Origin of the sequence: Prosthecochloris sp. (genome assembly GCA_015482705.2) — a bacterium.
Lineage (GTDB): Bacteria > Bacteroidota > Chlorobiia > Chlorobiales > Chlorobiaceae > Prosthecochloris.
The window spans coordinates 1-115,343 of record JADMLA020000039.1 but is presented as its reverse complement, the minus strand read 5'-3'; the positions used below and the strand labels follow the sequence as shown (position 1 = coordinate 115,343).

The window sequence follows — 115,343 nt, the reverse complement described above, 5'->3', positions numbered from 1 at the left end:
TGTTGTAATCCTGAAGCACGATGGCATCGAACGACTCGATGGATGCCTTGAAATGCCGGTCGATGAACGCTTCTGCAGCTGCCGTGGCTTCGTCACGGCTTTCATAATCGACTCGGGCAATATGATGGTTCTGGGAAAGAATTCTTGTTTTACATGTTGTCGGCCTTTCGGGATCACGATAAAGATGTTCTGATGAGAGCCCGTGGTTTTGCATGAGCGTTTTCAACGTTCTTGCATTCTCGTCGTTACCGATTATGCCAAGCAAAACGGTGTTTGCTCCCATGGTATGGATGTTTACGGCAACATTGGCAGCACCTCCCAGTCGGAGCGTTTCATGAGAGACATCGACGACCGGGACTGGATATTCGGGAGAAATTCGTGAAACATGACCGAAAATATACCTGTCGAGCATAATATCGCCGACTACAGCTATTTTCTTTTTATTGAATGATGTAAATAATTCTTCGATATCCATGGAATGCAGAGATGGATGGTTGTGGCGATTACGTCATAGGATGATTCCTTATGGTGCAGTGTCTATGTAAAAAAGTTCACTGTATTTAAATATATAAAAGCAGGTGGGATATAAAAGTATGGGGGCTTTGATTTGTGGTTATAAGCTTTGAATTTTTACTTTTTTTTGCTATAATTAAAGCTATCCATTTTTGGGTTGTATAAGAGAAAAAAGTCATCAGCGATGTTTGATAGTTTAAGCGACAAGTTAGAGGTTACTTTTAAGAAGCTTGCCGGTCAGGCAACGATCAATGAGGTGAATATCGGCATAGCGATGCGCGATATCAAGCGGGCTTTGTTGAGCGCCGATGTCAACTACAAGGTTGCCAAAAAATTTGTTGAAGAAGTTAGGGAAAAGGCTCTGGGTCAGGATGTCGTCAAAAGCGTTTCTCCTGCTCAGATGATCGTGAAAATCGTCAGCGACGAGTTGACAGAAATCATGGGAGGGGAAAACAAACCTCTTAACCTCGATACTAACAAACTTCCGGCGATTATCATGGTTGCTGGTTTGCAGGGTTCGGGTAAAACCACCTTTTGTGCCAAGCTGGCAAAGCGTTTGAAGAAAAACGGCAAGCATCCGTTACTTATTGCGGCTGACGTTTACCGTCCTGCTGCTGTCGATCAGCTGAAAACACTCGGAGAGCAGATCGATGTTCCGGTTTTCGCTTTGAGTGAACCGGATGCATTGAAAACCGCACATGAAGGCGTTGATTCGGCAAGAAAGAATGGTAATGATATCGTGATTGTCGACACTGCCGGGCGTTTACAGGTGGACGAGGGCATGATGGCTGAAGCTGAAACGCTCAAGGATCAGTTGAAGCCGGAAGAATTACTGTTCGTTGTCGATGCGATGATCGGACAGGAAGCGGTCAATACGGCGAAAGTTTTCAATGATCGGCTCGATTTCGATGGTGTTGTGCTGACGAAGCTTGACGGTGATGCCAGAGGGGGATCGGCGCTTTCGATCAAACAAGTCGTTGACAAACCGATCAAATTCATGAGTGTCGGTGAAAAAGTCGATGACCTTGACATTTTCTATCCTGATCGCATGGCCCAGCGTATTCTTGGTATGGGTGATATTGTCAGTTTCGTAGAAAAGGCGCAGGAAACACTCGATCTTGAAAAAACGCGGAAGATGCAGTCGCGTCTTCTGAAGAATGAGTTTGATCTCGATGATTTTTTTGATCAGCTTCAGCAGCTTAAAAAAATGGGATCTATCCAAGGGCTTGTTGAAATGGTGCCGGGTCTCAACAAAATGATTCCGAAACAGGATCTCGATGGTCTGGACTTCAAGCCTATCGAAGCTATAATCTCTTCCATGACGAAGCAGGAAAGAGCGACGCCTGAAATCATCAACGGCAGTCGACGTCAGAGGATAGCAAAAGGCAGCGGTACTCGTGTTCAGGATGTCAATATGCTGCTCAAGCAGTTCAAAGAGATGAAGAAAATGATGAGTTCTGTAACAAAGATGACAAATTCGGGCCGCAAAATATTGCCGCAGAATTTACCACTCGAAAAGCTTTTAAAACGTTAACTTTTTGTTTCGTATACAATTATAACTTAAATCCATATTAGCATTGGTTAAAATCAGACTTAGAAGAGCAGGAAGAAAGAAGTTGCCTTATTACCAGATCGTTGCTGCTGATGCGCGTGCTCCGAGAGATGGTAAATTTCTTGAAGTGATCGGTAATTATCAGCCGACAGCGAAGCCTCATGCAATTTCAATAGATAAGGAGCGAGCAGCTTACTGGCTCGGGGTTGGTGCTCAGCCGACAACAACAGTCCGCAGTCTGATCCGTGCAACAGGTCTGCTCCATGAATTGAATATGAAGCGAAGAGGACAGAGCGACGAAGAGATTGCAGCTGAAATGGAGAATTGGCAGGCTCGCGAGACCGAAAGAAAACAAAAAAGGCTTGCGGTAAAAACTCGTCGTCGTCATGCAAAAAAAGCTGCAGAAGCAGAAGCTCAGATAGCTCAAGGGGAATAATAAGCAATTCTTCTCAATAGCTTCAAGGATATTCCGAGGGCACTTGCAGGATGAAAATTGTGGTAATTACAATCATTGTTGAGGTGCCTGTATAATGAAAGAGCTATACCTTGTCGGCAAGATTCTCAAGGCAAAAGGCTTGAAAGGTGAGGTTAAAATTTTACCGATTACGGATTATCCTGAGAGTTTTCTTGAGCGAGAGGTGTTTTATATAGGGGAAAATGAGCGCGATGCGGGTCGTCAGGTTGTTCGTCAGGGAACATTGCGAAAAGGTTTCGCCTATCTTTTGTTCTTTGGTATCGATACCAGGGAGAAAGCTGAAGCAGTTGCCGGGAAAAAAGTCTATGTGTCTGTTGATGACTTGATTCCCCTTCCTCCCGACAGGGCGTACTTGCATGAACTGAAAGGGCTGAAGGTACTCGACGAGTCTTTTAAAGAGGTTGGCATTGTTCATGATGTGTTGGAAATGCCGGCACATGAAGTCTATGAGGTTCAATGTGGTGAACAGGTTGTTCTTGTTCCTGCTGTCGAAGAGTTTGTAGAAGAGATTGTCATTGAAAAAGGATACATGGTGCTGAAACGGCTTGAAGAGTTTCTGTAAGGCTCCGGCAGTTTCTTTACAATTTGTTGAAAGCCTGGGCGAGCCGGTGCGAACAAAGGTTGAATTCATGAAAAGTCTCTTTAGATGGTGTCATTGCGGATAGATGTCATTTCCGTTATTCCCGGTTTTTTTGAGTCACCCCTTGATAAGGGGCTGCTTGGTATAGCCAGAAAAAAGGAACATGTCCAGGTGCTTGTTCATAACCTTCATGATTATGGATTGGGAAAGTACAAGCAAGTCGACGATACTCCTTTTGGGGGCGGGGCCGGAATGGTGATCAAACCCGAGCCGGTTTTTGCGTGTATTGAAGCTTTGATGGCCGAGCGTTCGTATGATGCTGTTATCTTTATGACTCCGGACGGAAAACGGCTAGATCAGCAAACCGCAAACCGGCTTTCAAGAGTGAAAAATCTGATTATATTGTGCGGTCATTATAAAGCCGTCGATGAAAGGATCAGGAAAAAGCTCGTTACCATGGAGATCTCTGTTGGTGATATTGTGCTTTCAGGCGGAGAAATTCCTGCGTTGTTATTGATGGATGCCGTGGCAAGGCTTATTCCTGGTGTTTTAGGGGACAGCGAGTCGGCGTTGACCGATTCTTTTCAGGCAGGTATGCTGGATTGTGAGTACTATACGCGGCCTGCGGAATTCAGGGGAATGCGTGTTCCTGAGATCTTGTTGTCCGGGCATCACAAAAAAATAGAAGAGTGGAGGAGTGACAACGCCTTGAAACGTACACAACAGAGGCGACCGGATCTACTCGATAGTGACAGTATTGAAGAGTTGAGGAAAAAATAACGTTAACATATTTATCATGGATCAGTTAATTAAGTTGGTTGAAACAGCACAGCAGAGAAACGACCTGCCGGAGATTCATCCGGGAGATACAGTGAGAATGCAACTAAAAGTTATTGAGGGTGAAAAAGAGCGTTTACAGGCTTTTGAAGGCGTTGTGATCAGTGAAAGAGGGGCCGGTGCGTCGAAAACCGTCACAGTTCGTAAGATTTCCAGTGGTATAGGGGTTGAGCGTATCATTCCTTTGAACTCACCGAACATCGAGAGCATCAAGGTTCTGAAAAACGGCAAAACGCGTCGTGCAAAACTGTTCTACCTCAGAAAGCGTACCGGAAAGGCTGCTCTGAAAGTCAAAGAGCGCAAAGCGGTTACCTCGTAAATCGTTTTTTCAATGGTATACCATTTGTTGTTGCCGAGTATCGGTAATTTGATTAGTATGAAAAAGCCTGACATTCGTCAGGCTTTTTCATGTTATATCCAGGTATGGAGGCAGTGTTTTTTACTGCTTTCGCTTTTTTTCAATTATGTCTTCTTTCTGTTCTATGCTTGCTGTCGGTGATTATACATTGCAAACACTCAATGTGCAGGAGTTCAGCCTTGATGGTGGTTCGGTTTTCGGTGTAGTCCCAAGAGTGCTCTGGGAGAAAGTCATTCCTCCAGACCATCTCAACCGGGTACGATTGCCTATGCGGATTCTACTGATCAGAGGCAGGAATAGGAACATACTCGTCGATGCGGCGATGGGGACGGCTTGGAGTGGTAAGATGAAGGCCATGTACGATCTTTCCGAATGGCGTCTCGATGAAGAACTGCAGAAAGCAGGTTTGAACCGGGAAGAGATTACCGATGTTATTTTCACACACCTGCATTTCGATCATGTAGGTGGTGCTTTCGAGGAAAAAGGAGGCGCGCTTGTAGCGGTTTTCCCAAATGCCCGCTACTACGTTCAAAAAGAAAATTTTGAAACGGCATTTCAGCCGAATATGAAGGAAAAACCCAGCTATACCACTTCTTTCATAAATGCATTGGGGCAGTCTGGATCGATGGAGCTTGTTGACGGAACTGTTCAGTTGTTACCTGGAATAGAGATGATATCGATGGGCCAGGGGCACACGGCAGGACATCAGCTGGTGAAAATCAGTGGAGAAGGTGCAACCGTTGTTCATGGTGGTGATTTGATTCCTTCGTCTGCACATCTGGGGGTAACACGGGGGCTGGCATATGATATTGCTCCTCTCGAGGTGATTCGTGAAAAAACCATCCTTTTGGATATACTGCTTTCGAATCGCTGGATATTGCACTTCGCTCATGACCCGTTCATTACAGCCGCTATACTTCGTAAAGGCGACAAACATGTCGTTGTCGATAGAGAAGTGGCGGTGTAAAGGCTTCAGCTTACTTGTTGATAAAGGAGATCGATTGTGGAGCTCGAGCAGAAAAAAATATGCGGATTACAGGAAAAAGTTTTTTCTTTTTACAAAAACAGCAAAAGAACGTTTCCCTGGCGTGAGACAACTGACCGTTATGCGGTTCTTGTGAGTGAGGTAATGCTTCAACAGACTCAGGCGGAGAGGGTTGTCGAGAAATATCATGCATGGCTTGAACGCTTTCCCGATATCTCTTCGCTTGCCTCCGCATCGCTGAAAGAAGTGCTGTTTTACTGGAGTGGGCTTGGTTATAATGCAAGAGGACAACGTTTGTACCGTTGTGCGAAAGTTATCGACAGCGAATATGCCGGTGTTGTGCCATCGGAACCCGAAAAGCTGATCGACCTTCCTGGAATCGGGATCTACTCTTCTCGATCCATTCCGATTTTTGCTGATAATCTCGATATTGCAACTGTCGATACCAATATAAGAAGAATATTGATCCATGAGCTTGGCTTGGTTGAAACTGCCGGGTCGGCTGAGTTTCTCTCAGCCGCAGAAGCGGTTCTGCCCCGAGGGAAAAGCCGTGATTGGCATAATGCTCTTATGGACTACGGCGCACTCTACCTGACGGGGGAAAAAACCGGGATACGACCACTTACCAGGCAATCGAAATTCAAGGGATCGACGCGCTGGTACAGGGGGAGAATTGTCAAGGATCTTATCGGGGTTAACATGATGCTTCTCGAGGAGTTGACCGAACGGTACGGAAAAAGGATTGTCGATGTTCTCGATCAGCTTGAAGAGGAAGGTCTTGTCGAACGCTTTTCAGCAGGGGCAACAGGTACCTGTTACAGAATTCCGGATTGATGTGAATCGGCGTTCAAAAGCTTTTGAGCGGTTGAGCCATGGTGGATAACTTTATCGTTTATGTTGATTTCTGCCCAAGTTTGAGGTTTTTCCTAAAGGAAGGCAAAGATGGAAAAACAATACACAAACGCTTGTGTCATGCAACGACCGTAAAAGATGTCGTCGAATCGTTCGGCGTTCCTCATACGGAGGTTGGCCGGATAGTGGTGAACGGTAAAGCGGTTGAGTTCAATTATCATATGTTTCCGGAGGACAGAGTGATAATCGGCGATGTCAATCCGGATGTAGCTGAAGGTTTCGGTTTGCAGCCTATACCTGACAAGAGTGCGGCATTCATCGCTGATGAGCATCTTTCCAAACTGGTACGGAGGCTCAGGGTGCTCGGCATTGACACGTTCCTTTTTTCAGGAGGTAGTGATAATGAACTACTGGTTGCGATGCGGCGCCACGGCCGTATTTTACTGACAAGAGACAGGCGCCTTCTCATGCACCGTATTGTTCGTTCAGGTTACTGTATACGTTCGGAAAACGCTCTTCAACAGGTGTACGAGGTTATTCGACGATTTTCATTGAGTGGCAGCCTTGATCCTTTTACCAGGTGCCCTTCCTGCAACGGTTTGCTTGAAAAAGTGGACAAGCGGATGCTATTGAATCGGCTCGAACCGAAAACACGCCGTTACTACATGGATTTTCTGATGTGTACTTCATGCGGGAAAATATACTGGCGCGGTTCACATGCCGAAAAACTGGAAGCCTTTGTGTCTGATGTTATGAAAAGATTTGGCTAGTCGGAGTTATAGAGGGTGTTCATCGTACTGTAAAGAGAATCGATCTCTTTCTGGAACGCCATGCTTATTGACTTCCGTTTCAGTTTCAACGTTGGAGTCATATAGCCGTTTTCAATGGTGAAGGGATCCTGCATCAACAGGAACTTCCTTACCTTTTCATGGGCAGCGAGCTGCCTCGAAATGTTACGGAGAAGAGATTCATAAATTTGACGGACCTGTTTGAGCTCGACAAGATCACTCTTTGTTGTCCAGTTCAACTGTCTTTCGTCTGCAAACGATTCCAGTTCAGAAAAGTTGGGAACGATAAGGGCGACAAGAAACGGTTTTTTTTCTCCGGCAACCATGACCTGCTCAACATAGTTGTTTTCAGCAATCAATTGCTCGATAGGGAGAGGTGCAATGTTTTTTCCACCGGAGGTTACGATGATATGTTTCTTTCGGTCGGTTATTTTCAAATAACCGTCTTCATCGAGTTCGCCGATATCGCCGGTGTGGAACCATCCATCGTAGATGACCTCTTTAGTCGCTTCTTCGTCATTCCAGTAACCCTTCATAATGTTCGGCCCCTTGAAGAGTATCTCTCCATCGGTGTCGATTGTAACCTCAACATTGTCAACAACCGGCCCCACGGTACCGAATTTTACCTTTTCAGGACGGTTGACATTGGTCACTGGCGATGTTTCCGTCAATCCATAGCCTTCGAGAATGACGATGCCAAGTGCCTGAAAGAATTCACCGACTTTAATTGGAAGAGCAGCTCCGCCTGAAACAAAATAGCGTAGGTGTCCCCCAAATTTTTCCTGGATCTTGGAGTAGACAAGTTTGTTTGCAAGGCTGTGCTGCACGGCAAGCAGAACGCCCGGTTTGCCTGCTCGATCCTGTTTGTGGTATGCTATTCCGGCATCGTATGCCCACTTGAATATTTTTTGTTTGACCGGGCTTTGATTTTCAATCTGTTTCAAAATATTGGCCTTGATCCGGTCGAAAAGCCGTGGAACTGTAAAAATAATCGTGGGTCGTGCCTCTGCAATGTTCAACGAGACGGTTTCGATACTTTCTGCGAGATAGATTTGGGCACCGCATGCAAAAAGCAGATAGTAGCCACCGGTTCTCTCGTACGAATGAGAGAGTGGAAGAAAAGAAAGACTCCGATCCGACTCGTCAAGTCGAATAATCGAAGAGCAGGACTTGACGTTTTCACAGATATTTCGATGGGTCAGCATAACGCCTTTTGGCAGTCCGGTTGTTCCTGAGGTATAGATGATGGTTGCTATATCATCAGGCTTCAGCATCGTGTAGCTTATGTAATCAGGTGTACTGTCAAGGAGGGCAAGACCGGTTTTTTTTGCTTCCGAAAGCTCCGTAACGCTATCGACCTTTTCGTCAAGTCGGTTCATGACGATAATAAATTCGAGATCAGGAAGGTTTTGCCAGATGGAAAGGACTTTTCCAAGCTGGAGCATATTGGAGACAATTATGGCCTTGGAACCGGAATCTTTGAGGATGTATTCTATCTGAACAGGGGGAAGTGACGGATACAGCGGAACATCGGCTGCTCCTATGCTAAGGATAGCCATGTCGGCAAGATACCAGCCTGGACGGTTTTCCGATAAAATGGCGACACGGTCTTTTCTTTCAATGCCCTTGTGCTTCAAAAACGCGGCGAGAGCGGAAACGTCTTCACTGAGTGAGTCATATGAGATCGTTTCATAGGTGCCATTAACTTTTCTGGCAAGAGGGAATTTTTTCTGTTGTTTTTTGTAATGGCGGAAAACGCTTGTGAAAAGTTCTGGGAGTGTCTGGAAATCAGGATATATAAGACCCATAAAGTAACCTGGTTTTGATATGTCGAGTTTACTGCTTCAGCGTGACCAACCGCATTTCCCGAGACTTCGGGCCGTCAGGCGGGGGGAACCAGGCGCGGCAGCGTGTCACTAGGCCGGACAGGAAATTTGTCCTAAAAAAATATGTAACATTAGTTTACAACCTTTGCAAATGATTGTCGCTGAACAAGCGGTTTTGGTATCGAAAAAGTATGTTTGTTGAGGTCTGAGGTTTGCTTTACATTTCTGCATGTAAGAATACTTATCTGAGAGAAGGCAACATGCTGGTGTTTGGAATCAAAGATGAATTATGGGACAGGATTTGAACAAGGTAGAACGTCTGTACGATACGGTGGCTAGGGAGTATGCAGAGGCATTCTGTGGCGAGCATGAAGAGAAGCCGAAAGACCGGGAAATACTCTACAGATTTTCGCAAGAGATCGGAGGCAACGAGCCGGTCTGGGATTTCGGCTGTGGTCCGGGTCAAACTACGGCATACCTGAAAAACCTTGGTGTTGAAATCTCTGGGCTGGATCTGTCGGAGGAAATACTGAAGCAGGCCAAGGCAATTCATCCGGAGATACATTTCCGGAAGGGAAATATTCTCGAACTCGAATTTGAATCCAACTCAATAGCCGGTATTGTAGCTTTTTACGCTATAGTGCATTTGACAGAAAAGCAGGTAGGAACTGTATTCCGTGAAGTGTTTCGTGTATTGCTGCCAGGCGGAACATTTCTTTTAACCTATCACATTGGTGATGAAACAATCCACCTGGATGAATTTCTCGGCATGAAAGTCGATGGAGACTTCATGTTTTTCAAGACGGATTTCATTTTCGGCTGCTTAAAGGGCAGGGGATTTGAGGAAATAGAGATAATCGAAAGAGAGCCGTATTCCGGAGTGGAGTACGAAAGCCGAAGAGCTTATGTGTTTGCGAAAAAGCCTGCGGCACCAAAATCTCCCTGACATTTTGGCCCGCCTTGAGCTCAAGTCGTTCGCCGGACGCCGTTTTTTTTAACTCACCTAAAGAAACAAAGAACATGGTGCAATCTAAAGGTAGTGTCGAAGCGCACATGCATGATATACAAAAGCATTCTTTTGAGTTTCACGACATTGTGGCCGGAGTTCGATCCCTTTTTCTGAAAACATGTCCGGATCTTTCGGAAGCAGTTAAATACGGAGGGATAGTTTTTCTGAAAGACAGGGAACTGACAGGGGGTATTTTTGTCTACAAGGAGCATGTCTCCGTAGAATTTAGTCACGGAGCATCATTTCACGATCCGGATGCAATCCTGGAAGGAAAGGGCAAATACAGGAGGCATATCAAGCTGCGCGGCGGTCTTGAAGAGGTGAGCGAAAAACGTGTGACGGTCATGATTGCACAGGCTTGCCCATAAACAGTTCTTTGCTATTTATGTTTTATAAAGCGGAATTGTCGGGTGATAAAAATGCATTTTCAGGGTAAAAAAGTTAAGCCTCACTAAAAATGAAAAATTCAAAAATTATTACCGCGGTTGTTGCTGTCCTTGTTTTTCTGCTGCTGTATCTGTTCGCTACACCCTATATCACTGTCAACCAGATAGAGGCAGCCGTAAAGAGCAATGATGCTGATGCGTTATCCGAACATGTCGATTTTCCTGTTTTACGGCAGAACCTGAAAGACCGTCTCAATGCGGACATCTTGAATGGCATGTTGTCGGAAGATATGGATGAAGATGACCAGTTCGCTGCTTTTGGGGCGGCTTTGGGCGGTATGGTGGTGGAAAGAATGATTGACGCTATTGTTACTCCGGCCGGTATTACGCGGATGATGGAGAGTCAACAGTTCGTGATTGAGGAAGATGGTCGTTCTTCTACGAATCAACAATCGCAGGAGCCTTTTACCGATGCTGTCATGTCTTATGAATCGTTCGATGAATTTGTGGTTACTCTTCCGGAGAATGAGTTGGGAAAGGAGGTGAAATTTGTTTTCAGCCGCAGGGGGATGGGATGGAAGCTTTCGGACATACTGTTTCCGATGTTATGAAAGAGCGGAGGATGAACATGGAGGTATAGAATAAGAAACAGGCTGTCTCAGAAACAGATGTGAGAAAGCCTCATGATTGTCAGTCAGTACCCAAAATTCCCCGATGTCATACCCGAGGATAACGGAGAGAAAGAGGGCAAACCATCCTCTTGAATCGATGCTTTGAAAACGAATGTCCCCAAAAAAATACAAGAGGCTGTCTCAAAAGGACAGCCTCTTTCATGTTTGAGGCGAAGAGCGGATTCGAACCGCTGTAAAAGGTTTTGCAGACCTCTGCCTAGCCACTCGGCCACTTCGCCTTGTTCATAGGGAAGATAATGTATAGAAAAAGATCAATGATTACAAATGATGGATTGGCCTATAGTTGTCGTTATGATGCATTACCGGTCAATTTCGTTCGATAACTCTTCCCATAACTCTTTATAGGCTATTGCCGCCGGAGCATTCGGCCTGACAGCGTTGAGAGGTGCTCGATAGATGCCCATTTTCTCAACTTCCGAGTTGTATGGAATGATCCGATTGAGGAAACGCTTTTTTCCACAGTATTCCTCGACAATATCCCGGTGCATGGCCTTACGGCGTTCGAACATGGTGAAAAAACCTCTGATTTTCGAGGTGTCGAGTTTGTTTGTTTTAAAGAAAGCAAGCAACTGTTCAAAAGTTCTCAGCGAAAGGGTTGTCGGGATGAGCGGAACGAGAATGAAGTCCGAAGCTGTAAAGACGCTTTCAGATAAAAGGGTGAGGTTCGGCGGGCAATCGAAAAAGATGTAAGGGTATTCGGTGTTGAGTTCCTGGATGTTACTTTTCAGTTTCTTTTGAGGTTTTTTTTCCTCCTGCAGTTCAATGTCCAGATTCCGGTATGAAAAATCTGCTGGTAAAAGGTCGAGATTGTCGTAGTCCGTACCTTTGATGTTATCATAGATTTTTTTATTTCCCTTGAGAAATTTTTTGCTCGAGTATTTTTTGTTCGGAACGATTCGGAAGTAGAATGAACTCGCCCCTTGCGGATCAAGATCGCAGATAAGCGTTGGGGGGGCGGCAAGAGAAGAAAGATACGCCAGATTGACTGCAGATGCGGTTTTTCCTACACCTCCCTTGATGCTGTAGAGTGCAATGGTTTTCATGTCAGCGGTATTTGTTGAGCAACTGGTTGAAAAGGGCTTCGGTTTCAGGTTTGTCAAAAACGTCGAAAGCACTATGAAAATGTGAACGAACATTTTCTCGTTCGTGATGCAATGCAGTTACCAGTCCGCCGAGCGAAGCGGCAAAAGGAATGTTGTGGGTTGTGGACTCGAGGTGTGAAAGATAGTCGTTGAGATAGTTTTGTTGTACTGACAGGTCGACAAACGTTCCAAGATTGTCCTGTAGTGTTTTTAGCTGACGAACAATGTTCAAAAGCGTCTTGGCAGGAAAGAGAGACGCATAAAATTCCAGTAGATAACGCAGCTTTTTACAGTCGAGGCGTAAAGCGTGAAGTTCTGTATCGGTTGCGATCCGGCTGACGCTCCTGCCGTGACGGATGACTTTTTTCCATGCCTTTTGTATTGTCGACACGGCAACTTCCGAAGTTTTCTTTTCTGCATCAGGGGTGGTTTTTGAATCCGGTAATGTTTCATTTTTTAGAAACGATTCCCATTCCTTCATAAAATGCCGGTACTTTTCGGAACCAAGATATCGTGAGAAATTTCTCAACTCTTTTCTGTGACGATTCCGAAGGTCTGCGAAAAATGGATCGAGGGAGTCACGCATGGTGACAGGGAGAAGGTCTTTGAACTTTTTGGCCTGAATCAGGTAAACGTCCTGGTCTCGAAGATTGTTGGTTCTTTTTCCGAGTTCTCGGAATGCCTGCTTGTAACGATAAAGCTCTTCATGTGGAAAAATTCCTTTTAACTGAGCAAGGATCGAACGTGTTCTGCGGATGGCGACACGGTAGTCGTGCAAAAATTCTGTGTCGATGTTTTGGGGGATCCATTGCTCGTTGATATGAATGACCTCGAGCGTTGAAAGCAGTAATTGTCTCGCTGACTCATGGATGGTGTTGCCGGGTTTTAGCTTGAGAGAGGGCTTGGGCGAATAGTATGCCGGGGTAGTTCCCGTTGCAGCAAGTACCGCTGTGTAAAAGTCGAGAAAATTGGATTTTTCTTTATAATCGGAACTTTGTTGAAGCCGCTCTGCGATAGTTTCAAGTTCTTTCCCATAACCTCTTATCGGGGAAAGCTTGAGAGCGATTGTTGCAGGCTCTTCGGAGTTCGACTGTATCGAGCGCAGTTCGATTGATGCGACGGTTTTCTGGTTTTCATCGAGAACCCGCCATCTCTTCACTTCGGTTTCGACCGTTCCGAAGCAGATGAAAGCTCTGAGCTTTGAAATATCGAGTAGTCTCGAGGCTATTGTCTTTTCAGCGATATTTCCAGCAAAAAAATTCTGCGGTTTTTTTCTTAGTGAAGCAGAACCCAATTCCCTGCCATTTTTTATTTCCACAATACGAAGTCGGGAACCGTAGTGAACGATTGCTTTTTTTTGGCTCCAACCTTTCCAATCGAAAGTGTCGAAAAAACGAATCGTTTCGTTTTTTTGGGGGGCTGCCTGTAAAGAGAACGGAATATGTTTGCCTTTGAAGAGCAGAGGAAGGTCAAAGGTATCTGAAACGAAGAAAAAAAGAGGGTCAAGGCTTGTATTCATAAGAAAGGAGTAAAGAGTATCAACCGATATTTTTCAATATACTAATTACTTCATTGATTACTTGGATAGAGTGCTTCCATAATCGTAACATATCGGGTTTATTTTTTCCATAGCGAGCCTCTTTTGTCTGTGGCTGGTAATTGTTTCAACTTGTGTTATCACTTTTAAAAAGGCCAAGTTTTTCTTATGTTAAGCCTCTGTAATTTCTACCTGAACCGGGCATTGAATGTTTCAAATCGACCTGACTTTTTTGGACGTTTAGGGTAGTTTCTCTATTTGGGTTATACCTTTAATTATTTCTATTCACACAAGCGTTAAACATTGCCATATGAAATATTCGTTCTCGTTACTCGGCATGGTGATAATGCTTCTTGCGGGTTGCTCATCGCAAGCTCCTCCTCATGATGTTTCCGGCAACATGACCGTCGGTATGGTTTTTGACGTTGGTGGGAGAGGCGATAAATCTTTTAACGATGTAGCATATAATGGTCTTGAAATGTCAAGGGATTCACTCGGTGTGGATATTGTTTTTATAGAGCCTTCGGGCGAAGGTGCTGACAGGGAAGCTGCATTGAGGCAACTGGCAGCCGATCCTTCGGTCAAGGTGATTTTTGGCGTGGGACTTCTTTTCAGTGAAGATATCTCTGAGATGGCTGAAGAGTTTCCTGATAAGTATTTTGCCTGTATCGACTATCAGCCGAAAAAAGGTGCGATGATTCCTCAGAATCTTTCCGGGATTGCATTTGAAGATAAACGAGGATCTTTTCTGGCCGGGGCACTTGCCGGTTTGTCAACGAAAACCGGGTCAATAGGATTCATCGGAGGGATGGAGTCGAATATCATCAAACGGTTTGAAAATGGCTACGCAGCCGGTGCGAAATATGTGAACCCTGATATTATTGTCATTTCTGGGTATATCGGTATGACGGGCAGTGCCTTTGCGAATCCGGCCAAAGGCAAGGAATTGGCGCTCGGTCAGTATGCCAGGGGGGTCGATATCATCTATCAGGCTGCAGGTTTGAGTGGCGTCGGCGTAGTTGAAGCTGCCCGTGAGACAGGTAATCTGGTTATCGGGACGGATCGGGATCAGGGTGATCTCGCTCCAGGATATGTTCTGACCAGTATCACGAAAGCGATCGATCGAACCGTCTTTACGACAATTGAGCAGGTCCAGTCGGGAACGTTTCGAGGAGGACGGATGAATGTTTATGGATTGAATGGTCGTTACACCGATTATGTGTACAATGAAAACAATGCGCAATTGATCGGAGATGATGTTCACGTGAGAGTCGAGGGAATCCGCAAGCAGATCATCGATGGTGAGCTGAGCGCCGATTGACCCCGTAGAAAAAGCAAGTTACTTTGTCATAATCATGGGTGCGGAACAGCTCGTGCAAGTACCCTTAACATAAAAAAACAGGTGAAATATGAAGCAGTCTATCACATTTCTAAAACAGGTATGCGTTCTCCTTCTGTTCGTCAGTCTCGCAGCCTGCGGAAGCGGGGAAAAAGAGGGGTTGAGGAGTGAAATCGAGCAAACCATGGCAGAAATAAGCGATGAGTTAACGGCTCTGAAAGCTGTAACAATGGAGCAGCAAGGTGTTCTTGACGGATTGAAGGAAGATCTGAAATGGGAGTACAGCGAGGGACTCGATAAGCTGGTAAGTCAATACGGAAGTGAATTTTCAATGCTGAAAGAGAATATTGACGAGATGAATGGCATATACGATGCTGTTGCGGGTTATCAGGAAAAACTCGGTGGAGCTCCTCTTGAGTACAGCATGAGCCTTATCAAAGAACTTCTGGAAGAAAATCGTGAACGTTTCGAAGAGCTTGCAGGAGAAAACGAGGCTATTCAAGAAAAATTCTACGATCTTGCCGATCAGCTTGACGAATTAGGAGCTGAAGAAGCCCCGGTAGTTTCTGCTCAGGCTGAGGAAGATACTGTTTCTCAAACAGCCGATGTATCTGAAGAGACTGTGCTTTCTGAAACAACGGAGTCTGCCGAGTAAGTGTCACGAAAAATATTGGTGACCGGTGCTACCGGTTTTATTGGTTCACGTCTTGTACGAAAGCTGCTTTCTGGCGGTGATGAAGTATATGCCCTCGTTCGGAAGGGTTCAAATCTTGAACTCTTTTCGGACGTTGCAGGCAAGGTTCATATAGTGGAAGGCGACATTACGAATGTGGATTCCCTTCAAGATGCATTTGAAGGTATGGATCAGGTGTATCATTCGGCGGGATATACCTATATGGGCGGGTCAAACGGTAAAGTAGGCCTTCTCCGTTCCATTAATGTCGATGGAACCCGCAATGTCATGCAGGCCGCTCTCAACAAGCAGGTCGGCAGAGTCGTTCATGTCAGTTCCATAACCGCTGTCGGGATTTCCAAAAAGAACGATCCTCCCTGCAATGAATCATCGGAGTGGAATTTCGATAAGGTTGGCTTGTACTATGCTGAAACAAAAAGGCAAGCTGAAATCGAGGTCAAAAAAGCCGTAGAAAAAGGGCTCGATTGTGTTATCGTCAATCCGGCTTATGTATTCGGGGCGGGCGATGTCAACTTCAATGCCGGTCGCCTCATAAAAGACGCGTATCATAAAAAAATGCCGTTCTACCCTCTTGGGGGCGTTTGTGTCGTCGACGTTGAGATTGTTGTCGAGGCAGTAGTTCGTGCAATGGAGGTAGGTCGTACCGGAGAGCGTTACATCCTCGGCGGGGATAATGTTACGTACAAGGAGCTGGCGAATATAATCTCTCGGGTTACCGGTAGACCGATGTTCATGGTACCCCTTCCGTTTTTCGTTACAAAATTCCTGCATGCTTTACTGGTAATGCTGCACTTCAAAAACCGAGTTTCCAAGCTTTTTAACCCCACAATGTTCAGAGTGGCTTCAGAGTTCTTATATTTCTCTTCAGAGAAGGCCATTCGTGAGCTCGATATGAGAACAGAACCTATCGAGCAGAGTATACGGCGTGCTTTCAATTGGTATAAAGAAGAAGGGTTGCTTTAAACATACCGGTATATGCCTTCAAATACCATAGTTGAAAGGGTAGTTGCGGATCTACAAAAATATCCTCCTTTTGACGAACTCGCTCCTGATATTTTGCAGGAGCTGGCAGAGTCGGTTTCCCTTACCTACCATGAAGAAGGGGAAATTCTTTTTAGAAAGGGTGATACTTTAAAAAAGCATGCCTTCATGGTGATGAAGGGTGCAGTACGCCTGTTCGACAATGTTGACGGCAAGGAGGTGCTTGTTGATCTTTGCGACGAGGGGGATATTTTCGGTGTAAGAGCCATCTTCGCCCATCAGGACTATGTGTTGACTGCGCAGGTTGCTGAAGAAAGTCTGCTGTTCGAGCTTCCCGTCGATAAAATCAGGCATCTTCTCGAGACAAATCCCAGAGTATCCCTTTTCTTTGCCGGTGCTTTCGCAAAAAGTGTCGAAGAGATCGAACACACGCTGACCGAAGCTTTCGGTATCGGGCAGCATCTCTACAGGGAGCAGTCATGTAACAGTTTTCTGCAGAATGAGACACTCGAGGTAAAGCCCGTTACGGACGTAATCACGTGTTCACCGGATATTACCATCCGTGAAGCGGCAAGGATAATGTCAGAACGAAATATCGGTTCCATTATCATTGTTTCTCCTCAAAAACATCCCCTCGGTATCATTACCGACACCGATCTTACTAAAAAAGTTGTTTCGAGGCCTGGTTCGATCAAGGAAGAGCCGGTAAGCAGTATCATGAGCAGCCCGGTCTATACGATCAGCGGTGGTAAGACCATTGCAGATATGGTGATGCTCATGGTGAAAACGAAGTTGCGTCATTTCTGCATGACAGAGGACGGTTCACCTGACAGTGCTGTTACAGGGATTATATCAGAGCACGATATCATCACTTCTGAAGGGAATAATCCCGCCGTTATCATGAAAGCGATCATGCAGGCTTCGGATCGTGATCAGCTCAAGGAACAAAGAGACATAACGGAGAATCTTCTCCAAGTCTACATGGAGCAAGAAGTGGCCGTGCATTTCATTTCCAATATCGTGACGGAGATCAATGATGCAATCATCACAAGAGCGATTGACTTTTCCTTGAAAGAGCTTGAAAGGGAAATGGAATTCGTACGCCCTGATGTGGATTTCTGCTGGTTGTCGCTTGGGAGCGAAGGTCGCAAGGAACAGCTATTGCGCACCGATCAGGATAATGCAATTCTTTATGCAGAACCAGCAGCAGGAGACAAAGAAGAGGTTCATGAGTATTTTCTGGCTCTCGGCGGAAAAGTGACCGGTATCCTTCAGCATTGTGGTTTTGTAGCGTGTCCGGCAGACGTCATGGCAAGCAATCCGATGTGGTGTCAGCCGTTGTCCGTGTGGAAAAGTTATTTTTCCAGATGGATCGTAACGCCTGAACCGAAAGCGGTCATGCATTCGACAATTTTTTTTGATTTCAGGCCTGTTTTCGGCCAGGCAAAGCTCGCTGCTGAGCTGAAGCAGGAAATTTTCAATCTTATAGCGAAAAACCGGGGGTTTCTTGGTTTTTTCGCTAAAAATGCCTTGCAGAATCCTCCTCCTCTCGGTTTTTTTCGCAATTTTCTGGTTGAAAAAAGCCGTGATCATGCAAATGAATTCGATATCAAGGCTCGTGCTATGATGCCTCTTTCCGATGCCGCCAGGGTTCTTGCCTACGAACAGAAGATTCCTGAATATTTCAGCACTGTCGAGCGTTTCAAGCGTCTTCAGGTTCTTGTGCCTGGTATGAAAGAGCTTGGGGCGGAAGCAGCGGCAGGATACGAATTTCTGATGCGTTTACGGGCTGTCAACGGTCTTGTCAATGTTTCCTCGGGCCGTTATATAAAACCGGAAACCCTTAACAAAATTGAACGGCAGAACCTCAGAAACGTTTTTTCAACCATCGAAAAAGTACAAAAAGCGCTGAACCTGAGATTCCAGCTTGATTATATTCGTGATTAGCTTTTTTGCAAAATCAATTGCATTGCGCCGTTGTCGACATGGGGAACTTCCTGCAAGTATTTGCGACTATGTGAATGGCTTTGCAGGACCTTCACATTTTGATCTATCCCTGGAAAAGGTTCGTTTTGTTGTTTTCGATACTGAAACAACAGGATTCGATTGTGGAAAAGATCTGGTTATTTCAATCGGCGCGATTGCTCTCGACGGTCTCCAGATCAATGTGGAAGACTCATTCGAAGTGCTTGTTCGCAGAGAAAGTGTCGGTGACTGTGAAGCAGTGACCACTCACGGGCTTCTCTTGCGGGATCTTCATGAGGGAAGCGATGAAAATGATGCGGTAACCGGTTTTCTGCAATACATAAGGAACAGTGTTCTTGTGGCACAACATGCCGATTTCGATGTTGCCATGATAAACCGAATATTGAAACAACGGTATCGAATCGAGCTTTTCAATCAGGTTATCGATACGGCGAGTCTTGCCAAAAGGCTTGAAAAGGGGCCCTACTACAATCTTGCACACAAAGGAGGGGAGTATAGGCTGGATGTTTTATTGGAACGCTATAATATTCGCCTCTACGACAGGCATACTGCAGCAGGTGATGCATTTCTCACCGCTCAGCTTTTTCAGATGTTGCTCATGAAAGCCAGACATGCCGGAATTAAAACATTGCGAGAGATGCTTTTGAAGTAGCGCAAAGGAGCGCTGATCTTACTGTTTGAAGCTACAATCTCGATACCGAGCTTTTTGCTTCCAGATATTACAGCTATGTTCTGATGAACAATGAAATAACCTGGATCATTGTTCACTTTGGACGCAATTTCTTTTCGATTCCTTTTTCTTTGCGAAAATCATCATTCTCGGTGACGTTTCCGTATGGTACGCCGACCCCGTGTAATCCCCGATAATACGATCAATTATAAAACCGGTCGATTGGAGCATGTCTTTCATTGTTTTCAATGAGTACAGCGTGACTGATTCTTCAAAAGAGATCGATTCGTCTGAAGAGCGTATCGTTATTTGCTTGATAACGCGGTTGGATTCGATGCTGCGTTGTTCGGAAACGTTCAGGCCTTCAATGTTTCGGGAAGAAGTGGGGATGAGGTTTTTTTTCAGGTAGACGGGATTCATCAGATCGAGGATGTACCAGCCGCCTTTTTTCAGAGACCTGTAAACATTTTCCAAGACCTGAAGGTCTTCCCCTTTCGTTTTGAAATAACCAAAACTCGAGAACAGTTGCACGACGAGATCGTAACGGTTTACCGCGGTAATATGCCGCATGTCCTCTCTGGTGCACTCGATCGAGATGTTTTCCCGATCGGCTTGCGAACGTGTACATTCAAGTAGAAACGGGGAGAGATCGTTTGCCGTTGTTTTGAAGCCTTGACGGGCAAGTTCCAATGCATGTCGTCCTGCACCGCAGGCGATATCCATGACGGTGATATCTGACGGTTCAAAGCTTTCCAGTCCTGTTTTGCTGATAATGGTTTCAAGACAAGATTTTGCCTCGTCATCGTTCCTATGGCTGTATACTTTCAGATACAGGGGATGATTGAACCACTCGGCAAACCATTCTTTTTCAGGTTTATCGGTCATAAGTATAGATGTTTATCATCTCTTCCGGTTTTCCTCTGTGTTATATGGACAAAACGAGAAAAACGAAACGTTATTTTTCTGAAACATGAGGTTTTCTGTTCGTAGAGCTCGAGACCGGCACAGAAATCATCTTATCGGATAATATCCTCGAACCATATCGTTTCGTGAAAGAGGGGCTCGGGATTCATTGTGATCCAATATCCATTGAGATAAACGGAAGAACTACCAGGTTTTCTGGTTAGGACTGCGGGTTGCTTGAAAAGAGACATCAGCCATGAGCGGATCGCATACTCATAATACAAGAGGCTGCCCTTTGAGACAGCCTCTTCATCGCAAAAAAGCTAAGCTCATTTTGTCGCTTTACTGACAAAGTCAGTAAGGACTTTCTGGTCGTTCTCGCCGTTCGGAATGCGAACGTTTTTTTCCATGAATTTCCAGGCGTTTGTTTTCTCGGACTTTACCGAGTAAACAAGTTTCGCAACCTTGAAATCATTTCCACCTTTCTTTGCTGTCTTGTCGCCGAATGTTTGTTTCTTGGCCATAACTCAGAAATCGGTTACATGTGATCGTACAGCAGGATCAATCCTGCAAAAAATTGAGAGGTAATGTAATAATAAAACTGTTGAATGACAAGTGTGCGGAGATGCTTATAGCCGGGCTTGCAGATATGCGTTTTCGTTTGTCAGGAGGTGCATTGGGCGCTATGGTTGAGCGGCATTAGCGAACGTTTTATAGCGGTTTTCTTCTGTTTTTTGTTGTTTATACGTCTTAAATACTTGCAGTATGCTCTATTATTTCATATATAATTTCATAGTTATATGGTTTCCCTGACTTTTCCGAGACATAATTTCTGTAATCGGTAAAAAGCTGGAGTGGTGCTGAAAGTATCGTACAGCACTGATGCGGTAACGATTACTTCACATGCCGTGAAGAATTCTGCGGGCATTGACAGTAGGGAATTGTAATAGTATCATTTTTAACTGTTTATGCCATGAAGAATTTTATCACGTTGCTCGTCTTTTTTGTATTTGCCGGCGTCGTGAGCGATGCCTTTGCTGTTGAGTGGAACTGGAAAGGGGATGTCATGTATCGTTATCAGATTGACAATCCCGAAACGAAGGATAATAACCGTGACAGCCATCGTCTGCGCGTTCGTATAGGAGGTTTTCCTGAAATCAGCGAAGAATTGAACGCTGGTATAGAGCTTTCGACGGGAGGGAGCAACCCTGTTTCTCGAATGCAGGTTCTTGGTGAGGGTTTTACCGCAAAATCGTTCAAACTCAATCAGGCCTATATTGATTTTCATCCTATGTCATATGGACTCGACGGGCGTGTGGATATCGTCCTCGGGAAGCGTGCCGTGAGTGAGTCCATTGTTCGAGTCAACGATCTTTTATGGGATACCGACCTGACCATCGAAGGTCTGTCTCTGCATTACGGTAAGGACGGCAGGAAACATTCTGCAGGTCTGAATGCGGTTCTTGGTTACTATTTCATCGATGAGGCGGGTGATGGTGAAAACGATCCTGCATTCTGGGTGTCACAATTGGCCTGGAATGGAAAAGTCGACAATAGCAGTTTTATGATTGGCGCGGGGTTTTACAACTACCTCAATATTGCTGATACCAATGTTGCTGGCTGGGCATATAAAGACAAGTTATTCAATAACAGTGGTACTGGTAGCGGCACCCCTGCAGCTACGCTGAAGTACGATTATGATGTGCTCGAAATCTTCATGTATTTCGATACGGGCTTGACTGGAAAGGTTCCCTTGAAAGTTTACAGTCAATATGCCATCAATGTAGCCGAAGACGTTGATGAGGAAAACAAGGCTTACTTGTTTGGAGCAAAACTTGGTAAGGCAGCAAAGCCGGGGCGATGGGAAATCGATGCCAATTATTGCTATATCGAGAAAGATGCTTTGCTCGGAGCGTTCACCGACGGTACTCGTTTTGGAGGAGGGACTGACGGCAAAGGTTTCGAGGTGGGAGGTAAATATCTGCTCGTGCAAAACATGATGCTAAGTCTCAAGTACTATAACCATGATCAGGGCGTTGGTTCAGAAGATGCCGGTGAAGGGCTCGATATCTGGCAGGCCGATGTTGTGGTCAAGTTTTAAAAAAATACTTGTAAGTTTCTTCAATTATTACTATATAATTACATAGTTGTAATATGTTCAGAGTTCGATGCTATGCTCGGCAGAAAAAAAGAAATGATTTATGGCGGCAATGATTACGCGTAGAGATTTCAGCAGACTTTTCATTGCAGGTATTGCCGGGTCGGTAATGGGGCCTCTTGGTATACCGAAAAAGGCTTATTCCTCGACAAGGAGCGTCGTGGTTATTGGTGGTGGGTTCGGAGGTGCGGCCGCCGCAAGACATATCAAGGAAATCGATCCATCTGTTGCGGTAACGCTTGTCGAACCGAAGGTGGTGTATTACACCTGTCCCTTGAGTAACTGGGTTTTCTGCGGGTTGCAAAATATCCAAGAGTTAGCACAAACATACAGGCTATTGACAGAGCGGTACGGGGTCGATGTCATTGCAGACAGGGCGTTTGCAATCGATCCGATTACCTATAAAGTCAGGCTGGAGAAAGGCAAGGTTCTTGAATATGATCGCCTTGTCGTCTCTCCCGGCGTAAGTTTCGACTGGAATGCCATTGACGGTTACAGCGAAGAAGTTGCAACAGGCGTAATGCCACACGCGTATGAGGCCGGACCGCAGACGTTGTTGTTACAAAAACAACTAACATCAATGAAGGATGGAGGAACCGTGATCATCTGTCCGCCCGGTGGAGAGTACCGTTGTCCCGTAGCTCCATATGAACGGGCAAGTTTAATTGCTCATTATCTCAAAAAGTACAAGTCGAAATCGCGTGTTCTCGTACTGGACGGCAAGGATGGATTTTCAGATCAAGATCAGTTCATGAAAGGATGGGAGCGCTTTTATCCCGGGATGATCGAATGGCGCGGGGCATTTGCCGGTGGGAAGGTGGAGAGTGTCAATTCAGAGCAAATGAGTGTTGCCACCGAGTTCGGTGATGAGTTCGCCGATGTAATCAATGTCATCCCTCCTCAGAAGGCGGGTAAAATCGCCCTCGATACAGGGCTTGCCGATGCTTCCGGATGGTGTCCGGTGAACCCTCTGACGTTGGAGTCGACCATTCATCCGGGAATTCACGTGATAGGTGATGCATGTAAGGCTGCACCTATGCCGAAATCAGGATTTGCCGCAGGAAGCCAGGGAAAAGTTGCTGCTTCGGCAGTGTTACGTCTTTTCAACGGTGAACTGCCACGGTCACCTTCATTCGGCAGCATCTGCTACAGTCTTGTCACTCAGGGATATGGTTTTTCGGCGAAAGGTAGCTTTTCGGTCGATTCAGGTCGGATAACGGTTGTAAAGGGCGAGGGTGGGATGACACCGATCGATGCTTCTGATGCGCGTTATCGTGAAGAGGCTGACCAGGCTGTGACATGGTATCGGGACATTACAACAAATACCTGGGGATGAGTTGTGCCATAAGCGGCTGTTGTTGGGAGATGTTTTTCTGTAAACAAATGTAAGATGACTATGATGCATATCTACATGATTGCTGCTGCTGTTTTTTTTCTGTTTCCCTCGTCTCTCGTGGCCGATGAGCCTGGTGAAGAACAGATCGAGCTTGGCCGGAAGGTGTCCTTCGACAGCATGAAAGGGAACTGTCTGGCCTGTCACATGATGCCGGGAGGAGAACAGCCGGGTAATTTCGGCCCGCCTCTTATTCAGATGAAAGCGAGGTTTCCGGAAAGGTCCGTCCTTCGGCGTCAGATTTGGGACGCTACGGAAAAAAATCCCAAAAGCATCATGCCTCCCTTCGGTAAACATGGTATTCTGAGCGAGGAGGAGGTAGATGCCGTAGTCGATTACATGTACGCTCTATGATTGTTCTTTTTTCAGAAACCAATTTCATTGATAACAGGAGGTAAACATGACCATTACCCGCCGTCGTTTTTTAAGGACACTCGGAGGAACTCTGGCCAGCGCCGCACTTGCTGTCACGATTCCCCTACAGGTGTTCGCAAAAAGAAGTGACGAGGCTTTCCTCTCGGGGAGTCTCGAGGAAGCAATCAATGCGAAATACGGTTCTCTGCCGATAGAGGATTCAGGCCAGATACAGATAAAGGCTCCTCAAATTGCTGAAAACGGGGCATTTGTACCTGTGACGATTTCAACTGATATACCGGGTGCTACCAGCATTAGCATTTTCGCAGAAGCAAATTTTTCGCCTCTTGTTGCATCGTTCGACGTTTTGCCTCGTATGCATCCTGATGTCTCCTTGAGGATTCGTATGGCAAAAACATCGGATATCACTGTTCTCGTAAGGGCAGGAGATAAGCTCTACAGGGCAACGCGTGAGGTCAAGGTCACCATCGGCGGCTGTGGCGGATAACAACTATAATAATAGAGAAGGAGGTAGAATGAAAGTAAAAGCTGTTGCCAAAGGAGACGCAGTGTCTGTAAAAATGCTGATCAAGCATCCTATGGAAATGGGGCGTCGTAAGGATGCGGAAGGAAATCTGATACCGGCGCACTATATCACCGAGGTGACCGTGAAATACAACGGGGAGATCGTTTTCCATTCCGAACTCGGCCCGGGTGTTTCGATGGATCCTTATCTGGCCTTTACTTTTGACGGTGCAAAAGCAGGGGAGTCGATATCACTGAGCTGGATGGATAACAAGGGGCAAAGTGAGCGTGTCGATGCGATCATCGGCGGGACCTAATTAAACATCATTTACCGGAACGTCATGAAGAAGATATCACAGAGTCGAATGTTTCTGCTGCTGCTACCGATTACTATGCTGTGGTCATGTCAGACAAAAGATTACAGTGCCCTTGTCAATAAGGACATCGAGGAATTCAGGGCGTATTTCACCGAAAGGTTTCCCGAAGTTGAGCTCGATGATTTCGCGGACGGTGTCTATGCCATAGACGATAATGCAAGGGAGCAATGGCTGGCAATGGAAGATTTTCCTCCATACTCAATCGCAGTTGAAGAGGGCCAGGCATTGTTCGAGAATTCATTCTCGAACGGGAAGACATATACTGACTGTTTTCCTGAAGGAGGTGCCGTTCGCCACAATTATCCCTATTTCGACGAACAACGCAACATGGTCGTTACCCTCGAGATGGCCATCAACGAGTGCCGGTCGGCAAACGGAGAGCCCCCCCTCGAGTACAAAAAAGGGGATATTGCCAAAATTTCAAGCTACATGGCTTATATCAGTAGGGGTAAACCCGTTGAGGTGAAGGTTTCGAGTCAAGGTGCTTACGAGGCATATCTCAAAGGGAAGGAGTTTTTCTATGCGAAACGAGGACAGCTCAACATGTCGTGTGCAGGGTGTCATATGCGCTACTCCGGCAGGCGTCTACGGTCAGAGGTCATAAGCCCTGCATTGGGTCACCCTGTCCATTTCCCTGTATTTCGGTTGAAATGGGGAGAGATCGGAACACTTCAGAGACGTTACGCAGGATGTAACAGGAATATCGGGGCTAAACCTCTTGCTATACAGGGGGAGGAATACCGCAACCTTGAATTTTTCCAAACCGTGATGTCGAATGGCATGCACTTCAATGGTCCGGCTTCACGTAAATAAGGAGAAACGAGTGATGAAGAAACTGATTCCATGGTACTGCTTATTGATATTGTTGCTGTCTGGTCCTACGCTGTATGCCGCTCCTTCTGCAGAGCAACTTATCCTGAAGGCAGAGGAGGCCAGGAAAGGAGCGGCAGATCTGGGTTTTGAATGGAGAGATACGGCCACCCTTATAGCCGAGGCCCGTGAGGCACTGGAAAAAGGTCATGAAAAGCAGGCTGCTATGCTTGCAGGGGAGGCATTGCGCCAGGGAGAGCTGGCTGTCGGGCAAGGGACTTTCATGCACAACCATTGGCAGGAATTTATTCCAGTACATTGAGCTGCTGTTTTGCCTCTCAGAGAAAAGACTTTCATTCAAAAAGAAAGAACTATGCAAATTTCACGCCGTGAATTTCTTCGTATTCTTGGTATAGCCGGTGTTGCCGGCATGTTGCCGGCAGGTATTCAAGGTTGTAATTCGGCTGCTGATATGTACAGTTTTCCGGAGTTTGGAGATATACGACTACTGCATATTACCGATACCCATGCACAGCTGATGCCTGTTTATTATCGTGAGCCAAGTCTGAATCTGGGTTTCGGGGAGGCTTTCGGGCGTCCTCCTCATCTGGTTGGTCAGGCTTTTCTTGAATATTACAAAATCTCCGCCGGCAGTCCTTTTGCTTATGCATACACTTCTCTTGATTATGTCGATGCGGCTCAGCGGTTCGGAAAGCTTGGAGGGTTTGCACATCTGAAGACCTTGGTCGACAAAATGAGGGGCGTGTTCGGAAGGGATAAAACACTTCTGTTCGACACCGGTGATACGTGGCAGGGTTCGGGGACGGCATTGTGGACAAAGGGAACCGATATGGTCGATGCCTGTAACCTTCTCGGTGTTGATGTGATGACTGGCCATTGGGAGTTCACCTATGGGGCTGAGGTTGTTCGCAGCAACCTCGAGAGGTTCAAGGGAGATTTTGTCGCCCAGAACGTTAAAGTCAAGGAAGAGGCGCTTTTCGAAGGAGTCGAGGCATTCGATGAAATGACAGGGCATGCATTCAGGCCACATGTCATGAAAGAACTCGGCAGGAAGAGGATCGCCGTTATCGGCCAGGCCTTTCCCTACACACCGATTGCGAATCCGCAACGATTCATTCCCGACTGGACGTTCGGTATCAACAGCATGGAGCTTCAGGAGCTGGTTGACAAGATCCGTCGAGATGAACGGCCCGATGCCGTGATACTGATCTCTCACAATGGTATGGATGTCGATATCAAACTGGCAGGAGAGGTCAGCGGTATCGATGTGATTTTCGGTGGGCATACCCATGATGCGATTCCTCGACCTTTCGAAGTTCGAAATGCAAGGGGTCGTACTCTTGTAACCAATGCCGGGTCGAACGGCAAGTTTCTGGGAGTGATGGATCTCGAGCTCGGAAACGGAAGAGTACAAGATTATCGTTACCGGCTTTTACCCGTTTTTTCGAACGAACTCGGAGAAGACCGGAAAATGAAAGCGATGATCGACGATATCCGCAAGCCTTACTTCGACAAGCTTCATCAACCGCTTGCTACAACAGATTCGTTGCTTTACCGAAGAGGTAATTTCGACGGTCCGTTCGACAGGGTTATCTGTGATGCGCTTATTGCCCGCAACGACGCCCAAATTGCCCTTTCACCCGGGTTTCGATGGGGAACGACGCTTCTGCCCGGGCAAACCGTCACCATGGAGCATGTGCTCGATCAAACCTGTATGACCTATCCTGAAACGTATGTCCGTGACATGACCGGTACCCAGATCAGGGCTATCCTGGAAGATGTCGCGGACAATCTTTTCAATGCCGATCCCTACTACCAGCAGGGGGGGGATATGGTACGTGTCGGAGGTATACAGTACACTATAAACCCCTCAGCGGTATTTGGAAAACGTATAGGCAATATGCGGTTTTCCGATGGTAAACCCCTCGATGTTTCGGCCAAGTACCGGGTAGCGGGCTGGGCTACGGTTGGAGCTCAGTCTCCCGGAGAGCCGGTTTGGGAGAGCGTTGCCGAATATTTGAAGGATGTCAAGACCGTTGAAGTAAACAGTTCCGGATCACCGGTTGTAAAAAATGCCGAATCCAACCCGGGTGCCGATTTTTCCTGATGAATTTTTTCTATAAGGTCAATGAAAATATACGAATGAACGACGGTATGAGCATGAACAAGCTGAGCAAGTCATTTTCAGGACTTGGTATCTCCATGATGCTTCTGGCGGTCATGATGATAAACCCGCAAACTTCGGTTTCCGGTCCTCTGATAAACGCTAAAGCCCTTGATGGAACTGAAATCTCGAGCCGGACCCTGGCGGGTAAAGCCTATATTGTTAACTTTTTCGCTTCATGGTGCCCCCCATGCCGCCAGGAAATTCCGGATATGGTTGAACTTCAGGAGAAATACGGTAAGGATGGATTCACCTTCATCGGCATTGGATTCAGGGATGAAGAACAGAGTATCAATGATTTTATTTGGGAGTATGGCATCAATTATCCCGTTATGATCGGTGATCAGGCGATGATTTCCACCTTTGGCGATTATATCCCAGGTGGACTTCGTGCGATTCCCGTATCATTTGTCATTGGCCGGGACGGCTCTCTAATCACGGTCGCTAAGGGTTTTCAGAGCAGGGAAGCCCTGGAGCAGCTGATTTTGCGAGCCCTTGAAACTGATGAACAGAGAGCGGGTGCTGTTCGGTAATACATACGGTTGTCGATTCAAATCAATCTTATTTTACAAAACGGTGATTTTCTCTCTTGCTTCTCGTTTCAAACGCACGATTTTTCTTGCCTGGATAGTTTTGTTATCGCTTCCTGCTCTTTATGAGATCGATGCTTCGGAATTTCTTGAACCTGAAAAAGCATTCAGACTCGAGGCAGAGCTTCGTGGTTCCGGTTCGATTGCATTACGTTGGACAATAGCCGAAGGCTGTAAGCTGTATCGCGAACAGGTCGATGTGTCGGTTGAAGATGGTGCTCAGAGGCTTGGAACGCTTGTTTTCCCGAAAGGAACAATGTTTGTCGACCCCCTGACAGGAGACGAATCGGAAATATACCACGATACTCTTTCGCTTTCCCTTCCGCTTGTTTCGGCATCGGAGCCTTTTACTTTGAAGGTCACCTATCAGGGATGTGCTGAAGGGGGGCTCTGTTATCCCCCGGTAACGGACAAATTTCTGGTCGATCCTGAACGGCCCGGCCTTCTTGTTCCGGAAAAAACCGGTGGTGTTTTTTCAAAAACAGTGTCGTCGAATACAGCAACGGAGTCTTCCCGCAACCTTTCTTCCTCTGAACAGGAAAGCTTTTTCAGTTCGACGCTCGAAGAGGGGAGCTTCTGGAAAATATCTCTGATGTTCCTTTTTTTCGGGCTTTTGCTGTCGTTCACACCTTGTATCCTTCCGATGGTTCCGATCCTGTCATCGATCATTGTCGGTGAAGGATCTGTTACCCGTCTGCGAGGTTTTCTCCTTGCGCTTGTCTACAGTCTCGGAATGGCGACTGTCTATACTATGCTGGGAGTGCTGGCCGGACTTGCAGGAGAGGGACTTGCCGGTTTTCTGCAGAGGCCTGAAGTGCTTGGGATTTTTTCTGCGCTGCTTGTTCTCCTTGCGCTTTCGATGTTCGATGTCTATCAAATCCAGATACCCTCGGCGCTGCAGACAAGATTGACCGGAACGTCGAGGATCATGAAAGGAGGGCGTTTTCCGGCGGTTTTTGTCATGGGGGCCATTTCGGCACTCGTTGTCGGTCCATGTGTCGCCGCTCCTTTGGCAGGAACGCTGGTTTATATCAGCCAGACAAAAAATGTCGTTACAGGAGGACTTGCATTGTTTTCCATGGCATCGGGTATGAGTGTTCCGCTTCTTCTTGTAGGACTGTCGGCAGGCTATCTCCTGCCACGTGCAGGAGCATGGATGACAGGAGTGAAACACTTATTCGGTTTTCTTCTGATAGCTGTTGCTATCTGGATCGTCACTCCTGTATTGCCTGCATGGGCGGTGTTGCTGGCATGGGGGTCCTTTGCCATACTTTGTTCGGTATTTCTTGGGGTCTTTGAATGCATAGCCGGGCAGCCTACGGTCGGTGAACGTTTCAGAAAAGCTTTTGGGGTTCTCTTGCTCATAGTCGGTGTTGTGGAACTCACTGGTGCTGCTTCCGGAGGCGACAGTGTGTTCGAACCTTTATCCGGTATATCAGGAGGTTCAGAAAGGCGTGCAGAGGCAGAAAAATCGCTTCGTTTTACCATGATTCATTCGGTTGAAGAACTGGACAGGGCTTTAGAATCTGCTCAACGTCCAGTCATGCTTGACTTTTATGCCGATTGGTGTGTTTCTTGCAAAGAGCTCGAACATCTCACGTTCAGTGATTCGCGCGTGGTTGAAAAACTCGAGAGTATCTCACTTCTCAAGGCCGATGTTACTGCAAATACCGAGGAAGAACGTGCACTGATGAAACGATTCTCCATTTTCGGGCCACCCGGTATCGTTTTTTTCGACAGTTCCGGCAGGGAGATCCCCGAAAGCAGGATCGCCGGATTTATTAATCCTGCCAATTTTATCGAACATATCGAGCGTTTTATAGGACAATAGACCATGGAAAAAGCCTGAATGCACGGTATCGGGTGTGTTGCTGGCAGAACGTATTGCGTTTCAGGAAAAAACAGCCATGTCTCGTTGAAAATGAGTGAATATATCCACTCTTTTCTTGACTGTTTCAAGAGGAATAGCGAAATTACACATAAGCTTTTCTCGTTTTACCCCCTTGTTTTTATCACAGCTGGTCATAATAGTGGTTTAAAAAAAGGTGTTTTTCTCCGATCAACACAAAATTGAAATCCATGCCAGGGCAACTGCACAGTATACCCAAGCTAAAAAAGTATCCATCAGGTAAACTTGGCTCAAAGATAGTTCATAGCGTTGACGAAAACCCTTTTCCTCTCATCTATGTCGATCTGACGCACCGCTGCAACTACAACTGCAACTACTGTTACAATCCCGTCAGATCATTACCGGACATGTCTTTGGATTACTTTCGAGAGGTATGCAGGCGATTGCCGAGCCGAGTGGCTTTCAGGTTCATGGGGGGTGAACCAACCCTCCATCCGCAATTTTTGGAATTCATTGTAACGGCTAACGAGTATAACCATATGGTTTCGTTTGTTTCAAATGGAACAATGCTGGCCGACACTTCTTTCGTCCGGTCTATAAAAAACACAGGCGTCCCTGTTATCGCGACGTTATCGATGAATGGAGGAAAAAACAATGAATGGTATCGGTTTATAGATAATGGCGATGTGGCTGAAGAAAAACTGACTGCTCTGAAGAACCTCGATGATGCGTGTATTGGTCGTATAGCGATTACAGCTATCATTGTCCGCGACGTCAACGAGGGGGTTGTCACGCAATTGATGGATTTATCGAGAGCGTATAAAAACGTCAGATATGTCCATTACCGGTCTGTCGGGAAGGTCGGCAGATTCATCGATTCAGAACCATATTCATTACAGGGGCTCAAACGTGTCGTCGATGAGCAGATTCCGAGAGATGAAAACTTTGAGCGTAAGGTAAAATTCGATGGTCTGGATACTACACCGGGTAATCGTTGTTTCGGATGTATGGGTTGTTATGAATATCACCAGAATCATAAAATCGAAATATGTTTGATCGATTTTGCCAAGCCGGACACGTTCAGCTGTTGGAAGCGTGGAAAACTTATCGAAGAGACGTTTCAGATCGAGACTTTTTTCGAAAACATGGTTCAATTTTCAACCTTTCTGGATAACAACTTTCCGGAACACAATCTGAAGTTGGAAGCAGGAAGTTTTTAAACGTTCAGGTCATGCGAGCAGTCGTTCGAGAAAAATGCCGGCCGATTCGAGGTATCGATCGTCAGCTTGATGACCGCCGGGAAAACAGCAATGTTCAAAAGGTATCCCTGATTCATGTAATCTTTTTTTATCCCGCTCAAATTCATTTTGTGTATAAAGCCGATCGGTGTTACCCCTTGCGATATGCGCTCTTTTCATTTTTCCGAGTTTCTCGTGTTCCGGTGGAATATTGCCGCCAAGGAACATGACTGCAGCCGATTCACTGTTTCCGAGAAGTGCTGAACGGGCAGCCATTGCTGTCCCCATAGAAAAACCGTGATATACGAGAGTTCCGCTTAAAGGATATCGTTTCTCCAATTCGGTTATCACGGCGTTGACGTAGCTGATGTTTTCTTGTATCATCAATTCACGATTGCGACTGGTCATCCAGTTTGCGCCAACCATACCCTTCTGTTTGTAAAATGGATGAAGCGCCTCGACAGCACAGCAGAGCCAAGCCGAATTTCCGGTCATGCCTTTCAGGAGCGCAAGTTCGTCTTCAGCAAGCTGACCGTATCCGTGAAAGCCAACAATGAGGTGGAAGGGATCTGCTCCCGAAGGTTTTTGTAGAAGGTAGCGGCCCGAGATTTCGGTTTTTATAAAGTAGTGTTCAGGCATCGAGGGAGATTGATGATCATTGCATATTGGGCAGGGAAGCCTTGTGTACATTTCTTGCTTGTTAATATATCCCAGAAAATCAGTGAGTCAAAACTATCGATTTATTATCACTGTTTCAGGGGTGAAGAGGGAGTTCGGTACGAGCAGTGAGACGCTTATGAAATTCTTTTTGGTTTTTGGACGATACTGTACAATTACTCAAATTGAATGAGAGGTTGTTATAATCAGAAAGGTAAATCAAGCAGAAAAACGTGTTCAGGAGAGTCGACAAATGGGGAAAAAAGAAATTACGATTGCGCCTTCGCCAAACGGTCCGTTGATTGTAGAAAACATTGAAAGCATTACAGAGTCGAATGGAGATATTTTTCCTCTTCGTACTTCTGTCATTGCTCTATGCCGTTGCGGTGGGTCTGAGCACAAGCCTTTTTGTGACGGTACGCATGCGAAGATCGGGTGGACAGATGAGAAACAGGATGGAAGGCCGCCTAGGCGAAGTGATAGTTACAAAGGAGAGAACATAACCATCCACGATGATCGTGGAATCTGTTCTCACGCAGGGTTTTGCACGGATGGTCTACCTAAAGTGTTTTTCAGGAAATATGAGCCCTGGATCGATCCCGATGGGGAACGTGTCGAGAAAATTATCGAGACAATAAAGAAGTGTCCTTCCGGTGCGTTAAGTTATTCCATTGGAGCGCGGTTACACGATAACTTTTCTGAAAACCCTGAAATACGTATCACTGAAAACGGGCCGTATTACGTAAAGGGCAGCATTTCTCTTCATGATGCTGATAAGCCTGAATCCAATGAACACTATACATTGTGTCGGTGTGGCCAATCCAAAAACAAGCCTTTTTGTGACGGTCAGCATTGGTTCAAACGATTCAGGGAAAATGGCAGGGTGACATCGATTGAATAAAGAGCATCACTGAATGATGAAGTACCGGTAGTTGGTCGTTACCGAGATGATGACGATAACCTGTCATCCGCTGCAACCGAATTGAAACAAAATACCATGCCTGAATCAAAAGAAATGACGACAGAAGCATTGCAGGAGCTTCTGGAAAATGATGATGTAGCAGTCATCGACGTGCGTTCAATAGATGCTTATAACGGTTGGCGGATGCAGAACGAGGCTCGGGGCGGGCATATCAAGGGGGCAAAAACATTGCCTGAAAAGTGGCTTCCTTACTCTGACTGGCTCAGGATTCTGCAGTTCAAGAACATCTTGCCGGACCATCCTGTTGTGATATACGGATATACTCCGGAACAAAGCGATAAAACGGCAGCAAAGTTCAGGGAAAACGGTTATGACAAGGTTTCTGTGTACAATCGGTTTATATCGGAATGGTCGGTGAACGATATGTTGCCGATGCAGAAACTCGTCAACTATCACCGGCTTGTTTCACCTGAATGGGTGAAGATGCTTATAGCAGGTGCAGCTCCCGAGGGGTACGGCAGCGATCGATTTGTTGTTTGTCATGCTCACTACCGGAACCGTGATGCTTATTTGAGCGGGCATATACCGGGGGCCGTCGATATGGATACACTGGCGCTCGAATCACCAGAAACATGGAACCGGCGCAGTCCGGAGGAGTTGAAAGCCGCTCTCGAACAGCACGGGATAACCGCTGATACAACAGTCGTTCTTTATGGCAAGTTCATGCAGCCTGATAACGCCGATGATTTTCCCGGCAGCGCGGCAGGGCATATAGGAGCTATCCGTCTTGCTTTCATCATGATGTATGCCGGTGTAAAGGATGTGCGTGTTTTGAATGGTGGCTATCGTTCCTGGGTGGATGCCGGATATGAAATCAGTATGGACGATGTGCCGAAACAACCGGCTGAATCGTTCGGTTCTATGATACCGGTCAGGCCGGAACTCGCGGTCGATACGCCTGAAGCGAAACAGATGCTTCTGTCGAAAGATGCCGATCTGGTCTGCGTTAGAAGCTACCCTGAGTATATAGGTGAGGTAAGCGGATACAACTATATCAAAAAGAAAGGACGCATCCCGGGGGCGGTGTTCGCCGATTGCGGCAGCGATGCCTATCACATGGAAAATTATCGTAATCTCGACCACACCACGCGTGAGTACCATGAGATTGACGCCGTTTGGAAACGATCCGGGATCGTTTCCGAAAAGCACCTTGCATTTTATTGCGGTACCGGTTGGCGGGGAAGTGAAGCATGGTTCAACGCGTTATTGATGGGGTGGCCGCGAGTGTCGGTCTACGACGGTGGGTGGTTCGAGTGGAGCAGCGATCCTGCGAATCCTTATGCAACAGGTATGCCGAAATGATGTTTATACTGCGGCTATCAAGAATCAACGACGATCCCCCATGGATTATACTACCAGAAATGTTTTCGAATGTGGTTCTGCGACCATCGTCAACCATCTTCCGGAAATCGGTCTCGAAGCGGCAATCCAAGAAATAATCACCGGTTTGCATGCCCGGCCGAAACGGATAGCAAGCAAATACTTTTACGATAAAAAAGGATCGGAGCTTTTCGAAAACATTACCACTCTCGATGAATATTACCCTTCACGAACAGAAAAGAGCATTCTTCGGGTGTTGCCGTTTCGTGCGATTACCGATTGTTCCGAGGTCGATATAGTAGAGCTTGGCAGTGGCGACCACAGCAAGATCTCCCTTTTTCTGGAAAAAATTCCGGTGAAACAATTGTTGGGTATTCGATACTTTCCAGTCGATATCAGCCATCCGGCCCTCGAAGCATCAGTAAAAGAACTGATCTGCATGTTTCCTGAGCTTGCTGTTCAGGGGATCGTCGCCGATTATATACATCAGATGCATCTTGTATCCGGAGAGAGAAAGAAACTGTACTGTTTTCTCGGAAGCACCATAGGCAATCTCGACAGAGGAGATGCGGTGCAGTTTGTCCGTAATATAAGCGAGACGATGAATCCCGGAGACAGCTTTCTGATAGGATTCGATCGAGTAAAGGAGGTGTCGGTTCTTGAAAGTGCCTATAACGATGTTCAGGGCCTGACAGCACGATTCAACAAAAATATTCTCAACGTTATAAACAGGCTGATCAAATCGGATTTTGATACCGAAGATTTCGAGCACAGGGCATTTTACAATCAGGAAGAAATGCGTATTGAAATGCATCTCGAAGCGAAGAAAGATATACGGATCAAAAGTCCGTATTTAAAAGAGGATAGTGGGATCAAAAAAGGGGAAACCATCCACACCGAGAACTCGCACAAATTCGAGGAAAAGGATATTCGGCTGTTGGGAGAACATGCAGAGCTTGCAGTCAAAAGGATCTTTTCCGACGAAAACCAGTGGTTCAGTCTGGTGCATTTCTGGAAAATCTGATAAAAGGGTTCTGAGATTCAGTTTTTTTTAAGATTTTCAAATCAGTCAGGTTTCAATCGCATTGCCGTAAAAAGTGTGAGCACATGATCTCGGACAACACATATGCAGACAAGCTCATAACGATAGCCGATAAGGAAATCATCTTCCGTAACTACTATTTTCCAACCGGTAAAAAAAAGGTGGTGCCGTTTGATGACATCGAGATGATGATTGTCGTAGAGCCGTCACTTCGGCGGGGAAAGTGGCGATTGCACGGGACAGGGGGGTTCAAGACGTGGTTTCCGCTGGATGTGAACCGACCCATGCGTGACAGAATTTTCATCATGTCGTTGAAGAACCAGAGGATGGATATCGGTTTTACGGTCGAGAACGGTGAAAAAGCCGAAGAGATATTACTTTCGAAAGGGTTGATAGAAAAGCGATAGGTGCGTTTTAAACCTTTTTTCCTTCGTCTGTATAGAACAAATGAACAGTGTTTCTGGAACCTGTCGGAAGAGAAAGGAATATGAAGGTAGAATGTTATCGGTATTGTTGTTGCTGGTTTTTTTTACTTCCTTTGGAATCTTGTGTAGCGACAAGGCCGCAACGGCCTGGTCCGGAATTCGTGTGGGTAGAGCGTTATACCATGCCTGCGGGTGTGGTTTTCTTACCCCAAACCATGCAACATCCCCTTGTGGTAGATGCCTAAAGCTCGTCCTTTCATGGTTCGGTTGAGAAAAGGGGTATTTCTTGATTTGGAGTGAACGAGATCTTCAGTGTAGGTCCAGGTTTCTTCGGGATCGATGAAGGTGAAATTCGCCGGACTGCCGGGTTCGAAGAGGATGGGGGTGAGTCCCATGATCTTTCTCGGATTGGAAGAGAGGAGTTCGATAGCCCTGTAGAGCGTTATTTTTCCGGTATGTACCAGTTCTGAAAGTGTCAGGCCGACTGATGTTTCAAGGCCAATGATGCCGAACGCCGCCTGATCTGCAGGACACTCTTTTTCATGGCGTGCATGCGGCGCATGGTCGCAGGCTATTGCATCGATCGTGCCGTCGGAGAGCCCTTCGAGAATGGCTTCATGATTTTCCTTGCTGCACAGCGGTGGTTTCATAATGAAATTGCCCTTGTCTTCGGCATCGTAAAGGTCCTGTTCGGTGAGTGTGAAGTGATGAGGGGTTACCTCACAGGTAACCTGCATGCCTTTGGCTTTTGCCTGACGGACCAAGTCGAGAGTTCCAGCAGTGCTGATATGAGCCACATGGTATCTCGGGGATGCAACCGGTGGATTGAGCTTGTGTTTCTGGAGATATTCCATGAGATTGATATCCCGAGCCAGCGTGATGATTTCAGCCACATCCGGTATTCCTTTCAACCCGAGAAGAGCAGAGTGGCCGCCTTCGTTCATGATACCTTCCGAAGAGAGGGAGGTATCTTCACAGTGCTGTATCATAAGCAGACCGAAGCTTGCGGCATATTCGAAGATCAACCGCATCATCCGGCTGGTCTGAACGGCGGTACCGTCATCCGATATCGCTCTGACACCATATGAACAAAGTTTTCCATATGGCGAAAGTTTTTCCCCTGCGCTTCCTTCGGTCATCGCAGCGATGATTTCTATATCGATCGGCAGGTCTTTTGCGTTGTGTTTGATGAAAGCGGCGCCAAGAGGGCTATCGATTACCGGCTTTGTGTTAGGCATGACGGCCACCCCTGTAAACCCTCCTGCAACCGCCGCTCTGGAACCTGTTTCGAGTGTTTCCTTGTATTCCTGACCGGGTTCTCTGAAGTGGCAGTGCATATCGAATAGTCCTGATGCGATAATCTTGCCGCTCATATCGATGGTGCTGTCATTCGGTTCCGAAGAGATGGATTCATCTCCAAATGTAATCGTTTCTATCATCCCTGTTTCCGAAACCTTTATCGATCCCTGCATGTCAAGGTTCTGGGCAGGGTTTATAAGTCTTGCGTTCTTGAAAAGTATGCTCATGATTACTTTAGCCTGTATGAATGAAAGTTAAACTGTTTCCACTATAGCGTCGAGCGTGGTCAGAAGGGCTGAACTTTTACAGCAGTCATTCTGTAGGAGTTCAGCGTGCAGTACATCGCCGTTGTTTGCTTTTCCTACCCCTTCAGGGGTTCCTGTGAATAGAAGGTCGCCCGCGCGCAACCCGTAAATATACGATAAATAAGAGATCAGCTCAGCGATATTGAACAGCATCTTTTCAACCTTACCCTCCTGGACAACAACACCGTTGAGAGAAAGGTCGAATACAAGCGTTTCAGGGTTGATAACGCGAGTTACCGGGACCATATCCGATACTAGAGCGCTGCTTGTGAAACCTTTACATTTCAACCAGGGTTCTCCTTTTGCTTTTGCATCCATCTGAACATCCCGTAATGTCATATCGAGTCCGACGCCATAACCATCAATAAAGGACATGGCGTTTTCTGTAGTGACGTTTTTTGCATCTTTACCGATAAGTACCACTAACTCCGTTTCGTAATGCAGGTTTTTCGATATCGGTTTTCCATGAAAATGAGGAACCTTTACTCTACCATTGCGGGACAGAGCGGCAGCTGGTTTCAGGAATATGATCGGTTCTTCGGGTTTTTCAGCATTTCTTCTGGCATTATCGTTGTTCGTTTCCCATTGCAGCATTTCTTCTGCATGTCGCTGATAGTTTTTGCCGACACAGAAAATTGAAGAAGGTTCAAGAGAGGAGGCTGATATGAAGTTCATGCGAATGACAATATTGATCGTAGAGTAAACGTGTTGCTCGCAGTTTCTGAGAATACTGGAAATGTAGGAATTATTCCAATAATCGGGAGTTTCGTTTTCGTATGATGATTGTCTGTTTACCCGGTGTTCGCTCCATGGAGCGAGTCATGCTTCGATGATTGAGTGTCCGTTAATCCATTTCGTGGCCGCCTGGTTCCAAAAATGTCACGCCTTTGTTACAGTGGGCTCGAACAAAGAAGTAAATTAGTATCTTATAAGTTTATGCTTAAAGCGTTGAAATCCTGAATGGACGTCTATTGTATGTCGAGTCGTAAAGATGCAATCAGAAATGAGTTGAGGAATGTTCGAGCGTCGATGAACGTTAATGAATGGAGGTCAGGAAGTCTTCTCATTGCTGAAATGGCTTTTCAGGTTCCGGAACTTCGTCGTGCAGATAGCGTTATGTTTTACCTTTCGATGAACGACCGGCGTGAAGTTGATACAGCCCCTCTTATTGATCTTGTTGCAGCTGAAGATGCTGCCAGCATATTTGTTCCCGTTTCCTGTGACAAGACCCTCTGTGCTGTGCCTTTCAACAATGGCGATCCGGTAGTTACCGGAAAGTTCGGTCAGCCTGAACCTCTCGATGCAAGAGCCGGTATCGAGAAGTCGCCGGATGTTGTTATTGTTCCTGCTGTTGCCGTGGATAGGGAAGGGAGACGTCTCGGATATGGAAAGGGGTATTACGATCGTTTCATTTCTGGGCTCCGGGAAAAAGGAAAGAGCCCTTTCGTCATCGCTCTTGCCTTTTCATTTCAACTGCGCGATAAAATACCCGATGACCCCTGGGATGAGGGGCTTGATTGTATTGTTACCGAAGCTGAGGTGATAAGAATTTATAAACAGTGAAAACAGTTTTCACAATGGATCAGAATGTAGAATCGATAAAGACTCCCATAACACCGCATGATTTCGAGAGTACCGCTTATTATGTGAACCGCGAATTGAGTTGGGTATCCTTCAACCAGAGGGTACTTGAAGAAGCATTGTCTCCGGATGCTCATCCCTTGCTTGAAAGGGTGAAATTCATTTCGATTTTCAGTTCGAATCTCGACGAGTTTTTTATGATTAGGGTCGCGGGGCTTCAAGACCAGTACGAGGCCGGCATACAGGACCGTTCGATCGATGGACTGACACCTCAGGAACAAATAGAGAAAATCCGCGAGAAAGTAATCGAACAGTTCCGACAAAGAAACGACTGCCTATATAACGATATTTGTCCGAGGCTGAAGAAGAACGGTATCGAGTTTGTCCAATACAAAACGCTCGATGAAAACAAGAAAAAGGGGCTGCAAAGATATTTTCGCAACGAAATTTTTCCTGTTCTTACCCCCCTTGCGGTTGATCCCGGTCATCCCTTTCCTTTCGTTTCGAATCTCTCCCTCAATCTCGCTGTTGAACTGGAGGACCTTGAAACCCAAGTGATGAAGTTCGCAAGAGTGAAGGTCCCGAGTATTTTGCCGCGGATACTCCGTCTCGATACAATTGAAGGGCTTGATTTCAAGGATGATACAATACGGTTACTCTGGCTGGAGGATCTTATTCAGAACAACCTCGAACAATTGTTTCCCCACATGCGGGTTGTACAGAGCCATCCGTTCAGGGTTATCCGTGATGCCGATATCGAGATTGAAGAAGACGAGGCTGGAGATCTACTCGAAACCATAGAAAAGGGTATACGTTCTAGAAGATACGGTAAGGTCGTTCGTTTGGACGTAACGCCGACAATGCCTGAATCGGTGAGGAACATTCTGATAAAAAATCTTGAAGTCAATACCCAAAGCCTCTATGAAATTTCCGGTGTTCTTGGTGTGAGCGATCTGATGGAGATGATGAAGATTGAAAAACCCGAACTCAAAGATGAGCCTTTTGCTCCTCATAACCCTATAGAGGAGAAAGTAGGCGGGGATGTTTTCAGTGCGATTCGACAAGGGGATCACCTGCTCTACCATCCGTATGATTCATTCCAGCCTGTTGTCGATTTTATCAATCAGGCGGCTAATGATCCGCAAGTGCTTTCCATCAAACAAACTCTCTATAGGGTCGGTAACAATTCGCCGGTGGTCAAAGCATTGATGAATGCAGTCGAACAGCGCAAGCAGGTAGCGGTTCTTGTTGAACTGAAAGCACGTTTTGATGAAGAAAACAATATCGGTTGGGCGCGGGCGCTCGAGGATGTCGGGGCACATGTCGTCTACGGTCTTGTGGGGCTAAAAACACATGCAAAACTGACGCTTATCGTTCGCAAAGAGCATGATAAGCTAAAGCGTTATCTTCATCTCGGAACCGGAAATTATAACCCGTTTACAGCAAAGATTTATACGGATTACAGTTATCTGACGTCTAACGATATGCTTGCAAATGACGTGTCCGAACTTTTCAACGCTTTGACCGGGTACTCCAAGCATACAACCTACAGGAAACTGATTGTTTCTCCGGTCAACACCCGACAGAGGATTATCGAGATGATCGATCGTGAGGTTGAATGGCATAAAAAAGAAGGGAATGGAAAGATTATCATGAAAATGAATGCTCTCGTTGATAGAAAAACCATCAAGGCACTCTACAGGGCATCATGCGCGGGGGTTTCGATTGACTTGGTCATCAGGGGAATATGCTGTCTCATTCCCGGAATCAAAGGAGTTAGTGAGCATATTCGTGTTATAAGTGTTATCGGAAGATTTTTAGAACACAGCAGAGCGTATTATTTTCGGAACGGCGGTATGGATGAGCTGTATCTCGGAAGTGCCGATGTCATGCCGAGAAACCTTGACCATAGAGTGGAGGCATTGTTTCCGATTATGGACAAGGAGCTGATAGAAGTTGCAAAATCGGAGCTTGAACTTATCCTCGGTGATAATGTCAAGGCTTGGGAAATGAATGCTGAAGGAGCTTATTCCAGAGTCAAGAATGACGAACCTGAGATAAACAGCCAGAAAATTTTTCTCAACCAGGCGTCGAAGAAAAAATCAATCAGTAAATTTAAAGTCAACGGATTATGAAATTAGCTATTGGAAGCGATCACGCAGGTTATGAACTAAAGAAAACCGTTTATTCGTGGCTCGAAAAGAATGGCCATGAGGTAAACGACATGGGGACGTATTCAGATGATTCTGTCGATTATCCGGATTATGCCCGAAAGGTTGCAGAAGCAGTTGCAGACGGTCTATACGAACAGGGGGTATTGCTTTGTGGTAGTGGTGTAGGGGTATCGATCACAGCCAACAAGGTGAAGGGGATTCGTGCGGCACTGGCCTTCAACCCCGAAATAGCAAGTCTTGCGAGGCAGCACAACAATGCGAATGTTCTGTGTTTTCCTGCCCGTTACAGTGATTCGGAAACCATAGAAAAAAGCCTTGAAAACTGGTTTGCGGCTGAGTTTGAAGGAGGACGCCATCAACGTCGAGTCGCAAAAATCGAGCCTTAGGAATTTTACCGGTTGAGAGATTGTTTGTATGCTGGGTAGTAAACGGTATTGGAAATGATCCTGGTAAGGGTGAGCTTGTTTCCTGTTGTAATTATAAGGGAAAGGAGAGTATGAATTCGTTGAAAAAAATGAACCGTAGATTGTACGGCAGGATTTAGGCTTATTTACAATTTTAAGTTTTATACTTTTGACTTTTTTTGATGAGCGTTATACAACGATATATAGATGAACGTTACCCGGTACTTCAGGCATCGGAAAAGGTTCGTAACGCACTTGCACAGCTACAGGAGCAAGGGCTTCACGAGGCACCGGTTTTGAAAGACGGTAAGCTTATCGCGCAGGTCTCTGTTGATGAATTACACGAGGCGGCAAAAGCTTATGAAGAGGATGAACCCGGGATGAGGCTTGAAGACCTTTCATTCGATGAGCCTGAGGCAGTGCATGGAGATCAACATTTGCTCGACCTGTTCGAGCAAATGGGCGATAACCGTTTGTCCAATATTCTTCCGGTAAAAGGAGACGATGGCGACTATGAAGGCGTTGTCACGAAATCCGGACTTCTTCGGGAAATCGCCCTGTTATTTCATTTTTCAGAAGCAGGATCTACTCTTGAGATTGAAGCGCCTGCTCTGGGGGTTAAAATTTCTGAAGTCATCAGCGTCATAGAAAAAAACGATGCGATGGTGCTCAGTTTCGGTGTGGCCGAGCCTGAACCCGGAGCGCAGACTATGGCAATGACTTTCAGAATTCAGTGCCAGGATATCTACCGACTGGTTACCAATCTTGAAAAGTACGGTTACCTTATTCGTTACGCGAAGCCTTCTGCAGGCACAGGAGCTGACGCACTCCGCGAAAAAGCCCTTGAATTCATGCGTTACATCGACATGTAACGTCGTTTCCTTACAATCCTTCCTACATCCGATGTATGTCTGAAAATCCCTTGTCCATTATTGAAAAAATCAAGGAAAAGGTTGATGAAGTGTATCCCGAGATTGTTGGGATACGGCGTGAGATTCACCGTCATCCCGAACTTTCGTTTCAGGAATTTCGCACAACGGCTTTGATTCGTGACTATCTCCTGAAGCTCGGGCTTACAATAGAGCATGATTTTCTCGATACCGGCGTTGTCGCTCTTCTTGAAGGTGGGGGAAGCGATAAGGCAAGCTCACTTGTTGCGCTTCGGGCAGATATCGACGCTCTTCCGCTGCAGGAAGAAAATACCCATGATTTTTGTTCTCGAGAACAAGGCCGGATGCATGCCTGCGGGCATGACATGCACACAGCTATTTTGCTCGGTACCGCTGCGGTACTGTCGGAAATACGGGAAAAACTTCCAGGTGCCGTGCTTTTCATTTTTCAGCCAGCCGAGGAAAAGGCACCGGGGGGAGCGAAAATGCTGATAGATGCCGGTCTTTTTCAAGAATACGATCCCTCTGCAATTTATGCTCTTCACTGTTTTCCGGATATTCCAGCAGGAAAGGTGGCTCTGCATGAAGGTGGGGTCATGGCAGCTGCAGATGAGCTCTACATTACGGTTTTCGGTGAAGGTGGTCATGCATCGGCTCCACACAAGGCTGCGGATCCCATCCTTGCCGCAGCACATATCATCACTGCCGTGCAGCATCTCGTCAGTAGGGTGGCATCGCCTTATGAGCCGGTTGTTGTCTCACTATGCTCTATCAAAGGCGGAAACGCCACAAATGTCATCCCTGGAAAAGTGGTTATATCGGGAACTCTGCGTGCGATGAACGAGGATGTGCGGGCACAGGTACAGGAGCGTCTCAGAGAAACGGTTGAACATGTCGCAAAAGGGCTCGGGGTCAAGGCTGAACTTGAAATTGTCAAAGGTTATCCAGTCGTTTTCAATGATCCCGAAACAACCCGCGCACTTCGAAAGTCTTTGGTTGGTTACTTCGGAACGGAAAATGTTGTACAATGTGAACCGTCGATGACCGCGGAAGATTTTTCGAATTACCTTCAACATTGTCCTGGGGTTTTCATCAAACTTGGGACTGGAAGAAATGTTGCAGGTAAAAAAGACATGTTTTTGCATTCGCCCTTGTTCGATCCTGAGGAATCATCGATCGCAACGGGTATGGGAGCGATGAGCTATGCCGCATTCGGTTGGCTGATGTCAATCAATGATCGAAAATGATTTAAAACGTAGAAGCCGGTAGGAAAGAGGCTGTCTCGAAAGAACAGCCTCTTTGAAGTGAACGTGTTACTACACCTTGTCATCCGACCCGAGGACGTTGATGATCTTGTGTTTGTAAAGTTCTTTCAATGAATCTCTTGCAGGACCGAGGTATTTTCTCGGATCGAATTCTTCAGGTTTTTCGTCGAGTACTTTTCGGACTGCAGCGGTCATGGCGAGGCGACCGTCGGAATCGATATTGATTTTGCACACGGCTGATTTCGATGCCTCTCTGAGCTGGTCTTCACTGATACCTATGGCATCTTTCAATTTGCCACCATGTGCATTGATCGTTGCAACCAGATCCTGAGGTACGGAGGATGAACCGTGTAAAACGATTGGAAAGCCAGGAATGCGTTTTTCTATTTCTTCGAGGATGTCGAGGCGTATTTTCGGGTCCTCTCCTGGCTTGAACTTATAAGCGCCATGCGATGTTCCTATAGCGATTGCAAGACTGTCGACTCCGGTTTTGGTGACGAAATCTTCTACTTCTTCAGGTTGTGTGTATGTGTGTGTTTCAGAAGCAACTTCATCCTCAACACCTGCAAGAACACCAAGTTCTCCTTCAACGGTGACATCGTGTTGGTGAGCGTATTCAACAACTTTACAGGTCAAGGCCACGTTGTCTTCGTAGCTGAGGTGAGAACCGTCGATCATTACGGATGAAAAACCGGTTTCAATGCAGTCTTTGCAAAGCTCGAAGCTATCTCCGTGGTCGAGGTGGAGTACAATGGGAATAGGGGTTCCCAGTTCTTCGGCGTATTCAACAGCGCCCCGGGCGAGGTTTCGAAGCAGTGTCTGGTTGGCGTAGTTGCGTGCGCCTTTTGAAACCTGGAGAATCACTGGCGATTTTGTCTCAACGCAAGCCATGATAATCGCCTGAAGCTGTTCGAGATTGTTGAAGTTGTAAGCAGGGATAGCATAACCGCCTTTCACGGCTTTGGCGAACAGATCTCTGCTGTTAACGAGGCCTAGCTCTTTATAGCTGGTGGGTTGCTTTTGCATCAAAAGGTCTCCATTGATTAATGTGGTGCCAACGATTGCTGAAAAATAGAGAGATATCGGCGAATAAGTGGTCATAAATATAATATATTTGCATTCGCATTCAACATGTGTTTGTTACTCAAAGTCAGCTAAAAGTTGTTCATGTCAAGACGTTTAAACAGATATATGATTTTTGGTGCTGTTTTTCTGATTTCCTCAGCACTTCTGGTCACGGAGGTGCAATCAAAGACAGCGGCCATACCACAGGCTGAAGTTGCACTCAAAGCTTCTCCGGTTCAGGAAGAAGCGGAGAGATATCTCAGCCGTTATCTCATGCAGTATCATTTCCGCCGGGTGCCGATTAACGATTCTCTCTCTCAGGAGGTGCTTTCGCGTTTTCTCGATCAGCTCGATGAAACCAGAAGTTACTTTTTGGCATCTCAGGTCGAGTCATTTCAGAAAGAGATCGGCAATTCTATAGATGATGAATTCCTTGCCGGTAAGGTGGATGCCGGATTTTTGGTCTATGGCACGTTTCTCGATCAGGCGAAACAGAAAATGCAGTTCATGATCGACCTGCTCGATACCGCCCGTTTCGATTTCACCGTGAACGAATCTTTCAATCTCAAAAGTGAAGATGTTGCATGGCCTTCGGATCAGGCCGAGCTTCAGGACCGCTGGAGAAAGGAGGCTAAGTATCAGATACTGAACCTGAAATATTCCGGAGAAGATCCGGATGGGGAGCCTCGTGATGTGCTTGTCAAGCGTTATAAGAATCGTCTTTCTTTGCTTGAGCAACAGAACGATGAAGATGCTTTTCGGGCATTCAACTATGCTCTGACAACATCATTCGACCCGCATACCAACTATTTTTCGCCGTTAGATTATGAGAACTTTCAGATCGATATGAGCCATTCATTCGAAGGGATCGGTGCGAAACTTCAAAATGAAAACGAATACACGGTTGTCAATGAAGTGATTCCCGGTGGTCCTGCATTCAGAGGTGATTTGCTCAAGAAAGGTGACAGGATTATTGGTGTAGGTCAGGGGATAAAAGGTAATGTTGTCGATATTGTCGGGTGGCGGGTTAACGATGTCGTCCGGATTATCCGTGGTAAGAAAGGATCGGTTGTACGCCTGAAAATTCTTCCTGCCAGTCAGGGAAACAAGGGACCCGCTAAGATTATTCAGATTGTCAGAGACGAGGTCAAGCTTGAAGAGCAGTCGGCACAAAAGGAAATTATCATTTCCAACGGTCGAAAAATAGGAGTGATTACCGTACCGGCTTTTTATCTGGATTTCGAAGGCCAGAAACAAAAAAAGCCTGATTATAGCAGCACAAGCAGGGATGTCAGAAAAATTCTTGTCGAATTAAAAAAAGAAGGCGTTGAAGGAATTGTTCTGGATCTAAGGAATAACGGTGGCGGAGCTCTTGAAGAAGCAGTTAAGCTTACAGGTCTTTTTATTCCTGAAGGTCCGGTTGTGCAGATCAAGAACTCGCATGGAGGGTTGACGGTTCTGCGTGATAAAGAAGTCGATGTTGCATATGATGGTCCTCTTGCTGTTCTTGTGAATCGTTACAGTGCTTCAGCATCGGAAATCCTTGCCGCAGCTATTCAGGACTATGGAAGAGGGGTGGTTATAGGAGGAAGGACATTTGGAAAAGGGACGGTACAGAGTATACTCAAGATCAACCGGCCATTCAATTTTTTCTACAAGAAAAATGATGATCTTGGGCAAGTCAAACTGACCATTGCCAAGTTTTATCGTGTTTCCGGAGAAAGCACTCAAAATCTCGGTGTTACACCCGATATCGATATTCCTTCATTTATCGACACTGAAGTTGTCGGTGAAGACGCTTATCCAAGCAGTCTTCAATGGGATGTTGTATCCGCTACCGATCATTTTGAAACAGGTAGGCTTTCGGATGAGGATATCCGGGTTCTCAGAAAAAAGTATCTTCAAAGGATCGATAATGATTCTCTTTATGTTCGTTACCTAGAAGACCTGGATCTTCTGAGCAGTTTCAGGAAAAAAGAGTTCATCTCACTCTATGAACCGGATTTCAAGATGGAAATGGATCGAATTCAGGGATTCGATGCCCAATGGAACGAGGAGGACGATCCCGATATTCTGCTTACCCAGTCAGCGGCAGTTGTCGCGGATATGGCTGATTTAAGAAGAAAGAGTCTCGCAGAAAGAGATATCGTTCCTTTGCAGGTAAACGGAAAGTGAACTTACCGAGCTAACGGTTTGCTGTCTTTATTGAAATACGACCATCTATTTCACCTGTCGGCATCTGTCTTTTTTCACCTGTTGATTTTTTTCCTGGCATTGTTTATCTGTTCGTCGACAGATGCAAAAGAGGTGCTCCCATATGATTGTTTCGTGTTGACGCTCGCTCCGGGTTGAAGCGCATCATAGAGGTCACTATCGAACAGTTCGGAAAAGCTGCGGTAGGTTTCAAGAGGGATATTCGGTAAAGATGTAGTCGATTCAATTGCATGGCTGACGATTTTCCCCGTTATCCTGTGTGCATCGCGGAAGGGCAGGTTTTTTCTCACAAGATATTCGGCGATTTCCGTTGAAAGGCTGAGATCTTCGGCTGTGAGTTTTGTGAGTCTTTCTTCATTCAGCCTGGTGTGTGCCAGCATTTTTGAAAAAATCCTTACGCTTGAAATAGTCGATTTCGCAGCATCGAATAGCGGTGGCTTGTCCTCCTGCATATCACGGTTATAAGAGAGGGGAAGCCCTTTCATGATGGTAAGGATGTTTATCAGGTCGCCGTACACCCTGCCTGTCTTCCCTCTGACCAACTCGGCAATATCTGCGTTTTTCTTCTGGGGCATAATTGAAGAACCGGTCGCGAACGCGTCACTGATTTCGAGGTAATTGAACTCCGAACTGCTCCAAAGTATGAGGTCCTCACAGAATCTCGAAAGATGCATCATGATAATGGAGCAGGCCGATATGAACTCGATGATGATGTCCCTGTCACTGACAGCGTCTATACTGTTTTCGAACAGTGTGCCGAAGTCAAGCAGCTCCATGCTTCTTTGGGCATTGAGCGGCAGTGTGCTTCCTGCGAATGCGGCAGCACCGAGCGGGGAAATATCAACACGTTTGAAGAGGTCGTCGAGCCGTTGGTTGTCTCGGAGAAACATGTTGAAGAACGAGAGGTAGTAATGTCCTGCGGATATCGGCTGTGCTCGTTGCAGATGGGTATAACCGAAAATGATCGTGTGGCGGTAGGTTTCTGCTTTTTCAAGAAGCAGGCTGTTCAGTGCGCCGAGTGCCGAGCGAAGTTCATCTATGGTACGTTTCATGTATAACCTCGTATCGGTTGCTACCTGGTCGTTGCGGCTTCTTCCCGAGTGCATTTTACCTGCTATCGGTCCGATTTTTTCTTTCAAACGGTTCTCTATAACCGTGTGGATATCTTCATCTTCCCAGTCGGGTACAAGTGCGCCGGAACTGATTTCCTGCTCGATCTCTTCAAGCCCCTCGATAATCAATCTCGCTTCTTCAACCGGTAGTATAGCTTCTTCCGAAAGCATTGTCACATGAGCTATGGAACCCTTGATATCTTCCTGATACAGCACCTTGTCCACATCGACGGAGGAAGAGAACAGAAGGGCTTCCCGATCGAAAGGTTCGCTGAATCTGCTTTGCCATAAGAGTTCTTTTTCGCTGCCTTTTTTTGTGCTCATCGGTTTTAAGATCAAGTTGGTTGAGTATATAAGGCGGAAGATAAGAAATATTGTTCCGTCCGAAAAGTTGGTCTGTTTTTTGTTCTTTTTTTATAAAGAACTTTAAATAATAAAGCATAATGCTCTCGAAAAAAAGTTATACTGGGAATCGGTTGTTTCATGAATAAAGGGGAGTGAGTGAATGAACTGGTAAATGAAGAAGAAAAAAAGCCTTCTGGTCTCTTCACAAGGACCGGAAGGCTTATGCTTATGGGCATCTCTATTAATTTGCTTATAGAGGAGCCCTTATGTGATAATGCGGGCTGCTATTTTCTCAGGTACTGGAAACTTGCATTAGGTCTTCCGACATAGCATGTGCGGTTGAAACCGTATTTTTTAATGATGGCAAAGGCTTTTTCAGCTTCTGCTTTCTTATTGCCGAAGTCGAACATCCAATGATTACCGTCGACAATTTTCCAGCGTCCATTGATATTTTTCACCTCTATGGTATCGGGATTGAAACCTATACAATCTTCACCGGGGATTCCGCCTTGCGGAGCTTGTCCTGAAACCAGCATATACTGGAAACTCGGATCGGGTCGACCGACAAAACACGACCGGTTCATCCCGTAGTGCTTGATGATTGTAAGCGACCTATAGGCTTCGTTTTTCTTGTTGCCGAAGTCGAACATCCAGTGATTACCGTCGACAATTTTCCAGCTTCCATTGATTTTTTTAACGGTTGCCGTCTGCGGGTTGAAGGAAATGCAATCTTCCTGAATTATAGGAACCGGCAGTGTGGGGATCGGTAGAGGCGTGAGCTGGAGCATCCTCTTGAACGTGTAAGAGTTGGTGTAGTTGGAACGGTTGCTGCCATCGGTGAAACGGGTAAACGTTTCTGCTTTAAGGCGGTTTTTGCCGGCAGGTTTGACGACAATGAGCGTCTGGTTGAAGCCGGTTGTGTAAATTGCCGACATGACTTTCCCTGTCTGCATCATGTTACCCGAAACGCTGGAAGCGTAAATTGCGGCTGCGACTTCACCCCAGTCGCAATCGTCAGGGTGACATTTGCCCCAGGCATGCATTCTGAGGGCTGAGCCCTGTTGCGCTATTTCGAGTTTGGTGATTCCACGGGTGTTCGTGTCCGAATTGATCCATGTGCCGGTGAACTGGTTGACCGATGCCCAACTGACAGACTGGAGCAGCAACAAGAGCACAAACGACGATGCGGCTACAATGATCTTTTTCATGAAAAACCTCCTGGGATACGGATTGGTGAAGAGGGCGGAACTATTTTAAAGAGAGATAGTTAAAGTTACTGCTCCTCAGAATGAAAAGCAATCAGGGGCGACAAAAACCCCGGCCGAAGAAGGGCCGGGGTAGTGATAGTCGTCGTACTGGTCGGTTTTTTGTGTTCTTGATCGCTTGTTTCAAGATCTGTTTTTCTCCTGAACCTCGCTGTAGGTTTTCAGGCTAAGGCCGTAAAGATGGATGAATCCTTCTGCAGCCTTGTGATTGAATGTGTCGGCTTCGGTATAGGTTGCAAGCTCTTCGTTGTAGAGCGACCATGGTGAGGTTCTGCCGAGCAGTGTGACCGAGCCTTTGAACAATTTGACGCGTACAACACCGGTAACGTTTTTCTGGGTGGCTTCGACAAATCCGTCCAGGGCTTCTCGCATAGGAGAGAACCATCTTCCGTTGTAGATCAGGTTCGCATAATCCTGGCCTATGTTTTTCTTGTATTGAAAAACGTTTTTTTCCTGCGTCAGCCTTTCGAGCTCGCGGTGGGCGAAGTGCAGGATGGTTGCTGCGGGAGCCTCGTATATTTCCCGCGATTTAATGCCTACTACGCGATTTTCAATCATGTCGAGACGACCGATTCCATGTGCTGCACCTACTTTGTTGAGTTCCAGGATGAGATCGAGACCCTCCATTTTTTTGCCGTCGAGCGCAACGGGAACGCCCTGTTCGAATTCGATGTCGATGACTGCAGCCTTGTCAGGCGCTTTTTCAGGTGATGTCGTGATTTGATAAGCATCTTCAGGTGGTGCGACCATTGGGTCTTCGAGCACGCCGCATTCAATGCTGATGCCCCAGATGTTTTCATCGATGGAGTAAGGACTTTTCTTTGTTGCAGATACCGGGATATTGTGTTCCTCTGCGTAAGCGATTTCCGCTTCTCGTGATGTGAACTCCCATTCACGGAGAGGGGCGAGCACCTTGAGGTGGGGTGCAAGAGAGGCAAAGGTTACTTCAAATCGAACCTGGTCGTTTCCTTTACCGGTACAGCCATGTGCAAGCATGGTGCAGTTTTCGGAAAGCGCTACATCTACAAGGGCTTTGGCAAGCAGTGGGCGTCCAAGAGCCGTTGCGAGTGGATACACGTCTTCATACAGGGCTCCTGCTTTGAGCGCAGGCCAGATATATTCTTCAACGAACGGTTTTCTGAGATCTAAAAAAGAAAAGCTCGAGGCTCCTGTTGCGATGGCCTTTTCTTCAAGATTTTCGATCTCTTTCTGTTGTCCGAGATTACCGGTGACAGCAACGATATCGGCATCGTATTTATCTTTCAGCCATTTAATCATGACGGAGGTGTCGAGTCCGCCTGAATAGGCAATAGCAATTTTTTCCTTTTTCATATGCTCTTTAATCAGGTTTTAAAAAGATTGGATTGAATATAGTCGAGAATTGAACGTATGTCGTTAACAGATGCCGGAATGACGAGAACCGTGTCGTCTCCTGCGAGTGTTCCCAGAATTTTCGGATGTTTGAAGTGATCGATGAAAGAACCGACACCATGTGCTCTACCGGGAAGCGTCTTGATGACTATCGTTGTTTCATTTGCATCGATGGTCTGTATCTCCATTTCCACGAGACCTTTGATCATCTGCCCGGGAGTGTCTTCAGGAAACTCGAGACGGTATCCTTTCGTTGTCCTTGAACGAATGACTCCAAGTTCCGAACAGTCTCTCGACAATGTTGCCTGAGCGACATCGATGCCAGCGTTCAGCAGAAGATGCAGGAGCTCATGTTGATTTCCTACCTCATTGTTCTGAAGGAGCTCCTTGATTTTTCGTTGCCGGTTTTGTTTGCCCATGTCTTTTCCCGGATCAGGAGGTGAGTTTGCTTGCGACGTTTTGAAGCCTGTGAGTCAAATGAAACCTTCTGTATTCTTCATGGTTGAGGAGTTTTACAAGAATCGCCTTCTGGACATGTAGGCGATTTTCCGCTTCGTCCATGATAATGGACTGCGGGCCATCCATTACTTCCGCGGTTATTTCCTGACCACGATGAGCCGGCATACAGTGCATGACCACTGCAGAAGGCTTCGCAGCTCCGAGCAGTTCGGAGTTTATCTGGTATTTGCTGAAGGTTTCAAGCCGTTTATCGGTTTCCTTTTCCTGTCCCATGCTGGTCCAGACATCGGTGTAAAGAACGTCGGCGTCGCGTGCCGCTTCCATTGGGTCATGAATGATCTCTATGGTGCTTGCACCGTTTTTTCTTGCTGTTTCAAGAATGAATGCATCAGGTTGATGCTCCTCCTCTTCAGGACACGCAAGAACGAAGTGGAAAGGAAGCCGCCCGGCAAGTTCTATCCAGGAATTCGCTACGTTGTTGCCGTCGCCGACGAAGACCACTTTGATATTGTCGTTCCACAATCCTTTTTCGTAGAGCGTAAAGGCATCGGCAAGGATCTGACACGGGTGCGAAAGATCGGTAAGTGCATTGATGACAGGTATTGCTGCATTTTCGGCAAGCGCTTCGATAACGCTGTGTTCATGAAGCCTTGCGACGATCGCATCATTGTAACGAGAGAGGAGCTGGGCAATGTCTTCGACAGCTTCCCGTGAGTTGACTCCAATCGATTTACCCTCGAGGTTCACTGCATAGCCGCCAAGCTCGTGTATACCTATTTCAAAAGAAACCCTTGTCCTGAGTGAGGGCTTGTTGAATATCATGGCCACTGTTTTCCCTGATAAGGGTTTGTAGGACTCTGAGGCAGAAGTTGTGCCGCGCTGTTTTTTTATAAACAGGGAAAAGTCAAAGAGTTCTATGATTTTTCCGGTATCCAGATGGGAAAAGCCGAGAAAATCCCTTTTGCTGCTATGAGTTTTCAATAGATATCTCCATGAATGTGGTTAAAGGTCTGAATCTTTTTCCGTAACGAACTGTGTGCCTACACCCTGATCGGTGAAAATTTCCAGTAGTAGGGAGTGAATGAGTCTGCCGTCGATAAGGTGAATTTTATTGACACCTCCATCGAGTGTTTTATATGCCGAAAGTGCTTTCGGTATCATTCCTCCTGAAATCACTCCGTCTTCGATAAGGTCTGCGGCTTCTGCCTTGCAGACGCTTTTCAGGATTGCTTCACCATGGTAAACTCCTGCGACATCGCTGATATAAATTAGTTTCTCAGCCTTGAGCGCAATCGCTATTGCGCTTGCAGCATCGTCTGCATTGATGTTGTAAACGTTGCCTTCGTCATCGAACCCGATTGGTGCTATGACCGGAATGAGTCTTGCATGGCAGAGAAGGTCGAGATAACCGGTGTTTATTCGGGTGATTTCACCAACAAGACCGAGAGATGCCGATTCCTTGCAGGGGACAGCTTTGATGGTATTTGCGTCGAGACCGCTTACACCGACGGCTTTCGCTCCATGTTCGCTGATGAGACGGACGATATCCTGGTTGACTTTTCCAGCGAGGGTCATTTGCACGATCGAGATCATTTCCTTGTCAGTGACCCTTTTTCCATGGATGAACTGTGTAGAAACATCGAGCTTTTCCGCTGTTCTTGTAATTGCATCACCCCCTCCATGGACTAAAACGACATTGATACCTACCTTGCGTAAAAGAGTGATGTTCTGCGCAAAGGCGTCTTTGAGTACCTCATCCTTCATGGCGGCACCGCCGTACTTGATGACAAACGTTTTATCCTCGAATTTCCGGATATAGGGCAGTGCTTCGATGAGTACCTGGCCGATGGTGGATTGAGGAAGGTTTTCAGGAGATTCTTTCATGTAACGCCTGCTGAATTAAATGGTTTTCATGTTCTGTAACTGCCGTTTATCTCTATGTATTCTTTACTTAAATCGCAAGTATGAACCACAGCGCTACCCTCTCCGTCACCCAGGGAAACGATAATGGTATAGCTGTTGCGGCAAAGAATTTTTTTTGCGTCATCTTCCGAAAAGTCCGAAAGATATCCTGGTTGGAGAATGACGAGATCCTCAAATTGTATTGAAACATTTTCCGGATTGAAAACAGCTCCTGATCTTCCGGCAGCAGCGATGATTCTGCCCCAGTTCGCATCTTCACCGTGAAGGGCTGTTTTGACCAGGCTCGAGTTTGCAATGGTTCGAGCCGCTTTTCGTGCATCGAGATCTGTTGCAGCTCCTTCCACTTGTATCTTCACCAGTTTGGACGCACCTTCGCCGTCCATGACGATCAGTCTTGCGAGAAACGTCATGAGACCTTCCAATGCATCATAGAATATTCGAGCATCACGGCTACCGGGTAGAATCCTGTTGTTCGATGACGATCCGGACAACAAGACCGCCATATCGTTCGTGCTTGTATCTCCATCGACTGTAATGGTGTTGAAGCTTTTTTCATTCGCTTTCGAGAGCATTTCCTGAAGTAGCTTCTGTTCTATTCTCGCATCGGTTACAAGAAAAGCGAGCATGGTCGCCATGTCGGGACAGATCATTCCCGATCCTTTTGCTATGCCTGAGAGACGAACGATGCCGGTGGAAAGTGCTATGTCAAGACCGAAATATTTCGGAAAGGTGTCGGTTGTCATGATTGCTTCGGCGGCTTTTCTACATGAGGTTTCAAACAAAACCGCTGAAAGTGAGTCGATCGCGCTGTTTATCTTGCCCATCGGAAGGAGAGTGCCGATAACGCCGGTTGATGCGACAAGAACTTCCTGAGGAGCTATGCCAAGGATACAGGCTGTTTTTTCTACAGTTGTTCTTGCATCGATCAATCCTTTTTCTCCGGTTGCGGCATTTGCATTGCCGCTGTTACAGATTATGGCACGTATCGAAGACCCAGATTGCTCGAGGTGTTCTTTCGATACGACAACAGGTGCTGCGCAACAGAGGTTTTTGGTGAAAACGGCAGCAGCTTGTGAAGGCTCGTCAGATTTGATGATCAATAGATCTTTCTTGCCTTGCTTGATACCTGCGTGCGCAGTACCCGCAGAAAATCCTTTGGGCCAAAACTGCTTTTTTTCAGCTTCCCTGATATTGAGAGGTGTCGTGTGCTCTGGCCAGACTGTTTCAGCGGCAAGCGTATTGATAGCCGAAACAGCTTTATGTCCTTTAGAGTAATCCGTGAGTTTCATCATAACCGAGCATTATGTTCATGTTTTGTACCGCCTGGCCTGCAGCACCCTTTACGAGGTTGTCGATTGCCGTTACAATCACCGCTGAACCTTTATCGGTACATTCTGCAATATGGATATCGCAATAGTTGGTATAAGCTACATGTTGTATTTCAGGCATGGTCGATCTGACCCGGGTAAAAGGCGCTGAACGGTAAAATTCCTTGAAATGCTCCTCAATTTGTGAAACCGGAAGATGTTTGTCAAGCTGAATATTCAAAACCGAATAAATTCCTCTGACAAGCGGGGCAATCATCGGTGTAAAGAGAAAACCAAAACTGGGTTCGATGGTATCTGTATCGAGTGCCTGTAGAATTTCAGGAGTATGTTGGTGTTTACCAACCTTGTAGGCACGTATATTTCCGCTCATTTCTGAAAATGAAAGTTCCACTTTGCTTGATCTGCCGGCACCCGATATTCCGGATATTGCGGAACAGTTGATGCTTTTGACCCGTGTCCCGTCCAGTGGCTTTTTGACAAGCGGGGCAATTCCAAGAATGATGCTCGTTGCATAGCATCCGGGATTGCTTACCGCTGTGGCCTGTTTTATCTCGTCATGAAAAAGCTCGGGCATCGCATAGGTTAGAACGGCATCGGGATTTTTACTTTTCAGGTAATATTTCAAGTGCTCTTCAGGATTTTTCAGACGGAAGTCACCCGAAAGGTCGATTACCAGTTTTCCTGCATCGACAAGCTTCGGAACTATTGATGATGCCTCTCCGTGAGGAAGGGCAAGAAAATATATATCTGTGTCTTTTTCTCCTTCATAGGATTCGAAAACAGCATCGGTATCGAGAAAAGGGTATACATCTTGAACCTTTTTTCCTGCTTGTGTATGCGCGTAAAGCTTTTCAAGCTTTACCGAAGGGTGTCTGAGAAGAATTTTCGTCAGTTCAGCACCCGAATAACCTGAAGCACCGATAACCGACACTGTGGGTTTTTTGTAGCCTCTCATAATTTTGCTATTGCATTGAATACCTATTCATCGTTTGCGATATTATCCATCGATATGGATGAATTTTAGGTGATTTATTGAAATAGAGTGAATTGCGTGAATGAATATATATTCTTATTGTGAATTAATATTCAATAATATGGATAAAATAGCGAATTCTGTGTTGATTGCAAGGTTTTGGGAGGGAGGTTTTTTCTCTATCTTTGCTCAGATATTGTGAACGGAACAGATAAGAGACAGGATTGTGGTATGTACGGCAGAAAGAGATTCGGTTTTATCTTTGTCGTGGTGCTGGTTGTCATATGTGTTGCTGTGGTTGCTGTTTTCAGGATAGCGAGCAATCGGCTTGACAGTGCTGTTACAATTGAAACTGCGAAAAGCGGTTTGCTTCGCTTTGGTGTCGAACAAGCTCTTGGCGTGACTGCTGAAGATATTGTTCCCGTTTTCAGTCGTTACTATTCAGACGCTTCAATAGAGCTTGAAACTGGGTTCTTTCCTGATCTTTTCAACAGGTTTCTACAGGAAGAAATCGAGGCGATGTTATGGCGCGGTAAGCCGGGGAAATATGATGTTTCTCTTCTCGAGAGAGAAAAAATGAATTATCGCTTGGAACCTGTCGCCAGAAGTGCGATTGTCTGCATTGTCAATCAAGCCAATCCGGTTCCGTTTCTGTGTGTAGAGGATCTTGCCAAAATCTACACAGCAAGAAAAATCAGCTGGGATAACGGCAATGACATCGAGGTATATCTCAATGGTAAAGATCTCAGGCTTCAAGAGCAGTTTCTCGCTCTGGCAGTTCCAGGTGACAACAGACTGACGGCTTGGCATGCCGGAAGTGACGAGGATGTCATGAGGATTGTTGCAGAAAATACCAGAGCTATAGGCATCCTGCCTTTCTCAAGATTGGGGGAACTGAAGAGTGCTGAGCGGTCGTCATCGACATTCAGAGTAGTGCCTCTCTGCCAAAAAAAAGGAGGTGCTCCAGTTATGCCTTCGCAAAACACGATCTACCAGGAAAAATATCCTCTTGGCTATATTGTTTATTATATGTATCGAAAGGAAAAAGCCTTGGCAGCAGGTTTCGGTGCCTGGTTGGCGAAAGAGGGGCAGAAAGGATTTGTAAGGAGTTCACTGGTTCCCTATAGAAATCCTACATACCTCATCCAGCTTCAATGAATCAAGATATTCAACCGCAAGCAGTTGAGACTATCAAAAGTAAGCAGTGCCATACATGCCTGAATCCACAAAAACATCGTTTCAACCTATTTCGTTAAAGCCGACGATCTATGCTGGGGTACTCTTTGCTTTTCTGCTGTTCGGCGGGACTGCGGGCTTCATTGTTTATGAGGGAAAGCTGCAGAAAAGGGCTGACGAGGTACAAATGATTTACAAGGATCTTCTCGATTTTCGATCAACCCTGACGCTTATAGATCAGCAGTTGAGTGTTACGCATGAGCGCCCCGAGGTTCTGAATGAAATTATCCGGAATACCAAACTGCTTCAGTTTCGTTCGATCAATTTCCAGGATCGAGCTGAAAAAAATCGTATGCATGATCTTGCTTCCTGGATGAAATCGAACCAGTTGGTCCTGGAAAAAATGATTGTCGATATCGAAATGAAAAGAGTGGAGGCAGGAAACCGTATTTCTCTGATGATTCTTGAACTCGATGATATTATTCTGAATACCGCTATCGATGTAAGACTGTCCAGCGGAAAAGTTTACGATACGGTTCAGCTCTTTTTTTTCATTGTGCTCGCAGTTCTTGTGGTTATCATTATTTCTGCAGGATGGGTGATTGTCAGCAACTATCGACAGACGGTCATGCCGCTCAATCAGTTGGCCGAAAAACTGCGAATGCTCAACGAGGAGCTTCCGGAAAGTTTCCATGATACCGCTGAAGAGGTAAAGAAAAGCATACGGCCTGAAGAGTTCTCGAACGATGTCAACGAGATAACTGATTCAATCGTAAGGTTTTGTCAGAATATTGAATTGAAAAACAAGAAGCTTGACGAACTCTTCATAAAAGATGAAAAAACAAATTTATACAATTATCGGCATTTCAAGGATCATCTCATCGTTGATGTCGCAAGGGCGAAACGCTATAATGAGAGTATTTCCATGACAATGATCGATATCGATCGATTCAAGGCATACAACGATGCGAATGGTCACGTTGCCGGTGATATCGTCCTGGAACGAATGGCAAGAATCATTCGTGAGGAGTGTAGAGAAGCCGATATTCCCGCTCGGTTTGGTGGGGAAGAGTTTGCGATATTGTTTCCCCGTACAAACAGTAGAAAGGCTATTGAAATTGTCGACAGGTTAAGGAAAATAATAGCGGCAGAGCCATTTTATCATGAAAAAGCGTTGCCCGGCGGACAATTGACGATTAGTGCGGGAATTGCCACCTACCCTGATGATGCAGTTGATTGGTATTCTCTTATAAACAAGGCGGATAAAGCACTATATCGGGCCAAGCAGACAGGTCGGAACAAGGTTGTTCATTTCAGAGAGGTTGAAAGAGAAGAAGAAGGGGAGAGTGTGCAAAAGAATGGAGAAGAGTGAAAAGTGGGTGAGTAATGAAAAGAGGTTGGGTAATGGAGGATAGATACCAGGGATGAAATCAGAGTTATACATCGCACGGAGATTTGCATTCAAGCCCCGTTCAGCATCGAAGCCGACGTTTATCGTGTTTTTAGCGGTTGCAGGAATTGCGTTGGGGACAGCTGCGCTCATTCTTACCCTCTCTATTGTCAAGGGTTTTTCGACACAGATTGAAAGTAAGCTGATCGGCTTCAGCTCACATTTTCAAATCAGACAGGCTCAGGGAAATCTTTTTTACCCTCTACCTGTCGATACCCTGCGTCTGAACAACATTGAAAATATCGCTTCCATTACTCCTTTCATGGAAAAAAGCATCATACTTCAGAGTAAAGGAGTGGAGAATGAACTGATCAAACCAGCCATGCTCAAAGGTGTTTCAAAAGAAAATCCTCCGGTTTTTTTGCAGAAGAACATCGTCGAGGGTACCTGGTTTCCCGAAGGAACGTTGTCGTCGTTACATATCCTTGTGGGAAAACCCCTCGCTGAATCTCTTCGGCTGTCACCGGGTAGCAGCGTCATGATGATCAGCAGTGCGAGAGGGACTTCAGGAAAGCTGATAGAAGCCGGCGACAATATTGTCGATCTTCTTTCCTCATTGGAACTCGAGTTGGCAACAGTCAGTGGAATATATGAAACAGGGCTCAACGAAGGGTTTGATGATTACATGGTCATCACAGACCTTGAAGCGATGCAGCGTTTTTTCAATGCAGAAAAAGCTCTTCTCAGCGGTTATGAGATTATGGTGAACGACATAGAGCGGCTGAATGCCACAGCCATCGAGTCCGTTGATGCGCTGGGTTATCCCTTCTATGGTTACACGGTTTTTGAGCGCTATGCCAACCTTTTCGAGTGGTTGAAATTGCAGCGGAACATCACACCGCTTCTGATCATAACCATCACGGTCGTGGCGGTTTTCAACATTATTTCCACGCTGCTCGTGCTGATCATTGAAAAGACAAAGGAGATCGGCATGTTGAGTGCATTAGGACTTGTTCCGGGAAAAATCAGCGGAATATTTCTTGTCCAGGCATTTTTGATCGCTCTTATAGGCATTCTTTTAGGAAACATGCTTGCTTTGGGCTTTTCGATATTCGAACTTCATTTTCACCTGATAACATTGCCTCAAAAAAATTATTTCATCAAACATGTTCCAATCCAGATAGAGTTGTTCGATTACCTCTTGGTTTCTTGTATTGTCGGCCTGTTGACACTTGTTTTTGCCTTCATACCAGCGAGGGTGGCTGCAGCCTTGAAGCCTGGCACAGCACTGTTGAGCTGATGAAAGTCTTCCAATAAAAATTCAACACGTATCCATGCGTTTCGGTCCGGGTTTATGGATAGCACTGCGTTACAGCTTCGCAAGAAAGCGGTTCAGGGTTATCAATATCATATCTGCAATCAGTCTGTCGGGAATTATTCTCGGGGTCAGCACTCTGCTTGTCGTCATGAGTGTTTTGAATGGTTTTCAACAAATTGCATGGGATCTTTTCGTTACGGTTGAAAGCCCCGCACAGGTATTGCCGGCAGAAGGAAAACATATGAAGGTTCCCGATTCACTTCTTGTGCAGATTGGAGAGATCGAGGGTGTTGTATCGACGGAACCGTTTGCAGAAGGCTCTGCGATTCTTTCTGGTAAAGAAAACAGTGAACTTGTCATGGTGAAGGGAATTTCCCGGAATGCGCATGAACGTTTGATGAAGCAAACAGACAGGGAAGTTCCCTATTTCAGTACGGAAACCGTTTCAGTTGGAGAGGTGCTGGCATACAAGGCTAAACTTGCTCCGGCTGCAGAAGTGAAAATCTTCAGCCCGGAGCTTATAGCTCTCGGATTGCAGTCACTAACTCAACCATATCTTCTTCCTGCCCTGACATTTCCCGTCGTGCAGGTCGAGTCGGTTTTTTCCCTGCAGCGTATCTTCAATGATCACTACGTATTGACATCGAGAGAAATGGCGAGAGGGATTCTTCTTCAGGAAGAAGACCTTTACTCGGGTATCGATGTAAGAGGAAGTGATGACCGTGCGACGCATGCAGTACTTGTTCGTAATCTCCGTTCCTGGGTTCAGGAAAAAGGTCTTGAAGGTTCCTATGTGATTCGGCCTCTTGAAGAAAAATACCGGGATATTTTCGGGGTGATGGAGATTGAAAAATGGGTGAGTTTCAGCGTACTGATGCTTGTTATCGTTGTTGCCGCACTGAGCCTTACCGGGTCTCTCACCATGACGGCTATAGACAAGCGTCAAGAACTGTTTTATTTACGGTGTCTCGGGCTCGAAAAACCTCAATTCATCATGATTTTCATCATGGAAGGCGGGATGATCGGGTTTGCGGGGACAGTTGTCGGTGCAGCTGTTGCCTGGGTGATTTGTTTGGTACAAAAGACTTTCGGATTGATCGAACTTCCATCGAAAAGTGCTTTTATCATCGAAGCCTACCCGGTTAGCATGCAGACTTCCGATTTTGTGGTTGTTTCCGGGACAACCATTGCCGTATCGCTGCTGGTAAGTCTCTATCCGGCGATCAAGGCTGCAGGAATAGCGGGTAGTAAAAGCCTTTCGGACTAGGCTGAAAAACATGGGGGACGGTTTCCACCGAAAAACCGGGCCGGGCCTGTCATGAAGGTTTTGACCAGAGACCCGGTGCGGTGTGATGAGATTTCAACCGAGAAGTATCGACTTCGCCAAATCATTCTGGGCATCGGTCAAGTAAGGGATTCCGGTTGCCTCTGCGGTTTCGAGGTTCGCCGACATTAAATCGTCACGGTGGATCGATGGAACCGAGAATTTTCTCGCTCCCGCCATGAATTGCTGTAATCCGCAGGAAAGCTTGTCAACATAACCGTAAAGAGCAATGGCTCCGAACGGTATGGCATCCATCTCGTCAGTACCGACTTTTTCCTTTACGGCTTCCCATCCGGCAAAGATTTCTTCCGGGCACGTACCGTTTTCTTTCACCGAGGCAGGTAGTTTATCCCACTGGCCGAAGAGCTCCGCTTTTTTGTCCGGTTTGAACACTCCTTCAACGTTGCAGCCGAGAAAGCCGGGAATCATTGGGGCCCTGCCCATACAGACAAGCTTTGCATACGGTGAGCAGAGTGCGAGAGCTTTGAAAATATGATCTTCGCGAGCAAAACCGCCAGCAAGAGAAATGTGCGGGACGCTTGCTCCGTTTTTCTCGAGTATGCTACAGTATTCCCACGTTTTTGCGTGTAGTTGCAAGGAAGGGATTCCCCAGTGCTCCATCATATTCCATGGGCTCATGCCGGTACCTCCTCCCGCTCCGTCTATGGTAAGCAGGTCGAGGTTGTTTTCCGATGCACATTTGATTGCCAGGGCAAGTGCTTCCATTCCATAGGCCCCGGTTTTGAGGGTGATGCGTTTAAAACCAAGTTCCCGTAATTCTCGAACGCTTTCTCTGAAGGTCTCACGTAATTCATCGGAGGTTAGTATGCCCGTTGCCCCCAGGCGGCTGTGCCGTGCAAAGGAGGTCAGCGATTTATTCTCGAACGAGGCTACCGAGAGTTGGTTGAACGGGTCGGGATCGACGACATAACCTCGCTGGTTGAGAAACCTTGCGTATTGCAGGTCGCTTACTTGTATTTCACCGCCGATATCTTTCGCTCCCTGTCCCCATTTCAGTTCGATGATTACATCATCACAATATTTTTCAGCGAGGTAACGGGCAACACCGTTGCGACTGTCTTCAACGTTCATTTGTATGATAATTCCACCGTAACCGTCATAGTAGCGTTGGAAAATGTCTATTCTTCGCTCCAGTTCAGGTGCCGTGCTTATGGTGCCGTTATCGAGCACCGAATTCCTGTCGACACCGACAACGTTTTCACCGATAACAATCGGAAAACCACAAATAGCCGCCCCAACGGCAAAGCTGTTCCAATATTTTTCTGCGATGAATGTCGATCCCAGGGCACCTGTCATTATTGGTACGCGGCATTTGGTTTCGGTCTCGGTTCCAAATGAGGTTTCAATGGATACGTTTGGAAAAATACAGTCATCGGGATCGTTGGAAAGCCCTTTTGCAAGGCCTTCGGCTCCGTATGCATAACCCTGGATTCTAAGGGCATGATATCCGGCGCCATCGGCAGTTACCGAAGCTGAACCGGAGGTCGTCTCTCCGAACTGTAAGGGATAAAGCAGTTTTCTGCCCAAAAGCGAGCTGAGCCAGGTTTCACATTTACCTTTGCAGTCGGACGTACAGAGTGTGCAAAGCCCAGATTCACAGGGATCTCCCCGGTTGACTGTTCCAAGAGCGTCATTTCTTTTGCGCCATTGTTTCATGATTTTTCTACTTAAAGTTACTGGCAGGTCTAAGAAAAGCGGTTTCTCCATGAAAAGCATGCTGCGCAGGTATGATCAAGAATTGCATAAGCTGTGGTAATGCGTGCAGTGAAAAAAAACATAGTCCAAAATAGTTATTTCACGGTAGATCGTGAAATTGACTGCATTTTTTGCATAGCTTATCGGCGCGGGTTTGTCAATGCTGAAGCATGAAATCGGATGGACAGAGATGACTGTTGAGCGGAAAGGATGAAAAAAAGCGGCGTTTTTGGTGAATAACGCCGCAAAATACATCGTGCGATAACTCTTTTGGCTGACTTATGCTTCTTCTTTAACGAAAAAGCTTTTTTCAACACCACAAACGGGACATACCCAATCGTCAGGAATATCCTCGAAAGCGGTTCCGGGCTCTATGCCATTATCAGGATCTCCGTAATCAGGGTCGTAAACGTAACCGCAAGGTTCACATATCCATTTATCCATAGCTGTTTCTCCTTTGATTTATGCATTACAAAAAAAGGAACAAAAAGAACATTTGTTATTCCGGATTGGCGATGAATCAGAATCATCTTCTTCTAAAGATATTCATCTAAAATAGTTTCAAGGGTAAAAAGTTCATCGCACGAGTGAATTTATTCTTCTGAAAACAATCATATCGGATCTGCTGAATCCTTGCTTTTGATAAAAATGGTGAGCCGTTCCATTATCTTCATCTGTCAAGAGGGTGATGCGAGCGAACCCCTCGTTTTCAGCGAAACGGATTGCATAGTTGATCAGTTGCGTTCCAATGCCTTGTGAACGGTATCCCGGATCAATGACAAGATCTTCGAGAAGTGCGACTTTGCTGCCGAGAGCTGTACTTACCGTATAGAGCAGTACGGCCATACCTGTAATAACCTTCCTTTTTTGGTCTTCGACGACAAAGACGTTTCCACGGGAGGGATCCTGAACGATCATAAGCAGTCCTTTTCTCTGGCGTACAGGGTCAGGAGAAAATTCAGCTTCCTGGCCGAACAGGCAGGTGAGGAGTTCAATACAACGATCGATATCATCGAGGGTTGCGGATCGAATAACCATGCGCTATCGTTTAGAGATTGGGAATGCACGAATGTTTCCGAACGTGATATACTTGCATAACAATTAATAATAAACAAACAATGGGTACGTGAGGGACGTCGAGGATTTGCGGGAAAAAAGATATATGGCCTCGTTATTCTAACTGATTACAGTGTGTTATGTTAAAAAAAATTTTCCGAAAAAAAGCTTCTCCCAGAGAACCGTCGACAGTACCGTCGGTCGATGTCGTCCGATATTGCGGGACCTGGTATGAGATAGCTTCTTTCGCCCCGAAAGAAGAGAGGGGTTGCATAAAAACAAAAGCCGAGTACACACTCAACAAGGAAGGATACGTCGATATTCGCAATTCGTGTCAGCGAAAAGGACGTGAGAAATCTATCAGGGCAAAAGCATATTCCGTTCCTGAAAGCGGCAATGCCAAACTCAAGATTCAGTTTTTCAGGTTTTTCAAGGGTGACTACTGGGTCGTTGATCTTGCTGATGATTATTCCTGGGCGGTTGTATCGACGCCTACATCCCGAAGTCTCTGGATTCTGAGTCGGACTCCCTATATGGGAGAAACAGTCTATGATGAAATCATAGGTCGATTGAGAGATCGCGGTTTCGATACGGCTCGTCTTGTGAAAACCAATCAACGGGGTTGAGCGGTTCGCTTGTTTAACTCATTTTTTTTCAATAACATTGTTCCCGTCATTAGGGAATATTGCCTTGTTCGTACCTCTCATGGATGCATTCTGGTTGTCTCTTGCTCTCATATTTATTGCTGAACTTGGTGACAAGTCACAGCTTCTTGCTCTGACGCTCGCCACTTGCTTCAATGCAAAAGTCGTTTTATGGGGAATATTCTGCTCAACTATTGTTGTGCATGTTTTCTCGACAGCAGCCGGAAATATTTTAGGAGGGCTGCTACCTGTCGACTTGGTATTGTTCATCGCCGGAATATCATTTGTCGCTTATGGTTTCTGGACATTGAGAGGGGACAGTCTCGATGATGGAAACGGATCATGCAAAACGGCGGTTCATCCATTCTGGCTTGTATTCAGTACATTTTTCATTGCCGAACTTGGCGATAAAACCATGTTGAGTACTCTTTCTCTTGCTACGACGAATCCTTTTTTACCGGTCTGGATCGGCTCGACACTCGGCATGGTACTTGCCGATGCTCTGGCGATTGTGGTTGGCAAAAGCCTTGGCGAAAGGTTATCGGAAAACGTCATCAAGATTGGTGCGGCAAGTATTTTCTTTGTTTTTGGCGCTTTCAACATGTATGAGGGTGGTGCTGACTTTTCTTTCGGCATATGGTTCGTTGCCCTGTGTGCTATTGTGTTGACCGGTTATTTTTTTCTCAGGAAAAAAGCTGCGTAACCTATATCTGCCAAAAGCTGCTTTATTGTGCCCATGGGTGCTTGCCGTTCATACCGAGAAAATGGCGTGTTATGCGTTCCATTCTCTTTTTTCATTCCAGAATGAACTGTGATCGGTGATTCTGATAAGTGTATCGTCTTTTTCACATTTGCCATCTTTTCCTTTCTTCAAGAAAAAAAACATAGTTTCGCAGCAAGCTGAGTGTCTTTGTGGTAGTTTCGGGTTTTTTCGTAATTATTGCCGCAGGTGCTGAAATGTGTTTCATTATTGCGATATTGTTAGAAGTATCCTTGAGTATACGATGCTTGTTTTCAATGTGAAATCCTTTCCTTTCTGTTGTCAACGAAGAAATGTTCAATCCTTAAAACATCTTTTTCGGTTGTGTTTTTACATACTCACCGTGATGCTTTTGAGAAAAAGCTTCATTTCAGATGTAGTTGATTATCACCACCCTTTCCAGGTTTCTTGACGCTTTAGCTGGTGGTGTTTATTTCACGGCGTTCGTTGTCAGACTTGTGAGACCCATATGTAGTAGACTACAATCAGGCGGATGTCTGTTGGCTCTCTGATTGTTCGGAACTGAAAATGATTGACAACTACATATGGAGCTGTGTAGGATTTGAAAAGCATGAAAAGATTTAGGATACCGACACTGATAGCGTTAACCGCTTTTCTTTCCAATTGTACTACAGTGCAAAGGGAGTCTCCTTCAACTACTCCTGAATTCGATATTCCCGCAGATTTTGGAAACATTGCTGCACAGGAGGCTCCTCGCTCGGGTCTTCAACCCGGCTGGCTTGAGATATTTAACGATACCAAGCTGAATGCCTTGGTGAAAGAAGTTCTTGTAATGAATTTCGACCTTCGCATCGCTGCAGCCAAGATTGAAGCGGCAGCTGCTTTAGCAAAGCAAGCCGGAGCGGATTTAAGTCCTGCCGTGACACTTGCCTTGCAGGGAACCAATCAGGGCAATATGGACAGTGCCTTGTCTGAAGATATTTCTTCGGTGGGAGTTTCTCTGGATATAGCCTGGGAACTGGATGTCTGGGGTCGAATTCGTAGCGGACAGAGAGCTGCGATAGAAGAGTTTGTTGCTGCAAAAATGGATTATGCGTATGCGAGACTCTCATTGGTAGCGCAAACAACGAAAGCTTACTTTCTGGCAATTGAAACCTTACGGCAGCAGCAACTGGCCGAAAACAACGTAGCTAATTATGTCAAAACGCTTGAAATAGTAAAAGCTTTTTTCGATGAGGGTATGGTTTCTGTTCAGGATGTTTATCTCGTCAGATCGGAAAAAGCCGTTGCGGAAGATGCTTTAGGGAATGCTCAAAGTGCTCATTTACAAGCTCTTCGCAGTCTGGAGACATTGTTGGGCCGTTATCCATCAGCGGCTGTTGATATTGCAGGTGATCTTCCGGGTCTTCCTGCCCCGGTTCCTGCCGGCATTCCATCAGAAGTTCTTGAGCGTCGCCCGGATATCATTGCTGCTGAACGTCGTGTAGCGGCAGCTTTTGATGAAACCAGAGAAGCTAAAGCGGCAAGATTGCCACGCATTGACCTGACCGGGAGTTTGGGAAGTGTAAGCGATGGATTATCAGATTTAACCAATCCCGCAAATATCGCTTGGAATGTTGTTTCAAGTTTGATGTTCCCGTTTTTTGATGCAGGCAGGCTGGAGGGCAGGGTCGAAGCAGCTGAGGCATTCCAAAAACAAGCACTGGCTGATTATCAAAAAACAGCGTTAGCAGCTTTCGGCGAGATTGAAACTGCGCTGTCGAATGAGGCAATATTCAGAAGACGAGCTGAAAGTCTGAAAATCGCTTATAAACATGCCAGGTTGGCAGAAGAGATAAGCATTGAAAAATATACAATGGGAGAAGGGGAGCTTCTGGATGTTCTTCAATTGCAACGTTCCACGATTTCAACGCAAAGTGCTTATCTAAGAATGGAATATGATCTGCTTGTCCAGCGTGTGAACCTGTATCTTGGTCTTGGAGGAGGTTTTTAAGACAAGCCGAAAATTTAAAAAGATCTGGTCAAAAGGGGGGATAATGAAGACACTTTTTTTGTTCGTGATCCCAATGTTGCTGCTAACTGCTTGTATGGGGGAAGAAGCTGTTGAAGAACCGGTGCGTGCTGTTAAAACTCTTACCGTGTCAGAAGCAAGTGATGCAAACACCCGGCAGATCGCAGGGGTTGTCAAAGCGGTAAATGAGTCCGAGTTGAGTTTCCAGGTTGGTGGCCGTATTGCGAAAGTCGATGTTAAGGCAGGAGATAGCGTCGTAAAGGATCAGGTTCTTTCTGCGCTGGAACAAAAAAATTATACACTGGCTCTGGAAGAAGCTCAGGCAAATCTTGCTAAAGCAAAAGCTGACTTGGTTGAAAAGAAGAATATGCTGCAGCGCCAGAAAAACCTGAAGAAAAAAGATTTTGTTTCTCAAGCTGCGGTAGATCAGGCTCAGGCGGCTTATCAAGCTGCTGAAAGCAGTTATGCTGTTGCACAAACACGGCTCAAAACCGCCCGGAATGATCTTGACGAAACGGTACTTCGGGCACCTTTTTCCGGCAGGATCGCAAAACGTCTGATCGACCCTTTCGTTGAAATAGCTGCAGGAAAAACAGCGTTTGAACTGCAAGGAGAAGGGGGATATGAAGTTGAGGTTTTAGTGCCCGAAACGTTTATTCGTGATATCAACTACGGCGATCCTGTCAAAGTCAGGTTTCCGACGTTAAAAAAAGCTGTTGTGAGCGGGAGGATTTCGCAGATAGGGGCACAGGCTGAAACAGGCAACGCGTTTATTGTGACTGCAGAACTGGCTCGAACTTTTTACGATATTTTTGCCGGCATGACGGCACAGGTCACTTTCAGTCTTGGTGAAGCTGGCGATGCGCCGGTTTATTTGATACCCGTTTCTGCGCTCGATGTTCGAATTCCTGTAGAGGGAGAAAAAAGTGTCAAAAAACAGGCAACGGTTTATGTCTTTAAACCGGATCTACAGGTTGTCGAAAAGCGTAAAGTCAGTATTCGTGATATCTTCGGCAACAAACTGGAAGTAGAAGAAGGTCTCGAGCCTGGAGATATGGTCATTGTTGCAGGAGTGCCGTTCCTGACAGACGGTCAGAAAGTCAAAGAGTGGAAACCTGCTTATAACGTTCCTGCGACAATTAATCTTTCACAGTAATTCTGAACGGGTATGGGTCGCATCACACAGTTTGCTATCGAGAATTCCCGCGTCACGATTGTAGTGCTTGCTTGTATCGTTATAGTCGGTATCCAAGCTTTTCTGACAATGCCTTCTCGGGAGGATCCGGAAATTACTGTCCGGGATGCACAGGTCAGTGTTTATTTTCCCGGCATGCCCGTAGACCAGGTTGAAAACCTCATCGCAAAGCCTTTAGAGAAAAAAATCAATGAAATCCCGGAAATAGTCGAGATCAATACCACGGTCAAAACCGGGGAGGTCTTGATAAAGCCAAAAGTCGGCGACTCCTATTTTGATTTGGCTCCGATCTGGCAAGACCTGCGCAACAAAATGGATGACGTAGTAAAAGACCTTCCGGAAGGGTCGATCGGGCCTATTGTCAATGATGATTTCGGCCGCGTTTCTTCAGCAACGGTCTCTATGACTGGGGACGGCTTTTCCATGAAGGAACTGCGCGAAATCGCCTTGTATATGCAGGATAGGATCAACGCGATGGATTGCGTCGATAAAGTCGATGTGATGGGTATACAGGAAGAGCGTATCTATCTCGAAATCAATGCTGCAAGGTTGGCATATTACGGTTTTTCATTTGGCAGTATCGTTCAGGAACTGAACGATCAAAATGTAGTTCTGCCGGGTGGTAGCATCAACGCTGAAGGGCGCATTATCGTGATCGAACCGTCCGGTAACTTTCGGACAATCGAAGATATAAAGAACATTCAGGTACAGGTTCCGGACACTGAACAGGTTGTTTATCTGCAGGATATCGCCGATGTCAGGCGCAGCTATGTAGAGCCATCCGAATACGCGGCTTTTTTCAACGATAGGCCCGCTGTGATTTTGGCTGTCTCTATGGTGCCTCGATACAACATTGAAGATTTTGGCCAACAAGTCACGACTGAAATTCATCAGCTGGAGAAAGAGTTACCTGTTGGAATCGAACTTGACTATGCCACCTATCAACCCTCGTTGGTAAAAAAAGCGGTCGATAGTGCTGTAAACAATCTTTTCCAGACGGTGGTGGTAGTACTGATTGTGGTAATTGCATTCCTGGGGGTTCGTACAGGGATTCTCGTCAGCACGATCGTTCCTCTGACCGTTCTGCTGTCTTTTATTGTTATGGGTATCTGGGGCATAGATTTACAACGCATGTCCATAGCTGCCATCATCATATCGCTGGGTCTTCTGGTTGATAACGGTATTGTCATTACTGAAGATATGCAGCGCAGGCTGGATATGGGAGTAAATAAAAAAGAAGCCGCTGTATACGCGGCTCAAAGTCTCGGTGTACCGCTATTGACTTCTTCTCTGACCACCATCTTTGCCTTCATGCCGCTCATGCTGGCCGATGATGTTTCCGGTGAATATTTGCGTTCACTTTCCCAGGTGGTAATTATCGCGTTGCTGTCGTCATGGATTTTAGCGATGTTTGCGGCTCCGACGTTCTGTTACTGGTTTCTCGACGAGAAAACACAAGTGAAAGCCGCAGAGCAAAAACCTTCTTCTTATAACAGCCGCATGTATGTGGTATACAGGGGAATTCTTGAAATGCTGATGCGTTATAGAGTCAGGTTCATCGGTGTTCTCGCTGCCGCCCTCATTGTAGCCATCAATGGTTTTTCGCTCATTCCCAAGCAGATGATGCCCTATTCGGACCGCAATCAGTTTTTAGTATACATCGACATGCCCGCCGGAACGCATATCGATGAAACGACCAAGGTCACGAGGCGCTTGACACGTTGGCTATCCGATTCCCAAGTAAACCCCGATATTCAAAGTAATATCGCCTATATGGGTTATGGCGGACCCCGCTTTTTTCTTACACTCAGTCCACCCAATCCAGGCAGCAATGTAGCTTTTCTAGTTGTCAACACAAACGTTACCGAAGAGGTCGTCCCTGCTATGGCAAAGGTCGATAACTTTATTCTCGAGAATCTTCCCGAGGCTAGAGGGCGGTCGAAAAGAATGTCATTGGGGGCAGGGGAGATCGGCATAGTGGAATACGAGATCACCGGTCAAGATGTTACGGAACTCTACCGCATTGCCCGCTCTATAGAAAATGAGATGAACGGCATCAGTGGAACGGTTGATGTCAAGAATGATTGGAGTGAACCGGTGATTCGCACAAGAGTTGAAGTCGACCAGGACCGCGCCCGGCGTGCAGGAGTGACCAGCAAATCTATCGCCAATGCTTTGAATGCATATTTCGAAGGAGTTCAGATAAGTGATTTTCGAGAAGGTGACAAGATAATTCCGATTGTTGTTCAAGGAGATGAAACCCGTGATGATTGGAGTGGATTGAGGACTTTGCCGATTAGAGCTGAAAACGGCGAGTCTGTAACCCTAATGCAGATCGCGGATTTTAAAGGCTATATCGCACCCGGAAAACTAATCAGACAAGATCAGGAGCGCACCCTTACGGTTTCCTGTTTACACACGACTATGCAAGCTGCAGAATTGCATACGTTATTGTGGCCGTTTATTCAGACTTTGACTCTTCCCGACGGATATGACATAGACGTTGGTGGAGAAATAGAAAGTTCAGAAAAAGGCAACAGCGCTCTCGCTGCAAACCTGCCGTATGCTCTTTTGGGTATGATCGTATTACTCGTTATACAGTTCAACTCTTTCCGTCGCCCGACCATCATAATGCTAACCATTCCGCTGGTGATTATAGGTGCGGTTCTGGGTTTACTGGCAAGCAATGCTTTTTTAAGCTTTACGGCGATTCTGGGAATATACAGTCTTGTCGGCATCATTATGAACAATGGCATTGTGCTCATCGACCGCATCGATCTCGAGCGTACCCGGGGATTACGTGTTCGGGAAGCCATTTTCGAAGCGTGTCAGGCTCGTTTACGTCCCATTTTGATTACAACATTGACCACAATTTTAGGGCTTGTTCCTTTGGCCCTTTTTGGAGGAGCAATGTGGTATCCGATGGCTTGGGCCATTATGGGCGGTCTGGCAGTGGGAACGATCCTGACGCTTGGGTTCGTTCCAGTTCTCTATAGTTTGTTTTTCAGAGAGACGTAAGACTGCCGTTGATTTAACGAGCAATCAGGAAACCGCTCAGCTGGTTGACTGCCGGAAAGCCTCTATCGTTTTCTTTTTTTCAACTACGCCGTCATCACATGCGATCGACCAGAAGGGTAGCCACGAAAGGCTGACTGAATGGATGACAATATCGGTTCTGCGCGGTGCAAGTTCGTCTTTGCCGACAGTATCCCGGATGTTGTCCCATTTATTGGTGATTGCTTCGACTCTTGCTTTCAGCTCCTCTTCAAGCTCCTCTATTTCTTCCCGGAGTTCTTCGATTTCTTCATGTGATTCCTCGATATCGGCCTTCGCTTTGGCAGTCATACGGCGTTTGTTCAAGGCTGTTCCGATTTTGCTGGTGCTGCGCTTGCCCATGAAAAAACCCAATACGGTTTCTCCGATACTGAACAACTCCTGTCTTTTGCGGTTTTCGTGTTCCAATTCATCCTCGGCAAGCTCACGTTGTTCTTTGCGAAGTTTCTTTTCCAGCCGTTCCACCTGTTTTTCAAATGTAGCCTCGAGTGCATCTGTTTCCTCATCTCTTTTTTCCCTCGCCGCTTGCGAAATGCGAATCATGAAATCCCTGAAGGGTTCGGCCGGGTGCTGAAAAAGCTTCAAACCATCATGGACGGCAATGGATTTTCGTTCGTTGTAATAAAGCTGGTTTTCGAGTTGCTTGGACAGTGTACGGATCTTTTTCTCACTGTTCACCGTAACTTTAACGGGGCTGAAGAAAGGGCCGAGAGCGTTGTCCGGCCTCTCAGGGTTACGGTTCATCAGTTTGGTATCGATCATCAACTCTTCGGCATCGTTCCAGTCGGGAACGATGCTGTTTTCAGTAAGTCGAAGCAGCAGTTTTTTTTCGGTTTTTTCCTTGATATTTCTTCGTTTGTCGACGAAATACACATCAGCAAGACCGAACAGCGCAGCTCGATATATCAATCCAATGGAATACGAGTTACTGAAAGACCCTTCTTCGAGTGACTGCAGTGCTTCATGAGGGCTAACCATCAACGGCAGAAAGATCTGGCGAATGGATGGATCGAGTGATGGCTTTTGGGGTAGATAACCTTCAGGGGCCGCAGGCTCGAGATCGGGGATGCTGGATCGCTCGGGCATTTTCGATACAAGATGTGGTTCGACAAAGGGATTTATCGACGGCTTTTTTTGCTGCATGAGTTTCCGGACCTGTGGCTTTGTCAAGGGGCCCCGCAAATAACTCATCGCCCACCGGGTATGGAACACGATGGGTTTATCGTCATGAACGTTATGTAAAAGAAAGACACGGCTGCTGAGTTGAGCGATCATACTATCATAATCGACTGCCTCGCTGTTTCCTCCAGCTTCGTTTATGGCATTTTTCAATCCTTCCAGTACACGTTCCTTATCGCGTTCGGCCTGCAGCTTTCCTATGAACCACGTGCCTGCATTCGTGAGACCTTTGTAGTCGATATCGACAGGGTTTTGCGTGACGAGAACACAGCCAAGCCCGAAGGCCCGAGCTTGTTTGAGCATCGTCATTAGCGGGCGCTTGGATGAAGGCTCTGAAACAGGCGGAATGAATCCATAGACTTCATCGAAATAAAGCAGTGCTCTGAGACTTGTCGTACCAGGTTGAGTCCGCATCCAGGTGAGCATGTTTTCCAGTAGCAGAGTGACAAAAAACATTCGTTCACTCTCCGGCAGGTGAGCCAGGTAGAAAATGCTGTGCCTCGGTTTACCGTCGGCTGTATACATCATTTCGTCAATATCCAGCGCATTTCCCTGAAGCCAGCTTTGAAATCCGGATGAAGCCATAAGGTTGTTGAACGACATGGAAAGCTGGAAACGTTCTTTTTTGGGGAAAAAGGTGTCGATGTCGAACACACCGACCTGCTGCATAGGTGGTTCCTGTATCGAAAGAACGAGTTTACCAAGGTCGAGGTCTTGTCCCTGTTTCCAAAAATGTTCAAAAATGCCTGCCAGTAGAATACCTTCACGGCTTCTGAGCGGGTCTACGTTCAGGCCGGCAAGACCCAGAAGAGCGGTGACAGTGCCGGCAATGCGCTCCAGAATGGATTCCTTGTTGGTTTCGAAATCAAGCTTTGGCGCAGCGAGGCTGCCGAGAATGTTGACCGGTATGCCCGAATCGGAGCCCGGTGTGAAGATTGTATAATCGGCAGAATCCTTGAGAGCGCTGATGCGTTCCGGACCGATACCCCAGTCGGCAAGGCCTGTTTTCCATTTTTCAGATGTTGCTTTGGCAAAGGCTTCGATGCTCATGTTCTTTCTTCGTGCATCATCAGCATTTATCCATGGTTTGAAATCTTCAGGTGCCAGCTCGGGAAATTGCAGGAGAAGGTTGGTTATATCCCCTTTTGGATCGATCATGATCGTGGGGATCTTGTCAAGTGCCGCTTCTTCGAGAAGCCCGATACATAATCCGGTTTTACCGCTTCCGGTCATACCCACACATACAGCATGGGTTGTGAGATCACGTGAATCGTAGTGTACGGGGACATCGAGGCGCTTTTTACCTGTCAGATCATATTGATTGCCGAGGAAAAAAGAACCGAGCTTTTCGGTGGATATAGTCATAGGGTACTACCCCTTTCATTGTAAATGATGAAATGATTGCATTTTTTACCTGAATCGAGTGATCGGAATGTTTGCCAAGGTACAATATGTCTCAAGAGATGCCTATTTTTCAAGAAGGTCGATGTTTTCCAACACTATTTCGAATGAACATTCAACAACATTTGAGCTTGGAACAAGCACAGTTCGAGATAATCCAGAGATAATACAATATGCGATTGAACACCTCTTTCTGGGAACGGAATATTTTTTTCGCTCTATTAATCTGTATTGTATTCACTTTTGCGATTTCACCATTTCTTCAGGAAGAAGGTGCAGCTTCCCGACTGTTGAATGTCTTTCTCGTTCTGATGCTGGTTTTTTCGTTGATCATTGTCGGTGATACCAAAATGAGTTTTTTCATCGCTCTACTCCTTGGTGCGCCGATGCTTATCTCCAATGCTACGGCTTTTGTATATACAAGGGAGGGCTTTTCGGTTTTGGTGGCGCTTAGTTCCGCCCTTTTTTTTATATATGTCATCGTTATGCTTTTGAAAAAAGTATTCGCGTCCAGAGTGATCGATATAAATATCATTCTCGGAGCTGTTTGTGTCTATTTTCTGATTGGCGTGGTATGGGCATTACTGTATGGGTTGGTGGAGGCATACGTGCCGGGTTCTTACGATGTTGCGGGCGAACAGGCCTCATCGGTCGATATGAATGTTTTCATCTATTACAGCATGGTCACATTGACGACGCTTGGCTATGGCGACATCACGCCGCTGTCTGCTTCGGCCAGATCACTTGCGGCAATGGAGGCTCTGGTAGGCCAGATTTATCTGACTGTTATCATCGCAAGGCTTGTTGGGCTGCATATGCAGCAGAAAACATAAGGGAGAGCTGTCTTGTATGAGCGCTATTTTTTAGGAGTCTGTTTATAGATGGATGACTCACTTTGCTATTCAATAACATGTTATGCCGGTTTTGCTGGAAATAGAATCCCTTGGATTTTCCTATGAAAACGCTTACTCGCCTGTTTTCAGTGAGCTGAACCTTTCTGTGGAACAGGGGGAGTTTGTCGTTGTAAAAGGCGCTTCAGGAACAGGAAAGTCTACGTTGTTGCGCCTTGTCTGCAGGCTTCAAGCTTATGAAGAAGGGCGTATTCTTTTCAAACAGCGACGTATCGAGTCTTATAAGCCTGCCGAGCTTCGCCGGTCTATCATCTATGTGGCGCAAATTCCTTCGATGATAGATACAAATGTGAAAGAAAACCTTCTTTTTCCTTTCTCTTTCGCCGTTAACGGCAGTAAGGTGGAGCCTCGCGACGCTAGGCTTACCGAAATGCTCGAACAGTTTTATTTACAGGATATCAGCCTGCTTCATCAGGCACGAAACCTTTCAGTCGGTCAACAACAGCGCATTGCTCTCATGAGAGCCCTTTTACTTGACCCGGAAATACTACTTCTTGACGAACCAACATCGGCGCTCGACGCTAAAAGTGCATCGATGGTTTTTTCGATCGTCGAGCATTTGAATGTAAAACAGGGAAAAACAATCATTATGGTGACGCACAGCAGCCGTAAACCAAGCACGATATCTCCGGTCGAATACCTGCTTGAAGACAGTAAACTCCGAAAACTATGAACCAGATCGTCGAAATCAGTCTCTGGCAGCTTTTTTTGGGTCTGTTTTTTATTCTCATTGCTCAGATAGCTTCTTTTGTCCACCATCTCGGCCTGAATCGTGATATAACCGTCGGCACAGTAAGAACGTTTGCCCAGCTTTTTCTCATGGGCTATGCGCTTACGTTTATTTTTCAACTGGAAAACCTATGGCTTACTCTTGGTATTTTCGTCATTATGGCGGTTTCGGCCTCTTTCATTGTACGGGGAAGGGTAAAAGAAAAACAGGTTTCCTACATGCTGCCGACCTTTGTGACGATGTTTATCAGCTATTTCGTTACAGCACTGTTTGTTACCAGCCTTGTTATCGGCATTGCACCATGGTGGGAGCCCCGTTATTTTTTACCGATAGGAGGAATGGTTATCGGTAACTCTATGTCGGCCCTGGCAATAGCGCTTGAGCGTCTTTTCAGGGAGATGCGCCAGCAGAAGGGGTTAATTGAAACCAGGCTTTGTCTGGGAGCCAATTACAAGGAAGCAAGCTCGGAGATGTTTAAAAATGCAGTTACTGCCGGAATGATTCCTTCAATCAATGCTATGATGGGGGTGGGGCTTGTGTTTATTCCAGGTATGATGTCCGGTCAGATTCTTGCCGGTGCGGATCCGCTCCAGGCAATACGTTATCAAATCATCATTATGCTCATGCTGGTAGGTTCAACCGCAATGACGTCGATTATTTCCATTCTGATTGTCAGAAAGCGCTGTTTCGGCAGAGGAGAGGAACTGCTGCTGTCGATAAGTGACAAGTAAATAACGATGGGCGGCTTGTTAGCTTACGGTTGTTAAGTAACTATTCTCGTTCTAGCGGCTACTGGCTACTTTGTCGCTGAGCCCTTTGCACAGGATCATAACGCCGATACCACCGGCTATCATGGCAAGACAAAGCAGTTGGCCCATGGAGAACTGCATGAAAACAAAGCCCATATGCGCATCCGGTTCGCGATAAAATTCAATAAAGAAACGGACAAAGCCGTAACCGAATAGATAGAGTCCGGAAAGAAAGCCGGGGTATGGGGATTTTTTTCGCAATGTCCAGAGTATGATAAAAAGAAATATCCCTTCGAAGAAGGCTTCGTAGAGCTGCGAAGGATGACGCAGCTCATTACCGGGGGCCATAGGAAAATACATACCGATCGCTGCTTCGGTTACCCGGCCGTAAAGTTCTCCATTTATGAAGTTACCGAGTCTGCCAAAAGTGTAACCAAGGGGAAGAGACACAATGAAGAGATCGATAGTTGTCAGGAATGGTAGTTTTTGGTTTTTGGTGAAAAGCCATACGGCTATGATCACACCGATAGCCCCTCCGTGGTAGGACATCCCTGCAATACCGGAAAAACTGCAGCTACCGCCTGAAAGACTGAATGGAATGATCGAGCCGAGTGGATTTGCCATGAATTCCGAAAAACTGTAAAACAACAAATAGCCCAATCGACCCCCCAGTAGAACTCCTATGATTGCCCATGTAAGTACGTCACCGGTGAAAGCAGGTGGATAAGAAAGTTTTTCATTTTTTATTCTGTATTGCGTAAGCAGGTAGACTGTTCCGAACGCAATGATGTACATCATGCCATACCAGCGAACCGGAAAATTTCCTACGGTGAAGATAACGGGATCCATACGCGAGGGAAGTGTTTGCCACCAGAAAACAATATTATCCATAGCCTTGCGTTTATATCACAGTTTTGACACTACAACGTTGGGTAGCAGCTGTTTGTTTGAGCAGGAAAATCTAAAAAAGGCCGTTCTAAGGGAACTTAGGCATAAAAAAGCTACAAGTATGTTCATTTGCAAGGTAAAAATGCTTGAAACGAGAAGAAATATAGCTATATTAATGTTTTGCGTTTTTTTACTTTTCTCAATTTCGTACTGTTCAACAAAAAAATACGAATAGAATGGCAAAGATACTTGAAGGTTCGGCTATGAAGTTTTTCGACAAGTGGGGCATTCCGGTGCCGAACTATGTTGTTGTCATGGATCCGGACAGGCTCGCTCAGCTCGGCGAGGCGAACAAATGGCTCAGGGAATCCAAACTCGTTGTCAAAGCTCATGAAGCTATCGGCGGAAGGTATAAACTGGGCCTTGTCAAGCTTGGCCTTAACCTTGAAGAAGCTGTTGCTGCAGCTCGCGAAATGATCGGCAAAAAAGTTGGTACGGCCGAGATTCGCCAGGTAATCGTTGCCGAGATGCTCGATCACGATGCCGAGTATTATATGTCCATGAGCGGGAACAAGGATGGGGCTGAACTGCTCGTTTCAAACAAAGGTGGTGTGGATATCGAGGATAACTGGGATACCGTGAAGCGTATCCATATCCCCGTAGGCGAAGCTCCTTCAATCGAGAGTTTGACTACTCTTGCACAAGAGGCGGGCTTTGAGGGTGAAATTGCAGAGCGTGTTGGCAAGATCGCTTCAAGGCTGGTTCTCTGCTTTGACAATGAAGACGCTCAGTCCATCGAGATCAATCCTCTTGTGATTCGTAAAAGTGATATGAGATTTGCGGCACTCGACGCGGTCATGAACGTGGACTGGGATGCCAGGTTCCGTCATCCTGACTGGGATTTCAAACCGGTATCTGAGATCGGACGTCCGTATACAGAAGCCGAGCAGCAGATGATGGAGCTTGACTCTCGGATCAAGGGTTCCGTGAAATTCGTTGAAGTTCCAGGTGGGGAAGTGGCTCTGCTGACTGCTGGTGGAGGTGCTTCGGTCTTTTATGCAGATGCGGTTGTTGCTCGTGGCGGTACAATTGCCAACTATGCCGAGTATTCCGGTGCGCCTCCGGACTGGGCTGTTGAAGCTCTGACAGAGACGCTATCCAGACTTCCGAACATCAAACATATCATTGTTGGCGGTGCTATCGCAAACTTTACCGATGTGAAGGCGACATTCGGCGGTATTATCAACGGGTTACGTGAGAGCAAGGCGAACGGTTATCTGAAAGGGGTTAAAATATGGGTTCGTCGCGGAGGCCCTAACGAGGCCGAGGGACTTGCTGCAATCAGCAAACTCAAGGATGAAGGATTCGACATCCATGTTTATGACCGTAACATGCCGATGACCGATATCGTCGATCTGGCTCTGAATTCCTGATACGAGACATCGTATAAAGAAAGAATAGCATTGAAAAAACTCATTAAACCGGATAATAACTGTGAGCATTGTAATCAATAAAGAAACACGCGCTGTAATCATTGGTGGAGCTGCAGGCGTGAATGCGGCAAAGAAAATGGCCGAATTCGATTTCCTTGTCAAACGTCCTTTGACTATACAGGCTTTTGTCTATCCACCTGAAGAAGGCCAGCAGAAAGAGATTTTCCTTGGCGGTGAACTGAAAAACATCAAAGTATATTCAACGCTTGAAGAGGCTCTCGCTCATAACCCGCAGATCAACACTGCTTTGGTCTATCTTGGGGCATCTCGTGCAACCAAGGCTACACAGGAAGCCCTCGAGTCGGAAAACATCACGCTTGTGTCGGTCATTACCGAAGGGGTTCCTGAAAAAGATGCTAAAAAACTGCGTATTCTTGCCGAGAAAAAAGGGAAAATCCTCAACGGACCGTCATCTATCGGTGTCATGTCAGCAGGCCAGTGCCGTCTGGGCGTGATCGGCGGGGAGTACAAGAATCTCAAACTGTGCAATCTCTACAGGCCGGGTTCTTTCGGTGTTCTTACCAAATCAGGCGGTCTTTCCAACGAGGCAATGTGGTTGTGTGCCCAGAATGGAGACGGTGTTACATCTGCAGTAGCAATCGGCGGTGACGCCTACCCCGGTACCGATTTTGTCACCTATCTCGAGATGTTCGAAAATGATCCCGATACCAAAGCGGTTGTCATCATCGGTGAGGTCGGTGGATCACTCGAAGAAGAGGCGGCAGAGTGGCTTGCTGCCGAAAAACGCCGCATCAAGGTTATCGCTGCTATCGGTGGAACCTGTCAGGAGGTGCTTCCTCAAGGTATGAAATTCGGGCATGCCGGTGCGAAAGAAGGGAAAAAAGGGGCAGGCTCGGCACGTTCGAAGATGAATGCACTCAGAGAAGCAGGAGCACTTGTTCCCGATACGTTTGGCGGATTGAGCAAAGCCATCAAACAGGTTTATGACGAACTTCTTGCAGACGGCACTATTGCGCCTGAAGAACCGATTTCCGATGACCTGCTACCGGATCTGCCGCCAAAAGTTCAGAAAGTTATAAAAGAAGGTGAAGTCATCGTCGAGCCTCTTGTCAGGACAACCATTTCCGACGACCGAGGCGAAGAGCCACGTTACAGAGGCTATGCGGCTTCAGAGCTTTGTGAAAAAGGCTACGGCATGGAAGATGTCATCGGCCTTCTCTGGAACAAGAAACTTCCGACAAAGGAAGAATCCGAGATCATCAAACGAATCATCATGATTTCCGCTGATCACGGTCCTGCGGTATCCGGAGCATTCGGTACCATTCTTGGAGCTTGTGCCGGAATCGACATGCCCCAGGCTGTTTCAGCCGGTATGACCATGATCGGTCCGCGCTTCGGCGGTGCGGTGACCAACGCAGGAAAGTACTTCCAGAAAGGTGTCCAGGACTTCCCGAACGACATCCCCGGCTTTCTTGCCTGGATGAAGAAAAATGTCGGTCCTGTTCCGGGTATCGGTCATCGTGTCAAGAGTCTCAAGAATCCTGACAAGCGTGTAAAATACCTGGTGTCTTACGTTAAAAACGAAACATCACTGCATACACCATGTCTCGACTTTGCACTCGAGGTTGAGAAGGTGACGACAGCGAAAAAGGATAACCTTATTCTGAACGTCGACGGAACCATGGGTGCCATACTGATGGACCTCGGTTTCCCGATTCATTCGCTGAACGGCTTCTTCGTTCTTGCCCGTACGATCGGTATGATAGGCCACTGGATCGATCAGAACGAACAGAACTCACGCCTGATAAGGCTCTACGACTATCTCATCAACTACGCGGTTGAAGATGAAAGGGAAGTGCCTGACAAAAAGTAAATGCTTTTTAAATAAAGCGTTATTCTGTTTTGCAAAGCATGGCCACCAGAAGTTGGCCATGCTTTTTTTATGAGAAACTCTATCCATTCTCCCCACACAAAAAGAGCGCTAAACATACCCAGAAGGGTAGCTGTCAACGCATTGGTGGTAATCATTCCCGCCAACAGCAAACCGGTTCCGAGGCAGCCCGGCAATACCGCTGCATAATAGACATTCTCGAGGCCCAGCCCCTTTTCGATCAAAATTACAGCGGCATGCCCGAGAGACAATGTCAACAGAACGATAAAGAAAGCAGTGGTGCCGATAACGGTTTTTTCATTTTCATAATGCTCGTGTTTCTATCGAAAACAATAACAACACGGTTTTTTTCTCGCTCACCACTGCGCTTCATAAACGATGTTGCGGGGGTAAAAACGGCGGAAAGGGAAAAGAGGTTAACGTTCTTTTAAAAAAAACGCTTGAAAAAGACAGGACTTTTTTTAATTTTTATTGACCGACCGGTCAGTCAATAAAGGCCATACATAAGAAAGGAAAAATGACTAAAGGAAATATGCATGTGTCCAAAAATCGTGGATAAAAAGCTCAAGCGTCAACAGTTGGTCAAGGCTGCCGTTAGTGTTTTTTCGGAAAGAGGTTTCAAGGGGACTTCAATGGAAGAAGTTTCCCTGCGTGCGGGTATCGGCAAGGGCACTATATATGAGTATTTCGGAAGCAAAGAAGATCTTTTTTATGCCTGCTTCGACTGGTTCATGAAGATGACAATAGATCAAGCTGCCGAAGCCTTGAAAGAGTGTGCCGGTTCGGAGGAGAAGCTGCGGACAGCTGCTCGCGTCTGGACGGAGGTGGTGATTCGTTATATCGATTTTTGTCCGATCCCGCTCGAAGTATGGGCTATGGCAAGTACCGGATCGGATAATGAACGTTTCTCTACGAGCTTGAAAGAAATGTATGCGTCTTTCAGAACCTCTATCGAGGAGATGCTTCGGGAAGGGCAGTCAAGCGGAGAATTTCGTAGGGATATGGATGTAACGGCAATAGCTATAATGCTGGTCAGTGCATTCGATGGGGTATTGCTGCAGTCGTTGTTCGATCGTTCTATACATATCTCGAGTTACATGAACAGCTTTCTCGATGTTCTTGTTCGAGGCATGAAGCCAGATTTATTCGAGGGATAGCAATAATGGAAGCGAGTTTTTTTTCATTGGAGACCGGAGCAGATAATGCGTTTTAACACTACCACGACTTTCAAACGGTATGTATTGCCGGGAGCGATCATCATCATTGTTGTGTCAAGTCTGTGGCTCATCAGCAAGGATTCCCTGCCTGAAGGGCTTATCCAGGTAAACGGCAGGCTCGAAGGAGATCGGATTACCGTTTCAACTGAATATTCCGGGAAGATTTGGAGGCTCGATGCTAAAGAAGGTGACCTGGTTGAGGCTGGACAGATAATGGCGCGTTTGGATAATGAGCGACTGCAGAAGCAATTTTCACAGGCAAAAGATGCTTTCGAGGTCTTTCAGAAGCAAGTTAGAGCCGATGAAGTAAACCTGCGTATTCAGAAAAAGGAAATGCCTTTAACCATAGGGCAGGCGGAAGCAGGTGTCTTGCAAGCTTCAGAAGCTCTCGAGAAGGCTGAAGCAAAGGAAAAAAAGGCACTGCGTGATGCAAAGCGTGCCCGTGAACTTCGCCCGAGCGGGGCGGTATCCGAAGATTACCTTGAAAAAGTCGAGTTGTTATTGGATACTGCTGGCAGGGATGCCGCTATTGCGCGAGCTTCCTTGAATCAAGCGCAAGCGGCACTGACTTCAGCGGAACTGGAGGAAGAACGCATTCTGGCACAGCAATCGAGACTCGAAGCATTATATGCCGAACGGGACAAGGCACAAAATGCTGTAGAAGAAATTCGCTGTGTGCTTGATAAATATATCATCAGGGCACCTGCTTCCGGTACCGTGACCGCAAAGCTTGTTTCGCTTGGCGAGACCCTTGCGCCAGGCTCACCACTGTTCGACATGGTCGATCTCGATCAGTTGTATTTGAAAGCGTACTTGCCCGAACCGCATCTTGGTAAAATAAGACGCGGTTTGGAAGCTCATGTGTTTACCGATGCATTTCCGGACCAACCATTTAATGCTGAAGTCGACTACATAGCTTCGCGATCTCAATTCACTCCCAAAGAGGTGCAAACCAAGGAGGAGCGTGTCAAACAGGTTTTCGCCCTGAAATTGTATCTGAATGAAAATCCCGAACATAGTTTGTCGCCGGGTATGCCGGCAGATGCCCTTATTCGCTGGAAAGATGATGTTTCATGGAGGTTACCGGTACAATGAGTACGATCATTGATGTTGAGAATTTTGGTAAGCGGTACAGGCGACTCGATGTCATCAGCAATGTAAGCGTAACGGTTCAAAGGGGAGAAATCCATGGGCTGATCGGGCCGGACGGTAGCGGGAAAAGCAGCCTTTTGAAAGCGATTGCCGGTGTGCTTGACTTCGAGCACGGTATTATCCGGGTGTTCGGTCAACGAGTGAATTCAGAGGAAGAAGCGGAACGGATCAAAGGGCGTATCGGATTTATGCCACAAGGGTTGGGGCAGAACCTGTATGCGGAGCTGTCTGTGGAGGAAAACATCGACTTTTTTGCCCGACTGCGTATGGTTGCTCCGGCGGATCTTGAGACGAGAAAAACCCGCCTGCTCGAAATGACTCACTTGGAGCGGTTCAGGGAGCGTCCCATGAAGCATCTTTCGGGAGGAATGAAACAGAAATTAGGCCTTGTCTGCAGCTTGATACATCAGCCCGAACTGATTATTCTCGATGAACCGACAACCGGTGTCGATCCGGTATCGAGACGTGACTTCTGGGTAATCCTTTCTCAGTTGCTCGAAGAATACGGTACTACGGCCATCGTTTCGACGGCATATATGGACGAGGCCTCTCGATTTCATCGTGTCTCTCTTATGTACAAAGGTGAGATGCTTGCGCAGGGTAAACCGCAAGAAATACGTGCTTTAGTGTCCGGCACTGTCGTTGTTGTCAAGGCATCTTCCCAGATCGAGGCGTTTGCAATTCTGAAATCCCAATACCTGCAAGTACAACCGATAGGGCATCATCTTCGTGTCTTTGTTGGAAAACAAAGTTCCGAACAGGCTGAAAGTGCTGTGAAAGGCAGCTTGTCCCACTTGGAAATTGCAGAATGTTATTCGTTGAGGCCGGAACTTGAGGATGTCCTTGTCACTCTGCTTATCGACCGGAATGAGCATAAAAATGTCGGTTCGGGTCCAGTTTTCAAGACAATGGGCAGAAAAAACGGAAAAAGAAATGGTCCTGCAATTGTGGCGAGAGATCTGGTACAGAATTTCGGTGCTTTTCGGGCAGTCGACCATCTGAGCTTTGAAGTTTCACAGGGTGAAATATTCGGTTTGTTGGGTGCCAACGGCGCAGGAAAAACAACGGCTATAAAGATGCTGACAGGAATTCTCCCATCCAGTAGCGGTAACGGTCAGGTTGCGGGCGTCGATATGCAGAAAGCGGCGCAAACTATCAAGTCGCGTGTGGGATACATGTCGCAGGCATTTTCCCTTTATGAAGATCTGAGCGCTCTCGAGAACCTCAAACTCTATGGAGGTATCTATGGTTTGTCCGGTACTGGACTGAAAGAAAGGATCGAACAAACTCTGGCTCTTACCGGTTTGCAGGGGTATGAAAGTGAAATGACTCAAGGGTTACCGATGGGGGTTCGGCAACGGCTTGCTCTTTCCTGTGCTCTGCTTCATCGTCCATCTATCCTTTTCCTCGATGAGCCTACCTCGGGAGTCGATCCTCTTGGTCGCAGGCGATTTTGGGAAATTTTGTTTCAATTGTCCCGTGAGGAAGGGGTGAGCATATTGGTAACGACTCATTACATGAACGAAGCCGAGCATTGCGATCATCTGGTTCTCATGTATGCCGGCCGGAGTGTTGCCGATGAAACACCGGCAGGGATGAAGCTGGCACTACGAAAGGAGGCTGGAGAGCTTTTGGAATTGACTGTGGACCGACCGGTGCGGGTTCTTGAAGTACTTGAAGAGAATGGATTGAGTGATGCTGCGATTTTCGGGAATTGTATCCACTTGCTAACCAAAAATATCAGTGATACCGTGTTGAAAATTCGGTTCCTTTTGGAGTCCAACAACCTCTCTTTACACAAGGTCGACGAGATACCTATCAGTATGGAAGATGTTTTTGTACACAGGGTAATGGCTCTGGAGAAACACGCATCGCAGAGGCAGCAAGCATGAACTATCAACGTATCCTTGCCGTCGCGAAGCGTGAATGGCAAGAAATTTACCGGGATCGTCTGTTTCTTTCGTTGGCTTTTGTTTTTCCTATCACGATGATGATCGCGTTTGCCTATGGCTTGTCGCTGGATGTGGAAGATATTCCAATTGCCGTTCTTGACCAGGATCGGAGTGAACTGAGCCGTGAATACATCCACTGTTTCAAAGATTCGAGGTATTTCAAGTTCAAGGGATATCTCGAGCATCCCGATGAAATCGACGAACTGTTGATAACTCAACACATTCGCGCGGCAATTGTGATTCCAGAACATTTTCAGAGCAACCTTCTTGAAGGACGGCCTTCGCCGGTGCAGCATCTGCTGGACGGTACATTCACCACTCGCGCGAGGACCGTAAAGGGGTATATGACGGCCATTACCCGTGCTTTTGAAAAAGACATCCTCATCAATTTTTTTACAAAATCCTTTGGAGTACCCCCTCAGCGAGTTACCGAACAGCTTACGCCAATCAAGGTCCAAATCCGTTATCTCTATAGTCAGGCGGTAGAAAGTTCTCAGTCTCTTCCGCCGAGACTCATGGTACTTGTACTCCTGGTTGCTTCTCCTTTTCTCACCGTTGTCGGTATCGTGCGCGAAAAGGAAAATGGTTCCATATACAATATGTACGCGTCCGATGTTTCACGATCGGAGTATCTGATCGGGAAATTAATGCCTTATATGATCATTGCAACCATCAACGCTTTTATACTTTGGGCTATTGCCATAGTGATGTTTCAGGCACCTTTCAAGGGAAGTGCCGTACTCTTCATCGCAGCTACGCTGCTGTATGTTCTGTGTACGACCCTGATTGGTTTGGTCATCTCAGTTTTTGTGAGAACGCAGGTGGCCGGAGTATTGATTACGGCAATTTTGACCATCGTCGGCGGGACGCTTTACTCCGGGGTTCTTACACCGGTGAGTATGTTATCGGAAGACAATCAGCTTTTTTGTCATCTCCTGCCGGCCATGTATTACACTGAAATTGTTGACGGTGTGTTTCTGAGGAATATCGGATTGACTGTTCTATGGCCTAACCTGCTTGTTTTAGCGGTTTATTCAGCTCTTTTGCTGGTTGTGGGATACACTAAATTCACAAAGAGGCCAAAAGCATGACACGGTTTCTCTGGTTCAATCGGTTACGGGTCATGATCCGTAAAGAGCTGTTGCAACTTGGCAGAGATACAGCGTTGCTGCTGTTTATTGTTTATGGATTTGTCTTCGATGTGTACCTGGCTGGAGCTGGATTTACCTTCGAACTTCGTAACGCTCCTTTTGTTCTGCTGGACAACGATCGTTCCGAATTTTCCAGGGAGTTGACAGGACGCTTCAATGAACCGATCTTTCGATTCGTAGCTGACGTTCAAGGGGCGGAAGAAGCAATGGGTTTTCTTGACCGTGGAAAAGCATTGGCCGGACTTGAAATCCCTCAGGATTTTTACGAGTCCCTCCGTGAAGGTCGGCAAACGGAAGTTCAGATAAATATCGATGCAACCAACAACGTGCCGGCGTTACTCTTTTCAAGCTATGCAGAGCAGATAATTTCCGACTACGGTTTCGAGGCAGCAGGTATGTATCCTAAAGGATTTTCGGAATCGGATATATTTACCCTTCCACAGGTTGACGATCAGGTACGTGTATGGTTCAATTCGAACCTCAAGGATTCCTGGTTCATGGCCGTCATCGAGCTTTTCACCATTATATCGATACTATCCATCATGTTGCCGGCAGCGGCGTTCGTACGTGAAAAGGAAAAGGGTACTATCGAGCAGCTTCGAGTTTCTCCGCTCTCCCCGATGCTCATCATCATGCCTAAAATATTGTCCATGACTTTGGTGATTCTTGGAGGAACTTTTGTCAGCATCTTTTTCGTGATCCATCCGTTTTTCGATATGCCGCTTCATGGAAATTTACCGGTTTTTTTCCTTGTCACCGCGCTCTATGCATTTGCGACGGCGGGAATTGGTATCGCAGCGGCATCCATAGTTCGTACCCAGGGCCAGGTTGCCATGCTGGTGGTTTTGCTGGTCATGCCCATGCTTCTGTTGTCGGGTTCCTGGACACCGCCGGAAGCAATGCCTGATATAGCTCGTAAAATCATGATCGTTTCACCGCTTTATCATTACTTCGAAGCAGGCTTGGGGATCATATTCAGAGATGCTGGTTTAGGGCAAATATGGCATTCCATTCTTGGTTTGTCCGCTATAGGGGCTATAGCTTTTGGATTTGGTTTGTGGCATGTTAAACGCTAACAGAAGGGGAGTTATGATAATGGAAAAAACGAAAAAATTTTGCTGTATCGACGGTTCGAATATTAATTCCAAAAAGTCCTTCTATGTGTTTGTCTTTATTATATCCATGGGGTTTTCAGGCTGTATGGTTGGGCCGAAATATACAAAGCCTACGGTTGAAACGCCCGTTGGCTGGGCAACACTCCAGAATCCGGTGACTGATGATAAGCCGGAAGTCCCCATCGAAATCAGGGGATCGAAACAGGTCGATCTGGTCTCATGGTGGGATTGTTTCAACGATCCGATGTTGGGGGAACTCATTGAGAAAGCAGTCGATTCGAATCACGATCTTCGATTGGCCGAAGCGAGGCTGCGTGAAGTCAGAGCCGCTTATGGGGTTTCCAGGGCCGCGCTTTATCCTCAGTTGAAGGGACGTGCGGGTTACAAGCGTCAGCATGAGAGTGAAAACGGTCCTTTCGGCTATTTGTCCGATCTCGACTATAACGAGTACAGGGTGGGTTTCGATGCGTCGTGGGAGATTGATTTGTGGGGGCGTGCTCGTCATGAAAAGCAAGCAAAAAAAGCCGAAGAAGGCGCTGCCCTTGAAGATCTGCGCAATGTTCTTGTCTCGGTCATTGGCGAAGTTTCCTGCAGCTATATCGAGTTGCGGGGATTCCAGAGAAGAGTGGCATTGATCGAGAAGAATAGGGCTACCGTACAGAAAAGATTGATGCTGACAGAAAAAAGATTTCAGGCAGGTTTGGCGTCGGAAGTCGAGGTGAATGAAGTGTCTGCAAACTTGGCTGGGCTGACTGCTGAAATACCGGTTCTCGAAGGAGAGGTTCGTCAAAGAATACATGCGATTTCAACGTTACTCGGAGAATTGCCAGGAAAGTATGTTGAACGGCTTTCATTGGAGAAACCATTGCCAGATTTACCTGCAAATGTTGAAGTAGGTTTGCCTGTTGAACTGCTGGATCGCCGCCCGGATATCAGGGAGGCGGAAAGGCGGCTGGCAGCAGCTACAGAACGTGTAGGCGTTGCCAAGGCTGATTTGCTGCCCAGATTGAGTCTCAGTGCTTTGTTTGCTTATGAAGCTCTCGACTTTGATCGGATTACAGATTCAGACAGCCGAGCTTCGAGCTTCGGGCCAAGCTTTATTTTGCCTATTTTCAATGCCGGCCGTATTCGCTCAAACATCAATGTAAAAACGGTACAACAGGAGCAGGCATTGATCAAGTACGAAAGAGTCGTGCTCGCTGCTTATAAAGAGGTTGAAGATAACCTTGCGACGTACAGTGCTCAGCAACTTCGCCATGAAAAGCTCTATCGTAGAGTAAGAAAGCTGCAGAGTACCGCGGACCTGTCGCAAGAGCTGTATGACAAAGGGAAATTCAATCTTCTGGAAGTTCTTGAAGCACAGCGTACGCTTCTTGTTGCACAGGATGAGCTTGTGCAAAACGAGATTACTTTATCGGTTCAGCTGGTTTCTCTCTATAAAGCGCTTGGCGGCGGCTGGGGGAGTGGTAGCAAAAAAATGAGGATATGATAAAACTGCTTGAAATATTGCGTTTTACCGGTTGTGGCATCGGTGTTTTTCTCGCTTATTATTATGGCGAAAATCCCGAAGAGATACTACGTATTATGACTCCATGGTTCGTGGGTTCGGTTGCCGGACTCTCAGCTGTAGAGAGATTTTTCTTCTCAAAAGAGGCTGCTACCGAAAAGGGCTTTGAAAAGGGCAGCAACTACCAGCGACAGAATGCGTTCTGGTTTCTCGCCGTTGCAGTTACCTCACTGACTATCTTTATTGCCGGCTGGAATGAGTATGCCAATCTCAGCTTGGTATGTGTTTTTTGCACCTTTCTGTTGCTTTCTGCAGCAAATCATCTCTATTCGATGATAGCTGATAGGAACACACGATGGCAAAACGTCATACGACCACTCTTAACAGTACTGCTTACGCTTGTTTTCTGGGGACCAGTATCGGCTATTTTATTTAAAATAAAATAAATAGGGCAGAAAGAAGGGGGTGTGCTCGATGAGCAGAGACTTTTTTTCCATGGGAATCGGCATATCGCTCAGAATTGAACCATAACGAATTTCTATGTTTTTTTTCAAGAGTATTTTTCATTGAATAAAGGCTTGGGAGCGCTAAAAGAGAACTTTTTGGGAGGATGTGGCTTGTGAAAAAAGATGGATTGGAAGAATTAACCGTAAGTGGTTATCAGGAGCTTGTAGATGAGTGGATAAAAACAACGGGGGTTCGTTATTTCAGTGAGCTGACCAATCTCGGCATACTGATGGAAGAAGTCGGGGAGGTGGCTCGGATCATGACACGGAACTATGGGGATCAGAGTTACAAACCCGGGGATGATACATCTGACTTGGGTGATGAATTAGCTGATGTCTTTTTTGTTGTCTGCTGCCTTGCCAACCAAACTGGGGTGGACTTGACACAGGCCATTAAGAGAAACCTCGAGAAAAAAACTCTGCGTGATAAAGACCGCCATAAAAACAACCCTAAACTATTATAAAATTCTATTGTTTTTCCGCTTGATCGATAGCATTTCTCGAGTCTTTGGCAAGATTCGCTTCAAGAAAATCTTTTTTACGGGGGAGTTCCATATGAAAGTTCGAGGTGTGATCGATGAAGAGTTTTCCTCTCATTATGGTGCAATCGAGAATATGACCACCTGATAGATGGTCGTGTGAAAGAAAGTGAAGATGATAACCCGGTACATTCAACCCTTGGGTAAAATCGGGAAAGCAAAAGCCAGCAATCGTTCCTTCGACATTTTCGAATTCGAACTCCTTTTGAAGGAGGGTTACCTCGTTGAGCGGTTTGTATGGCCGGATCTGTCGATGAACGCTCCGTGTTTTCATGAAACTGAAAAAACCGTCGATCCTGATGGTATAAAAACAGTTTTTTCCCGATGACACCGAGTCGCACTTCTGGGCCAATTCTTCAAACGTCTTGCATTCGTTGATTTCAAGAGAAAGATTCGGCTTGAAGAACTGAACAACGGCGAATGGTGTTTTCATTCGATCATCAACGCTGTTTACACGGCCGTCACCTTTTATCTGACGAAAATTCCCGTCGAAAGCTATCATCTCGCCATCGAGAGCATTGAACGTACCGATTCCGAAGTCTCCATGTTTTCTAAGATCACCATAAGTCATTTCTCCATCGTATAGGCCTTCGACCAATGCGTTGACGGTAGAGACCTGAAAGATTTCATAGGCTCCATGATGATCATTTTCATCTATACGTGTATGTCCGCCATGTGATTGATCTCGATGGAGATGCAGCGTGTGAAGAAAATGAACAAAAGCGCTTTCGTTCTTCATGTGTGTTATTTTCATTACCACTCAAAAGAACAAGGAAGAGGGGTTTGATAAGAAGTACATATCCCAAACTTCTTTCGGTTGTGGTTTTGTTGTATAATATAAATTATGTAAACTATACGATAGCTTTACATAATTAAGTGTTATAAGACAGATTTTTCCGGCATGTTTGAGTGGGTGTCCTCAATGATCTTTTCCTTGGTAGATCCACATTGATTCAGTTTTACCGGCTTTTTCGAATCCACATTTTTTGTAAAACTCGATTGCTTTTTCATCTGCCGTCAACATTTGCTGGTGAAAGTTGCCATAAATGTGTTGCATGGCTTCCATTATTTGTGTGCCTATGCCTTTGCCTTGGTAATCCGGGTGTATAAGTAAATGTGGGTAGTAAACGACAAGATAGCCATCGGTGATTGCGTTCGCGATGCCTACCAGTTTTTTGTCTACCCAGGCAGAAATGAGTGTATCTGAATGGATCAAGGCTTGATAGAGAGTGTTTGGTTTCTTCGCTGAGGACCATTTGTTGAGTGTATAGAGTTCAAGAATGGACTCCAGAGGTATATCTTTAATTTCTTTAATTGTAACGTTCATTCGAAGCGTATTTTTACTTTAAATTATATAAAAATAATGATATAGTTCATTTTCTCGCTCCCCTTTTGAACCGATGAGCCTCTCGTTCCACGGATGTTTTGAAAAACATCGATGGCTGTAACAAAAATATCAGAAATCCTGATAAAAACAGCTTTGACCGAAGCAGAGCCTGATATGATACACTCTAGTTAAAAAATGAGGTCAGCTACTTTCCTGTTTTCCTGATATTTTCATCACCTCTACTTCTCTCTTTTATCCCGGCAACACCCCTTGGTTATTCCAACGAACAATCTTTCCTATTGATGACGTCTAAAGTCTCGAAGGTGCTTTTAATGATTTGTGTATCTGGATTCATTGTTCAGTAGCATGGAAATTGATAGACGGAGCCTTGAAAAAAAATTGAAACCTTTCTGTGTCCTCGTGCATAGAAACTATAAAAGAGCCGATGACAGGAATCGATCGAGACACCACACAGAGATTTCATGACGGAGACCTGGAGGCTCTTGAAGAAATTATCGAGAATTACCAGGGTTCTGTATTCGGGATTGGTCTCAAGCTTATGGGTACAGTTGAGGATGCAAAGGATTACAGTCAGGATGTGTTTGTACACGCGTATGAAAAACGACAGAAGTATGATCCCGAAAGGCCCTTTGAACCCTGGTTTTATAAACTTGCTTTGAATCTCGGTAGGCAGCGTTTAAGAAAGAGGCGTGAAGTGCCGAGGAGTGAATCCATGCCGGTAGAAATGGTCGAGGAAACAGCTGAACGGAGTTTCATGCAGAGTGAAAAAGAGGATCTGGTCAGGTATGCACTGCAGAAGTTGAAACCAAAGTATCGAGAGTGTCTTGCGTTACGCTTTGAAGCCGATATGCAGCTTCATGAAATTGCACAAACGTTGGGTATTTCACTTGGAACTGTGAAGACCCGTTTACGAAGAGGATTGATGGCTTTTAAAGAAGCCTATGTAAAAGTAGGAGGGCTCAATGAAGTGTACTGAGGCGGAACATGTAATTGCTGAAATGGCTCTTGGTTTTGTTTCCGAAAACAAGAGAAAAGAACTGGAGGATCATCTTTCGGGATGTGCTCATTGTCGACAGGAAGCCGAGCATTATTCGGTTGCAGTGGAGGCACTGAAGGCTGGAGCTTCTGAAAGGTTGACCGCTGGAGAACTGGTTGAACGTGTTGTTTCTTCTGGTTTAGACGGAAAAAGCGGCAATAATCTCAAGGTAATGAAAATAGGGGTACCGGTTTTGGCGGCAGCAGCGGTATTTCTAGCCGTTGTCATCAGCCCCATGTTTTTTTCGGGTACCGGCAGCGATATGACGCGACTTGAAGTTCTCGAAGCATATGCAGAGGATCTCGAAGCCGCGGGTTTGGAAAACGACTATAATTATACCATGTACAACGCTGAATTCAATTATGAACATTACGGAGTATCAGATGCGGTAAGCGAGTATCTCATTGAGTAAAGAGACCAGGATATTTTTAATCACAACTGTCTGCGTATTTTGATAAATCTGAAAAAAGGAGGGAAACGGTGTTTCATGTTAGGAAAATTCTATTCACGGCAGTTCTTGTCGCTATTGTTTTACCATTATCGGTTGTTCAGGCTAAACCATATGGCGCTCCTCCTAAAGGAGGGCCCGGTTTGATGGCTGCCGGACCGCAAGTCATGAATGACCTGAATCTGTCTGCCAAGCAGATTGACCTGCTCGAGAAGAAAAAGGTTGAGAAGCGAAAAACCATGATCAATCTGCAATCACAGCTGCAGTTGCTGCAGGTTGATCTTGCGGAGGCAGCTAACCGTAACAATCCCGATATGCAGTCGATAGAAGCAATGTCAAGAAAAGTCGGGGATATTCATGGACAAATGACGGCCGAACGGATAAAATCGATTGTTTACCTGCGAAGTGTTTTGAACGATGATCAAAGAAAGATTATGGATGCTCATCGTTTGGAATTCGGCATGATGCGGGGAATGAAACCGGGAGGTAAAAGACGATAGAACGGAAACGGTGTAATCCCCATTCGATAGAATGATCGAATGGGGATTTATTTTAACCGTTGTTACCGGGAATTTCTTCGAGACCGGTAACACAGATATCCAGATCTTGCAGAATTCCGTCTTCAATACCGTATATCCATCCATGAACTGCCAATTCCTGCCCTGATTTCCACGCGTTTCGAACCGTAGTCGTGTTACAGACGTTGATTACCTGTTCGATAACGTTAAGCTCACACATCTTGTCCAGCTTTTTGTTTTCATCATCGATTGCATCTATTTTTTCGCTGTGTGTTCGATAGACGTCCCTGATATGTTCGAGCCAGTTGTCGATCAGTCCGTGTTCCCTGTTTTCCATAGCAGCCTTCACGCCACCGCACCCATAGTGTCCACAAACAATGATATGTTTTATCTTCAACACTTCTACCGCATATTGAATAACGGAGAGACAATTCAGATCCGAGGGAACCACAACGTTGGCGATGTTGCGATGAACGAAGATTTCTCCTGGCAGCATGCCGACAATCTGGTTTGAAGGGACACGACTGTCCGAACAGCCTATCCACAAATATTCCGGACTTTGCTGTTTTGAAAGCTTCATAAAAAAATCGGGATCTGATTCTTTGACTTTTTCCGCCCATTCCCTGTTTTGTTCGAAAAGATTTTTCAGAACTCTCATAGTATGTATGGCTTGGTAATGATTTTTTGTCAAAAAGTGCACAAAACTTTCCCTGAAAAGTACGGAAAAACGGCGGTATCTTTCATATATTCTGGTTTTTAAGGATGTTCTGTAACGTATGTTTTGGTATGAAAATTCTGAAAAAACCGGAGTGGTTGAAGGTAAGGCTTTCGGGGACTGAGCATTTTGCTGCAACGAAAAAGCTGATTGGAGAGTACGGGCTCAATACGGTCTGTCGATCGGCGTTGTGTCCGAACCTGCAGGAATGTTGGTCGTCAGGTACGGCTACGTTTCTGTTGTTGGGGGATACCTGTACCAGAAGTTGTCGTTTTTGTGCAATAACCACGACGACAGCACAACTTCCCTTCCCTTCGATCGATGAGCCTCGAAAAATAGCTCGTGCAGTAACGAAAATGCAGTTGAACCATGTTGTTTTGACAAGTGTTACCCGTGATGATCTTCCTGATGGAGGTTCTTCTGCTTGGGCGGAAACCATCAAGGCTGTCAGAGAGGAAAATCCGAATGTAACCATCGAATGCCTTATTCCTGATTTTGAGGGTATCAGCGAGGATCTTGACAGGGTTATGAGGTTGAAGCCTGATGTTCTGAACCACAATGTCGAAACAGTTCCCGACTTATATGATTCGGTAAGGCCGCAGGCCGACTATTTTCGATCCCTGGAAGTACTGAGAATTGCAAAACAAGCATATGATCTCAGAACCAAATCGGGACTGATGGTTGGAATGGGGGAAACGGAACAACAGGTTAAAAAAGTATTGGATGATCTTGTCGGGATAGGATGCAATCATCTTACCATCGGGCAGTATCTCCAGCCTTCTTTACGTCACTTCCCTGTTCATTCGTACATAACGCCAGAGAAATTCGATAATTACAGGAAATATGCGCTGAATGCTGGATTCACAAACGTACAGTCGGGGCCATATGTAAGGAGTTCTTACCATGCTGCAGACAGTGTTTGAGACAAATTCGGCACGGCTTGTGAAACGCGCCTTAAACCTTGAAGAAGATTTTCTTTCTTGTAACCTTATTTGTTATTTGATAATCAATTAAATCCAAAGACGTTATGGAATGGTCTGTACCTATGAAAATTTTCACCTACTGGTTCATTGCCATTATTATAGGACTGGCTTTCTTTCGAAAAGAAACCTTTACTTTCAATAGAGATTTCGATACGCGACGCATTCTCCTGCTCGGGGCTTCGTTGTTGATTGTCGGATTTAACGCATATGTTTATTCCAACTCGACATTTGACGGGGGACGTTCACTGGATATTGCCTCGGTTATACTGTTCACCGTAGGTAATGGTATCGCTGAAACGTTTATGTTCTATGCTGTGTTTGTCGTCGGTGAAAGGCTTGTCGGTTTTGCAACCAAAAATTCTTTGGCGCTTTTCATCGGAGGTTTTGTTTTTTTTATGGTTTACAGCGGGCTGATTCACGGATTGTTCTGGATTGAATTGTTGCCCGAGCATGTCAACCAGGCGAGTCCCTTCAAACCCTTGTTCATGCCGACCCAGATTTTGATTGCAGGGAGCTGGGCCTTGAGTTTTTTCTGGTACCGTGATTTACCGTCGGTTTTCGTACTGCATGGTTTGGTGGATTTGACCATGGCACTGAATGTAAAGTTCTCTCTTTTCGGTTAATATACCTGTTGCGCATCCCAATAGCTTCGTTGGGCAATGCTTGGAATCCTCATGTGTTTTAAGTTGTACACTCCGGTTCCTGTGCTCTGTCCACCTTGTTCTCGGAATGCTCACAACGGTATTTTGGAACGTCGTGTTTGATGGCTGTGAAAAGCTATTTATACTCCGCGTCGAGCGCACAGCAGCTTTTAGGCAGCATCATGTTGTTGGCTTTAACCTTTTGAATTTTGACTTCAAGCATATGCGATACTCGGGAACAGTTTTGGTTGCAGGAGCTACCGGAAGAACAGGTCAATGGGTGGTCAAACGCCTGGAGCATTATGGTATAGACTATCGTCTTTTCGTGCGTTCAGGAGAAAAAGCTCTTGAAATATTCGGTCCGGAGATTGTCGATCGAATAACAATCGGAAGTATTGAAAATGAATATGAGATAGATGCAGCGGTGAACAACGCCGATGCTGTCATCTGTACTATCGGAGGAAATGTTATGGATCCCGATGAGTTGCCCCCTTCTGCTATCGATAGAGATGGTGTTATACGGATCGCGCAGCGATCAAAAGAGTATGGTGTAAGGCAGTTTATTCTTGTTAGTTCACTGGCTGTTACAAAACCCGATCATCCGTTGAATAAATATGGAAACGTATTGACCATGAAGCTCGAAGGGGAAAACGAGGTTCGAAGACTGTATGGAGAGAAGGGATATAGTTATACCATTCTAAGGCCCGGAGGGTTGATCGATGAGGACGAACCGCTCCAGCATTCGATGTTATTCGATACGGGAGATAGGATAGAGACCGGTAAAATTAATCGCAGTGACGTTGCACAAGCTGCTGTTGAAGCATTATGGATCAAAGCTGCTCGAAATCTTACGTTCGAGCTTATCCAGCAGGATGCACTTTCCCAGAAGTCTTTTGAGCTTTACTACAAGCATACAGCTAAAAATCTTGGAAACGGTTGAACTGTTGATTTTCTCATAGTGTTTCATTTTGCCTGTCATTATCGAGAAGCCTTTCTCTCAGCGGGTCGCTGACCTTTTTTGAAAAAAGTTGCATTACCACGTGAAGACCCATACCGGCAAGAGATCGATAACGGATATGTGATTTCCTGCCATTTGCCTCTCTGATTTTCGGTACCAGCTTTCGAGCGACTTTTTCCGGTGACTCGGCTATCAGATCAAGAAATTCTTGTGTTTCTGGAGACGTGTCGCGTAAAAGCAGGTCGGTTTTAACCAGACCGGGGCTCAATTCATGTATACCGACACTCCTTATTCTCTGTTCATGCAATTCCCTGCAAAGAAAATGGCTTACGGCGGCAACACCGAGTTTCGAGGCTTTGTGGGGGATATTTGACCGGGATAATCTGGCTCCTGCTGTAGAAAAGCCCATATTGAATATGTGATACAACGGTACGTCTTCACAGGGTTGATCACTCATTATTGCAGTGGCTACCTTCGACATCAGTATTGAGCCTGCCAGGTTGGTTGTGCAAGTTTCCAGAATATCGGAGGCTTGAAGTTGCCAAAGAGGAGCTTTGCGCAGACCCGATGTTCCTGCGTTGTTTATCCATCGATCAACCTGACCCAGACGCGTAATGACGAAGGAACTGAACAAGTCGATCTCTTCAGGGTTACCGACATCCATGTTCATTCCATAAATCTCGCATCCTCGAATCTCGGCTTTCAGTGATTCTATAGCGCGCTCGAGTTGCTCAGGATTTCTTCCGGAAATAATGACGCGATCTCCTTTCAGAAGAAATTCTCGCGCAAGTGCATAACCCAAACCTCTGCTGCCACCTGTAATGACGATACCGAGAGCTTTTCGGGATTCTGTATAGGGTAAATCCATAGAGGTAAAAGTAATATTTTTTTCACCTGAAGAAGAAGGTGTCCGCTATAGTACTTTTATTGTCGGTAAAGTTCTTTGTTTTTTAAAGTACTTTACGCACAAATGAAAAATGTTTATAAAGGAGTTTCACTGATACTGTCTTATTCAGTAAGAAATGACTTTTCGAAGAGTTTTAGCCTCGGTCACCCATGATTCAACATCCTGTTGCGAAGGATCACTAGCAATTATATTGTGCTTTTTGTTGACCTCGAGGATTTTCTCATAAAGGTTGGACGGATTACGATGAGCAAGTTCAGGAACAGTATCGACTCCCGATATCTCAAGCAGTGTTGCCGTTTGTATATCGATCCCTCTTACCCTGCACAAATCAGCATAATTAACCAGAGTAAGCACTTCCTTCTTCGACAAATTGGAGATGGCAGAGAGCTCTCCCCTTCCCTTCGGTGTTTTTCCACGCTCGAGCAGGTCTTTACAGGTAAAAATACCCGCGCTTTCGAGCTTATCGGCAATAACGAATCCAAGCGACTCGAACCCTGTTGTTTCGATTGCGTTGTCAACAACAGGATTATCAGTTCCGGCTTCCTGCTGTCCTCCGTTAATATGTAATGTTACATGCTGAATATCTTCATCTTGAGACGGAGATTGAGAACACTCCGAAAACGGGAGCATTTTCTTGCAAAATTCAACCATACCGTTGATCTGCTCTTTGAATGGAATTGATTGTGTAGCCGTATCGATACTGAACTGCAGAGCCGATCCCATCCCTGAAAACGCCTCATCGAGTGCAGCTTGACCATGAACCTCTCCTTTTTGTATCCTGTCTATAACATTGGTAACCCCAGGTACGAATCTTTCCGCTGCAGCCTTCCCCATCTCGACACTGTAACTGAAAAGTGAAAGAGGATTGCTCAAAACCATGCGCCGAACTTCTTCAGGGCGCGACAGTATGCGTATTGTGCCGTCCTTTTCGATAGTGGTCTGACAAGCCAGCCTCGCCCCATCATTGATCTGCTTCTCGGATAAAAAAGCTTTTTCGACATCACTCAAGCCGGAAAGACAATTTCCTCCTTCGAGAACAGTGACATAACATGTCTGGCAGATCCCGAGACCGGCACAAACATATCCAACATGAGCCTTATTTTCCAAGGCCACTTTTGAAAGTTTCTCTCCAACTTCCCCTTTGCAAGACTTGTCGTTAATAACGATATCCATAACTATTTTTAATTGAATTGGTTATATAAAAAGCAATAGCATTGGTTCATCAATATTTATTTGAAATTTAGCAAAATAACGGCAAAAGCCGGTCGTGATATCTACTAAAGACCTTCTAGGAATAGAAAATACGAGCGGTTGCCCTTTTGAACCAGCCCGAATGCAACAATCGACGAGATCGAGGAAGAAAGGGTCGATTTTTGCATATACTTTCAATATTCGGTATTGATTCACTTGAATCACCGAAGAATGTAATGTTTGATGAACCACTTTCGATAAAAAAATGAATGCGGGGAAGAACAATCCATCGAGGTTGGCACATTCAGAAAAAAGCTCTTCGAACCCGTCCATATCGCCACAAGTAACTATTTCGAGTTATTTTTCGAAATATGCTCATTGGATATGCCAGAGAAAAATCTCCGGCATGGATTCATAATATGCGGGAACAATACCGACAATACTTTTTGAGAAAATTACCGTACTGTACGAATCAGAAAGGAACTCAACGGTCGGATATAGATAAAGCAGGAAGAGTTCGTTCATAAAATCAGCTTGTATCCATTCCTATCACTGGATTTCACGCTCAGGACAATACTTGGCGCGAATCAAAAGCCGTGCTCTGCAACGAACTCTGTTATATACAACGAACCTGCTTTATTATAATGTTATTACAAGAATGAATTCATGACACTTTCACAATACAATCCATGGGACAAACGTTAATGCAAGCTGGTTCATCATAAAATCCATGACAATCAACACACGCTTTTTCATCGATTACAAAGATAGCATCACCTGGTGAAATCGCTTGAACCGGACACTCATCGACACAGACGCCACAACAGCCACAACTCTCAAGAATCTTGTACGCCATCAGGTTTTCTCCTTGTTAACGATTGCCAAATCCGTTTCCTGCCCCCAAACCTCTTCCGCGGTTTCTTCCGGAACGCCCGGCGCCACATGCTCCCCGGCCGCCGAAGCCAGTACCGGAACGCCTTGCTTGACCAAGCCCAAGAGAACCTGAAGGTTCATCGGCATGCTCCCTGTGAATAGCGTTACTGCCACATTTCGGACAGGTTTGAGGCCTACCGGCCCCAAACGGAACCGACCAAGTATACCTGCAGTCCGCACAATAGAACGTTCTCTCTTTCATAATAGAACTCCGTTTAAAGATGTTTACAAACCCACAACACAATTATAAGCATATGCTCATAAACATCAAATATAATGATCAACTTTTTTAAAAAATTCCGTTGAACAGGAAAAAAATGGCTTAGGCAAAAAACAATGGAAAACGGTACTTTGCGCCAATACTCTTTTTGTAAGCACCGCTATACACTGTCGCGAGCAGCTTGATTACGAGGAAAAGGGTGAGAAGAAACCGGAGTGTACACCGCGTACATGAAAATTCTGAGTCCCGATCAACGAAGTAATCATAGTGTACCGTACATGAAATAGAGGTGCCGTTTAAAAAATCCCTATCGAAACAGGGTACTTTCAGACAGATCACGCACATGAACAGCAACGAAAAACAGTGGTATTTCTCGGTTGACAGAGGCGGCACTTTCACCGATATCGTCGGTTTCGATCCGGAAGGACGGGTACACACTCACAAACTGCTATCCATATCCGATGCCTATGAAGATGCCGGAATTGCAGGAATCAGGACAATCCTCGATCTCTCACCTGAAAACCCTCTCGATCCCAAACTGATTGGGTCTATCCGTATAGGAACAACGGTTGCCACCAATGCCCTCCTCGAAAGAAAGGGTGCACCGGCGGCGCTTTGCATAACGAAAGGTTTTGAAGATCTTCTTGCTATCGGCAATGGAACCCGCCCGCAGCTTTTCAATCTCAGAATAGACAAACCCTCACCGATCTACAGTCATGTTTGCGGTATCGAGGAAACAATAGATACCAGCGGCGCTGTCCTCACCGAACTCGATCCTGAAAAAGCTGAAAAATCCCTTCGGGAAATCCGTTCACTCGGTTACGAAAACCTTGCAATAGTGTTGAAACACTCCTGGATAAACCCTTTGCATGAAAAAAAACTGATCGACATAGCCCGACAAAAGGCTGGATTTCGCCATGTTGTCGCATCTCATGAAGTCATGCCGCTCATTAACTTTCTCAAACGCGGACAAACAACCATGATTGAGGCTTACCTCGGCCCGGTTCTCTTCAACTATGCCAACACCCTGAAAAAGCTGGCTGGACCGATAAAAATCGAGTTCATGCAGAGCTCGGGAGGGCTTGTCGGCGCCGACAATCTTCATGCAAAAGACACGATTCTGTCGGGACCGGCAGGCGGGGTGACCGGTACAGCGAGACTATCCGAACAACTCGGTGCTGAACAAGTCATAGGATTCGACATGGGAGGAACATCAACCGATGTATCCCGTTACGACGGTGACCTTAACCATGTTTTTGAAAGCTCAGTGGCTGGAGTTCCTTTCTACACCGACATGCTCGATGTGGAGACCGTCGCAGCCGGAGGAGGCTCGATTCTTTCTTTCGACGGAGAACGGCTCCTCGTAGGACCTGAATCAGCCGGTTCCAATCCCGGCCCTGCCTGTTACGGACTCGACGGACCACTAACAGTTACCGATGCCAACCTTCTGCTTGGCAGGATAATCCCGAAATACATCCCCAATGTATTCGGGACAAGCCATGATAAACGCCTCGATAAGGAGAAGACAAAAGAAAAATTCAGGGCTCTTGCTACCACCGTCAGTGCAAAAACCGGCCATACCTACACACCGGAAAAACTCGCCGAAGGCTACCTGAGAATAGCGAATGAAATAATGTGCAGAGCGATGAAGAAAATCTCAATATCGAGAGGCTATGATATCAGGGACCATGCTCTCATGTGTTTTGGAGGAGCGGCCCCCCAGCATGCATGCGACATGGCCAGAATACTCGGCATAAAAACAATCATCGTTCATCCTTTTTCAAGCGTTCTTTCTGCATACGGTATAGCCTTGGCTGACCGGCTGGAACGCACAGTACTGGCTGTCATGGAGATTTTGACGCCCCTATTGCTTCAACGTCTTGAAAAAAAAGCGAAAACCGAGGCCGGAAAACTCACCAAAAGTCTTCGGGATGAAGGAAACAAAGCGGCAATAACAACAAGGCTTTTTCTGGATCTCAGGCCAAAAGGGAGTGATTCCTGGCTTTCCATTCCGGCAGGAACAAGTCATGAATCCGCTTCTTTCGAAAACATGAAGCATATAGTTTCACGTTTCAAAAAGGAATATTTCAGCAGGTTCGGCTTCAGACCCGATGCCGATACTATCGAGGTGGTGAATATGCGTACTGAAGTTTCCTCAGCCTCTTTTGCACCATCGGCAAACACCCCTTCCCTGCTACCTGATAAACCGGTACCAGCTCATGCGCGCTCTTCATGCATGGTATGGCTATCGGGAAAATACAGACGGGTCCCCGTGTTCGACAGAACCTCGCTGAAACCCGGTCATCAGATCGACGGCCCCGCCATGATCGTCGATGACCAGCTGACACTTTTCGTTCAGGAAGGTTTTGAAACCACGATCGATGCCATGCATAACCTCATTCTCAGGGATGAAACCCATACTTCCGAGACGATGAAGACAAAACAGCAAAACGACAGCGAGAGACCTGATCCGATAATGCTCGAAGTTTTCAACAACCTTTTCATGAACATCGCCGAACAGATGGGCTACACCCTTGCGAACACGGCTCACTCGGTGAACATGAAGGAACGTCTTGATTTTTCATGTGCATTGTTCGACGACAAGGGAAAGCTCATCGCTCACGCTCCGCACATACCGGTGCATTTAGGAGCCATGGAAGCTACGGTTCAGCACATCATAAAAGAAAACCGTGGCACCATGAAGAAAGGTGACATGTATCTTGCAAACAACCCCCATCAAGGCGGCTCTCATTTGCCGGATATCACGATAGTCACTCCTGTTTTCTGCGATGAAAACACACCATCCTATTATCTGGCCAATCGTGGACATCATGCAGATATCGGCGGTATCACTCCCGGATCCATGCCACCCTGGAGCCGAACCATTCACGATGAAGGCATCGTAGTGGGAACCTTTCTTCTCGTTCGTGAAGGAACATTTCGAGAAAAAGAAGTTCATGAACTGCTTTCATCGGGAGATTACCCGGCAAGAAACCTGTCCGAAAGGCTTTCAGATCTCAAAGCACAGGTTGCCGCCAACAACAAAGGTATGACGGAACTGATCAGGATGAATGCTGATTATGGAACCCCTACGGTTCTGCGATACATGTCATTCATCAGAAAAAACGCGAAAAACGCGATTAACCGAGCTCTCGAAAAACTTGCCGGCACAACGGGAACATTCGAGTCAACGTTTTCCGACAGTATGGACAACGGCGCCGTCATAACCGTTTCCATTCGTATAACCGCCTCTGCAGATACAGAACCAGAAATCGTGGTTGACTTTACCGGCACGAGTGCGGAGGATCAAGGGAACATCAACGCCCCTGCCGCAGTTACGACAGCTGCCGTTCTCTACACACTTCGGTGTCTCATCGAAGAAAATATACCACTGAATGCCGGATGCCTCGAACCTGTTACCATTATCATTCCGGAAGGCTCACTGCTCAATCCTTCTTCTGGTGCGGCTGTTGCTGTCGGCAACGTTGAAACCTCGCAACGGATTGTCGATGTACTGCTCGGAGCTCTTGGAAAAGCTGGTGCATCACAAGGAACCATGAACAACCTTCTGTTCGGAAAACCCGACAACACCGGGAGCCAGTACTACGAAACCATACCTGGAGGCAGCGGTGCTACGGAAGGTCATAACGGTGCATCCGGCGTACAAGTGCACATGACAAACACCAGACTTACCGATCCCGAGATACTCGAACAACGCTTCCCGACAGTTCGCATAACCCGTTTTGCAATGAGAAAGGGTTCAGGCGGAACCGGCAGATGGAATGGGGGCGACGGTATTGAAAGGGCCCTTCTATTCAACGAACACATACATGTCAGCGTCATTTCCGAACGAAGGGTAACGGCTCCGTTCGGTCTTCACAACGGTAGTGAAGGAGCCAAGGGAATCAACTTGCTCATCTCTCCCGATAGCACAGAAACCAGGCTCGAGCACAAAGTCGACAGGATCTTCAAACCGGGAGAAACAATTTTGATACAGACCCCGGGGGGCGGTGGATATGGAAAGCCAAACACATAACTGCACTATGAAAACGATGCTGCTTGATTTATCGTTATTTTTTTATAAGATAGAAGCAAGACCTCATGGACAGCAACCCCTTTGTTATGAAAGCCTTTTTCAAAAAAATCCTGACACTGCTTGTAATCGCGAGCATCATAGGGGTAACGGCATTTTCAAGCCTTGGCTTTCTGGTCTCTCTATACGAGGGAACACCGGAAAAAGCCGATGTCATAATCGTTCTGGGAGGAGATGATGGGCTTCGAGTAAAACAAGGCGGTGAATTGTACAAGGCAGGATATGCACCGAACATTCTGGTGACAGGCATCGACAGCAGGTATTACAAACCTTCTCAACCCAACTGGCGTGAACGTCGTTTGTTGGATATCGGTATTCCCGAAAGAGCAATCATGGTCGACATCAGGTCGGAGACCACCTGGGAAGAAGCAATGAACTCGGTTGAGACGATGACCGAAAAAGGCTGGAAAAAAGCGATCGTGGTCAGTGATCCTCCACACATGTTTCGTCTTCACCATACGTGGAAAAGAGCTGTCGAGGATTCTCAGAAAAAAATCATCCTCATTTCGACACAGCCGGAATGGTGGCATCCTTTATTTTGGTGGAGCAACAAAACAAGCTATCGTTTTGTAGTAAGCGAACTTCAGAAAAACCTTTATTACGCAGTTGTTCATTTCTGATTATTCGTTTCTTTTGTTTTAAATTACATCATGGCATGTTTGATTAATTCTCTTAACCCAGTTCACTGAACACATGGAGACAATCATGCAAGAGCATACTGTTCCGGCAATCAGTCCCGAGACCGTTTATCTCGAAGAACTCCTCGAGAAAGAGTCGATGCTCGATTTCATGGAAACCGAAGAGATAGACACCTTTGCCGCATGTTCACTAAGCTGCAAAATCTGTCAGTGCATGGAATGCGCTAAAATTCCTGGCGGAGACGTTTAAAGACAAGGCATTGAATGGCTGGAAAATGGCACGTACCGTACGCTGTTCTCTTTTTGACAAACAGTTGTAATCTCTGTTGCAGCTATTGTTTCGCTGGCAAGACAGGTCTCGAGTCGATGAGCCTGAAAACCGGCAGGAAAACAATAGACTGGCTTTACAAGAATACCGAAGGGTTTCATGAAGATCCACTGATTGTCTCTTTTTTTGGTGGAGAACCGTTGTTACGTTTCTCTCTCCTTCGGCAACTTGTCGAATACAGCAAGCTACAGGAAGACCGGTACGGAAAAAGGATGATTTTTTCCGTTACGACAAATGGAACATTGCTGAATACGGCAATGCTCGACTTTTTCGAAGAACACAACATCAGTGTACTTTTCAGTATCGACGGCGACAAGGCGACCAACGACCGCTTCAGAATGTACAAGGACGGTTCGAGCCCTTTCGAAACAATTTATAACAATGCGTTACGTCTGCTTGAGCGGTTCCCCAATATTGCCGCCCGTATGACGGTCACAAAGGAGACTATTCCTGTTCTCGCCTCGAACATCAGATTCCTCAACGAAGAACTCGGCTTTCGCTTCATTTCACCCTGCACGGCACTCGAACAGATAGATGATCATGAATCATGGAGAGTTTTCGACCGGCAATGCCGTGCCGCCGCCGTATATGTCACTGAAAAAGCCATGGTGAACGATTACGTTCACCTGCATTTTCTCGATAACGGTATTGAACAAATCACAAGTAACCATGAAGTCGACGTCGCCTGTGGTGCCGGCAAAACGTTCGTTGGGGTTGATGTCGAAGGGAGTATTTATCCATGCCACAGGTTTGTCAGTTACACCGGTTCCGACCGCACGAAATTCAGACTCGGGTCGGTTTATGATGGAATAGATCCAGCCAAAACCCTTCCCTTCCGCCGTTATGACCGGCACCATATTCTGGGCTGCTATACCCGTTGTGAGGAGTGCCCTGCGAAAAATTTCTGTGCTGGTGGCTGTATCGCCCTCCACCAGGAAATCAATGGCCTGTTCACCATGCCTTTGCTACAGCAGCAAAAACTCATGAACATATGGCACAACATCTGTATTGAAACGATAGAGTGGTTTAAACAAGCCGGCCGGTATGACTTCCTTATGGAACAAATCACCATGAAACCGAAGTCCTTCATGCCTCTCAATGACTGAAAGGCACCACTACATTGTCGTGTGTGGTATGCGTACGGAGCGCCCCGGGGTGTACGAAAAGTGTATGTGGATTTTGAGAGCTCAATGAAGTAATCATGATACTCCGCATAGTTACTATTGGTGTCATTGAAAAGGATAAAAAAGCCTGTCGTCACACGGCTTTTCAGAACATTGCGTGGTCACCCAGTTCCTGTCCGACAAGCCCTTCTTTCAATACACGCTTGTAGAAATCCCTCAGCTTATCGGTTCCGTACGAAGGAGTGGCATCAGCGTCGTACTCCCCTGTTTCCGGGTTCAGCACCAACATCGACTCTGAACAGTAGTATTTGCCGATACGGGCAAACTCCGCTTTGTCTTCGAGTTTCGGGAAAATCTTCGCGAGAAAACTCATTACAGGAATAACGATATCGAACATCTGTATCGGCACACGTTTGAATTTCGGTTCTTTCCCAAGAAGCTCGAAAAGCATTTCTCCCTGCTCCTTGACGGAAATCGCATCACCCGGTCCACCGATCGGTAAAACTTTGTTCTGCTTTGAAGGATCTTCCAGACAGTCCACCATGAAACGCGCAAGGTCAGACTCGCTGATTGGTTTACAGGAAGTCAGCTCGCCGTTTCCGAACATAGTAAACGGCTTTCCGTTTTTGACTGATTCGACCTGACCTGCTATCGATTTGAAAAAAGCCGTTGGACGAACGATCGAATAGGTCATCCCTGATTCGATCAGTTCTTTTTCAAACTTCAATTTTGCCCTCTGAAACTCCAGAAGGGGCTTTTGAACGCAGATTGCCGAAAGCAACAGAAACTGCTTCGCACCTGCGGCAAGGCCGGCATCGAGTGCATTTCTTGTAGCCTGGTAATCAATATTCCAGGAATCCTTCACTCCTCCGGTACGAGATGTCAGGCAGGAAACGACAACATCGAAGTGTTCCTTGCGTATGCCGTTCTTCATGAGTGAACCAAGTTCTGCCACATCTCCGAAACGCACCTCGGAGCCTTCGAGCTCTTCCCTGGTCCGTTCAGCGGTCGTCGAAGCGCCAACACCTGAGCGTTGACGGGCAAAACTTACCACTTGATACCCTCTGGCAACCAGTTCACGAACTACGAACTTGCCAATATATCCTGTTGCCCCAACCACAAAAACTCGTTTCGAGGGTTTTGTACCGGAAGATCGAGAAGATGAATTCACGTTTCGATGAAGGATTGTCGTTAGTAAAGCTTTTGCATATATATGGTCTCAAGAACGGGTGTGAAATATAGTAAATATTTCAGTTGACCAGCCAATGCCATCAAAAACGATTGCAGTGATCCACATCGTTTGAACCGCTACAGTTCATGCCCTTTCTCCAAAACCCGTTTGTAATATGAATTGCTGGTGTAGAGAGCAGCCGCAGGATTGTGCGCCAAAACCCTGTCCTTGACAACAAGTGTCGTTACGAGCGCCTGTGAATGTTTGCAAAAAAGCGCGTCATGACCGACGCAGAGCCCGATAACCACATTGAGATCCGCTCCCCATTCATCAAGCAGTCTCGCTTGCAGAATCGGATTACATATCCCCTCGAAGCTATCCGGCCTGATTTTCAATTCCTCGTCCAACCCAATCCCGCTTTTGTCGACAGAACCGACTTTACAAAGTACAGCATAGGGTTCAAAACCGTTTTTTTTCACTATCTTTGAAAAAATTCGAGTCTCCTCGATCAATCCGATACACGTTGCAAGCCCTATTTTACGGGCATCGAGACGTTTGGCAAAGGCAAGAACTTCCTCGACGCGAGTCAGCTTACCATAATAGAGTCTCTCCACTTCAGCAGCGGCCTTTCCAGTCCTTGCATCGTCAGAGTCTCCACAATACTCCAGGGTAACGTTGGCAAGATCGTTCGGCTCTACAGCTTTTCCAGGGCAGAAAACGGGAAAACTCTTTTCCTGGCGATAACAGTTCAAATAACCACATTCGGAACAGCCGATCTTGTAATCCCCGTCGCTCTTTTTTACATTTTTTTTCTTCGTACTCATGAAAACAGAAACAGTTGGTTACCTTGCTCACACAAGGCAAAGATGGTCAAATAACGATTATAAACATTTTCCTTTAAGATTACTTTTTTCACCCGCACATCTTCAATGAAGAAAAGTGCTTCTCCTCAAACTAACATAGATGAAAACATCCCCGGACTACACTGTCAGAACCATGACCCGTGACGAGGTCAATATAGCCATTGATTGGGCAGCCAAAGAAGGCTGGAACCCCGGAATCGGTGATGCGGAATGTTTTTTTCGTACCGACCCGGACGGATTTCTTCTCGGACAGCTTAACGGTGAACCCGTAGCCGCTATTTCAGCTATTACGTATGGTCGTTCTTTTGGTTTTCTCGGTTTTTTCATTGTCCGAGAGGAGTATCGCGGTATGGGCCTTGGTTTTCACATCTGGAACGCTGGCCTGAAAAGGCTTGAAGGCAGATCGATAGGACTCGACGGGGTTGTCGCACAGCAGGATAATTACAAAAAATCCGGATTCACCCTGGCTTACCGTAATATTCGATTTCAGGGAAACAGTGGTAGAACAAAATCAAACCGTGAAGGAATAAGGTTGCTCTCCGAACTCCCGTTCGATGATGTCAATGCATATGATCGAAGTTTCTTTCCCGATAAACGAAAAGCGTTTCTGCAATGTTGGATAAACCAGAAAAACTGTACTGCACTCGGGGTAATGGAGCATGACCAACTTGCCGGATACGGGGTTGTCCGTTCCTGCCGTTACGGATACAAGATCGGCCCTCTCTTTGCCGACAAACCTGACCTTGCCGAAAAACTGTTCTGTGCCCTCACCTCTGCAGTACCCGAAGGATCTCCTGTTTTTCTCGATCTCCCTGAAACAAATCACGCGGCATTGGAAATGGCAGAAAAGTACAAGATGGAGACCGTGTTTGAAACAGCCCGCATGTATAAAGGCAAAGCTCCCAGGCTTCCGCTGAACAGAATCTTCGGGGTTACGTCTTTTGAGCTTGGCTGAAGCAGACTTGGCATCGCTGCTGTCAGGAAGAAGCTTTTTTGGGCAAAAAACCTGCGAGGAACTCCTTAAAGTTGAAATCCTGTTCGTCCATGCGCAGAGCGTAGTAGAGCACAATCCCGACAAGATACACCATAGCGCAAGACCAGAGAAAATCGCTGGCAAAATGGCCCCCCTGCGCCATCCTGCCAACCCCCATCAATACGCCATAACAGGTTCCGCCCGCAAGCCAGACCATTGCCAGTACTTTTTTCCTGTGCCGGTAAATGAAGTAGGGAAACATCATGAAAAATCCTACTGATGCATGTCCATTGGGAAAGGAGTTGTATTTACCTTTTATCCGATACACATTGCGAAGAATATCCCACTCGACAGCCCCCTGACTGGATTCAAGCATTTTTTCATATTTCCGTGAACTGACAAACTCTCCCTTGACGAGAGGAGGAACAAAAGCGCGTTGCCCCCCGAATTCGACAATTTCCCTCGGTCTCGGACGTCCCCAGTACTCCTTGAACACCGCGTTGACCAATAGCCCCGGTCCAAGCACCATGAGCAAGGCGATGAATGCAAAAACCCTTCTGTTCTGTTTCTGAAAACCGGTGAACGTGCTAATGAACCACAACAAGAGAGCGATGACTGAAACGATCATGGCCGGTGCCGGGCCGTAATCGTACAAAAACACCCATAATGCATGTTTTCGAAATACCCACTCTCCGTCGCTGTAGAGCAGTTGTTGCAGTGCAATATCAATATCCCACACCAGAAAAGGAGCGGTGAGCAATACAAAAAAAGCAAGTGAAACGGCAAATTCCCTAAAAAAGTTATTCTTCATTTTCGCGATTGGAACACAATTTCTGCAGTCCATGCAAAAGGCGTTTATCTTTGGCTAAAATGGAAAATATATTCATTCCTTCTATACTTTCAAGCGATGAAGATGCATCAGGGAAATGCTTTGACCGGCGAAACAAAGCCCGATGGTTTCAATGCCAGCAAGGAACAATTCATGGTGTTTACAATATTTTCAGCCGTGTTTCCGATAAGAAACCCGAGTATACCCGTCCTGGCAACCGTTCCCATAACAAGAATATCGACGTGCTCTCTTTCAACGAACTCGGGAATAAGAGTATCAGGCCACCCTCTCATACGGAAAACTTCATGATTTGAGCCAATACCGGCTTCTTCAATCAATCCATTCAAAAGCGTCGAATGATCGGAATCCGCCTCTTTGATATTCTTTTCATGTTCTTCTTCAGAGATATTCGCCCAGGCCTTGTAACGAAGAAACTGTTCATACTCATAGTTCCAACAGGAAAGAATACTTAATGATCCGCTAAATTTATCAGCCACGGATCGTGAAAGCTCCAAGAGTCTGACGGAAAGCGCTTTTTCTGAAGGATCACGGCTTTCAGCCTCAATAGCCACCGCAAATCGGAAATGCTCTTTTTCATGAAGTACGGGTCTTGCAAGCCAAACGGTAGATGGACACTTTCGAAGAAGCGTCATGTCCATCGCTCCAAAACCTTTCTCATGCTCTCTCGTTTCGGCTTCCTTGATTACAAGATCATAACCTTCACGAAGAACATGGCGAATCACCTCTATTGCTGGCGGAATGACAACTTCATTTGACATGATACGAACAGGCACCTCATCGTTATCGAGGTTCAGCGCTTCACCAGTTTTTTCAAGAACCAGGTCAAGCTGCTCCTCGAGATACTTCGAATAGGTTTCGGAGTATGCTTTCTGTGCTTTCTGAAGAGCAGGATAGACAAGCAGGATATCAAGTGTCCCGTTGTTTGACATAGCAAGCTGCAACGCCTGCTTCAACCCTATTGTTTCATCGAAAATCCCGTTTGTAACATACAATATCGAGTTAAATGTTCGCATGCTTCTTCTCCTGGTCAGGTTCTTGAATATCCTTCCTTCTCGGTATCTCACATTGCATTGCCTCAGCCAGCCGCCTGGCCGCACGTTCCGCAGCATCGTAAAATGGCAGAAAAACCACATCGGCTCCTTTTGCAATCAATATCTCACGCTCATCGACCTTTTGCGTCGAAACGGCGATTTTTCCACTGAAACGCTGCTGCTTGAGAGCGTCGATCAGTGCGATACGGGGATCCTCGTGAGTCAATCCGAGAAAGTCATGCTGTGCTACCGATGAAACAACCCACTGAACACCACCCAGCGGCAATGATCCTATGAATTCCTGATCGGATGCATCACCGTACACAGCATCGAATCCAAGCTTTTTCCATCTTCGTACTTCATCGGGATTGAAATCAATGGCGAGAATACGGTAACCATCTTTTTTCAGATACTGTGCAACCGCCGATCCGTACCGCCCCAACCCGAAAAGTACAATGTCATAGCTCCCGGCTTCAAGCATTTCCTGATCTGCCGTTTCCTGACCTTTATGAACGCGCTTCTCGAAAACTCCCAGTACAGGTTCCAGGAAAGCGTAGAGCATGTGCGAATAGGTTATCATATAAACAGAGAGCGCTATGGTGATCAAACCTACCAGCGTCACCAAACCGAGGGCATCTGAAGAAACATGCCCCAGATTGAGCCCCATTGCAATGAAAATCAGGGAAAACTCGCTGATCTGTGCCACGGTGAGCCCGGCCAGGAACGACGTACGTTTCCGATAACCCAAAAATCCCATGATGATCATGACAATCAGCGGATTACCGATAAGCACAAACAATGAAAAAAGAATCGCCGGATAGATCTGGCTCCCGAGCAATGCAAGTTCGATATGCATACCCAAAGAGATAAAGAAGAACAAGAGCAGAAAATCACGTACCGTTGAAAGGCGTGAAAGGATGGTTTCACGGAAAGGGGTCGAGGCCAGTGAAACGCCGGCAAGCAACCCACCGAGCTCCTTGCTGAAACCGAAATAACTGCCGAGCGAAGCCAGAAGAGCCGCCCATCCTATAGCGAAGGTGACAAGCAATTCCGGGGACTGCACCATTCGACTGATAACCGGTGTTGCGACAAAACGGATGAAAACGGCAACAAACAACAGCATGACAAGGCCGTAGATCAGGATCGTTCCGGTCCGCATCAGGGCGCTGCTTTCAATTCCCGGCTGGGAGTCAACCCCGAAAGCCGAAAGGACGATCATCGCAAGCACAACGACCAGATCCTGAACGATTAGAAACCCGATTGCAATCCTCCCGTGCAGTGAATCGACCTCTTTCTTGTCGGAAAGCAGTTTGACGATAATAATCGTACTTGAAAATGTCAATGCTACGGCAACATACAATGACGTTGTGGTATCAAGTCCGAGCAACCGTCCGATAAAAAAACCGGCGACCGATGTAAAAAGAACCTGTCCCAGGCCTGTCGCCAATGATACCAGACCCATTGAACGTATCAGCTTGAGATCGAGCTTCAATCCAACCAGAAACAAAAGAAGTGTAATTCCGAGATCAGCCAACAGCTGCACTTTTTCTCTCGACTGCACTATATCGAGCGCGGACGGACCTGCAAGTATACCGACAGCGATGAAACTCACAATCATCGGCTGGCGCAGTAAAAGACTCAAGGCACCGACTGCCGCAGCCAGCACGAGCAAAGAGGTAATCTCGTAAAACGGAATAGTATGAATAATACTGAGATCGGGCATGCTGATAATTTCTTTTACAATAACTACGCAACACACCTACATACAATACCTTTCCAGGGTGGAAAAGTTCATGCTCACTCAACTAATTCATAAGCATTATTTGACCGAGGGATTATGTTCTCAATTTTTATAAAAAAACGATAATCGCGTTGATATGAGAGGCAAAAGACGTATCTTGTTTTTTTTATTTAGGTTACGCAAAAAATTAAAAGCCTGAAACTGGAGTGATTATTTCGAACCCGCAATCAACAAAAGATAAAAATCAACCTGTTTAATGAGTACACCCTCCATCCATCAATACCGGGAACCCGTTAAGTACGGTGGATTCTGGATTCGTGTCGCTGCGAGCATAATCGACTATATAGTGCTTCTTATCCCCAGTATGCTTTTTGCCTTTCTCCAACGTGAACTCACGCAAGCGGCAACCACCGAGATTGATCAGACAGCGCAAGAATTCAGTATTTTTCTGAACAGTGTAATCTTTAACTGGATTTACTGCGCCTCTCTTCAGTCTTCTGTATGGCAGGCCACCATCGGGAAAAAAATCGTCGGCCTGAAAGTGGTGGATGAAAACGGACGACGCATTTCTTTCGGACGTGCAACCGGTCGATATTTTGCCTCGATGATTTCTGCCGTATTTTTTTGCATAGGGTATATGATGGTTGGCTGGACAAGCAGGAAGCGGGGACTCCATGATAGTATGGCCGGAACTTTCGTCATATATGACGAAAATACAATCAAATAAAAAAAGCCGTCTGTACGTATTGTACGACGGCTCGAGAAGCAAAATATATTCAGTGAGAATATTTTTCCAGCTTAATAACGCGGCCTCGAAGGACGTTCTTCACGTGGACGTGCCTGGTTGACCTTGATCGAACGACCGTTGAGATCGCTGTCATTGAGAGCTTCGATGGCTTCATTCGCTTCACCATCGTTCGGCATTTCGACAAAACCGAAACCTTTGGAACGACCGGTGAATTTATCGGTGATGATGTTTGCGCTCGAAACTTCACCGAATTCGCCGAAAGCATCACGCAGATCGTTTTCGGTTACGCCATATTCGAGATTGCCAATATAGATATTCATGTTTTTACCCCATGGTAAGTTGTGCTTTAAACCAAAAGAGAAACGCCATCAAATAATCAAAAGCACAAATCACCTGAGAGCGGTTCAGCCAACCATTGGCTGAAACATAATTATACTCTTTTACTTTTAGGAAAACAAGAAAAAATGTTTCTGACGAAAGTTTATAGTATTATAATAATAAACACTGAACCGATACTAGAGAATTTGATTAAGATTTGATTTTTCTTGCCCAAAGTGCGCATCAACATCATCTGACTATCCGAGCAATCCTGCAATGAAAAAGGCTTTCATTATAATCGGAATTTCTGCAATTATAATCATTTCCTTGCTGTTGGCGCTCCTGGAAACCGTCGAAATAGATCAACCGAAACCACCCGAAGCGCTTCAAGAGAAAATTACAGTTGACGTTCCCGTCTCGACGATCAACATACCCATAACCTATCGCGTTGAACAACTCGCCGATTATCTCAATAAAAAGATTGTAGGCACCTTCCTTCAAAAACATCTTTTTCTGAACTCCGGAAAAGAAGAGATATATCTGACGCTTACCAAAAAGGAGAAGATTACGGTCTCTTCGAACGGCAAAGAGCTGGTCTGCACTCTACCACTTTCCGTTCACGCCACAGTCGTCGAGAGTAGTTTGGGAAAGACATTATCCAAACTGTTCAAACCGGTTTCGACAAACCTATCCATTACATTGGCAACCCCGGTTAGTCTTGACAGCAACTGGAACCTTTCCACCCGATTTGAAATAAGAGAATATAAGTGGCTGAGCGAACCGGTATTACAGTTAGGACCGTTCAAAATACACATCAAAGAGCATCTCGACAAGGAGATACGGCAGAGAAGCAGCGAACTGACCCGAATGCTCGATGCAGAGATCAACGAAGAAGTCTCTCTCCAACCGACGGTATCGGATGTCTGGAAAGACCTGCAAAGACCGACCCTCATCAATAAAAGACCACCGGTAGTTTGGTTGCAATTTATATGTGACGATATACAGGGAGATATAGAACTGGATATGAAGAAAATCACCTGTCTCACCAGCCTGAAAGCCAAACCACTCATCATCACCGATACGACAAAGAGCCACTCCCCTTTACCCTTGCCATTATTCAAGACTCTGGATAAAGAGAGACGATCGAGACAATCCGACATTTACCTCTATGCCTATACCTCGTTCGACGCCTTGAATGAACAATTGAACGGTTTTCTCAGGAACAAATCCTTTTCGACCCAAGGCGTCAGCACTCGTATTAAAAAAATACGGGCATATGCTTCGGTAAACGGTTTGACGGTCGAAGTGGAAACAGATAATGTGCTCGGCAGCAGTTTGTTTATAAGCGGACAACCTGTTTTTGAAGTTCCGACTCAAAAACTGAAAATCAACAACTTCGACTTTTCCATCGAATCAAAAAACATGCTCGTACAAGCAGGAAAAGAAATCCTGCAAAACGATATAAAAGAAGCAATCACATCGAGGCTCGACATAAACCTGGGCTCTGTAATCGAAAAGGTTCCCGGACTGGTTCACCATGCCGTTTCCAGAGAAAAAGCTGGCAAAACAATCAGTCTAACCCTCGATGGATTGACTATTGAAAATTGTGAGATTACGTTGGGAGCTGAAAAAATCCACATCGTAGCACATGTGCTCACGGAAGCGGACATACGTCTGAAAAGAATAAAAACCGGTAA

At 46.2% G+C, this 115,343-nt stretch carries 109 protein-coding genes and 1 tRNA gene (1 of these 110 running past the window's edge); 73 read left to right on the top strand and 37 right to left on the bottom strand.

Annotated elements, in window-relative coordinates; genetic code table 11:
* Nucleotides 1–475 carry the 5' portion of a D-glycero-beta-D-manno-heptose-7-phosphate kinase gene (gene rfaE1 / locus QZ209_RS09895; RefSeq protein ID WP_294347457.1) on the bottom strand. It extends 503 nt beyond the left edge of the window, so only the first 475 of its 978 coding nucleotides appear in the window; its start codon is at nt 473–475; its stop codon lies off the left edge, out of view.
* A 222-nt stretch (nt 476–697) separates the two neighbouring features.
* Between rfaE1 and ffh the strand changes: the two genes are divergently transcribed.
* From ffh to QZ209_RS09855, 8 genes are all read left to right on the top strand, one after another.
* Complete coding sequence (ffh, locus tag QZ209_RS09890) at nt 698–2,047, top strand: signal recognition particle protein (protein ID WP_294347455.1); 1,350 nt, start codon at nt 698–700, stop codon at nt 2,045–2,047.
* A gap of 43 nt (nt 2,048–2,090) precedes the next feature.
* Nucleotides 2,091–2,501 (top strand): 30S ribosomal protein S16, encoded by a 411-nt coding sequence (rpsP, locus tag QZ209_RS09885; protein ID WP_294347454.1) that lies wholly within the window; start codon nt 2,091–2,093, stop codon nt 2,499–2,501.
* A gap of 94 nt (nt 2,502–2,595) precedes the next feature.
* Entirely contained in the window at nt 2,596–3,102 is a 507-nt protein-coding gene (gene rimM, locus QZ209_RS09880; protein ID WP_294347452.1) for a ribosome maturation factor RimM, read from the top strand.
* Between the two features lie 84 nt (nt 3,103–3,186).
* Complete coding sequence (gene trmD / locus QZ209_RS09875; protein WP_294347450.1) at nt 3,187–3,900, top strand: tRNA (guanosine(37)-N1)-methyltransferase TrmD; 714 nt, start codon at nt 3,187–3,189, stop codon at nt 3,898–3,900.
* A gap of 16 nt (nt 3,901–3,916) precedes the next feature.
* Entirely contained in the window at nt 3,917–4,276 is a 360-nt protein-coding gene (rplS, locus tag QZ209_RS09870; protein ID WP_294347449.1) for a 50S ribosomal protein L19, read from the top strand.
* 145 nt (nt 4,277–4,421) lie between these two features.
* Nucleotides 4,422–5,282: an MBL fold metallo-hydrolase gene (locus tag QZ209_RS09865; protein WP_294347447.1), complete on the top strand. Its 861-nt coding sequence runs from the start codon at nt 4,422–4,424 to the stop codon at nt 5,280–5,282.
* A 33-nt stretch (nt 5,283–5,315) separates the two neighbouring features.
* The gene (locus QZ209_RS09860; protein ID WP_294347500.1) at nt 5,316–6,134 is read left to right on the top strand and encodes a Fe-S cluster assembly protein HesB; all 819 of its coding nucleotides are present in this window, start codon (nt 5,316–5,318) and stop codon (nt 6,132–6,134) included.
* Between the two features lie 38 nt (nt 6,135–6,172).
* The gene (locus QZ209_RS09855) at nt 6,173–6,922 is read left to right on the top strand and encodes a Mut7-C RNAse domain-containing protein (protein ID WP_294347445.1); all 750 of its coding nucleotides are present in this window, start codon (nt 6,173–6,175) and stop codon (nt 6,920–6,922) included.
* Here QZ209_RS09855 and QZ209_RS09850 read toward each other — a convergent pair.
* Nucleotides 6,919–8,748: a long-chain fatty acid--CoA ligase gene (locus QZ209_RS09850; RefSeq protein ID WP_294347443.1), complete on the bottom strand. Its 1,830-nt coding sequence runs from the start codon at nt 8,746–8,748 to the stop codon at nt 6,919–6,921. The two genes, QZ209_RS09855 and QZ209_RS09850, sit on opposite strands and share 4 nt — an antisense overlap.
* Before the next feature lie 307 nt (nt 8,749–9,055).
* On the opposite strand from QZ209_RS09850, the gene QZ209_RS09845 reads away from it, so the two are divergent.
* The 3 genes from QZ209_RS09845 to QZ209_RS09835 all read left to right on the top strand — a co-directional run bounded on the left by QZ209_RS09845 (nt 9,056) and on the right by QZ209_RS09835 (nt 10,772).
* Entirely contained in the window at nt 9,056–9,712 is a 657-nt protein-coding gene (locus QZ209_RS09845; protein ID WP_294347441.1) for a class I SAM-dependent methyltransferase, read from the top strand.
* 74 nt (nt 9,713–9,786) lie between these two features.
* Nucleotides 9,787–10,143 (top strand): DUF1801 domain-containing protein, encoded by a 357-nt coding sequence (locus QZ209_RS09840; protein ID WP_294347439.1) that lies wholly within the window; start codon nt 9,787–9,789, stop codon nt 10,141–10,143.
* Between the two features lie 89 nt (nt 10,144–10,232).
* Nucleotides 10,233–10,772: a DUF2939 domain-containing protein gene (locus QZ209_RS09835; RefSeq protein ID WP_294347438.1), complete on the top strand. Its 540-nt coding sequence runs from the start codon at nt 10,233–10,235 to the stop codon at nt 10,770–10,772.
* Nucleotides 10,773–11,000: 228 nt separating this feature from the next.
* Here the strand turns inward: QZ209_RS09835 and QZ209_RS09830 are convergent.
* The 3 genes from QZ209_RS09830 to QZ209_RS09820 all read right to left on the bottom strand — a co-directional run bounded on the left by QZ209_RS09830 (nt 11,001) and on the right by QZ209_RS09820 (nt 13,454).
* Nucleotides 11,001–11,071, bottom strand: a tRNA-Cys gene (locus tag QZ209_RS09830).
* An 81-nt stretch (nt 11,072–11,152) separates the two neighbouring features.
* Nucleotides 11,153–11,896, bottom strand: coding sequence for an AAA family ATPase (locus QZ209_RS09825; protein WP_294347436.1), 744 nt, complete (start codon nt 11,894–11,896; stop codon nt 11,153–11,155).
* 1 nt (nt 11,897) lies between these two features.
* A complete protein-coding gene (locus QZ209_RS09820) occupies nt 11,898–13,454 on the bottom strand; it encodes a CHAD domain-containing protein (RefSeq protein WP_294347435.1) in 1,557 nt (518 codons plus the stop codon).
* A gap of 328 nt (nt 13,455–13,782) precedes the next feature.
* On the opposite strand from QZ209_RS09820, the gene QZ209_RS09815 reads away from it, so the two are divergent.
* The 5 genes from QZ209_RS09815 (at nt 13,783) to QZ209_RS09795 (ending at nt 19,124) form a co-directional block, all read left to right on the top strand.
* Nucleotides 13,783–14,793 carry a BMP family ABC transporter substrate-binding protein gene (locus QZ209_RS09815; RefSeq protein ID WP_294347433.1) on the top strand — a complete coding sequence of 337 codons (1,011 nt, stop codon included), beginning with the start codon at nt 13,783–13,785 and terminating at the stop codon, nt 14,791–14,793.
* 88 nt (nt 14,794–14,881) lie between these two features.
* On the top strand, nt 14,882–15,466 hold the full coding sequence (locus QZ209_RS09810) for a hypothetical protein (protein WP_294347432.1): 585 nt from the start codon (nt 14,882–14,884) through the stop codon (nt 15,464–15,466).
* The gene (locus QZ209_RS09805) at nt 15,467–16,468 is read left to right on the top strand and encodes an SDR family oxidoreductase (RefSeq protein ID WP_294347430.1); all 1,002 of its coding nucleotides are present in this window, start codon (nt 15,467–15,469) and stop codon (nt 16,466–16,468) included. It abuts the gene before it with no gap.
* Between the two features lie 12 nt (nt 16,469–16,480).
* The gene (locus QZ209_RS09800) at nt 16,481–18,433 is read left to right on the top strand and encodes a DUF294 nucleotidyltransferase-like domain-containing protein (protein ID WP_294347428.1); all 1,953 of its coding nucleotides are present in this window, start codon (nt 16,481–16,483) and stop codon (nt 18,431–18,433) included.
* Nucleotides 18,426–19,124 (top strand): 3'-5' exonuclease, encoded by a 699-nt coding sequence (locus QZ209_RS09795; protein ID WP_294347426.1) that lies wholly within the window; start codon nt 18,426–18,428, stop codon nt 19,122–19,124. The genes QZ209_RS09800 and QZ209_RS09795 overlap by 8 nt, the downstream gene beginning before the upstream one ends.
* A 105-nt stretch (nt 19,125–19,229) precedes the next feature.
* Here QZ209_RS09795 and QZ209_RS09790 read toward each other — a convergent pair whose 3' ends face one another.
* Nucleotides 19,230–20,027 (bottom strand): class I SAM-dependent methyltransferase, encoded by a 798-nt coding sequence (locus QZ209_RS09790; RefSeq protein ID WP_294347425.1) that lies wholly within the window; start codon nt 20,025–20,027, stop codon nt 19,230–19,232.
* A gap of 347 nt (nt 20,028–20,374) precedes the next feature.
* Nucleotides 20,375–20,569, bottom strand: a complete 195-nt coding sequence (locus QZ209_RS09785; protein WP_294347423.1) for a hypothetical protein — start codon at nt 20,567–20,569, stop codon at nt 20,375–20,377.
* Between the two features lie 20 nt (nt 20,570–20,589).
* Here QZ209_RS09785 and QZ209_RS09780 point away from each other — a divergent pair, with 20 nt between their 5' ends.
* From QZ209_RS09780 to QZ209_RS09725, 12 genes are all read left to right on the top strand, one after another.
* Nucleotides 20,590–20,748, top strand: a complete 159-nt coding sequence (locus tag QZ209_RS09780; protein ID WP_294347422.1) for a hypothetical protein — start codon at nt 20,590–20,592, stop codon at nt 20,746–20,748.
* A gap of 270 nt (nt 20,749–21,018) precedes the next feature.
* The gene (locus tag QZ209_RS09775; RefSeq protein WP_294347421.1) at nt 21,019–22,146 is read left to right on the top strand and encodes a putative porin; all 1,128 of its coding nucleotides are present in this window, start codon (nt 21,019–21,021) and stop codon (nt 22,144–22,146) included.
* A 100-nt stretch (nt 22,147–22,246) separates the two neighbouring features.
* Nucleotides 22,247–23,539, top strand: a complete 1,293-nt coding sequence (locus QZ209_RS09770) for an NAD(P)/FAD-dependent oxidoreductase (RefSeq protein WP_294347419.1) — start codon at nt 22,247–22,249, stop codon at nt 23,537–23,539.
* Nucleotides 23,540–23,599: 60 nt separating this feature from the next.
* Nucleotides 23,600–23,950, top strand: coding sequence for a sulfur oxidation c-type cytochrome SoxX (gene soxX / locus QZ209_RS09765; RefSeq protein ID WP_294347417.1), 351 nt, complete (start codon nt 23,600–23,602; stop codon nt 23,948–23,950).
* Nucleotides 23,951–23,996: 46 nt separating this feature from the next.
* Nucleotides 23,997–24,458, top strand: a complete 462-nt coding sequence (soxY, locus tag QZ209_RS09760; RefSeq protein ID WP_294347415.1) for a thiosulfate oxidation carrier protein SoxY — start codon at nt 23,997–23,999, stop codon at nt 24,456–24,458.
* Nucleotides 24,459–24,486: 28 nt separating this feature from the next.
* Nucleotides 24,487–24,792: a thiosulfate oxidation carrier complex protein SoxZ gene (gene soxZ / locus QZ209_RS09755; protein WP_294347413.1), complete on the top strand. Its 306-nt coding sequence runs from the start codon at nt 24,487–24,489 to the stop codon at nt 24,790–24,792.
* 24 nt (nt 24,793–24,816) lie between these two features.
* Nucleotides 24,817–25,665 (top strand): sulfur oxidation c-type cytochrome SoxA, encoded by an 849-nt coding sequence (gene soxA, locus QZ209_RS09750; protein ID WP_294347411.1) that lies wholly within the window; start codon nt 24,817–24,819, stop codon nt 25,663–25,665.
* Between the two features lie 13 nt (nt 25,666–25,678).
* A complete protein-coding gene (locus QZ209_RS09745) occupies nt 25,679–25,984 on the top strand; it encodes a hypothetical protein (RefSeq protein ID WP_294347409.1) in 306 nt (101 codons plus the stop codon).
* Nucleotides 25,985–26,035: 51 nt separating this feature from the next.
* Nucleotides 26,036–27,790, top strand: a complete 1,755-nt coding sequence (soxB, locus tag QZ209_RS09740; protein WP_294347408.1) for a thiosulfohydrolase SoxB — start codon at nt 26,036–26,038, stop codon at nt 27,788–27,790.
* Nucleotides 27,790–28,380, top strand: coding sequence for a TlpA disulfide reductase family protein (locus QZ209_RS09735; protein WP_294347406.1), 591 nt, complete (start codon nt 27,790–27,792; stop codon nt 28,378–28,380). The genes soxB and QZ209_RS09735 overlap by 1 nt, the downstream gene beginning before the upstream one ends.
* A complete protein-coding gene (gene dsbD, locus QZ209_RS09730) occupies nt 28,352–30,268 on the top strand; it encodes a protein-disulfide reductase DsbD (RefSeq protein WP_294347405.1) in 1,917 nt (638 codons plus the stop codon). The genes QZ209_RS09735 and dsbD overlap by 29 nt, the downstream gene beginning before the upstream one ends.
* A 248-nt stretch (nt 30,269–30,516) precedes the next feature.
* Nucleotides 30,517–31,506, top strand: a complete 990-nt coding sequence (locus QZ209_RS09725) for a radical SAM protein (protein ID WP_294347403.1) — start codon at nt 30,517–30,519, stop codon at nt 31,504–31,506.
* Nucleotides 31,507–31,515: 9 nt separating this feature from the next.
* Here the strand turns inward: QZ209_RS09725 and QZ209_RS09720 are convergent, their stop codons facing one another.
* A complete protein-coding gene (locus QZ209_RS09720) occupies nt 31,516–32,163 on the bottom strand; it encodes a dienelactone hydrolase family protein (protein ID WP_294347402.1) in 648 nt (215 codons plus the stop codon).
* 271 nt (nt 32,164–32,434) lie between these two features.
* Here QZ209_RS09720 and QZ209_RS09715 point away from each other — a divergent pair, with 271 nt between their 5' ends.
* The 4 genes from QZ209_RS09715 (at nt 32,435) to QZ209_RS09700 (ending at nt 35,932) form a co-directional block, all read left to right on the top strand.
* Nucleotides 32,435–33,082, top strand: coding sequence for a CDGSH iron-sulfur domain-containing protein (locus QZ209_RS09715; RefSeq protein ID WP_294347400.1), 648 nt, complete (start codon nt 32,435–32,437; stop codon nt 33,080–33,082).
* 96 nt (nt 33,083–33,178) lie between these two features.
* Complete coding sequence (locus QZ209_RS09710) at nt 33,179–34,465, top strand: rhodanese-like domain-containing protein (RefSeq protein WP_294347399.1); 1,287 nt, start codon at nt 33,179–33,181, stop codon at nt 34,463–34,465.
* Nucleotides 34,466–34,505: 40 nt separating this feature from the next.
* Complete coding sequence (egtD, locus tag QZ209_RS09705; protein WP_294347398.1) at nt 34,506–35,507, top strand: L-histidine N(alpha)-methyltransferase; 1,002 nt, start codon at nt 34,506–34,508, stop codon at nt 35,505–35,507.
* An 83-nt stretch (nt 35,508–35,590) separates the two neighbouring features.
* On the top strand, nt 35,591–35,932 hold the full coding sequence (locus QZ209_RS09700) for a hypothetical protein (RefSeq protein ID WP_294347397.1): 342 nt from the start codon (nt 35,591–35,593) through the stop codon (nt 35,930–35,932).
* A 221-nt stretch (nt 35,933–36,153) separates the two neighbouring features.
* On the opposite strand, the gene QZ209_RS09695 is transcribed toward QZ209_RS09700, so the two are convergent.
* Both QZ209_RS09695 and QZ209_RS09690 read right to left on the bottom strand, forming a co-directional pair.
* Nucleotides 36,154–37,476, bottom strand: a complete 1,323-nt coding sequence (locus QZ209_RS09695; protein WP_294347396.1) for a dihydroorotase — start codon at nt 37,474–37,476, stop codon at nt 36,154–36,156.
* 27 nt (nt 37,477–37,503) lie between these two features.
* A complete protein-coding gene (locus QZ209_RS09690; protein WP_294347395.1) occupies nt 37,504–38,229 on the bottom strand; it encodes a fumarylacetoacetate hydrolase family protein in 726 nt (241 codons plus the stop codon).
* A 300-nt stretch (nt 38,230–38,529) separates the two neighbouring features.
* Here QZ209_RS09690 and QZ209_RS09685 point away from each other — a divergent pair, with 300 nt between their 5' ends.
* From QZ209_RS09685 to QZ209_RS09665, 5 genes are all read left to right on the top strand, one after another.
* On the top strand, nt 38,530–39,117 hold the full coding sequence (locus tag QZ209_RS09685; protein WP_294347394.1) for a 5-formyltetrahydrofolate cyclo-ligase: 588 nt from the start codon (nt 38,530–38,532) through the stop codon (nt 39,115–39,117).
* Nucleotides 39,118–39,131: 14 nt separating this feature from the next.
* Nucleotides 39,132–41,270 carry a polyphosphate kinase 1 gene (gene ppk1, locus QZ209_RS09680; protein WP_294347393.1) on the top strand — a complete coding sequence of 713 codons (2,139 nt, stop codon included), beginning with the start codon at nt 39,132–39,134 and terminating at the stop codon, nt 41,268–41,270.
* Nucleotides 41,267–41,695, top strand: coding sequence for a ribose 5-phosphate isomerase B (gene rpiB / locus QZ209_RS09675; protein ID WP_294347392.1), 429 nt, complete (start codon nt 41,267–41,269; stop codon nt 41,693–41,695). Before ppk1 ends, rpiB begins: the two co-directional genes overlap by 4 nt.
* A 200-nt stretch (nt 41,696–41,895) precedes the next feature.
* Nucleotides 41,896–42,585, top strand: coding sequence for a CBS domain-containing protein (locus QZ209_RS09670; protein WP_294347389.1), 690 nt, complete (start codon nt 41,896–41,898; stop codon nt 42,583–42,585).
* A gap of 35 nt (nt 42,586–42,620) precedes the next feature.
* A complete protein-coding gene (locus QZ209_RS09665; RefSeq protein ID WP_294347387.1) occupies nt 42,621–43,850 on the top strand; it encodes a M20 family metallopeptidase in 1,230 nt (409 codons plus the stop codon).
* 69 nt (nt 43,851–43,919) lie between these two features.
* Here QZ209_RS09665 and QZ209_RS09660 read toward each other — a convergent pair whose 3' ends face one another.
* The gene (locus QZ209_RS09660) at nt 43,920–44,894 is read right to left on the bottom strand and encodes a class II fructose-bisphosphate aldolase (RefSeq protein WP_294347385.1); all 975 of its coding nucleotides are present in this window, start codon (nt 44,892–44,894) and stop codon (nt 43,920–43,922) included.
* A gap of 141 nt (nt 44,895–45,035) precedes the next feature.
* Between QZ209_RS09660 and QZ209_RS09655 the strand changes: the two genes are divergently transcribed.
* Nucleotides 45,036–47,108 (top strand): carboxy terminal-processing peptidase, encoded by a 2,073-nt coding sequence (locus tag QZ209_RS09655; RefSeq protein ID WP_294347383.1) that lies wholly within the window; start codon nt 45,036–45,038, stop codon nt 47,106–47,108.
* A 74-nt stretch (nt 47,109–47,182) separates the two neighbouring features.
* On the opposite strand, the gene argH is transcribed toward QZ209_RS09655, so the two are convergent.
* The 8 genes from argH to argC form a co-directional block, all read right to left on the bottom strand.
* Complete coding sequence (gene argH / locus QZ209_RS09650) at nt 47,183–48,583, bottom strand: argininosuccinate lyase (RefSeq protein ID WP_294347381.1); 1,401 nt, start codon at nt 48,581–48,583, stop codon at nt 47,183–47,185.
* 305 nt (nt 48,584–48,888) lie between these two features.
* A complete protein-coding gene (locus tag QZ209_RS09645; RefSeq protein WP_294347379.1) occupies nt 48,889–49,812 on the bottom strand; it encodes a hypothetical protein in 924 nt (307 codons plus the stop codon).
* Between the two features lie 180 nt (nt 49,813–49,992).
* Nucleotides 49,993–51,201, bottom strand: coding sequence for an argininosuccinate synthase (locus tag QZ209_RS09640; RefSeq protein ID WP_294347378.1), 1,209 nt, complete (start codon nt 51,199–51,201; stop codon nt 49,993–49,995).
* A gap of 11 nt (nt 51,202–51,212) precedes the next feature.
* Nucleotides 51,213–51,659: an arginine repressor gene (locus QZ209_RS09635; RefSeq protein WP_294347376.1), complete on the bottom strand. Its 447-nt coding sequence runs from the start codon at nt 51,657–51,659 to the stop codon at nt 51,213–51,215.
* A 13-nt stretch (nt 51,660–51,672) separates the two neighbouring features.
* Nucleotides 51,673–52,680 (bottom strand): ornithine carbamoyltransferase, encoded by a 1,008-nt coding sequence (gene argF / locus QZ209_RS09630; RefSeq protein WP_294347374.1) that lies wholly within the window; start codon nt 52,678–52,680, stop codon nt 51,673–51,675.
* Nucleotides 52,681–52,701: 21 nt separating this feature from the next.
* Nucleotides 52,702–53,583 (bottom strand): acetylglutamate kinase, encoded by an 882-nt coding sequence (argB, locus tag QZ209_RS09625; RefSeq protein WP_294347372.1) that lies wholly within the window; start codon nt 53,581–53,583, stop codon nt 52,702–52,704.
* Between the two features lie 26 nt (nt 53,584–53,609).
* Nucleotides 53,610–54,911, bottom strand: a complete 1,302-nt coding sequence (argJ, locus tag QZ209_RS09620) for a bifunctional glutamate N-acetyltransferase/amino-acid acetyltransferase ArgJ (RefSeq protein WP_294347498.1) — start codon at nt 54,909–54,911, stop codon at nt 53,610–53,612.
* Entirely contained in the window at nt 54,889–55,905 is a 1,017-nt protein-coding gene (gene argC / locus QZ209_RS09615) for an N-acetyl-gamma-glutamyl-phosphate reductase (protein ID WP_294347370.1), read from the bottom strand. Before argC ends, argJ begins: the two co-directional genes overlap by 23 nt.
* 249 nt (nt 55,906–56,154) lie before the next feature.
* On the opposite strand from argC, the gene QZ209_RS09610 reads away from it, so the two are divergent.
* The 4 genes from QZ209_RS09610 to QZ209_RS09595 are packed head-to-tail and all read left to right on the top strand — an operon-like array spanning nt 56,155 to nt 61,074.
* Complete coding sequence (locus QZ209_RS09610; RefSeq protein ID WP_294347369.1) at nt 56,155–57,081, top strand: substrate-binding domain-containing protein; 927 nt, start codon at nt 56,155–56,157, stop codon at nt 57,079–57,081.
* Nucleotides 57,082–57,136: 55 nt separating this feature from the next.
* Nucleotides 57,137–58,471, top strand: coding sequence for a GGDEF domain-containing protein (locus QZ209_RS09605; protein WP_294347367.1), 1,335 nt, complete (start codon nt 57,137–57,139; stop codon nt 58,469–58,471).
* Nucleotides 58,472–58,523: 52 nt separating this feature from the next.
* Entirely contained in the window at nt 58,524–59,789 is a 1,266-nt protein-coding gene (locus tag QZ209_RS09600; protein ID WP_294347365.1) for an ABC transporter permease, read from the top strand.
* A gap of 34 nt (nt 59,790–59,823) precedes the next feature.
* On the top strand, nt 59,824–61,074 hold the full coding sequence (locus tag QZ209_RS09595; protein ID WP_294347363.1) for an FtsX-like permease family protein: 1,251 nt from the start codon (nt 59,824–59,826) through the stop codon (nt 61,072–61,074).
* Between the two features lie 93 nt (nt 61,075–61,167).
* Here the strand turns inward: QZ209_RS09595 and QZ209_RS09590 are convergent, their stop codons facing one another.
* From QZ209_RS09590 to QZ209_RS09580, 3 genes are all read right to left on the bottom strand, one after another.
* Nucleotides 61,168–62,808, bottom strand: a complete 1,641-nt coding sequence (locus QZ209_RS09590) for a glutamate synthase-related protein (RefSeq protein WP_294347360.1) — start codon at nt 62,806–62,808, stop codon at nt 61,168–61,170.
* Between the two features lie 318 nt (nt 62,809–63,126).
* Nucleotides 63,127–63,291, bottom strand: a complete 165-nt coding sequence (rd, locus tag QZ209_RS09585; protein ID WP_294347357.1) for a rubredoxin — start codon at nt 63,289–63,291, stop codon at nt 63,127–63,129.
* 132 nt (nt 63,292–63,423) lie between these two features.
* Nucleotides 63,424–63,885, bottom strand: coding sequence for a GNAT family N-acetyltransferase (locus QZ209_RS09580; protein WP_294347355.1), 462 nt, complete (start codon nt 63,883–63,885; stop codon nt 63,424–63,426).
* 158 nt (nt 63,886–64,043) lie between these two features.
* Here QZ209_RS09580 and QZ209_RS09575 point away from each other — a divergent pair, with 158 nt between their 5' ends.
* From QZ209_RS09575 to QZ209_RS09555, 5 genes are all read left to right on the top strand, one after another.
* A complete protein-coding gene (locus tag QZ209_RS09575) occupies nt 64,044–64,529 on the top strand; it encodes a lipocalin family protein (RefSeq protein ID WP_294347353.1) in 486 nt (161 codons plus the stop codon).
* A gap of 79 nt (nt 64,530–64,608) precedes the next feature.
* The gene (locus tag QZ209_RS09570) at nt 64,609–65,250 is read left to right on the top strand and encodes a TMEM165/GDT1 family protein (protein ID WP_294347497.1); all 642 of its coding nucleotides are present in this window, start codon (nt 64,609–64,611) and stop codon (nt 65,248–65,250) included.
* 628 nt (nt 65,251–65,878) lie between these two features.
* Nucleotides 65,879–67,261, top strand: coding sequence for an efflux transporter outer membrane subunit (locus QZ209_RS09565; protein ID WP_294347352.1), 1,383 nt, complete (start codon nt 65,879–65,881; stop codon nt 67,259–67,261).
* Nucleotides 67,262–67,304: 43 nt separating this feature from the next.
* Nucleotides 67,305–68,435 carry an efflux RND transporter periplasmic adaptor subunit gene (locus QZ209_RS09560; protein WP_294347349.1) on the top strand — a complete coding sequence of 377 codons (1,131 nt, stop codon included), beginning with the start codon at nt 67,305–67,307 and terminating at the stop codon, nt 68,433–68,435.
* Between the two features lie 12 nt (nt 68,436–68,447).
* A complete protein-coding gene (locus QZ209_RS09555) occupies nt 68,448–71,492 on the top strand; it encodes an efflux RND transporter permease subunit (RefSeq protein ID WP_294347347.1) in 3,045 nt (1,014 codons plus the stop codon).
* A gap of 36 nt (nt 71,493–71,528) precedes the next feature.
* On the opposite strand, the gene QZ209_RS09550 is transcribed toward QZ209_RS09555, so the two are convergent.
* Nucleotides 71,529–74,072 (bottom strand): DUF87 domain-containing protein, encoded by a 2,544-nt coding sequence (locus tag QZ209_RS09550; RefSeq protein ID WP_294347345.1) that lies wholly within the window; start codon nt 74,070–74,072, stop codon nt 71,529–71,531.
* 209 nt (nt 74,073–74,281) lie between these two features.
* Between QZ209_RS09550 and QZ209_RS09545 the strand changes: the two genes are divergently transcribed.
* The 3 genes from QZ209_RS09545 (at nt 74,282) to fetB (ending at nt 76,480) form a co-directional block, all read left to right on the top strand.
* Nucleotides 74,282–74,941 carry an ion channel gene (locus QZ209_RS09545; RefSeq protein ID WP_294347343.1) on the top strand — a complete coding sequence of 220 codons (660 nt, stop codon included), beginning with the start codon at nt 74,282–74,284 and terminating at the stop codon, nt 74,939–74,941.
* An 82-nt stretch (nt 74,942–75,023) separates the two neighbouring features.
* On the top strand, nt 75,024–75,692 hold the full coding sequence (locus QZ209_RS09540) for an ATP-binding cassette domain-containing protein (RefSeq protein WP_294347341.1): 669 nt from the start codon (nt 75,024–75,026) through the stop codon (nt 75,690–75,692).
* A complete protein-coding gene (gene fetB, locus QZ209_RS09535) occupies nt 75,689–76,480 on the top strand; it encodes an iron export ABC transporter permease subunit FetB (RefSeq protein ID WP_294347339.1) in 792 nt (263 codons plus the stop codon). The genes QZ209_RS09540 and fetB overlap by 4 nt, the downstream gene beginning before the upstream one ends.
* Before the next feature lie 51 nt (nt 76,481–76,531).
* On the opposite strand, the gene lgt is transcribed toward fetB, so the two are convergent.
* Complete coding sequence (gene lgt, locus QZ209_RS09530) at nt 76,532–77,389, bottom strand: prolipoprotein diacylglyceryl transferase (protein ID WP_294347337.1); 858 nt, start codon at nt 77,387–77,389, stop codon at nt 76,532–76,534.
* 233 nt (nt 77,390–77,622) lie between these two features.
* Here lgt and QZ209_RS09525 point away from each other — a divergent pair, with 233 nt between their 5' ends.
* The 10 genes from QZ209_RS09525 to QZ209_RS09480 all read left to right on the top strand — a co-directional run bounded on the left by QZ209_RS09525 (nt 77,623) and on the right by QZ209_RS09480 (nt 89,795).
* Nucleotides 77,623–78,819: an ATP citrate lyase citrate-binding domain-containing protein gene (locus tag QZ209_RS09525; RefSeq protein WP_294347335.1), complete on the top strand. Its 1,197-nt coding sequence runs from the start codon at nt 77,623–77,625 to the stop codon at nt 78,817–78,819.
* Nucleotides 78,820–78,880: 61 nt separating this feature from the next.
* Nucleotides 78,881–80,713, top strand: coding sequence for a citrate/2-methylcitrate synthase (locus QZ209_RS09520; RefSeq protein ID WP_294347333.1), 1,833 nt, complete (start codon nt 78,881–78,883; stop codon nt 80,711–80,713).
* Between the two features lie 554 nt (nt 80,714–81,267).
* Nucleotides 81,268–81,888: a TetR/AcrR family transcriptional regulator gene (locus QZ209_RS09515; protein ID WP_294347331.1), complete on the top strand. Its 621-nt coding sequence runs from the start codon at nt 81,268–81,270 to the stop codon at nt 81,886–81,888.
* Between the two features lie 45 nt (nt 81,889–81,933).
* Nucleotides 81,934–83,043: an efflux RND transporter periplasmic adaptor subunit gene (locus QZ209_RS09510; RefSeq protein WP_294347329.1), complete on the top strand. Its 1,110-nt coding sequence runs from the start codon at nt 81,934–81,936 to the stop codon at nt 83,041–83,043.
* Nucleotides 83,040–84,992, top strand: a complete 1,953-nt coding sequence (locus QZ209_RS09505) for an ATP-binding cassette domain-containing protein (protein ID WP_294347327.1) — start codon at nt 83,040–83,042, stop codon at nt 84,990–84,992. Before QZ209_RS09510 ends, QZ209_RS09505 begins: the two co-directional genes overlap by 4 nt.
* Nucleotides 84,989–86,143, top strand: coding sequence for an ABC transporter permease (locus tag QZ209_RS09500; RefSeq protein ID WP_294347325.1), 1,155 nt, complete (start codon nt 84,989–84,991; stop codon nt 86,141–86,143). Before QZ209_RS09505 ends, QZ209_RS09500 begins: the two co-directional genes overlap by 4 nt.
* A complete protein-coding gene (locus QZ209_RS09495) occupies nt 86,140–87,279 on the top strand; it encodes an ABC transporter permease (protein ID WP_294347323.1) in 1,140 nt (379 codons plus the stop codon). Before QZ209_RS09500 ends, QZ209_RS09495 begins: the two co-directional genes overlap by 4 nt.
* Nucleotides 87,280–87,298: 19 nt before the next feature.
* A complete protein-coding gene (locus tag QZ209_RS09490) occupies nt 87,299–88,807 on the top strand; it encodes an efflux transporter outer membrane subunit (protein ID WP_294347321.1) in 1,509 nt (502 codons plus the stop codon).
* The gene (locus QZ209_RS09485) at nt 88,804–89,271 is read left to right on the top strand and encodes a DUF6790 family protein (protein ID WP_294347319.1); all 468 of its coding nucleotides are present in this window, start codon (nt 88,804–88,806) and stop codon (nt 89,269–89,271) included. Before QZ209_RS09490 ends, QZ209_RS09485 begins: the two co-directional genes overlap by 4 nt.
* A 164-nt stretch (nt 89,272–89,435) precedes the next feature.
* Nucleotides 89,436–89,795 carry a nucleotide pyrophosphohydrolase gene (locus QZ209_RS09480; protein ID WP_294347317.1) on the top strand — a complete coding sequence of 120 codons (360 nt, stop codon included), beginning with the start codon at nt 89,436–89,438 and terminating at the stop codon, nt 89,793–89,795.
* Between the two features lie 4 nt (nt 89,796–89,799).
* On the opposite strand, the gene budA is transcribed toward QZ209_RS09480, so the two are convergent.
* Complete coding sequence (budA, locus tag QZ209_RS09475; protein ID WP_294347315.1) at nt 89,800–90,609, bottom strand: acetolactate decarboxylase; 810 nt, start codon at nt 90,607–90,609, stop codon at nt 89,800–89,802.
* A 180-nt stretch (nt 90,610–90,789) separates the two neighbouring features.
* The gene (locus tag QZ209_RS09470) at nt 90,790–91,197 is read right to left on the bottom strand and encodes a GNAT family N-acetyltransferase (RefSeq protein WP_294347314.1); all 408 of its coding nucleotides are present in this window, start codon (nt 91,195–91,197) and stop codon (nt 90,790–90,792) included.
* 445 nt (nt 91,198–91,642) lie between these two features.
* Between QZ209_RS09470 and QZ209_RS09465 the strand changes: the two genes are divergently transcribed.
* The 3 genes from QZ209_RS09465 (at nt 91,643) to QZ209_RS09455 (ending at nt 93,202) form a co-directional block, all read left to right on the top strand.
* The gene (locus QZ209_RS09465) at nt 91,643–92,194 is read left to right on the top strand and encodes a sigma-70 family RNA polymerase sigma factor (RefSeq protein ID WP_294347313.1); all 552 of its coding nucleotides are present in this window, start codon (nt 91,643–91,645) and stop codon (nt 92,192–92,194) included.
* On the top strand, nt 92,181–92,666 hold the full coding sequence (locus QZ209_RS09460) for a hypothetical protein (RefSeq protein ID WP_294347311.1): 486 nt from the start codon (nt 92,181–92,183) through the stop codon (nt 92,664–92,666). Before QZ209_RS09465 ends, QZ209_RS09460 begins: the two co-directional genes overlap by 14 nt.
* Before the next feature lie 68 nt (nt 92,667–92,734).
* On the top strand, nt 92,735–93,202 hold the full coding sequence (locus QZ209_RS09455; RefSeq protein WP_294347309.1) for a periplasmic heavy metal sensor: 468 nt from the start codon (nt 92,735–92,737) through the stop codon (nt 93,200–93,202).
* 52 nt (nt 93,203–93,254) lie between these two features.
* Here the strand turns inward: QZ209_RS09455 and can are convergent, their stop codons facing one another.
* Nucleotides 93,255–93,878 carry a carbonate dehydratase gene (gene can / locus QZ209_RS09450; protein WP_294347289.1) on the bottom strand — a complete coding sequence of 208 codons (624 nt, stop codon included), beginning with the start codon at nt 93,876–93,878 and terminating at the stop codon, nt 93,255–93,257.
* 128 nt (nt 93,879–94,006) lie between these two features.
* Between can and lipA the strand changes: the two genes are divergently transcribed.
* From lipA to QZ209_RS09435, 3 genes are all read left to right on the top strand, one after another.
* Nucleotides 94,007–94,858 (top strand): lipoyl synthase, encoded by an 852-nt coding sequence (gene lipA / locus QZ209_RS09445; RefSeq protein ID WP_294347287.1) that lies wholly within the window; start codon nt 94,007–94,009, stop codon nt 94,856–94,858.
* 104 nt (nt 94,859–94,962) lie between these two features.
* Entirely contained in the window at nt 94,963–95,541 is a 579-nt protein-coding gene (locus QZ209_RS09440) for a hypothetical protein (RefSeq protein WP_294347285.1), read from the top strand.
* 241 nt (nt 95,542–95,782) lie between these two features.
* Entirely contained in the window at nt 95,783–96,499 is a 717-nt protein-coding gene (locus QZ209_RS09435; protein WP_294347283.1) for an SDR family oxidoreductase, read from the top strand.
* Nucleotides 96,500–96,512: 13 nt separating this feature from the next.
* Here the strand turns inward: QZ209_RS09435 and QZ209_RS09430 are convergent, their stop codons facing one another.
* From QZ209_RS09430 to QZ209_RS09415, 4 genes are all read right to left on the bottom strand, one after another.
* The gene (locus QZ209_RS09430; RefSeq protein ID WP_294347281.1) at nt 96,513–97,385 is read right to left on the bottom strand and encodes an SDR family oxidoreductase; all 873 of its coding nucleotides are present in this window, start codon (nt 97,383–97,385) and stop codon (nt 96,513–96,515) included.
* 144 nt (nt 97,386–97,529) lie between these two features.
* Nucleotides 97,530–98,597, bottom strand: coding sequence for a DUF4332 domain-containing protein (locus QZ209_RS09425; RefSeq protein WP_294347279.1), 1,068 nt, complete (start codon nt 98,595–98,597; stop codon nt 97,530–97,532).
* Nucleotides 98,598–99,279: 682 nt separating this feature from the next.
* Nucleotides 99,280–99,471, bottom strand: coding sequence for a ferredoxin (locus tag QZ209_RS09420; RefSeq protein ID WP_294347277.1), 192 nt, complete (start codon nt 99,469–99,471; stop codon nt 99,280–99,282).
* Nucleotides 99,471–99,662, bottom strand: coding sequence for a hypothetical protein (locus tag QZ209_RS09415; protein ID WP_294347275.1), 192 nt, complete (start codon nt 99,660–99,662; stop codon nt 99,471–99,473). Before QZ209_RS09415 ends, QZ209_RS09420 begins: the two co-directional genes overlap by 1 nt.
* 449 nt (nt 99,663–100,111) lie before the next feature.
* Between QZ209_RS09415 and QZ209_RS09410 the strand changes: the two genes are divergently transcribed.
* From QZ209_RS09410 to QZ209_RS09395, 4 genes are all read left to right on the top strand, one after another.
* Complete coding sequence (locus QZ209_RS09410; protein WP_294347274.1) at nt 100,112–103,804, top strand: hydantoinase B/oxoprolinase family protein; 3,693 nt, start codon at nt 100,112–100,114, stop codon at nt 103,802–103,804.
* Nucleotides 103,805–103,869: 65 nt separating this feature from the next.
* Complete coding sequence (locus QZ209_RS09405; RefSeq protein ID WP_294347273.1) at nt 103,870–104,481, top strand: YdcF family protein; 612 nt, start codon at nt 103,870–103,872, stop codon at nt 104,479–104,481.
* 85 nt (nt 104,482–104,566) lie between these two features.
* A complete protein-coding gene (locus QZ209_RS09400) occupies nt 104,567–104,749 on the top strand; it encodes a hypothetical protein (protein ID WP_294347271.1) in 183 nt (60 codons plus the stop codon).
* Between the two features lie 14 nt (nt 104,750–104,763).
* Nucleotides 104,764–105,933, top strand: a complete 1,170-nt coding sequence (locus QZ209_RS09395) for a radical SAM protein (protein ID WP_294347269.1) — start codon at nt 104,764–104,766, stop codon at nt 105,931–105,933.
* A gap of 163 nt (nt 105,934–106,096) precedes the next feature.
* Here the strand turns inward: QZ209_RS09395 and QZ209_RS09390 are convergent, their stop codons facing one another.
* A complete protein-coding gene (locus tag QZ209_RS09390) occupies nt 106,097–107,122 on the bottom strand; it encodes an NAD(P)-dependent oxidoreductase (RefSeq protein WP_294347267.1) in 1,026 nt (341 codons plus the stop codon).
* A gap of 137 nt (nt 107,123–107,259) precedes the next feature.
* A complete protein-coding gene (locus QZ209_RS09385; protein WP_294347265.1) occupies nt 107,260–107,946 on the bottom strand; it encodes a DUF1847 domain-containing protein in 687 nt (228 codons plus the stop codon).
* A 139-nt stretch (nt 107,947–108,085) separates the two neighbouring features.
* Here QZ209_RS09385 and QZ209_RS09380 point away from each other — a divergent pair, with 139 nt between their 5' ends.
* Entirely contained in the window at nt 108,086–108,940 is an 855-nt protein-coding gene (locus QZ209_RS09380; protein WP_294347263.1) for a GNAT family N-acetyltransferase, read from the top strand.
* Between the two features lie 22 nt (nt 108,941–108,962).
* Here QZ209_RS09380 and QZ209_RS09375 read toward each other — a convergent pair whose 3' ends face one another.
* From QZ209_RS09375 to QZ209_RS09365, 3 genes are all read right to left on the bottom strand, one after another.
* A complete protein-coding gene (locus tag QZ209_RS09375) occupies nt 108,963–109,802 on the bottom strand; it encodes a phosphatase PAP2 family protein (RefSeq protein WP_294347261.1) in 840 nt (279 codons plus the stop codon).
* A 74-nt stretch (nt 109,803–109,876) separates the two neighbouring features.
* On the bottom strand, nt 109,877–110,821 hold the full coding sequence (locus tag QZ209_RS09370) for a universal stress protein (RefSeq protein ID WP_294347260.1): 945 nt from the start codon (nt 110,819–110,821) through the stop codon (nt 109,877–109,879).
* The gene (locus tag QZ209_RS09365; protein ID WP_294347258.1) at nt 110,808–112,562 is read right to left on the bottom strand and encodes a cation:proton antiporter; all 1,755 of its coding nucleotides are present in this window, start codon (nt 112,560–112,562) and stop codon (nt 110,808–110,810) included. The genes QZ209_RS09370 and QZ209_RS09365 overlap by 14 nt, the downstream gene beginning before the upstream one ends.
* A 274-nt stretch (nt 112,563–112,836) precedes the next feature.
* On the opposite strand from QZ209_RS09365, the gene QZ209_RS09360 reads away from it, so the two are divergent.
* The gene (locus tag QZ209_RS09360) at nt 112,837–113,307 is read left to right on the top strand and encodes an RDD family protein (RefSeq protein WP_294347255.1); all 471 of its coding nucleotides are present in this window, start codon (nt 112,837–112,839) and stop codon (nt 113,305–113,307) included.
* 71 nt (nt 113,308–113,378) lie between these two features.
* On the opposite strand, the gene QZ209_RS09355 is transcribed toward QZ209_RS09360, so the two are convergent.
* Complete coding sequence (locus tag QZ209_RS09355; RefSeq protein ID WP_110022008.1) at nt 113,379–113,648, bottom strand: RNA-binding protein; 270 nt, start codon at nt 113,646–113,648, stop codon at nt 113,379–113,381.
* 274 nt (nt 113,649–113,922) lie between these two features.
* On the opposite strand from QZ209_RS09355, the gene QZ209_RS09350 reads away from it, so the two are divergent.
* On the top strand, nt 113,923–115,343 hold a 1,421-nt coding region (locus tag QZ209_RS09350; protein WP_294347248.1), incomplete at its 3' end, for a DUF4403 family protein.

Coding starts and splice junctions, on each gene's coding strand:
- QZ209_RS09610 (WP_294347369.1), top strand. CDS start 56,155: ATGTACGGCAGAAAGAGATTCGGTTTTATCTTTGTCGTGGTGCTGGTT.
- QZ209_RS09665 (WP_294347387.1), top strand. CDS start 42,621: ATGTCTGAAAATCCCTTGTCCATTATTGAAAAAATCAAGGAAAAGGTT.
- budA (WP_294347315.1), bottom strand. CDS start 90,609: ATGAAGAACGAAAGCGCTTTTGTTCATTTTCTTCACACGCTGCATCTC.
- QZ209_RS09865 (WP_294347447.1), top strand. CDS start 4,422: ATGTCTTCTTTCTGTTCTATGCTTGCTGTCGGTGATTATACATTGCAA.
- QZ209_RS09375 (WP_294347261.1), bottom strand. CDS start 109,802: ATGGACTGCAGAAATTGTGTTCCAATCGCGAAAATGAAGAATAACTTT.
- QZ209_RS09385 (WP_294347265.1), bottom strand. CDS start 107,946: ATGAGTACGAAGAAAAAAAATGTAAAAAAGAGCGACGGGGATTACAAG.
- QZ209_RS09540 (WP_294347341.1), top strand. CDS start 75,024: ATGCCGGTTTTGCTGGAAATAGAATCCCTTGGATTTTCCTATGAAAAC.
- egtD (WP_294347398.1), top strand. CDS start 34,506: ATGGATTATACTACCAGAAATGTTTTCGAATGTGGTTCTGCGACCATC.
- QZ209_RS09855 (WP_294347445.1), top strand. CDS start 6,173: ATGGTGGATAACTTTATCGTTTATGTTGATTTCTGCCCAAGTTTGAGG.
- QZ209_RS09825 (WP_294347436.1), bottom strand. CDS start 11,896: ATGAAAACCATTGCACTCTACAGCATCAAGGGAGGTGTAGGAAAAACC.
- soxY (WP_294347415.1), top strand. CDS start 23,997: ATGACCATTACCCGCCGTCGTTTTTTAAGGACACTCGGAGGAACTCTG.
- argC (WP_294347370.1), bottom strand. CDS start 55,905: ATGAGAGGCTACAAAAAACCCACAGTGTCGGTTATCGGTGCTTCAGGT.
- soxX (WP_294347417.1), top strand. CDS start 23,600: ATGATGCATATCTACATGATTGCTGCTGCTGTTTTTTTTCTGTTTCCC.
- QZ209_RS09660 (WP_294347385.1), bottom strand. CDS start 44,894: ATGCAAAAGCAACCCACCAGCTATAAAGAGCTAGGCCTCGTTAACAGC.
- ffh (WP_294347455.1), top strand. CDS start 698: ATGTTTGATAGTTTAAGCGACAAGTTAGAGGTTACTTTTAAGAAGCTT.
- QZ209_RS09575 (WP_294347353.1), top strand. CDS start 64,044: ATGTTAAAAAAAATTTTCCGAAAAAAAGCTTCTCCCAGAGAACCGTCG.
- QZ209_RS09435 (WP_294347283.1), top strand. CDS start 95,783: ATGCGATACTCGGGAACAGTTTTGGTTGCAGGAGCTACCGGAAGAACA.
- QZ209_RS09595 (WP_294347363.1), top strand. CDS start 59,824: ATGCGTTTCGGTCCGGGTTTATGGATAGCACTGCGTTACAGCTTCGCA.
- fetB (WP_294347339.1), top strand. CDS start 75,689: ATGAACCAGATCGTCGAAATCAGTCTCTGGCAGCTTTTTTTGGGTCTG.
- QZ209_RS09370 (WP_294347260.1), bottom strand. CDS start 110,821: ATGCGAACATTTAACTCGATATTGTATGTTACAAACGGGATTTTCGAT.
- ppk1 (WP_294347393.1), top strand. CDS start 39,132: ATGGATCAGAATGTAGAATCGATAAAGACTCCCATAACACCGCATGAT.
- QZ209_RS09725 (WP_294347403.1), top strand. CDS start 30,517: ATGCCAGGGCAACTGCACAGTATACCCAAGCTAAAAAAGTATCCATCA.
- QZ209_RS09500 (WP_294347325.1), top strand. CDS start 84,989: ATGAACTATCAACGTATCCTTGCCGTCGCGAAGCGTGAATGGCAAGAA.
- rimM (WP_294347452.1), top strand. CDS start 2,596: ATGAAAGAGCTATACCTTGTCGGCAAGATTCTCAAGGCAAAAGGCTTG.
- QZ209_RS09525 (WP_294347335.1), top strand. CDS start 77,623: ATGGCAAAGATACTTGAAGGTTCGGCTATGAAGTTTTTCGACAAGTGG.
- QZ209_RS09515 (WP_294347331.1), top strand. CDS start 81,268: ATGTGTCCAAAAATCGTGGATAAAAAGCTCAAGCGTCAACAGTTGGTC.
- QZ209_RS09710 (WP_294347399.1), top strand. CDS start 33,179: ATGCCTGAATCAAAAGAAATGACGACAGAAGCATTGCAGGAGCTTCTG.
- QZ209_RS09425 (WP_294347279.1), bottom strand. CDS start 98,597: ATGGATATCGTTATTAACGACAAGTCTTGCAAAGGGGAAGTTGGAGAG.
- argH (WP_294347381.1), bottom strand. CDS start 48,583: ATGAGCACAAAAAAAGGCAGCGAAAAAGAACTCTTATGGCAAAGCAGA.
- QZ209_RS09700 (WP_294347397.1), top strand. CDS start 35,591: ATGATCTCGGACAACACATATGCAGACAAGCTCATAACGATAGCCGAT.
- lgt (WP_294347337.1), bottom strand. CDS start 77,389: ATGGATAATATTGTTTTCTGGTGGCAAACACTTCCCTCGCGTATGGAT.
- QZ209_RS09490 (WP_294347321.1), top strand. CDS start 87,299: ATGGAAAAAACGAAAAAATTTTGCTGTATCGACGGTTCGAATATTAAT.
- trmD (WP_294347450.1), top strand. CDS start 3,187: ATGGTGTCATTGCGGATAGATGTCATTTCCGTTATTCCCGGTTTTTTT.
- soxZ (WP_294347413.1), top strand. CDS start 24,487: ATGAAAGTAAAAGCTGTTGCCAAAGGAGACGCAGTGTCTGTAAAAATG.
- QZ209_RS09850 (WP_294347443.1), bottom strand. CDS start 8,748: ATGGGTCTTATATATCCTGATTTCCAGACACTCCCAGAACTTTTCACA.
- dsbD (WP_294347405.1), top strand. CDS start 28,352: ATGAACAGAGAGCGGGTGCTGTTCGGTAATACATACGGTTGTCGATTC.
- lipA (WP_294347287.1), top strand. CDS start 94,007: ATGAAAATTCTGAAAAAACCGGAGTGGTTGAAGGTAAGGCTTTCGGGG.
- QZ209_RS09485 (WP_294347319.1), top strand. CDS start 88,804: ATGATAAAACTGCTTGAAATATTGCGTTTTACCGGTTGTGGCATCGGT.
- QZ209_RS09460 (WP_294347311.1), top strand. CDS start 92,181: ATGAAGTGTACTGAGGCGGAACATGTAATTGCTGAAATGGCTCTTGGT.
- QZ209_RS09605 (WP_294347367.1), top strand. CDS start 57,137: ATGCCTGAATCCACAAAAACATCGTTTCAACCTATTTCGTTAAAGCCG.
- QZ209_RS09800 (WP_294347428.1), top strand. CDS start 16,481: ATGCCTTCAAATACCATAGTTGAAAGGGTAGTTGCGGATCTACAAAAA.
- QZ209_RS09775 (WP_294347421.1), top strand. CDS start 21,019: ATGAAGAATTTTATCACGTTGCTCGTCTTTTTTGTATTTGCCGGCGTC.
- QZ209_RS09505 (WP_294347327.1), top strand. CDS start 83,040: ATGAGTACGATCATTGATGTTGAGAATTTTGGTAAGCGGTACAGGCGA.
- QZ209_RS09715 (WP_294347400.1), top strand. CDS start 32,435: ATGGGGAAAAAAGAAATTACGATTGCGCCTTCGCCAAACGGTCCGTTG.
- QZ209_RS09545 (WP_294347343.1), top strand. CDS start 74,282: ATGCGATTGAACACCTCTTTCTGGGAACGGAATATTTTTTTCGCTCTA.
- QZ209_RS09405 (WP_294347273.1), top strand. CDS start 103,870: ATGGACAGCAACCCCTTTGTTATGAAAGCCTTTTTCAAAAAAATCCTG.
- QZ209_RS09815 (WP_294347433.1), top strand. CDS start 13,783: ATGAAATATTCGTTCTCGTTACTCGGCATGGTGATAATGCTTCTTGCG.
- QZ209_RS09655 (WP_294347383.1), top strand. CDS start 45,036: ATGTCAAGACGTTTAAACAGATATATGATTTTTGGTGCTGTTTTTCTG.
- QZ209_RS09560 (WP_294347349.1), top strand. CDS start 67,305: ATGAAGACACTTTTTTTGTTCGTGATCCCAATGTTGCTGCTAACTGCT.
- rpiB (WP_294347392.1), top strand. CDS start 41,267: ATGAAATTAGCTATTGGAAGCGATCACGCAGGTTATGAACTAAAGAAA.
- QZ209_RS09810 (WP_294347432.1), top strand. CDS start 14,882: ATGAAGCAGTCTATCACATTTCTAAAACAGGTATGCGTTCTCCTTCTG.
- QZ209_RS09440 (WP_294347285.1), top strand. CDS start 94,963: ATGGAATGGTCTGTACCTATGAAAATTTTCACCTACTGGTTCATTGCC.
- QZ209_RS09360 (WP_294347255.1), top strand. CDS start 112,837: ATGAGTACACCCTCCATCCATCAATACCGGGAACCCGTTAAGTACGGT.
- QZ209_RS09590 (WP_294347360.1), bottom strand. CDS start 62,808: ATGAAACAATGGCGCAAAAGAAATGACGCTCTTGGAACAGTCAACCGG.
- QZ209_RS09430 (WP_294347281.1), bottom strand. CDS start 97,385: ATGGATTTACCCTATACAGAATCCCGAAAAGCTCTCGGTATCGTCATT.
- QZ209_RS09580 (WP_294347355.1), bottom strand. CDS start 63,885: ATGGTTATTCGATCCGCAACCCTCGATGATATCGATCGTTGTATTGAA.
- QZ209_RS09570 (WP_294347497.1), top strand. CDS start 64,609: ATGGATGCATTCTGGTTGTCTCTTGCTCTCATATTTATTGCTGAACTT.
- QZ209_RS09470 (WP_294347314.1), bottom strand. CDS start 91,197: ATGAACGTTACAATTAAAGAAATTAAAGATATACCTCTGGAGTCCATT.
- QZ209_RS09640 (WP_294347378.1), bottom strand. CDS start 51,201: ATGAAAAAGGAAAAAATTGCTATTGCCTATTCAGGCGGACTCGACACC.
- QZ209_RS09380 (WP_294347263.1), top strand. CDS start 108,086: ATGAAAACATCCCCGGACTACACTGTCAGAACCATGACCCGTGACGAG.
- QZ209_RS09645 (WP_294347379.1), bottom strand. CDS start 49,812: ATGAAAAAGATCATTGTAGCCGCATCGTCGTTTGTGCTCTTGTTGCTG.
- QZ209_RS09510 (WP_294347329.1), top strand. CDS start 81,934: ATGCGTTTTAACACTACCACGACTTTCAAACGGTATGTATTGCCGGGA.
- QZ209_RS09670 (WP_294347389.1), top strand. CDS start 41,896: ATGAGCGTTATACAACGATATATAGATGAACGTTACCCGGTACTTCAG.
- QZ209_RS09495 (WP_294347323.1), top strand. CDS start 86,140: ATGACACGGTTTCTCTGGTTCAATCGGTTACGGGTCATGATCCGTAAA.
- QZ209_RS09690 (WP_294347395.1), bottom strand. CDS start 38,229: ATGAACTTCATATCAGCCTCCTCTCTTGAACCTTCTTCAATTTTCTGT.
- QZ209_RS09835 (WP_294347438.1), top strand. CDS start 10,233: ATGAAAAATTCAAAAATTATTACCGCGGTTGTTGCTGTCCTTGTTTTT.
- argJ (WP_294347498.1), bottom strand. CDS start 54,911: ATGAAACTCACGGATTACTCTAAAGGACATAAAGCTGTTTCGGCTATC.
- argB (WP_294347372.1), bottom strand. CDS start 53,583: ATGAAAGAATCTCCTGAAAACCTTCCTCAATCCACCATCGGCCAGGTA.
- soxB (WP_294347408.1), top strand. CDS start 26,036: ATGCAAATTTCACGCCGTGAATTTCTTCGTATTCTTGGTATAGCCGGT.
- QZ209_RS09790 (WP_294347425.1), bottom strand. CDS start 20,027: ATGACCGATAAACCTGAAAAAGAATGGTTTGCCGAGTGGTTCAATCAT.
- QZ209_RS09465 (WP_294347313.1), top strand. CDS start 91,643: ATGACAGGAATCGATCGAGACACCACACAGAGATTTCATGACGGAGAC.
- QZ209_RS09480 (WP_294347317.1), top strand. CDS start 89,436: ATGTGGCTTGTGAAAAAAGATGGATTGGAAGAATTAACCGTAAGTGGT.
- QZ209_RS09635 (WP_294347376.1), bottom strand. CDS start 51,659: ATGGGCAAACAAAACCGGCAACGAAAAATCAAGGAGCTCCTTCAGAAC.
- rd (WP_294347357.1), bottom strand. CDS start 63,291: ATGGATAAATGGATATGTGAACCTTGCGGTTACGTTTACGACCCTGAT.
- QZ209_RS09395 (WP_294347269.1), top strand. CDS start 104,764: ATGGCTGGAAAATGGCACGTACCGTACGCTGTTCTCTTTTTGACAAAC.
- QZ209_RS09845 (WP_294347441.1), top strand. CDS start 9,056: ATGGGACAGGATTTGAACAAGGTAGAACGTCTGTACGATACGGTGGCT.
- QZ209_RS09550 (WP_294347345.1), bottom strand. CDS start 74,072: ATGACTATATCCACCGAAAAGCTCGGTTCTTTTTTCCTCGGCAATCAA.
- QZ209_RS09695 (WP_294347396.1), bottom strand. CDS start 37,476: ATGAGCATACTTTTCAAGAACGCAAGACTTATAAACCCTGCCCAGAAC.
- rplS (WP_294347449.1), top strand. CDS start 3,917: ATGGATCAGTTAATTAAGTTGGTTGAAACAGCACAGCAGAGAAACGAC.
- QZ209_RS09400 (WP_294347271.1), top strand. CDS start 104,567: ATGCAAGAGCATACTGTTCCGGCAATCAGTCCCGAGACCGTTTATCTC.
- can (WP_294347289.1), bottom strand. CDS start 93,878: ATGAGAGTTCTGAAAAATCTTTTCGAACAAAACAGGGAATGGGCGGAA.
- QZ209_RS09410 (WP_294347274.1), top strand. CDS start 100,112: ATGAACAGCAACGAAAAACAGTGGTATTTCTCGGTTGACAGAGGCGGC.
- QZ209_RS09840 (WP_294347439.1), top strand. CDS start 9,787: ATGGTGCAATCTAAAGGTAGTGTCGAAGCGCACATGCATGATATACAA.
- QZ209_RS09685 (WP_294347394.1), top strand. CDS start 38,530: ATGTCGAGTCGTAAAGATGCAATCAGAAATGAGTTGAGGAATGTTCGA.
- QZ209_RS09745 (WP_294347409.1), top strand. CDS start 25,679: ATGAAGAAACTGATTCCATGGTACTGCTTATTGATATTGTTGCTGTCT.
- QZ209_RS09820 (WP_294347435.1), bottom strand. CDS start 13,454: ATGAATACAAGCCTTGACCCTCTTTTTTTCTTCGTTTCAGATACCTTT.
- QZ209_RS09735 (WP_294347406.1), top strand. CDS start 27,790: ATGAATTTTTTCTATAAGGTCAATGAAAATATACGAATGAACGACGGT.
- QZ209_RS09720 (WP_294347402.1), bottom strand. CDS start 32,163: ATGCCTGAACACTACTTTATAAAAACCGAAATCTCGGGCCGCTACCTT.
- QZ209_RS09420 (WP_294347277.1), bottom strand. CDS start 99,471: ATGGCGTACAAGATTCTTGAGAGTTGTGGCTGTTGTGGCGTCTGTGTC.
- QZ209_RS09355 (WP_110022008.1), bottom strand. CDS start 113,648: ATGAATATCTATATTGGCAATCTCGAATATGGCGTAACCGAAAACGAT.
- soxA (WP_294347411.1), top strand. CDS start 24,817: ATGAAGAAGATATCACAGAGTCGAATGTTTCTGCTGCTGCTACCGATT.
- QZ209_RS09600 (WP_294347365.1), top strand. CDS start 58,524: ATGAAATCAGAGTTATACATCGCACGGAGATTTGCATTCAAGCCCCGT.
- QZ209_RS09770 (WP_294347419.1), top strand. CDS start 22,247: ATGGCGGCAATGATTACGCGTAGAGATTTCAGCAGACTTTTCATTGCA.
- QZ209_RS09555 (WP_294347347.1), top strand. CDS start 68,448: ATGGGTCGCATCACACAGTTTGCTATCGAGAATTCCCGCGTCACGATT.
- QZ209_RS09365 (WP_294347258.1), bottom strand. CDS start 112,562: ATGCCCGATCTCAGTATTATTCATACTATTCCGTTTTACGAGATTACC.
- QZ209_RS09565 (WP_294347352.1), top strand. CDS start 65,879: ATGAAAAGATTTAGGATACCGACACTGATAGCGTTAACCGCTTTTCTT.
- QZ209_RS09785 (WP_294347423.1), bottom strand. CDS start 20,569: ATGGCCAAGAAACAAACATTCGGCGACAAGACAGCAAAGAAAGGTGGA.